Origin of the sequence: Bacillus cereus group sp. BfR-BA-01524, assembly GCF_022662595.1 — a bacterium.
GTDB lineage: Bacteria > Bacillota > Bacilli > Bacillales > Bacillaceae_G > Bacillus_A > Bacillus_A thuringiensis_S.
Map to the genome: position 1 here is coordinate 1 of NZ_JAKUDW010000007.1, position 103317 is coordinate 103317.

Below are 103317 nucleotides of genomic sequence, written 5' to 3' on the forward strand. Positions count from 1 at the left end.
CTGGGACTTGTTCTTCTCCCACGTTCGTTTTTTTCTTTCGTAAAAGACGATTTACAAGGAAGAAGACGATTATACAAAATAGTGCATATCCTACAATTGTAATTGAGGACATCTCATCTCCCCCTTACTTATGAATACGAACTGACACATTCATTCCAGGAACAATATTTACTGATTTACTATGATCTAAAGAAATTTTAACTGGTACAACTTGCTTTACTTTCGTATAGTTCGCTGTTGCATTACTTGATGGTAACATTGAGAATGTATTTGCTGTTGTTAATCCAACTTGTTCTACTTTCCCTGTTAACGTTGTATCTGGGTATGCATCTACATATACATCTACTGTTTGACCTTTTTGAACATCATCAATCACTGTTTCTTCAATGTTTGCTGTTACCCATAAATTGTTCATATCGAATGCGTAAGCAATCGGGCTACCAGCTCCAACGAAAGCATTTGTTGTTGCGTTTGATTGTACAACCGTTGCATTTTGTGGAATTGTTACATCTACTGTTTGTTCTCCATTAGCTGCCGCTACAGTAACAGCACCTAATTTATCGTTCTCATTATAATTTTTTCCTACTTCAGCTTTCCAGTCAGTTAGTTTACCTGCTACTGGCGAAGCAACCGGAATTACCTTTCCATCAATCTTTGCATTGTCTGTTTTTAAGTAATTTTCCGTTTGGTTGTAATAGTAATAACCGCCAATACCGCCGCCAACTAGTACAATTAATGTGATAATGTTGATAATTACCATTCTTCGAAACTGATTCATTGCATTCCTCTCCTTATATCGCATATAATTTTTTTCTAAACTATTTATGTCCTTATTGTTTAGATTGTTTAATTGTTAATTATATTAACCTTTTAACAAAAAAATCACACCATCTGCAGCGTAAATCGAAACTTATCTACCTGCGAGCGGTGCTGATTTCTGAAGGACTATCGTTTATAATTATAAATAATTATTTTGAATCTACAACCGACAATTTACGTATGAAATGTTGCTTAAACAACAATATAATACCAATATGTTGTTTAAGTATAGAAAATTAAACGAGGAGAAGTAAAATGTCTATTAAAAATACAAATGATCCACGTGTAAAGCGAACGAGACAACTCATTCAGGATGCTTTTGTCGCTTTAGTAGGCGAAAAAGGCTTTGAAAATGTAACTGTGCAACATATCGCAGAACGCGCTCCTGTAAATCGCGCTACATTTTATAGCCATTACCATGATAAATATGACCTATTAGACAAAAGTATTGAAGAAATGTTAGAGAAGCTAGCAGAAGTAATTAAACCGAAAAATAGAAATAAAGAAGATTTTCAACTTACATTCGATTCACCTCATCCTACATTTTTGGCTTTATTCGAACATATCGCAGAAAACGTGAACTTCTATAACGTTATGCTTGGGGATAAGGCTGCCGGAAACTATTCTTATAAAATGATGAAAACGATACAAGTGCATTTAACATTAAGCTTGTCTATTTCACAACCAGATGACGAAGATCTTATGGTTCCTCGTGATATTTTGATTAGTTATGTGACAGGGGCTCACATCGGAATGATTATGTCATGGTTAAAAAGAGGAATGATATATACCCCGCATTTTATGGCGATGCAATTAACTCGTTTAATTATTTTAGGCGCCCATACTGCAGCGGGATTAGAGCGACCTTTTTAAAACAAAAAAAGCGAAGGAAAATCTCCTTCGCTTTTTCTATTAATTAAATGTAATGTTATGTACAGCATCCTTATCAAGACGTTTAATAACTTCTACAATTAACTTTACTGCATTTTCATAATCATCACGGTGTAACATTGCTGCATGTGAATGGATATAGCGCGTTGCAATTGTAATTGCCATAGAAGGAATACCGTTTACAGCAATGTGAATCGCACCCGCATCAGTTCCCCCGCCGGCTACTGAATCATATTGATACGGGATTTGTAATTCATCAGCAACATCAACTACGAAATCACGTAAACCTGTATGTCCAATAACAGAAGCATCATATAAAATGATTTGTGGTCCATCGCCCATTTTACTTTGCGCTTCTTTTGACGTTACACCCGGTGTATCTCCAGCGATACCAACATCTACTGCGAACGCGATATCTGGTTTAATATAATTCGCAGATGTTTTTGCGCCACGAAGACCAACTTCTTCTTGTACAGTTCCAACGCCGTATACAACGTTTGGATGCTTTTCATCTTTTAATTGTTTTAATACGTCAATTGCAATTGCACAACCGATTCGGTTATCCCATGCTTTTGCGAGCAACATTTTTTCATTCTTCATCACTTGGAATTCAAAATAAGGTACAACTTGATCTCCTGGTCGTACGCCCCACTCCATCGCTTCTTCTTGGCTAGAAGCACCAATATCGATGAACATGTCTTTAATTTCAACTGGCTTTTTACGTGCTTCTGGAGGTAAAATGTGCGGTGGTTTTGAACCAATTACACCTGTTACATCTCCTTTACGCGTTACAATCGTCACGCGCTGTGCAAGCATAACTTGTGACCACCAGCCACCAACCGTTTGGAAACGAAGGAAACCTTTGTCATCAATTTGCGTAATCATAAAGCCAACTTCATCTAAATGACCTGCAACCATAATTTTTGGGCCGTTTTCTTCCCCTACTTTTTTCGCAACTAAGCTTCCTAAATTATCAGTAGAAAGTTCGTCCGCAAACGGCTCAATATATTTCTTCATTACTTCACGTGGCTCACGTTCATTACCAGCAATACCACGTGCATCCGTTAATTCTTTTAGCATTGTCAATGTCGCGTCTAATTTTGTCATTGCCAACACCCTCCTTTTTCTTCAGTCAATTCATTATACAATAATTAAATTGAAATATTCAAAAATTAAATTAGTATCCTTGTGTTTGACGCTGATGATTAACTTCATTTTTATCTAAATATGCTTTTTCAATCTCTTCTTGCTCAAATTCAAGTGCTTGTCCAAGTCGAAGATAGCTCGTAAATAATTCAATATAGTTTGTAATAGATGGTTGATCTGTAAAACGAATTACTTTCGCATATGTGTCTAAGAAAATTTCCACTTGTGTTTTATTCGTTTGTGCACATTTATAGAATAGGAAGTTTTTATCAATACCTAAATCAATTCCGATTGATAAAATAAAATGCAAACCATCTACGTATTCTTCTAATATTACTTCACGTTCCGAAGCTGGTTTGTTGCTCCAATATTTAAAACAACGTGTTTCATTTGCAAGTTCTCCAATTTCTACAAGAAGAGCTAACATTTTTTCTTTTAACAATTTTTTCGGTTGTAAGTCATGTTCTTTTGCAATACGGTCATCTAATTCTTTTTGTAATTTAAATAGTTGTAGTAAGTCCATTCTATTGTCCTCCTCCAACATCGCATGTTACGCAACAATGTTGTTTCATCTCAAAGTTCATTATTATGTTTCAGTTCTTATGAATAAGTCAGCTATCTACCTCTTTATAAAATAGCTTGTCCTTAATTTGCAAATACGTTTCAGTCATCACTCTTAAATTGTTCATCTGATGAAAGTTCCATATCATCTTTCCATTATAGCAGTGTCGTTTCGGCTAGGAAAGATACTCTTCTTTCCAAACGTGCATAATTAAAAAAAGCCAGGAGGATTCTCCTGACTTCATATATATATTCTTCTATATCACTATAGTTTTTATATTGATTTTGTCATATCGATAACAACACATCCGTTAGTCTTTAGAACTTCAAACTTCTCTCTGAATACAAACAAAAAACCTTAGAAGAAAATTCTTCTAAGGTTTCAACTAATTAATTAGTTAATGTTGTTTTTTGCAACTGTTGCTAATTCAGCGAAAGCTTTTTCGTCATGAACAGCTAAGTCAGCAAGCATCTTGCGGTTAACTTCGATGCCAGCATTTTTTAAACCGTGCATTAAGCGGCTGTAAGAAAGACCATTCATACGAGCTGCTGCGTTGATACGTGTGATCCATAATTTACGGAAGTCACGTTTCTTTTGACGACGGTCACGGAATGCATACATTAGAGATTTCATAACCTGTTGGTTAGCAACCTTGAATAATGTATTTTTTGAACCGTAGTAACCTTTTGCTAATTTTATAACTTTTTTACGACGTTGACGAGTAACTGTACCACCTTTTACTCTTGGCATAATATTACCTCCTAATTGTTCTATATATCAGCCGAACTTATTTTAAGTTGTCAAGCATTTGACGAATGCGTTTGAAGTCACCAGCGCTTACTACACCAGCTTTACGTAGTTTACGTTTAGCTTTTGTAGATTTGTTAGCGAATAAATGGCTTGTGTATGCGTGAGAACGTTTCAGTTTACCTGATCCAGTCTTTTTGAAACGCTTTGCAGCGCCGCGATGAGTTTTTTGTTTAGGCATAGGTATTTCCTCCTCTATCTATTACTTATCGTTTTTCGGTGCTAAAACTAAGAACATACTGCGTCCTTCCATTTTAGGCTTAGATTCAACTGTACTAACTTCAGCACAAGCTTCTGAGAAGCGATCTAAAACACGTTGACCGATTTCTTTATGAGTAATGGCACGTCCTTTAAAGCGAATTGACGCTTTAACCTTGTCGCCTTTCTCTAAAAACTTGATAGCATTACGAAGTTTTGTGTTAAAGTCGTGTTCATCAATTGTTGGACTTAAACGAACTTCTTTCATGCTAATTACTTTTTGATTTTTGCGCTGCTCTTTTTCTTTCTTCTGTTGCTCAAAGCGGAATTTACCGTAGTCCATAATGCGGCATACTGGCGGTTTCGCATTTGGAGCAACTAATACTAAATCAAGATTAAGATTTGCAGCTAAGTCTAAAGCGTCATTACGAGACTTGATTCCAAGTTGATCGCCATTTGCGCCAACTAAACGTACTTCACGTGCACGAATTTGCTCGTTAATCATCATATCCTTGCTAATAGTAAGCCACCTCCAAGGTTTTCTCAGAACATATTTTGTAGTCATAGAACCCGACAAAAAAAGTGCGGGCATACGACACCCACACTTGTAAAATCTTAAGTAAGAAATACATTTACCTGCTAACTGCGAATGCGTCCATCAGGTGAGAAGCGGGTGCTTCTACTTGTTCCACAAAACAATATTCTATTATCCTTGATGAGTTTATCATAGGACATGACGTCTGTCAAGAAGACGCGATGTATTTTACTAACAACAAGAAATATTGTAACAAACAACTAACATACTTGCAATACTTTTTTATGATAAGTGTTACATGGTTATTTTTTCTAATTCTCCTCAAGTATATTACATAAAAAAGCCGCGGTATACCGCGGCTTTTTCTTATCGTTTTCCTTCTACTTTAATCATGTCAACAAAAGCATCTAATGCGATTGTTTCTGATTTTTGTTCACCATATTTACGTACGTTTACGCCGTTTTCAGTGACTTCATTGTCACCTACTACAAGCATGTACGGAATTTTTTGCATTTGTGCTTCACGGATTTTGTAACCAATCTTCTCTTCACGAGTGTCTAATTCAACACGGATACCCGCACGACGCAATTCGTCTTGTACTTTCTTCGCATAGTCTAAATGTACTTGCGGAGAAACTGGAATTACTTGTACTTGAACTGGAGCTAACCAAGTTGGGAATGCACCTTTGTATTCTTCAATTAAGAAGGCTACGAAGCGTTCCATAGTTGATACAACACCACGGTGAATTACAACTGGACGATGTTGCTTACCGTCTTCGCCAACATAAGTTAATTCAAAGCGTTCTGGAAGTAAGAAGTCTAATTGTACAGTTGAAAGTGTTTCGTCTTTTCCAAGAGCAGTACGGACTTGAACATCAAGTTTTGGACCGTAGAATGCCGCTTCACCTTCAGCTTCATAGTAATCAAGACCCATTTCATCCATAGCTTCTTTTAACATACCTTGTGCTTTTTCCCACATCTCATCATCCGCATAATACTTTTTAGTATCTGCTGGGTCGCGATAAGATAGACGGAATGAGTAGTTCTCTAAGCCGAAATCTTTGTACACTTCTAGCGTTAAGTTTACAACACGTTTTAACTCTTCTTTAATTTGATCTGGACGAACGAAAATGTGCGCATCGTTTAAAGTCATTCCGCGTACACGTTGTAATCCAGATAACGCACCTGACATTTCATAACGGTGCATTGTTCCAAGTTCCGCAATACGGATTGGTAATTCACGGTAGCTGTGAATATCATTTTTATAAACCATCATATGGTGAGGACAGTTCATTGGACGAAGAACTAATTCTTCATTATCCATTTCCATTGATGGGAACATGCCATCACGGTAGTGATTCCAGTGACCAGAAGTTTCATATAACTCTCTACTTCCTAATACTGGAGTGTATACGTGATCATAGCCTAAGCTTGCTTCTTTATCAACGATGTAACGCTCGATAATACGACGAATTGTTGCACCCTTTGGTAACCAAAGTGGTAAACCTTGTCCTACTTTTTGGCTATTAGTAAATAGTTTTAATTCTTTACCTAATTTACGGTGATCGCGCTCTTTCGCTTCTTCAAGCATACGTAAGTGCTCATCTAATTCTGCTTTCTTAACGAATGCAGTACCGTAAATACGTTGTAACATTTTATTATTGCTATCGCCGCGCCAGTAAGCACCTGCAACGCTTAATAATTTAAACACTTTAATTTTCCCTGTAGATGGAAGGTGAACACCACGGCAAAGGTCGAAGAATTCGCCTTGCTCATAGATTGAAATAACTGCATCCTCTGGAAGATCGTTAATTAAATCTAATTTTAACTCATCACCAATTTCTTCAAAGCGACGAAGTGCTTCTGCACGTGGTACTTCGTGACGAACGATTTCTAAGTTCTCGTTCACGATTTTTTGCATTTCTTTTTCGATTTTCTTGAAGTCTTCAACTGTAATTGCTTCTTCCATATCAATATCGTAGTAGAAGCCATTTTCGATTACTGGACCAATACCAAGTTCAAGCTTAACATCTTTATATAAACGTTTTAACGCTTGTGCTAATAGGTGGGCTGTTGAATGGCGTAAAATGTATAAGCCATCTTCAGAATCTAATGTAATAATAGAAACTGCTCCATCTTCTTCGATTGGTGTAACAAGATCAATCATCTCATCGTTTAATTTTCCAGCCACAGCTTTTTTCTTTAAGCCTGGGCTAATAGAAGCTGCGATTTCTTCAGTTGTTACGCCTTTTGGAAACTCCTTCACAGCTCCATCAGGGAAAGTAATTTTAACTACATCTGCCATCACTGGTCACTCCTCTTTTTCTCAAAATAAAAAACACTCATCCCGTAAAAAGGGACGAGTGTTGAATTCGTGGTTCCACCCTTGTTCCAATTAACATAATCGTTAATTGCTCAAGTTCAACATAACGGTGTTGTCCGTTAGCAATTACTAAAAGAATCGTTCACTGCTAAAGTTTAGAGGTGGTAAGTAATAATCCCGTAATAGGAAGCTCACACCCTAAGGCTTCCCTCTCTGAAAATCGTAGAAAACTACTCATGTCCTCATCATGACATTTCGATATATTTCATTTATGTAGGTAATTATATGCTCAAAAACTTAGAAAATCAAGGGCGTTACCTTTATTTTTTAAATTTTTCACATTGCGCTCAAAATCGTGTAATCCATGTAATTGGACCCGTTCTTGAAACACATTTCGCAAAGTAATAATCATATTATGGTCTTGTTCTTTCGTATATAAATAAATCTTTTTGGGCGAAATAGAAAGAAGCGGCGCAATTACTTTCGTATCAATATATACATCATTTTGTTTTAATAATTCCTCATCTATATATTGGACCAACTTCTCCTGTTTTAAACGTCTACCTTTATCATCATAAAAGATAAAGCTTTCATCAAAAATAAGATGCACACAGGACAAGCGTGATTTACGGCTACTTACTTGTTGCCGAAGCGTCTCAATGAACATTTGGTATTCTTGCTCCATCTTATATTCATCAATTGCCACTTCCGCAAGTTTAGCCACCATTTCCCTATATGTACGAAGACGAAAACGGATATATGATGAAAACGAGAATGAGAGCGGATCACAAAGCCAATTATTTAAAGAAGACTTAATATATGACTCAAATGCGTTACGCGTTAAATCCTGAGCTACCCCTTTTCTTCTTCCCTTTAAAATCTCATGTGCCATGTGCAATATTTGATGACACTCTTCTTGTTCTTCATAAAAAAACTTTTCTTTTAAGATCGTATAAATCCACTCATTTTGTTTCACATTCACAATAAAATACACCATTACCGGCAATAAGATCTTTTCAATATAATTCGATTCACGTACTGGTATGTGAATCACCACTTTTTGTTCCTGTAAATACACACTCGTTTCCTTATATAATACTTCCGCTCTTTTCAGCAATTGTCTATATACGTGCATAGCATCATTTTTTTCTTCGAAGCAAATTTCAATCACTTTTGTCCCCCCTTTTATCCCTGCTCTAAAGGACTGTATCTATACGTTACAAATCCTATAAGAGTCCTTTCCGCGTGAAGTTCACTCTTAGTAGAATTACATTTCCTATCGTTAGAAAATCCACTCAATATGGCTTGCTAATTTTATATATATTAAGGGAGGGAGAAAAAAATGATACAAGCTACTATGAATTTTTTTATTGTATACTTTACTTATTACTAAAGGGAGGTATCTGAATGTTTGAATATAAATTCGTAAAAGTCGAATTTCATTGGGGGCTCACTCGCTCAAAACTAGCTGAAGACTACCAAGAAATTATTCAAGAACATGCTAGAGATGACTGGAGGTTCGTACAGATTGTTGCCCCTACGATTGGCAGTTCTGGACAACCTGAATATTTCGATCTCATATTTGAAAAGAAAATATCACTATAATACAAAAGAGCAAGCTTCTCAGCTTGCTCTTTTACTTATGACGACGGTTTTTCCCACCAATTGGAATTGGTTTCGCTAAATATTTAATTCGTTCCATAATACGTGCTGCCTTCATTTCTTCAGCCTCACCACGTTGTGTATACGTTAAATGATGTTCCAATTGTTTAAAATCAAAATTAGACGTAAAGAACGTCGGTAAGTTTTCTAACATACGGAATTGCAAGATTGCACCAAGCACATCGTCACGCACAAAGCTCGACATCGCTTCTGCCCCGATATCATCTAACATTAAAACTTGTACGCGTTTAACCGCATCAATCTTTTCGCCAATCGAATTATCTTGAATCGAACTTTTAATTTCACGTAAAAATTCCGGGAAGTATACGAGCATCGAACTTATTTTCTTTCGAGCAAGCTCGTTCGCAATTGCTCCTAAAAGGTACGTTTTCCCTACACCAAATTTACCGTACAAATATAAACCTTGTGCTTTTTTTCCTGGTTCATATGTACTTAAAAATTCATTCGCTGCACCAATCGCATCGATACGTGCATTTAAATCAGAAGGGTCTAAGTTTTCCATAGTTGCCTGTAAAATATCCGTTGGCATATATACACTTTGAACGAGTTTTTCATATTTCTTTCTCTCGTCATATGCTACTTTTCTAACGCAGCGATCGTATTGAATATCAATCATTTTCCCTTGAATAACAAGCTTTGGCTCATACCCTTGCAGCATATTTTTACATGCACCCAAATCCGGACAATCTACGCAACCTACACTTTGTCCAATATATTCATATAACTTCACAAGACTGCGCTCAATCATAGAAGTCGTTACTTCACCTTTATGTTCGTCTATAAATTCTTTCACACGCGGATGCGCCATTACTTCTGCCTTTAATACTTCATATCTATTTTTAAAGTTTTCATTTTCCATTAATTTTGTAAATGAATTTTGAATATGCTCCATTTTCTCACCTCAAAGAGCGTTCATTCTCTTCTATTAATCACGCTTATATTTTTTTAACACTTCTTCTAATCGTTTTCGTTCATCTTCTAGCGTACTTGCATCTTTTTCTACACTTACATCTTTCTTCGCTGTTTCTTTCTCTTGTTCTTTCGGCTCTTCTTCCTTAAGCCAATCTGGGACCATTTCTTTTCGTACCGTTTTCTTCGCCGTACGGCCTTTTTTCTTCGTCTCAGCCCACTCTTGATATTGACGATTCTCTTCTTTCGCTAACGCCATCGCGTCCGCTACTGTGCCGACCTTTTTACGTGCCCAATGCCCAGCAATCTTCTCGACATACGTTTTCGCAAGTTTCATATCTGAGCGTAGCATAACGTAATAAATAAGTACATTCACAACTCCTGGTGTCAATTTTTGATTAATCATGACATCTTCAACGATTTGCAAGTCCGCTTTCGTTGCCTCTGCACCACCAGAAATCTCTTTCAATAGTTGTTTTGGCGAGATTTCCTCTAGCTGTTTTATTAGCATCTCCTCTTGTGATGAAGGCTCTTTCTCTTTCATCGTACGTGCAGCATGAGGCTGTACTCTTTCACTTAGTACCGGTAATGCTTGACCATTTTCAAATTGATACCAATCGCGCGCTCCTTTTCTAAGCCTTTCCATATCAATGGTTTGCATCTCTGTCACCGCACCAAGAACGATATTTTGCATCGATAACACATCTACACCATACACGTAAGCAAGTGTTATAACGCAGTCTCTTACTTGATCTGTAATCGCCTTTTTAGGAACAAGAGCGGACAATCCATCTACAAATAAAGAGAAATCAAAGAAATCATTCCAAACTTTCGGAGCGTCTCCCTTCTCGTTACTTGGCATAGTTGTCGTTTTTGGAATACGAAGGTCTTCTTGCGCATGCTCAAGCTGTCCTGGATTAAACGAACCAAACACATCATTGAAAGAGCGCGTAACATTTTCATAAGAAGCAAAATCAAATTCTTCTTCTAAGAAATATTGCTTTACTTGATTATATTTTGTCCGACTCAATCGATTGTATAAAAAGATACTTAAAACAATATCATCAAAAAATTGCTTCGGAGATAAAGGTGGTTGCAATTCATATATGAACATTCGAATATCTTTTTCTTTCTTAATATATACCTTCAAAAGCCCCATTGCCTCTAACTTTACTCGTTCCTCATATATTTCAGGAAGTTGCATTTGCATAGTCACCATAAGGGAATGATGTGTATTCTCTTTTCCAAATACACGATCTTGCTCTAGCTCCCCCCATAGTGTCATGTATAAGCTAAAAGCTCTACTACCTATTAACGGCTGATACAACATCGTTAATACTTTTCGGTCGTAATTATGCAGTAGCCCTTTCGCACTTACTTTATAACGATCAATCGGCAATAGCTCCATCCATGATTGTTTTTCCATTCTTGCTTTTCCTTTCTCTCATCCAATCTATCCTCTACTTCATTCGCTCTATCTTCATTATATAAATTCTTAGTGAAAAAGAGCTATTAGCTTACGCTTCTAGCTCTTTTATCCTATTACTTACGGTATGTAAAGAGAATAAAATACAACTTCTACTCTCTTTCTTTTTGCAGTATATCTTTTAATTCTTCAATAAATACATTTAAATCTTTAAATTGACGATATACAGAAGCAAAGCGTACGTAAGCAACATCATCAATATCGCGAAGTTCTTCCATAACAATTTCACCAATCATATCACTTTTCACTTCTGATATACCTAAATTACGCAGTTCACGTTCCACGCTTTGTGTTACTTCTTCTAATTGTCTTAAAGATACTGGTCTTTTTTCACACGCTTTAATTAAACCGCGTAAAATCTTTTCTTTATTAAACTCTTCTCTTGTGCCTTCTTTTTTAACAACGATAAGAGGTGACTCTTCTACCCTTTCAAAGGTCGTAAAGCGACTTAAACAACTTTCACACTCTCTTCTTCTTCGAATAGAGCGCCCCTCGTCTACCGGACGCGAATCTAACACTCTTGTACCATTATGAGAACAGGATGGACAACGCAATTCATTCACTCCTTTACACTATACTCTTTATTTTTCTCTACTCAATTCACCTAAAATATATATACAATATTATATAACTCATTCTAACTCTCTTACCACTTTAAGTTTCAGCGCATCACTTTATCATCTCATACTTAAAAATAAGATGGTATATAGGGCACTACCTCATTTGCAAGAGTCCAATTTATTCAACTAACAAGTACGTTATATTTTCCCTTTTTTATAAACTAAAAAAGAGGTGCATTATACACCTCTTTACATTTTAAATCAATTATGTTCTTTTTTAAAGAGCTTTTGTTTCTCTCTGCTTAATTTCGAAGCTACCAGTGCCTCGAGGAAGCTCGATGCTCTCACGCGTTTTCGCGTTTAAACCTTCTGCAATATATTCTGCAGCAACATTTGGATCAATACGATCCCCACAAGTATAAACATCAATACTTGCGTAACCGTGCTCCGGAAAGCTATGAATTGTTAAATGTGATTCTGAGATAATTACTACTCCACTTACACCTTGTGGTGCAAATTTATGGAAAGCAACCTCACGCACTTCAGCACCAGCTCTTAGTGCTGCATCCACAAATAATTGTTCAATATACGGCATGTCATTAAGCTTGTCGAAATCGCAATCCCAAAGTTCAGCGATCACGTGACGACCCATCGTATCCATAGTATCCATTCTACAGTTCCCCCTTGTAAATTTATTCTAACTGTTCGAATTGAAAACTAATTTGCAATTTGGCTTGCTCCACTACCACGGGGGAAAGTTAGTCCAGAGAGGTCCTAACCCTTTAAGTAGTGACTACGTACCTCAGCTCTTAAGTTTACGAGTGTTAGTATACTTTGTTTATTTTCATTTTGCAACAACAGTTTTTTCGATTTTCTGTCATATTTTCCTCTTTACTTTTCCCTAAAAAAAATAAACGATTCACAAATGCAGTAATCACAACGTTTCGTGGTATGTCCACTTTTTAAAATATACTTATATAATTTTTTTCCTTTTCAGAAAAAAATAAAAAAAGAGGGCAAATATTGCCTTGCCCTCTCCCTCATTCACTTAAATGTGTTGCACATTTTCTTGTTTCGCTAACTCTTCAACAACTAACGTTACAAGATCTACAACACGACGAGAGTAGCCCCACTCGTTATCATACCAAGCAAGTACTTTCACTTTACGATCACCCATTACCATTGTAGATAAACCATCAATAATAGCTGAGTGTGTATTTGTATTAAAGTCGATAGATACTAAAGGCTCTTCGCTGAATTCTACAATACCTTTTAACGCACCGTTTGCAACAGTTTTGAATGCATCGTTAATAGCTTCAACTGTTACATCACGTTTTACGTCTACTACTAAGTCAACAAGAGACACGTTTGGCGTTGGTACACGAAGTGCCATACCATGAAGTTTTCCGTTTAAATGCGGAAGAACTTTTGCTAGCGCTTTCGCAGCACCTGTCGTTGTCGGAATAATTGATTGTCCGCAAGCACGTGCTCTTCTTAAATCTTTATGTGGGTTATCAATATTTTTTTGGTCATTTGTATAAGCGTGAACTGTCGTCATTAAACCGTTTTCAATTCCGAACTGCTCATCTAACACCTTAACAACAGGCGCTAAACAGTTTGTTGTACAAGATGCATTTGAAATAACAGTATGTTTTGTAATATCTAATTGGTCTTCGTTCACACCAACTACAATTGTTACATCTTCATTTTTACCAGGCGCTGTTAAAATAACTTTTTTCGCTCCAGCTTCAACGTGAAGAATTGCTTTTTCTTTCGAATTAAATTTACCAGTTGCTTCAATTACAACTTCAACACCTAAATCTGTCCAAGGCAATTCCTTTGGATCGCGGTTGTTTAAAAGGCGAATCATTTTTCCATCAACTAATAAGTGATCTTCAAATGCTTCTACTGTTCCGTCAAACTTGCCATGAACTGTATCATATTTAATTAAGTGTGCTAACGTTTCAGATGGATAGCTTGCATTGATTGCTACAATTTCGAATGCGCTTTCTTTTATTGCTTGACGAAATACCATTCTCCCAATACGTCCAAATCCATTAATTGCCACACGAGTCATAATATGTTATCCCCCTTGAATGCGTTATACTATTTATCTCCAATCCCAATAATAGTATAACACAAAAAGGGGATATGTCACTAAGCATTTTCATTAATTTCACATTTTTTTAGTCAATAATGTTCCACTTCTTTAAAATTACCTGCAATTGTGTTTTCGTTCCCATAATTGTGCCATCATTATTTATCACTTCATCTGCATTTTTCACTTTTTCTGCTAACGGCATTTGAGATTGAATACGAGCTGTCGCTTCTTCTTCCGAAAAACCATTTCGTTTCATCAAACGTTCTAATTGCGTATCAGGCGTAACTGCTACAACTAAAATGCGGTCAACGAGACTTGTTAATTTGCTTTCAAATAAGAGAGGAATATCTAACACAATCGCTTGCATACCTTCTTTTATGTACATTCCCTTTTGTCTATTCATTTCCTCACGCACTGCAGGATGCACAATTTTATTTAACTGCAATCGTTTTTCTTCATTATAGAAAACGATGCTTCCCAATTTTGGACGATCCAGTTCCCCATCTTGTTGTAACACTTCCGCTCCAAACACTTCTACTATTTTGTTATATGCTGGTTTTCCTCGCTCTACAACTTCTCTTGCAATAATATCTGCATCAATAACTGGTATGCTCAGTTCACGAAACATTTCTGATACCGTACTTTTTCCGCTTGCAATGCCTCCCGTTAATCCAATTACTACTGTCATAATAATCCTCCTCATAATAAAAGGCGCGAAACTAATGTTCCACGCCCATACTTACATTTTCCAAATTCCAATAATGATGAGTAATACTCCAGGCAGGAATGTAAATTTTTGTAACCACTTCATATTTGATAAAACCGTTCCAAGTTTCATTCCAATAAATAAAAACAAAGAACTCATAACTGCAACTAATATCGCCATCATAGCGGGTGCATACCCCAATAAAGATGCACCAATTCCGGCACCAAATGAATCTATAGAAAGAGCTATACCAAGAAGTAATGCTTCTCCTGCAGAAATGGTGCCTGATTTATCAAAATCTGCAACAGTCGGTTTCCGTAAAATTTGAATCACTAGCCCTAGCGAGGCAATCTCTAATTTCCAGACCTTCTCCTCTTGCTTTGGTTCTTCTTTTTTCTCACTTCGAAAAAATTGATATAATACCCAAATCCCTATTCCAATAAGAACAAGCCCACCGATACGCGTTGCGATAACAGGTGAAAATACTTTCGCGATCATATGTCCAATTCCCATTGAAACAAGCATAACAGCCGCTGAACACATTCCGATAATTATAATTGATCTTAGTGGAATTCTTACGCTTCTTAAACCATATGTTAGCCCTACACTACAGCTATCTAAGCTTAATGTAAAAGCTAATAAAATAAGAGATAAATAAAGGTACATCGGTAAGCTCCTCCCTTATACATAGCTCTGCTGTATGTATATGACAAATGCCTATCCGATGTTATCTCTTTTCTATATTCTTGGCTGACAAATTGGGCAGTAATGCGTTCCTCTTCCGCCAACAACTGTTTTTTCTAATATCGTACCGCAAGTTACACACGGTTCTCCTTTTTTTCCGTATACATTTAGGAGTTCTTGGAACGAACCAATTTGCCCTTGTGAGTTGATATACGTCCGAATTGTACTTCCGCCACGTTTTACTGCTTCGCCTAGCGTTGTAACGGTAGCCTCATAAATCCGCTCAATTTCTTCTACTGTTAAAGACGAAGCTTCTCGTTCCGGATGAATTCGAGAACGGAATAAGACTTCATCAACATATATATTTCCAAGCCCTACTAAAAGACGCTGGTCCAATAGCACAACTTTTATTTTACGATTTGTCTTTTTCAATCTTTCTTGTAAATACTGCGGTGTCAATTCAGCATCAAACGGCTCCGGACCTAAGTCAGCAAGAGGCATTTGGTTCATCTCTTCACCTTTCTTAAAGAGATGCATCGTACCAAACTTTCTTACATCTTTATAATGTAATTCAGTTCCATCTGTAAATAAGAAACGGACGTGCGTATGTTTATCAATCGGCTCATCCTCTTGATGTAGTAAAAACTTACCTTCCATACGCAAATGTGAAACAATAACATAATTTGTTACATATAGAAGCAAAAACTTTCCTCTTCGCTTTATATTTTCAATCTTCTCGCCTTTTAGCATTTCTTTAAAGATTTCTGCATCATCTGGTCGTTTCACTATTTTTGGATAAGTAACAATGACATCTTCAATCGTTTTTCCTGTTACAAGATTTTCAAGTGTCCGTCTGACGTTTTCAACCTCTGGTAATTCAGGCATTTCATCACTTCCTTATTTTGCGTCGTACCAAGTTGGACCGTAAGAATAATCAACTTTCAGCGGAACTGCGAGTTCAATTGCATGCTCCATTACTTCAGGTACAAGCTTCTCTAATTTTTCAATTTCTTCTTTTGGTGCTTCAAATATTAATTCATCGTGTACTTGCAGAAGAAGACGCGCTTGTAATCCTTCTTCTTCTAAACGATCTGCCATAATAATCATCGCTTTTTTAATAATATCTGCTGCAGTACCTTGAATTGGTGTATTCATCGCTGTACGCTCAGCGAAGCTACGTAAATTGAAATTACGACTCGTAATTTCTGGAATATAACGACGACGATTTAATAATGTAGCCACATATCCTTTTTGTTTCGCATCTTTTACGATGTCCTCCATGTATTCTTGTACACCAGGGAAACTTTCTAAATACTTTTCAATAAATTCCGCTGCTGCTTTTCTTGTAATCCCTAAGTTTTGTGAAAGACCATAATCACTAATACCATACACAATTCCGAAGTTAACAGCTTTCGCTTGTCGCCTCATATTTGAAGTTACTTCATCTTTTTCAACTCCAAATACATCCATAGCTGTTTTCGTATGAATATCCATGTCATGCTGGAATGCTTCAACTAACCCTTTATCATTTGCAATATGAGCTAATACACGCAGTTCGATTTGTGAATAGTCAGCCGCATACATAATCCAACCTTCTTCTGATGGAACAAATGCCTGACGAATCTTTCTTCCTTCTTCTAATCGAATCGGGATATTTTGCAAGTTCGGATCCGTTGAACTTAATCGACCTGTTTGCGTTAATACTTGATTAAAGCGAGTATGAATTTTAGATGAATCTTCATGTACAACTTTCAGTAAACCTTCAATATAAGTTGAATTTAGTTTCCCTAATTGACGATAATGTAAAATGTTTGGAATAATCTCATGGCGATCCATAAGCTTTTCTAATACATCGGCTGACGTAGAATAACCTGTTTTCGTCTTTTTAATAACCGGTAAGTTTAAGTTCTCAAACAGAATTACACCAAGCTGCTTCGGTGAATTAATATTAAATTCTGTTCCCGCAAGCTTATAAATTTCCTGTTCCATTTCCTTTAATCTACCTGCAAGTTCTTCTCCCATATTACGAAGACGCTCCGTATCAACTTTTACACCTTTTACTTCCATATCAGCTAATACACGCGCAAGTGGCAATTCTAACTCTGTAAACAGTTCATATTGCTCATTCTTCTCTAACTCTTCAACGAATGTTTGCTTTACATCATATAATACATGCACTTTACGAGCTACATGCTCCGCTACTACATCTAACTCTGGAACAGCTCGTTTTGCACCTTTTCCGTAAACTTCTTCATCAGATTTCACAGCATGTGTTTCTTTCATTTTCGCTACAGTACGGAAATCTTTATCCGTATCGGCTGGATCAAGTAAATAAGCAGCGATTAATAAATCAAAATCAATCCCTTGAATATCTATCCCATTCCATTTAAGTGCAACGATCGCTCGCTTCGCATCAAATGTATGCTTTCTCATTTCTCCATTTGCAAGCCATGCTTTAAAAGCATCCGATGCAAGAGCAATATCCTTCTGAATAAAGTAGCAACCATTTTCATTTTGAATACCAAATCCTTGAATGTCCGCCTTATGATAATTATCTTCTTGCACTTCAACAATAAGTGCACTATCTTGCTGAAGCATTTCTTCTGTAACTTCTTCCACAATATCAAATGTAATATCATCTAATTCAGCTGGAGCTGTTTCTTCTGGCGTAACGCCTAATTTATTTAAAAGAGATGTAAATCCTAAACTCTCGAACATTGGAATCACATCACTTGCTTCATATCCTTTATACGCCATATCATCCACATGAACTGTAATCGGTGCATCTGTAATAATAGTCGCAAGATCTTTACTCATAAGAGCTTGTTCTTTATTTTCTTCCAGTTTTTCTTTTAATTTCTTCCCGCTTACTTGATCTAGATTTTCATACACTTCTTCAACCGTTCCAAACTGTGTTAACAATTTAATCGCCGTTTTTTCACCAACTCCTGGTACACCCGGAATATTATCTGATTGGTCTCCCATTAAACCTTTCATATCGATAATTTGCTTTGGTGATAAGCTATATTTTTCAAATAAAGCTTCTTTCGTATATTCATCTACTTCCGTAATCCCTTTTCGCGGAATACATACAAGCGTGTTATCAGAAACAAGTTGAAGTAAATCTTTATCTCCTGAAATAACTTTTACACTTGCTCCTTGTTCACTCGCTTCTTTTGCTAGCGTTCCCATAATATCATCCGCTTCATAATTTTCTAATTCATAACGCGGTACGTTGAATGCATCCAGCATCTCACGAATAAACGGGAACTGCTCTGATAATTCAGGTGGAGTCTTTTGACGTCCTCCTTTATACTCACTATACGTTTTATGACGGAATGTCGTTTTACCCGCATCAAATGCTACTAACATATGCGTCGGTTTTTCTTCCTCTAATATTCTCATTAACATCATTGTAAAACCGTAAATTGCGTTCGTATGTATACCTTTGTCGTTATTTAAAAGCGGTAGTGCAAAGAAAGCACGATACGCGATATTATTACCATCTACTAATACGACCTTTTTTTCCAAATCAGAAACCTCCCCATACAAATTTGAAATGATTTTTCTCATAGAAAAAAACCGTTCCTTTCCTCTCTCTATATTAACATGACTAATAGAGAGAAGAAAAATAACGGTTATTTTCTTTCATATATAAAACAGACTTATATTGGCATAAAGGGAAGTGACGAGAACAGCTTAACTATTCTCGTCCAAAATTACTCCTTGGATGAAGGGGTTTTCATGTATTATATTAACAGAGCTTTATTAATATTTAATTAAGCCATTGTTAATATATTGTAAACATCCTTCATCCTATTTTTCAGTAGCTGATTTTGGTAAAACAACTGTAAATGTTGTCCCTTCCCCAACTTCACTATCCACTGTAATTGTACCGTGATGCGCCTCTACTAAATGCTTTACAATTGATAATCCAAGGCCTGTACCACCAGTATTTCTACTTCTCGCTTTATCCACTCGGTAAAAGCGTTCAAAAATACGCGGAATTTCCTCTTTACTAATACCAATTCCAGTATCCGATACTTTTATATAAGCATTATATTTATCTTCCGCTAACTCTACTGAAACAACGCCTCCAGCCGGTGTATATACAATCGCATTATTAATTAAATTAATAAAGATTTGTTTCAAACGACTTGGATCTCCAATAACAGAGGCACGTTTTAATACATTCACTTGTAAAGAGATTTCTTTTTCTCCTGCCTTATTATCAAGCACCATATGAATATCTTCAAGTAGCCCCTTCATGTCAACGGTTCCCATATTTAATTTAAATCCTTGTTGTTCGATCTTCGACAAATCTAATAAATCTTCAATTAACCCTTGCATACGCTCACTTTCTTTTAAAATAATGTGCAAGAAATGTTCGCAGAATTTTTTATTATCCATCGCTCCGTCTAAGAGTGTTTCTGAAAAACCTTTAATAGAAGTAATCGGTGTCTTTAATTCATGAGAAACATTCGCTAAAAAGTCTTTTCTCATTTGTTCTAATTTCTTTAACTCTGTTATGTCATGGAATACGAGAACAATCCCTTTCCATTCATGGTTTGTCCCTATAATCGGCGCTCCATATACTTCGAAATGCTTCCGCTCAATTCCAAGTGGCAATAACATTTGTTTACGCACTTTCACTTCTGTCATAAAGATTTCTTCTACAAGCTCAATAATTTCTGTATGATGAAACGATTCATAATATAAGCGATCTAAATATTCTTCATCTGTTACGTGGAAAGTTTCCTTATAAGAGCGGTTTACAAGGTTTATATATCCGCGGCTATCAATTAAAATCATTCCGCTTCCCATATTTTCAATTAACGTATGCAGACGATCTTGCTGCATTTCTTGTTCAAGTGTCATCTCTTGTAAGTTACGAGCTAAAATATTAATCGCTTTACTCAGCATTCCTGTTTCATCCGAATGACTTTCGTATGCACGTGCTTTATAATTCCCCTTTGCCAATTCAATTGCAACTTTCGTAACCGATTCAATTGGCCTAATATATTGCCCTGTAATTTTCATACCTAAAAATACAACTACAAGACAAGCAATGACAAATCCGATAATTAATAATCCCCACGTTTTTTGATGTACGTCTTTTAAAGGATCGATTGTACTTTTCACCAAAACGTATCCTTGTTTTCCTTCTACATCTTGAACGAACACCGCATGATAAAATTCATTCTTTCGATCTGTCTCTTTCGTAATCACTTTACTTCGTTGTTTTGCCAATTCCGAAGTAAGTTCTTTAATCGTCTCTGGACTAAATGCCAATTCTTGTCCTTTTCTATATTGAACTTTCTTTTTTTCATCCACAAATACGATAGAAGCTGGTATTTTTTCTTCTAACTTTTCAAATACGTATGGATTTTTTAAGACATTATCAAAACCTTGCTCTTCTGCTAACGCCGCAACATACTCCGTCTCTTTTACCATTCTCTCTTTAGCATGATCTATATAGTAGTTTTCAAACACAGTTTCTAGCAATAAACCTAGTCCAACTAAAATAAATACAATAAGAGAAACAAATGTAAAAAGAAGCCTGGAACGAAATTTATTCATTCCCTTTTGGCTCCTCTAATTTATATCCTAAACCACGTATCGTTTTAATGTACGTCGGTTTTTTCGTATTTTGTTCAATTTTATCGCGCAAATGGCTAATATGAACATCAACAATTCGCGTATCACCAGCAAAATCATAATTCCATACAGCACTTAATAATTGATCACGCGTCAACACGCGACTTTTATTTTTCGCAAGATACACAAGTAGTTCAAATTCTTTTGGTGTTAATTCAAGCTTTCTTCCTTGGAAATAAGCCTCATAAAACTCCGGTAAAATTTTAAGTTCTGCAATTGTGATGCTATCTTCATCTGGCGCTTCTGCAACTTGTTCTTCTTGTTGTAATTTCGTGCGGCGCAAAATCGCCTTCACACGAGCAACAACTTCCCTTGGACTAAATGGCTTCGTCATATAATCATCTGCCCCAAGTTCAAGGCCTAGCACCTTATCAAACTCATCATCTTTTGCCGTTAACATTAAAATCGGCGTCATAACGCGCTGCAATCGTAATTCTTTACACACTTCCATACCATCCATTTTCGGAAGCATTAAATCTAATATAATTAAATCTGGGCGTTCTGTTGTCGCTTTTTGAAGCGCCATTTCTCCATCCATCGCTGTTATAACTTCAAACCCAGCTTGTTGTAAATTAAATTCGATTAAAGTTAAGATAAATTCCTCATCATCAACTACTAAAATACGATTGTTCATTCTTTTCCTCCAAGTTATAGACTTGAAACCTTCTTCATCCTAGTATTTTCCCCGTTATTCTCATCATACTAGAAAACAGGGTCCCTCTCAATATAATTGTCTATTCATGGAGATCGTTTGTTTAGAATTGAGAAAATAGACGTAATTACACTTTACCTGCAACTACACAGGATTTTGCCAAACTTTATAGATTACTCTCTCTTCTTTAAAGCTCACTTCCGTATGAACTATAAAATCTTGATTTTGCGCTAGGAAAAACGAAAGCGCATACGCTATTTTATAATCTGGTGTTTCATATCCATCAAATACTCTTCCATACATTTCATTTGCAACGCCGTCTGCTCACACTTCAGCTTCTCGTATCGTTTCAAAGATAACTTCTTCTTTTTTCCACCTCATCTTAAAGAATCATTCCTTCCATTGACTTAAATTATTAAATTATAATATAGTAAATATTGTTAATTTGATAATCCGAATATAAAAAAAGGAGGTTCTATTATGCGACTATTACTACCTATTTTAACTTTAGTAGTAACATGTTTCCTTACTTTTAACGTACCGAGCTGGGATACGATTAAAACGGGGTGCTCAGAATTTGCTGAAGGGTTCAAAGAAGGATTCTTCAACTAAAAATAGCGCTAGCATCCTTATTCACGGTATGCTAGCGCTATTCATATTTTCATCTTTTAAAAATTATCTAATGCTTTTTCCATAATGGAAACAGATTTATAAGGTGGCGTTACTGTTAATGAACCCTTTACAACAGTTTCTCCTTTTTCATCATGAGCAGATACAAGCATATCAATTGTATGTTCCTCCTCAGAAACAGCCACAACTTCAAAGTGGATTTGTAACGTTTCATAATGGTGAACATGCTTCACGAACGTAAGGTCCTTCCTAGTAATATGACTTCCTGGACCCGGTAAATATTTCGTAACTGCCGTTGTAATCATTCCCGTTAGCATAATGCTTGGTACAATCGGCTTTTCATACGGAGTTTGGGATGCGTAATCATGCTGAATATATAATGGATTGGCATCATTCGTTAACCCTAAGTACAATAACAAATCTTTATCCTCAATTTTTTCAGTGATAGATAATTTCTCTCCTACTGTAATCTCATCCATTTTACGACCAATTTGAACTTTTTTCTTTAACATGTTACAACCCCCTCCGATTTTTTCACCTTATTATCCTACTAAAAGCGATACCTTATCCGAAATTTACTATGATGAGGGCAATGTATAGTATAAATCTATAGTTTCATTATAGGATACTACAAATGATAGCGTTTTCATATTATTTCAAAAAAACAATTCGGTAAATAGTAGAAAAAGATTCGGAATCCCGAATCTTTTTCACTACTATTCAATTATTAAACAAGAACTTTCATTACGTTACGTACAGATTCTACAGAGCGATCTAACGCTTCTTTTTCATCTGCAAGAAGTTCTAATTCAATAATTTTTTCAATTCCGTTACCACCTAGAATTACCGGTACCCCTAAGTAAAGGTCACTATAACCATACTCACCTTCAAGGTACGCAATAGCTGGTAATACACGGCGTTGATCTTTTAAGATTGCTTCTGTCATTTCAACTAAAGAAGCTGCTGGTGCGTAATATGCACTACCGTTTCCTAATAAGCCTACAATCTCACCGCCACCTTTACGTGTACGTTCTACGATTGCTTCTAAACGCTCTTTCGGAATTAACGTTTCTAACGGAATACCGCCTGCATAAGAATAACGCACAAGAGGTACCATGTCGTCACCGTGTCCACCAAGAACAAATCCTGTAATGTCTTTCACAGAAAGATTTAATTCTTGTGCGATGAATGTACGGAAACGAGCTGTATCTAATACGCCCGATTGGCCGATAACACGCTCTTTCGGGAATCCTGCTTCTTTAAATACAGAATATGTCATTGCATCAACTGGATTTGTTAATACAACAATAATCGCATTTGGTGAATGTTTTGCAATGTCGCGCGTAATACTTTTCATAATTTTAGAGTTCGTTGCTACTAAGTCATCACGGCTCATACCAGGCTTACGTGCAATACCTGCTGTAATAACGACAACGTCAGAATCAGCAGTATCTGCGTAATCAGATGTTCCAATAATGTTAGCATCAAAACCTTGTACTGGGCTCGCTTCTAACATATCTAACGCTTTCCCTTTTGTTGGATTTTCCAGTTGTGGAATGTCCACTAATACAACATCTGCAAGTTCTTTTTGTGCTAATAAGAATGCCGTTGTTGCTCCTGTAAATCCTGCACCGATGACTGAAACCTTCTTGCGTTTGATTGTCATAATTTACCCCCCGCTTTAATTATGCGTTTTTGATTATCGCTACATCCATGTTTTTAATAAGCTCATTAGCAAACTCAGAACATTTCACTTCTGTTGCGCCTTCCATTAGGCGAGCAAAGTCATATGTTACTACTTTTGATGCAATTGTTTTCTCAACTGAATCTGTTACTAATTTCGCCGCTTCATTCCATCCTAAATGTTCTAGTAATAATACACCTGAAAGAAGAACAGAAGATGGGTTTACTTTATCTAAACCTGCATATTTTGGAGCTGTACCATGTGTAGCTTCAAAGATAGCATGTCCAGTCACATAGTTAATGTTTGCACCAGGTGCAATACCAATTCCACCTACTTGTGCAGCAAGTGCATCAGAGATATAGTCACCATTTAAGTTCATTGTTGCAACAACATCGAACTCACGTGGACGAGTTAAAATTTGCTGTAAGAAGATGTCTGCAATAGAATCTTTTACGATGATTTTTCCAGCCACTTCAGCGTCTGCCATCGCTTTATTTGCTGCATCTTTACCATCTTTTTCAACGATGCGATCATATTCAGCCCAAGTAAATACTTTGTCGCCGAATTCTTGTTCCGCTACTTCGTAACCCCAGTTTTTGAAAGCACCTTCTGTAAATTTCATAATGTTTCCTTTATGAACTAATGTAACAGAAGAGCGTTTTTCGTTAATTGCATATTGAATTGCAGCACGAACAAGACGCTTTGTCCCTTCTTCTGAGATTGGTTTAATACCAATACCAGATGTTTCTGGGAAGCGGATTTTATTAACACCCATTGCTTCTTTTAAGAAAGCAAGAACTTTTTCTGCTTCTGGAGATCCTTGTGCATATTCAATTCCAGCATAAATGTCTTCTGTATTTTCACGGAAAATAACCATATCAGTATCTTCCGGACGTTTTACAGGTGAAGGAACACCTTCAAAATAACGAACTGGACGTAGACATACATATAGATCTAATTCTTGACGAAGTGCTACGTTTAGAGAACGAATACCACCGCCAACTGGAGTTGTAAGTGGACCTTTAATTGCGATTAAATATTCGCGAATTAAATTTAAAGTTTCTTCTGGTAACCACTCGCCTGTTTGGTTGAATGCTTTTTCCCCTGCAAGCACTTCTTTCCAAACGATTTTCTTCTCACCATCATAAGCTTTTTCAACTGCTGCTTCTATTACGCGAGATGCAGCTGCCCAAATATCAGGACCAATTCCATCTCCTTCAATAAATGGAATAATCGGATTGTTTGGTACATTCATAACACCATTAGTTACAGTAATTTTTTCACCTGTCGTCAATGTGATAACCCCCATGTTTGAAATTTCATATGTATGAAACTGAGGGAATAACCCCTCAGTTCAAACCGTTAGTCAAATTAAAATATTCTAATCATTACATCTTTCCGAAAAAATCAGACTTTTGAAAGCGTATTTTCACTATCGAAATAGTGTTTTTTGCTTATCTTTGTGCGATTGGAACATACACTTGATGCGTTGGTCCATTATAATCAGCACGCGGACGGATTAAACGGTTATTTTCATATTGTTCTAGAATATGAGCTAACCAGCCTGACATACGGCTAATTGCAAAAATAGGTGTAAATAAGTCATGGTCAATTCCTAAACAATGGTATACAGAAGCTGAATAGAAATCAACATTTGGTGGAAGACCTTTTTCTTTTGTTACAATGTCTTCAATTTTGATAGACATATTATACCATTTGTCTTCTCCTAAAAGCACGCATAATCTCTTAGACATTTCACGTAAGTGTTTTGCACGCGGATCACCTTGCTCATACACACGGTGACCAAAGCCCATGATTTTCACTTTATTTTGAAGAGCATTATGAATATATGATTCTACATTTTCTTCTTCGCCAATTTCAGTTAACATCTTCATTACATTTTCATTCGCCCCACCGTGAAGAGGACCTTTCAATGCACCGATTGCTGCTGTAATACCAGAATATACATCTGAAAGTGTAGCTACGCAAACACGTGCAGTAAATGTAGAAGCGTTTAACTCATGATCCGCATGAAGTACAAGCGCCTTATCAAAAGCTTCAATTTCAACTTCATTTGGCTCGCGATCATTTAACATGTACAAGAAGTTTGCAGCTAATGATAAATCTTTTCTTGGCTCAACAATATCTAAACCTTTACGGATTCTCGCGTAAGCAGCAACTAAAGTTCCCACTTGAGCCTGTAATTTAACCGCTTTCAAATAATTAGACTTTTCATCCATAATTTCAGCGCTCTCATCGTATAATGATAGCATGGAAATTGCAGTTCGTAAAACAGACATCGGATGTGCAATTTTTAAATCTACTTGTTTCAAATATGTTAAAATCTCACCTGGAACTTTATAGTATTCAGATACAATTTCATTAAATTCCGCTAGTTCTTTTTCATTAGGAAGCTTGCGGTGCCATAATAAGTACACTACTTCTTCAAACGTAGCATTCTCAGCTAAATCATCAATATTATACCCAACATAAGTTAATGTATCATCAATAATAGAGCTCACAGATGATGTTGTTGCTACTACCCCTTCTAAACCTCGAATAACAGTCATGACATTCTCTCCTTTTCCTGAAAATTCTCCCAACCTTGCTCCTTATATCTATTTGCTCCCCTTATGAATTATGAACGCCCGTTCACTCTTTAGGCAAGCAAAATGCACGATCATGCAAATTTGTTGCGATGTTCCCCTCTTATTGTCCATTGTTTACATGGAAAGCATGAGCGTGAATGTCTCCCCGAATCCTCACGCTCAAAACAACAAGTTAGTGAGGAAAATAAATTCCGAAGAGTTTTATGATAAAAACAACATAAAACAATATCATTATAAAATTGTTTTATGTTGTTTTTATTTTATCTGGTGTAAAGTCTCTGCTGTTATGTAACTTTTCAAAGTTTCTAATCCTATTATAAACAATTATCTGACTTTTGTGAACAGAAAGAATTCAAAAATTTTATATTACTATAAAATTTCTCATTTAAACATCTGTATAATACTCATAACCGCATAGGCAATTCCAGCCCCAATTAAAGGCCCTACAGCAACCCCATTAAATAACGCGACCGCTATAATTGTCCCAAAAACAAGCGCAGTTGTAATATGAGGATCCGTCGTCAATAATTGTACGCCGCCTTTTGCTAACAAAGCGACTGCTACACCTGAAGCTAAAGCAATCCACGCATAATACGATTTCGCTGCTTCTCCAAGTTGTTTAAAACCTATTTCCCCCGTCGCAATCGGTACTAGCACCGCTATTGTAATGACCGTTACACCTAGGTTAATTCCTTTCGTTTGTAAATAAGGAAAGACCTTATCTCCTAAAAACGTAAACTTCAATAAAAATAACACACCAATAGCTACAGTAAGCGATTGGTTTTTAGCAATAAGTCCTATAATAAGTAGTATGAATAAAAATAAAGTTGACTGACTAATCATGTTTGCACTTCCTTTCTGAAAATAATGAACTCATTTCCAAACAAAAATACCTTTAAACCTATCGTTATACATGCTATACAGATGCCTATTTATCGATAACACCTTCAATTTTTTATGCATTTTACAATTAAAAAAAGAGACTTTCTCCAAAAAAATTTAAGCATGTATACATTTTTGAAAACAGTCGTCTCTTCTTTCTTTTCTAATAAGAAACAGGTAAAATAAAAAGAAGAGAAAATGAAGTTTTTACCATATAGTAGTAGCATCACCAACAGGCTTTCACAGCCATTCATATACCGAAAAAAGCAGGCTAAATCCATCATTCCACTATAACATAAAGTAAAACTTTAATCAGTTGGGCATCTTCCGCTGATTATTGACCTTCACCAATTGGGCTTTGGCGGGAGATTTACTGCCGATAAAGTGAGACTTTAATCAGCAGAGCACGCTAGTTATAAGTTGAACGAATTAGGATAATCCAAATCGGAATGGGAGGTATACATCTTTGAACCGAAACTTACTATATATGATATTGCGACTCATATTTGTCATTGTAGCAACGGTAGCTGGGTTTTATGTCTTACTATACATGTCAGGGCTTATCTATCCTTTTATTATCGCTTTTGCATTTGCTTATTTGATTAATCCTGTCGTCAATTTCCTTAATCAAAAACTACAATTTCCTCGTGCACTAGCAGTACTCGTTAGCTTAATTCTCGTATTTGGAGCTATCGTTGGACTTGTTACATATCTTGTAACTGAAGCAATATCTGCCACAACATACTTACTACAACTTGTTACAGTAAAGTTTCCAGATATCGTTACATTCGCTCAGCAATTTGCACTTAATCATATTATGCCTCTCTACGATGATTTAATCTCTAAATTTAATCATCTTGGAGAACCCCAGCGCTATACAATTACACAAAACATTCAAAACTTAGGAACAGAAGCAACGACACAAATGAAAGAACTTTTAACCGCCATTATAAGCGGGTTAACGAATTTCATTAGTGCACTGCCGACAACTTTAACTGTCCTTGTATTCATTTTATTAGCCACTTTCTTCATTAGTTACGATTGGCACCGTCTTGCTCAGAAAGCAAGAAAGTTACTACCAAATCGTGTACATGGATACGGAAAAACTATTTTTGTCGACTTAAAAAAAGCTTTGTTTGGTTTTGTGAAAGCACAACTTACACTCGTATCTATGACAACCGTCATTGTACTGATCGGACTTTTAATATTACGCGTACCATACGCCATTACTATTGCGATTATTACAGGAGTTGTAGATTTACTACCCTATTTAGGCACAGGCGCAGTCTTCGTTCCATGGGTTATATACGTATTTTTCACTGGCGATACCGCATTCGCCATTGGTCTTCTCATTTTATACATCGTCGTGATTGTCCAAAGACAAATTATGGAGCCGAAAGTACTTTCATCTAACATCGGTCTCGATCCATTAGCAACACTCGTCGCTCTATTTGTCGGCTTTAAGCTTTTTGGCTTTTTAGGATTAATCATCGGTCCAGTCACCTTAGTACTACTTAATACATTACACAAAGCTAATGTCTTCCATGACTTGTGGAAATATATTAAAGGTTCACCTTCAAAATAACAGTTTCTAATCCATACAAAAAACCAAGCTATAATCAGTGGGAATTTCCCACTGATTATTCCTTTCACTTATTTTTCACACTACTCACACGCAACAAGAGCATTACCCAGAAAAAGGATAATTCTCTTGTTTTTTTGCATAAAAAAACACATTCCCTAACTGAAAATACATTTTTATTCTATTTCATCTATAATTATTACTTACATTTATTGCTTTTTATGTAAATGAATAAATATACAAAACTGCATAAAATAAGACTCCAACTAACAATTCCCACCTTTTATATGAATTCTTTACACCAATCGCTCCTTTATATACGAAAGCAAAACTTTAATTTAGCTGCATTTCGCACCATCTTATTCATCCAAATTAACGGCATTAAAAAATCACATGTTTAATCGAAGCACAACAAGAGTTCAAACGAAAATTATATAGCAAATATAATAAGCGGACGTTTTGTTCACCCCCCACATCAAACACTTACGAGCATCCCAGCTTTGAGATAGAAATCCCCCCCACAAATAACGCGGTAAAGCAAAGCGTTCCTCTCCTCTTACAAGACAAAAAAATAGCACTTAGATTATTATAATCTAAGCGCTACTTCTGAATGATAATAGTAGAGTTCTTTCTAAACTTCCATTCCATCCACTTCATAACAAGCGGCTTCAATAAAGCTCTCGTAAAAGGGATCACGCAGATAAACCCTAGCACATCCGTCACATAACCAGGAAGCACTAAGAGAATACCTCCTACAAATACAAAAATGCCATCTAGTACTGCCTCACCTGGCATTTCCCCTCTATTCAACTTAGATTGAATCTCTCCAAGCACTTTAAATCCCTGTCTTTTCGCCAAATACACACCTACAACACCTGTAAATATAATCATAGCGAACGTAGACCATAAACCTATTACATGACTTGATCCGATTAAGACCGTAATCTCAATCGCCGGTATTAAAATAAACAAGAATAGTAACCACTTCATAGTTCTACACCTCTCTCACAACTCACTTTTAACGCCCTCACAACGCCTATATACATCATATGAAATATAATACCCTTTCATATTAAAACCCATAACAAACAGCTTTTAAAAGCAATTCTAGGCGTTTTAAGCTAATTCTATCTCGTTTTTGTGTAAAAAAAAGAGAAGGACTCCGATCCTTCTCTCCGTATTACTTATAGCACTTCCGCATGTCCATTATAAACAATTCCGCGTGCTGCATCAACTGTTACTTCTTGGCCATTTTTTAAAGTTGCTGTTACGCCGTTTACACCAACGATAACAGGAATACCGATTGATACGCCTACAACAGCAGCATGGCTTGTTAAGCCACCTTCTTCTACAACTAAAGCAGCAGCTTTTTCGATTGCAGGAATCATATCTTTATCAGTGCTTGTTGTAACAAGGATATCACCTTCGTTTACGTTCGCTACAGCTTCAGCAGCTGTTTTTGCTACAACTACTTTACCTTTTGCAGCTTTACGACCGATTCCTTGTCCTTTAGCAACTTCTTCACCAACAACGTGGATTTTCATTAAGTTTGTTGTACCAGTTTCAGCAACTGGAACACCAGCAGTAATTACTACAGTATCTCCAAGGCCGATTAGACCTGCATCCATACCTGTTTGAATTGCTGTATCTAACATTTCGTCAGTTGAAGCTGCGCGCTTCTCAGCCATAAATGCTTGTACACCCCAAACAAGTGCAAGACGACGCCCTACTTGCTCGTCAGATGTTACAGCTACGATTGGAGATTTTGGACGGTATTTAGAGATCATTTTCGCAGTATGTCCACTTTCTGTTGGAGCTACGATTGCAGCTACATCAAGAGCAAGTGCTGTATGCGCAACAGATTGGCTAATTGCATCTGTAATTGTTGGAGTGAACTCTTTAATACGTTTTTTGAACATATCTTCGTATTGTAATGATTTTTCAACACGTACTGCAATGTTAGCCATCATTGTTACTGCTTCTACTGGGTATTGACCAGCAGCTGTTTCACCTGAAAGCATGATTGCATCTGTACCATCGAAGATTGCGTTAGCTACGTCACTTGCTTCCGCACGAGTTGGACGTGGGTTACGTTGCATAGAATCTAACATTTGTGTCGCAGTAATAACTGGTTTACCTAACACGTTACATTTTTTGATTAGACGTTTTTGTACTAATGGTACTTCTTCTGGTGGAATTTCTACACCCATATCACCACGAGCTACCATTAAACCGTCAGAAACTTCTAAGATTGAATCGATATTGTCGATACCTTCTTGGTTTTCGATTTTCGGTACGATTTGGATGTATTGAGCGCCATGCTCTTCTAATAATTCACGGATTTCTAATACGTCAGACGCTTTACGTACGAATGAAGCTGCGATGAAATCAACTTTTTGCTCGATACCGAAGATGATATCTTTTACGTCTTTTTCAGTGATACCAGGAAGCTTAATGCTTACGTTTGGTACGTTAACACCTTTTTTATTTTTTACAGTTCCACTGTTAAGAACTTTTGTACGGATATTTCCGTCAGCTTTTTCGATTACTTCTAGTTCGATAAGACCGTCATCGATTAGAATGCGAGAACCTGGGTCTACATCATCATAAAGACCAGCATAAGATACAGAGAACTTCTCTGCAGTACCTAATACTTGCTCAGTAGAAAGAACTACTTCTGCACCTGTTACAAGCTCAGCTTGTCCGTCTACGAAGTCGTGAGTACGGATTTCTGGACCTTTTGTATCAAGTAAGATACCAACTGTTTTACCAGTTTTCTTTGAAGCTTCACGAATGTTTTTAATACGAGCGCCGTGCTCTTCATGGCTACCATGAGAGAAGTTTAAACGAGCAACGTTCATACCCGCTTCCATTAATTGTTCTAATTTCTCAATACTTTCACTAGCAGGACCTATAGTACATACAATTTTAGTTTTACGCATATTGCACCTCCGAAAATTATGAAACCGTTCCCAAATATCCGACATTACGCCGATTAGATGGATAATTCTTTAGATAATTGATACATATCTTTATCGATTGTATGCTTTTGAGCTAACGCCTCGATAATGTCATGATCAACAAGTTTATTATCTTGAATACCTACACAACGTCCACCTTTACCAGCAATTAACAACTCAACTGCTCTTGCACCCAGACGACTTGCTAATACACGGTCTTGTGCACTTGGTGATCCACCACGTTGTACGTGACCTAATACAGTTACACGAGTATCAAAGTTTGTTGCTTCTTCAATGTGCTTACCGATGTCAATTGCACTTCCAACACCTTCAGCTACAATGATAATACTGTGTTTTTTACCACGTTCGCTACCACGTTTTAGACGAGCGATTACATCATCCATATCATACTCTTCTTCTGGAATTAAAATCGTTTCTGCACCATCAGCTAAACCAGCCCATAATGCGATATCTCCAGCATGACGTCCCATTACTTCAATAACATATGTACGTTCATGAGATGTAGCTGTGTCACGGATTTTATCAATTGCATCAATAACAGTATTTAGAGCTGTATCGAAACCAATTGTGAAGTCTGTTCCAGGAATATCATTGTCGATTGTACCTGGTACACCAACACATGGGAATCCTTGTTCAGTTAATTTTTTAGCACCTTGGTAAGAGCCATCTCCACCAATAACAACAAGTCCTTCGATACCATGTTTCTTTAATTGCTCGATACCTTTTAGTCGTACTTCTGGGTCTTTAAACTCAGGACATCTTGCTGTATATAATTTCGTACCACCGCGGTGGATAATATCGCCAACAGAACCAAGTTCTAATTTTTCAATGTGACCAGAAATTAATCCAGCGTATCCATGGTAAATACCATATACTTCAATATCATGGAAAATCGCTTTACGAACAACTGCACGAATGGCAGCATTCATACCAGGTGAATCTCCACCACTTGTTAATACACCAATACGTTTCATTTGTACTCACCTCATAAAGATTATTTGCCTTATAATAAAATAACACGAAAAAATATAAAAACACAATGGAGAAGATGTGTCTTTTCATAATAAAAACGTGCATTCGCGAAGAGGAACGCACGCTTTTCTTATTTTATCCCAATGGAAGCGTTTGAAAACGAAACTTGCCCAATTTTCATATATTTTTCATAACGTTTTTCGATTAATTCATCTTTCGAAATTCCGTTTAATTGTTCAAAAGTTTTTCTAATCATTAAGTCTATATTTTCTGACTGTTTCAAAAGATTACGGTGAGCTCCACCTTTTGCCTCTGGAATAATTTCATCAATTACACCTAATTCTTTCAAATCTGCTGCTGTAATTTTCATTGCTTCTGCAGCTTCCTTCGCTTTTCCTGCATCTTTCCAAAGAATTGCCGCTGCACCCTCTGGTGTAATAACAGAATAAGTGGAATTTTCTAGCATATGAATGTAATCTCCTACTCCAAGACCTAGCGCACCACCACTACCGCCTTCACCGATAACGATACAAATAACTGGTACCGTTAAACCTGCCATCTCAAATAGGTTGCGGGCAATAGCTTCACTTTGTCCACGTTCTTCAGCTGCTTTACCAGGATAAGCTCCCTTCGTATCGATGAAACAAATAATAGGACGATTAAACTTTTCCGCTTGTTTCATGAGACGCAGTGCTTTTCGATATCCTTCTGGATGAGGCATTCCAAAGTTACGGCGAATATTTTCTTTCGTATCTTTTCCGCGCTGATGCCCGATTACAGTTACAGGCATCCCTTTATATTTCGCAATGCCGCCGACAATCGCTGCATCATCGCCAAATAGACGATCTCCATGACATTCGAAAAAATCAGTAAATAAGTGCTCAATATAATCGAGCGTTGTCGGTCGTTCTGCATGACGAGCAATTTGAACACGGTCCCATACTTTTAGATTGCCGTATATATCTTCCTCTAAATTTTCTAGCTTTTCTTCCAAAATACGAATCTCCTCACTGAAGTCCATCTGGCTGTTTTTCGTATAGTCTTTCAGTTCACGAATCTTATTTCTTAGCTCAACAACTGGTTTTTCAAATTCTAGCTCTGCCATACAGCCATTTCCCCTCCTTGATGAACTTCTAAAATCTTGCGAAGCGATTCTCTCATATCATCACGATGCACCACCGCATCTAATTGACCATGATCTAGTAAGAATTCTGCCGTTTGGAAATCTTCTGGTAGTTTCTCACGCACCGTTTGTTCAATTACACGTCTACCAGCAAATCCGATAAGTGCACCTGGTTCTGCAAGATTATAATCACCAAGTGAAGCGAAACTCGCTGAAACCCCGCCCGTCGTTGGGTGAGTCATAACAGAAATAAATAATCCTCCTGCATTACTATGCTTTTTCAAAGCTACGCTTGTTTTTGCCATTTGCATTAAACTTAATATACCTTCTTGCATACGGGCACCACCCGAAGCAGTAAAGATAATAAATGGAACTTGTAAGTCGTACGCCTTTTCAACCGCACGGGCGATTTTTTCTCCTACTACAGAGCCCATGCTCCCCATTCGAAAACGAGAATCCATTACTGCAACAACAACAAGCATGTCATCAATTGTTCCTTCACCAGTTACAACCGCTTCGTTCAATTCAGTCTTCTTACGATCGCTCTCTAGTTTCTCTTCATAACCTGGAAACTCGAGTGGATTTAATGAAACCATTTCTTTGTCATACTCACGGAATGACCCTTCGTCCAATATACTATCAAGACGTTCCCATGCATTCATAGGATGATGATATCCACAATTCACACATACTTTTAAATTTTTTAGAAGTTCTTTCGTATACATGATTTTTTTACATTCCGGACATTTTGTCATAACGCCATCTGGCACATCTTTTCGTACTTGTTCTGAAGGTATTGCAGCGTACTTTTTCTTTTTCACGAATAAATCTCTTAGCACAATTTGACCCCCTTCGTTGAGAGCTAAGGTTAGCGTAAGAAGAAAATGGGGCTAACACCAAAGTTTGATGTTAGCCTTATCTTCTCAATCTGTCTAATAACCTCACTCTTTACGTTTAACTTTAACCGCTACGCGGTAGAATGTTTGTCATAACGTGTCATGGTCATTTCGACAAATTTTATACATTACGAGTGAAACTGTATATTCTCTACTAATTCATCGTAAATTTTTAGTGCATCATTTTCTTGTTTTTCTTCCAAAGTAGCATAAAGCTTTCTATACATATCGATAGAATCTCTTGAAACTTTACAAGAAAGAGTTGCTACGTAATCATTTACGATCATCCAAATGCGATATAGTAAATAATTATCGACTTGTTCAATAAGTGTTTTAAAGAACGTTTGATGAAGCGTTGGGATTGAGCTTTCATTTTCTTCAAGTACTTGGTGTAATCTACTTAGTACTTTAGAAAACGTTTCTTTCGGTAAATTACATACAATTCGAATCATATCTTTCTCAAGTAATCGTTTTGTTTGTAATAAATCACGAATTGTTTTCTCATCTTGCAGTAAGAACGGAGCAATTAATTGTACAAGACCGTTATCATAAAAGTTTCGAATAAACGTCCCTTCACCACGTCTTGTTTCAATCAATCCTACCAGTTCTAAAGCACGCAATGCTTCTCTTACAGAGGAACGTCCTACGTTTAAGCGTGAACTTAACTCACGCTCAGACGGTAAACGATCCCCCGCTACCAATCCATCCTCTTCCATAATGGAACGGATTTTTTTTACAATTTCGAGATATACTTTTGTATTTGATGATGTCAATGGAAATTCCTCGCTTATTCTTTACCAATCAGCGCTAATTGTTTTGTTTTTTCAGCGATCTCATTTGGATCTACTTGACGGCGAGCTACTCCTGTCTCCATTGCTGCTTTTGCAACGTAAGACGCTACTTGAGGCGCTACACGCGCGTCAAACGGTGCCGGAATGATATAGTCTGCATTTAACTCATCTTCTGCTACAAGCTCAGCAATAGCCTGTACAGCTGCCATCTTCATTTCTTCGTTAATTTGTGTCGCATGTACGTCAAGTGCACCACGGAAAATACCAGGGAACGCCAGTACATTATTTACTTGATTCGGGAAGTCAGAACGACCTGTTCCAACAACAGCTGCGCCCGCTGCTTTTGCCAATTCTGGCATAATTTCTGGAACTGGATTCGCCATTGCAAAAATAATCGCATCGTCATTCATTGTACGAACCATCTCTTCTGTTAATGCACCTTCTGCAGATACACCAATGAATACGTCCGCACCTTGTACAACATCAGCTAAAGAACCTTCTATACGATTCTTATTTGTATATTTTGCAACTTCATCCTTCACCGGATTCATACCTGTAGGACGACCATCATAGATTGCCCCTTTACGGTCACACATAATAATGTCGCGTACACCATAGCGATATAAAAGTTTAATAATTGCAATACCTGCTGCACCTGCGCCATTTGCGACAACTTTAATGTCAGACATTTTCTTTCCAACTAATTTCAGTGCATTTACAAGACCTGCTACTGTTACGATAGCTGTTCCGTGTTGATCATCATGGAAGATAGGAATATTTGTTTCTTTTTTCAAACGCTCTTCAATAATGAAGCAGTTTGGTGCTGCGATATCTTCTAAGTTAACGCCGCCAAAAGTTGGCTCCATTAATTTTACAGTTTCAACAATTTTATCTACATCGTTTGTATTTAAGGCAATTGGGAATGCATCTACACCAGCAAAGCTCTTGAATAATACAGCTTTACCTTCCATTACTGGAAGAGATGCTTCAGGTCCAATGTTACCAAGACCAAGTACAGCTGTTCCATCTGTCACAACTGCTACCATATTTCCCTTCATCGTATATTCATATACCTTACTTTTATCGTCATAAATTTCTTTACAAGGTTCTGCAACCCCTGGAGAATATGCAAGACTTAAATCTTTTGCATTTTCTACTTTTACTTTTGATACAGTTTCTAATTTTCCTTGATGCACTTTATGCATGTGAAGTGCTTCTTCACGAAGTGTTGACAAACTATCCACTCTCCTCAAATTATTCTTGCTGATATCAATTTCTCCAAGTGGTCTGACCACGAACACTACTACTATAATAATCGAAGTGTAGGGAAATTGTCCATTATATTTTCACAACTACATTTTCTTCCCCGACAATTTCACGAAGTGCTCCTAAACATTCTTCACTTGGATGAATCGATAAACTTCGAGATAATTGTACCATTTTATGTTCCTTTTCATAATAAATTAGTACTTTCGCAAAACCTGAATAGTCGAACAATATTTTCGTAACCTGATTTAAAAGCTTTTTCTCATACTGAGACGGCAATTTCACGTAAACAGATGCATCTTTCTTTTCTTCATACACATCCCTTTCCTCTAGCGGATATAGTCCATTTACAATCCACTGCAGCTTATGATTTCTTAGCTCAATCGTACCGTCAACTAAAACAATTGCTCCTTCTTGTAACTTATCCGAGAAATGTATATACGTTTCCGGGAAGAGGACCGCTTCCATTTCATCATTTTGATCACAGAATGTAATAAATGCCATCTTTTGAAACTTTTTCGTACGAATCACTCTCACACTTGTTATATACACAATGGCTCTTTGTACTTTTTTCTTATGTCGCATCGCCTGAGCGAGAGATGGAATTTCTAATTCTTTTGCTAACTTTACATACTGCGCAGTCGGATAACTTGATAAATAAAAGCCAAGTGCTTCTTTCTCTTTATTTAGTTGTTCAATAAAAGATAGCTCTTCTCCTTGTACGTATTTTGATTTTGGAACAGCATCTCCTAAATCACGCGCGAGATTTGCGTACTCCAACGCCCCTTTAAGACTTTTCCATAAATTTGTTCTCGAAACACCAAAATCATCAAAACATCCCGACCAGACGAAAGCTTCTAAATTGCGCTCTGTTACAAACTTTGATGGCATACGGAGACAAAATTCAAATAAATCTTCGAACATTCTTTTCTCTCGTTCTTCTAATAATGCCGTCACTGTAGCCATTCCAATATTTCGAATCGAAAGTAAACTGTAACGTATCGCATTCCCCTCTATTTGGAAGTTGTAACCACTTTTTTGAAGAGACGGCGGCAAAACATGAAAACCTTTCCGCTTCGTTTCTCGTATATACTGTACAATTTTATCTTCATTTCCAATTGCACTTGATAATAGTGCCGTCATAAATTCCAGCGTATAGTTCGCTTTTAAGTAGGCAAGCTGATATCCGATCATACTGTAAGCTACAGCGTGACTTCGGTTAAAACCGTAATTCGCAAATCTTACAATTAAATCGTAAATTTTCTCAGCAGATGTCTCATCGTAACCATTTTGCAAACAACCTTGGACAAAATGCTTACGTTCCTGATCTAAAATATCACGATTTTTTTTACTCACTGCACGGCGCAGTAAATCTGCTTCACCGAGCGAAAACCCTGCTAACTTCGATGCAATTTGCATAATTTGTTCTTGGTATACAATGACGCCGTATGTTCTTTCTAAAATTGGCTTTAAATCCGGATGTAAATATTCAATTTTTCTTTTTCCATGTTTCGATTCAATAAAGGTCGGTATCTGTTCCATCGGTCCCGGTCTGTATAATGAGTTAACAGCTACGATATCTTCAAACTCATTCGGTTTTAACCCGCGAAGTACATTTCGCATACCACCTGATTCAAGCTGGAATACACCTGTTGTATCCCCTCTCCCTAATAATTGGAACGTCTTTTCATCTTGAAGAGGTAAGTTTCTTATATCAATTTCTTTCCCTGTTTTATTCGCGATAAATTTTATAATATTTTCAAGTAACGTTAAATTACGCAGTCCTAAAAAGTCCATCTTAAGCAACCCAAGTTCTTCTAGTGCATCGGCTGGATATTGCGTAACATAAACATCGTTATGTCCTTCTTGAATTGCTACACTGCCTGTTAGCGGTTCTTGACTCATAATAACGCCAGCCGCATGAATAGACGTATGACGTGGTAAACCTTCTACACGTTTTGCGATTTCAAACACACGCTCATGCAGAAGATTCCCTTGTATAAACTCACGAAGTGATTGTGATTCTTCATATGCATCTTTTAACGTTATACCAAGCTTTGATGGGATAAGTTTTGAAAATATATCAATATCTCGCGGCGGAAGCCCCATTACGCGGGCAATGTCTCTTATTGCCGCTTTTGCTGCAAGCGTACCAAACGTTACAATTTGCGCAACACGGAGCTGACCGTATTTATCTTTCACATAGCGAATCATCTCATCACGTCTTACGTCTGGAAAATCAATATCAATATCGGGAAGCGTCACACGTTCAGGATTTAAAAACCTTTCAAATAATAGATCGTATTCAATCGGATCAATATCTGTAATTTCTAATACGTATGAGACGAGTGAACCAGCTGCCGATCCACGACCTGGTCCTGTTAAAATATGATTTTCATGTGCATACTTCATAAAATCCCATACGATGAGGAAATAATCACTAAATCCCATACGAGAAATAACATTTAATTCATGATTTAAACGCTTTATATGCACTTCTTTCGGCGCACCATATCGTTTCCGCAAACCTTCTTCACAAACACGACGCAAGTATATATCACTCGTTTCATTAGACGAAACAGGAAACTTCGGAAGTTGATTTACATGGAACGGTATTTCTACTTGGCAACGCTCTGCAATTTTCATTGTATTTTGGATTGCTTCCGGCGCATGGGAAAATAGTGCTTCCATTTCATCCGATGACTTTAAATAATATTGATCTGTTTTCAGCCTCGGCCTATCTGGATCAGTCATTTTCGTTCCACTTTCAACAGATAGTAAACATTCGTGAACAAGTGCGTCACTTTGATTGATATAGCGCACATCGTTTGTTGCAACGACTGGAATATTAACCCTACTAATAAATTCAGGTAGTTTCTCTTGTAAAAGCAACTCATCTTGAATCGCATGATACTGCAAACTCATATAAAAATGGCCGAACATATTTTGATATGTGCGAGCTACTTCTTCAGCCTGACTCTCATTGTCTTCTAGTAATAATTGCTCAATTTCGCCATCTTTACCTGGTGAAATAGCAATTAATCCTTTCGCATAATGCGCAAGCCACTTCTTAGGAATACCTTCTTTGGACTTTGTCATAATACTGCTAGAAATCTTTAATAAATTTTGGTAGCCTATTTCATTCTCAGCAAGTAATACAAGCGGATAAGACCTTTCTTCTTCTTCACTAAAAATAGAAGCGGTTAATCCAATAACAGGCTGTATACCATGTTTCTTACATGCTTTATAAAACGGAATAACGCCATACATAACATTTTCATCCGTAATAGCCAGCGATGAAAAACCAAGTTCTTTCGCCCTGACTACAAGCTCATCAATTTTACAAGCACTTTTTAATAAACTAAAAACGGTTTGACATTGTAAATGCACAAACTTCACTGTTGTACCCTCTCTTTACCTATTTGACTACTTTTATTATAGGTGATGAGGAAAGCGGAAATCAAAACATACTTCTTATACTTTGTCCATATATATGAAGAAGAAAGGGGAATGACGATGGATGTAAGAGAACATACTTTTTTCTCTCTGCTTATTATTAGTTATTTTATTGCCTTTGGGGTTATACTTGGCGGTTCATTAATTGGTGGATTTGGTGCGTTTCTTATCGGAAAACCGGCTCTAACTTACATTAATCAATTCGCCCAAAATTTAAGAATTTGGGCACTCGTTGCAGCAATCGGCGGAACATTCGATACCTTTTATAGCTTTGAAAGAAGTTTCTTTGGCGGAGATATGAAAGATATCGTAAAACAAATTCTCCTTATTTTTTTCGCAACTGGTGGTATGCAAACAGGTCTCATTATTATTAAATGGCTAACGCAGGAACATGTATGAGAGTACCAAGTGCCAATACAGCAAAAAGATGGTACTTAGTATTAGCTGGTGCTGCTGTTGGAGGCGTGTTGAGCTGGTTTATTTTTTTGTACATATACGGTGTTTTTCAAGAAGAACAAGCTAGTAAAATAGCAGAACAAAGAGAAATTATAGAAAAACAAGAAGCAAAGCTCCACGTCCTTCTCGAAGATCAAGAAAAATTGAACACTGAAAATAAACGGCTCTTAACCATTCAAGAAATTAAAATAAAACTTATCAATCGAGAAAAATACGATTTAGACAATCTTACACTCGAAAATATGACTACATCTATCCATAATGACCTCCAGCATCTTTTAACGAAAAACATTCAAAGTATCGCAAAAAATAAAGACCTACTCAAAAAGGTAATCGAAAACAAAACGTACAAACATTACGATCGACTATACCGTTTTAAAGTCGATACAATATCTTTTGATACAGTGCTTGAAATTAGCATTACTATAGAGAAAGAAAAATAAAGAAGGAGGGCTTTAGCGCCGCTCCTTCTTTTCGTTCTAACATATAATCTCTTATTTACAAATCTCACGTAAATCAGCAAAAAGACGATCCGCTTCTTCCCAAGAAGATGCCTTGGCACCAGAAGCCATCGGATGTCCTCCGCCGTTATATTGTATTGCCAATTTGTTTATAACTGGTCCTTTTGAACGAAGACGAACACGAATTACGTCGTCTTCCTCTAAAAATAGAACCCACGCCTTTAATCCGTCAATATTGCCAAGCGCTCCAACAACACCAGATGCTTCAGAAGGAAGTACATCAAATTCTTCTAATACTTCTTTCGTTAATTTAATGTACGCTGCTCCTTCTTCTACCATCGTAAAGTTCTGTAAAATATAACCGTTTAAACGAGCAATTTTTTCTTTTGTCTTATACATTTCATTGTATAAATCTGTGAATTTCACATCCATGTCAACAAGCTCACTTACGTAACGAAGTGTTTTTGCTGTCGTATTTGGGAATAAGAAACGACCTGTATCTCCAACAATTCCCGCTAAAATAAGGCGAGCTGCTTCTTTTGTTATTTTTAATCCTTTATCTTTTCCATACGTGTAAAACTCGTAAATCATTTCACTTGTAGAACTCGCTGTCGTATCTACCCATGTAATATCTCCATATGGATCTTCATTTGGATGATGATCAATTTTAATTAACATCTTCCCTTTTGTATAGCGTTGATCGTCAACACGTTCTTGATTCGCAGTATCACAAACAATAACAAGCGCATTTTCGTATACACTATCTTCAATATCATCCATTACTCGTAAGTATGCTAGTGACGGTTCATTGTACCCAACCGTATAAATATTTTTCTCTGGAAACGATTCTTGTAGAATTGTACCAAGACCACCCTGTGAACCTAATGCATCTGGATCCGGACGCACGTGGCGATGAATAATAATTGTATCAAACTCTTTAATTGCTCCTAAAATTTGCTCATGCATATGTATAATCTCCTTTTTAATCAACTTCTTCACTTTATCCTCCATTATAACGGAAAGTATTTCATACATGCGAACAATTGCTTTATAATAAAAGTTAGAAAGTTTAGATATTTCTTTTTTCTTTTCTATTATTTTTCACAAAGCGATGGGAGTGTTCATTATGCCAGTATTAGTCTTCTGTATTATCGTCTCATTTATGTTGTACCTCTTTTACAAAACAAAATACTTTCGTACAAACCGCCCAATGGAAAAAGGTTGGCTCTCAGGAAAATCCGCAATGGCACTCGGTTCATTCGTTTTATTTTTCGGGGTAAACCAATTCTTTTTAGAACTTTCAACCGCCCGTATTATTGTTGGTGTTTTATTCGTTCTATTTGGTAGTGCAAGTGTATTTAATGGGTTTCGCCAATACAAACACTTCTTACCATTAGCAGTTAAAGAAGCCGAAGTCTATGAAGCAACATAAAAAAAGCATCAATATTGTGATGCTTTTTTACGTCCCTTAACTTTCAAAATCATATATGCAACAAACGCAGATGGTATATTAAATGGGTTACCTTGTACGTGAAAATGTAATTGTTCTTCTCCAAAAGACATTTTTTCATATAGCTCTCGCTGAGATAATCCTGTCTTTTCCTTTTTTTCACGTAAACCTTGTAAATATAAATATTGGATCGGTATCATTACAAGGAAGTAAAATAGTGCGATACTACCAAAAAAGAGTACTGTTGATGACATAATGTATACCACCTTCCAGAAATCTATTTTATTACAATATAATCATAACACAATACACAACCGAATTAAATTACTATTCTGTCTTTTGTCACATTACTTTCCCACTAGCTTTTCCACTCCATCTAAAATCATGCCTTTCAAATTTAAAACAACAAAAAAGATGGAACAAATCAAAACGATTTGTTCCATCTTTTTATTTATCGATTAACTGCACCATAAGTAATGCTTTTCCAACGACATTACCATCATGATGCACCTCTACATCGACCTTACCAAATTTACGTCCAATTTCTAATACTTTCGGATGAACGGATACAACATTATCAATTTGAACTGGTTTTACGAAATAAATCGTTAAGTTTTCAACAATTAAATCGCTTTTCTTTTGCGCACGAATGACGCGATTTGTCGCTTCTGTCACAATTGTTGCAAATACACCGTACGATAACGTTCCGATTGAGTTCGTCATTTGCGGCGTCACTGAAAATTGATATAGATGCTCATTTTTCGCTTCTTTTGGCGTCATAAATTGATTCGTTACAATATCATCAATTGTTTCTCCAACTTGTGGCTGACGTTGAATCATTTGCAGTGCCTGAAGTACATCTTGACGGCTAATAATACCTTGCAGTTTATTTCCTTCCTCAACGACAGGAAGTAATTCAATTCCTTCCCACACCATCATACGTGCCGCAGCTGCGACAGACATTTTACCATTCACTGTAATTGGGTGTTTTGTCATTACTTTATCAATTGGTGTTTCTTTCGCTACACCGATCATGTCTTTTGAAGTTACGATTCCTAGCACTTTTTTATTTTCATCGACAATTGGATATCTTCCGTGCATTGTCTCTTCATTATATGCATGCCATTGCTGTACTGTATCATGCGGCTTTAAATATAACGTTTCTTCAATTGGTGTTAAAATATCCTCAACAAGTACAATTTCTTTCTTAATCAGTTGATCATAAATTGCACGGTTAATTAACGTTGCGACCGTAAATGTATCGTAGCTACTTGAAATAATCGGCAGCTTTAATTCATCTGCTAATTTCTTCACATGATCTTCCGTATCAAATCCGCCCGTAATTAATACAGCGGCTCCAGTTTCTAGCGCTAATTGATGTGCATTCGTACGGTTACCAATAATGAGTAAATTCCCAGCTTCTGTATAGCGCATCATCGCTTCTAATTTCATAGCTCCGATTACGAATTTATTTAATGTTTTATGTAGTCCTTCTCTGCCCCCAAGTACTTGACCGTCGACAATGTTAACGACTTCTGCATATGTCAGTTTTTCGATATTCTCTTTCTTCTTTTGTTCAATTCGAATTGTTCCGACACGTTCAATTGTACTAACATATCCTTTATTTTCTGCATCTTTAATTGCACGGTAAGCTGTCCCTTCACTTACACTCAAATCTTTCGCAATTTGTCTTACAGAAATTTTATGGCCTACTGGCAGGCTATTAATATGTTCTAAAATTTGGTTATGCTTGGTAGCCAAATGGTTTCACCATACTTTCTTTTCCCTAAATTCTTCATGTGTTGTACTTTCAGTATACTATATTTTCAAAACTGTTACACTCTCTCTTTGCATACCTGTACTATTTTTTTTATAACAAAATGACTCTTACATTCCACCAGTCATTCTATGACAACAATGTAATGCTTTTGTCATCTCATTCGATAGTTCGCCCACTTGATTCCCTATACAATGAAGACAAGAAATAAAACAAAGGAGCGAACACATGATGAAAAAACTTTTAGAGGTTGTAGGTGCTGTATTTTTAGCTTTCGTAGATGGGAAAAAAGTTGCAATGGAATTGAATGAAACACCTGAACAACCACGTACCAAAAGAAAAGAATCACCAAAACAAATACAAGCATTAAAAGCTGTCCTACACACGTAAAAAACCCTTCACTTTTCTTTTCAAATGAAGGGTTTCTTTTCTATAGTGTAATACTTTCTCCAGCTTCTAATACTTTCCCTGTACAATTTTGTAGCTTTTCTACAAATTGATATGGATCTTGTTCAATAACTGGGAACGTATTGTAATGCATCGGTACAACAGTTTTCGCATTAATCCATTTTGCTGCTAATACAGCATCTTCTGGTCCCATTGTGAAATTATCACCAATTGGTAAAAATGCTAGATCAACTTTATTCAATTCCCCAATTAACTTCATATCAGAGAATAGTGCAGTATCTCCTGCATGGTACACTGTTTTCTCTTCTGCTGTAAATAAAATACCTGCTGGCATACCTGTATATGTAATCGTCTTATTTGCTTCATCAATATAACTAGAGCCGTGGAATGCTTGTGTAAACTTCACTTTTCCGAAGTCAAATTCATGTGAACCACCAATATGCATCGGATTTGTATTTACACCTTGCCAACTTAAAAATGTTGCTAGTTCAAATGGCGCTACAACAACTGCATTATTTTTCTTCGCAAGTTCTACTGTATCTCCAACATGATCACCGTGTCCATGCGATAAAAGGATTGCATCCACTTTTACATCTTCAGCTTTTAAATCTGTTTTCGGATTACCTGTTAAAAACGGGTCAATTAAAATAACTTTTCCATTCGCCTCAATTTTCACGACTGAATGTCCATGATAAGATACTTTCATTATTACATTCCTCCCCTATTCACATTCTCACTTTTTATTCTACATGATTTTTCAATTCCCTGTCTTTTCTAACATCTATTTACTTGTCATAACGCTTTCTTCCGAGTTAAAGTTATATTTGTAATTAAATATCTCGGGGGTGCCAATCGATGAATGCTAGATTAGAAAATTTAATGCAATGGCTAAAAGAAAAAAACGTAGAAGCTGCGTTCTTAACTTCTACACCGAACGTCTTCTACATGACGAACTTCCACTGTGAACCGCATGAAAGATTACTTGGTATGTTTGTATTCCAAGAAAAAGAACCTATTTTAATTTGTCCTAAAATGGAAGAAGGTCAAGCACGTAACGCTGGCTGGGCACATGAAATTATCGGATTTACTGATACTGACAGACCATGGGATATGATTGCAAAAGCAATTAAAGACCGCGGCATCAATGCAAATGCAGTTGCAATTGAAAAAGAACATTTAAACGTAGAGCGCTACGAAGAATTAACGAAATTATTCCCAAATGCAGCTTTCAAATCAGCTGAGGAGAAAGTTCGCGAACTTCGTTTAATTAAAGATGAAAAAGAACTTTCTATTTTACGCGAAGCAGCTAAAATGGCGGACTACGCTGTTGAAGTTGGTGTAAATGCAATTAAAGAAAACCGCAGCGAGCTAGAAGTATTAGCAATTATTGAACACGAATTAAAAACAAAAGGCATACATAAAATGTCATTTGATACGATGGTATTAGCGGGTGCAAACTCTGCTCTTCCACACGGTATTCCTGGCGCAAACAAAATGAAGCGCGGTGATTTCGTACTATTTGATTTAGGTGTAATCATTGAAGGTTATTGCTCTGATATTACACGTACAGTAGCATTCGGTGAGATTTCTGAAGAGCAAACTCGCATTTACAACACTGTACTTGCTGGACAACTACAAGCAGTTGAAGCATGTAAACCAGGTGTTACACTTGGCGCAATCGACAACGCTGCTCGTTCTGTTATCGCAGATGCAGGTTACGGAGACTTCTTCCCGCACCGACTTGGTCATGGACTTGGAATTAGCGTACACGAATATCCAGATGTAAAAGCTGGTAACGAGTCTCCATTAAAAGAAGGTATGGTCTTCACAATCGAACCTGGTATTTACGTACCAAACGTAGGTGGCGTTCGTATTGAAGATGATATTTACATCACAAAAGACGGATCAGAAATTTTAACGAAATTCCCGAAAGAATTACAATTTGTGAAATAATAAAGTGAAACTTTAATCAGTGGGGATTTTGTTCATCCCCCACTGATTATTAGTTGAACCAATCGGACTTTTACGGACAGTTGATCCCCCACCTAACTTCTTTGCTTCCGCTGAATTTTGAGGTGGGGGTCTTACTGCCCGTTAAAGCGGGATAAAAAGGCAGCGTGAATGCTGCCTTTTTTTATTTCTCTACTATTTCAAATTTCTCTACAATCATTCTTGCTGGATAACTTTCAAGTATTTGAGAAAACCATACTTTTATTTTATCCCCTGTTTTTAACTGTTTACATGCGCCTTTGTCCTTAAAGCTCAAGACAATATGTGATGGATGCTCTTTATTCATTTGTTGTTCTATATAATTTTGTAACTCTACTTTTGTTTCAAATGTTTTATCATCGGCAAAAAACACCGTGTCATTTCTTAATATGATATACCCTTCTTTAGGCACTTCTTTTACAGTTACTTGCTCTACTTGTTTTGTAGTACACGCTGATAATATGACTAGAAATACACTTAAAAACATAACAATTTTCATATGTCTATTCATTTTTAACTCCTTACTCTAGGCTATTTCAAATTTAGCACCATCTTCTCCTCATACTTATCATCCCATTTAATTACAACTTCTATCGGTTCATCTTTAGATAGAGGTGCACAACTTACACAAGAAGATTTCATTTCAACCCTTGCTCCTTTATGAACTTCTGACTTTTGTGTCATTGTACTAAAGGCTCCATTAATAGCAATCTCTAAGTTTTTAAATTCTGTATTCCCATCTCCGCCCTTGTACTGAAACGTAAACATTCCATCTTCACTGTCATCCTTAATATGCCCTTTATATTGTCCAGTCCAACTTTTGCTCTCGCTAGAAAAATTAACATACGAAATGGAACAGCTTCCTAAAAAGAAAATACTAATGAAAAAGAATAATGCTCTCTTCATAATGCCCCCTCCATTCAAATGCACTTATTTATTGTCTATTTCTTCCTCTTATTATATTATAAAAATACAGAATTTTCTAAAATATGGGGTTTATATGTTACAACAACAGTTAGAAAAAATTCGTAATAATAATTACATCATAGATAACACACTTCATATTGATTCTTTAAGTTCCAGTATACTTGAACATATCGGTGTTACTGATAGCTATTTAAGGGACAAACTTATTTACTCTACTTTTTATCATCTCATCAAAAATCGCTACCTTTCACACACACAATTACAGAAACTATTATTAGAAAGCATCAGTGAAAAATATTTATTGTATAAAATTCATTCAGGTGACGAAGATGCTGTATTTACTCGCGCATTTACGACCTTATTAATTGCGCTCATTATAGATGCAGATACAACTCATAATTTCTTATCACAGAATGATATTTTAACTGTAAAAGATCAATTAATTCTATATATGAACAATGAACATGATTTCCGCGGATATGTTACAGACCACGGCTGGGCACATAGTATCGCTCATGCTTCCGATACATTTAAGGCGCTTGTTCATAATCCTAAACTAGAAACTTTACATTACGAAGAGATATTAAAAACTTTGTTAAACAAAGTTTTTGTCCATTCTATTTACTACAAATATGAAGAAGACGAGCGTCTCGTTTATCCGATTGTCGCAATGCTGCAAAATGGCCTAAAAGAAGAAATACTCATATTAGCCCTTCGTGACTTAGTAGCTCAATTACTGTTCCAAAAACAAGCACTACCTATTGAATCGTACGAGTTTTTATATGGAAATACAAAATCTTTCTTACGTAGCTTATTTTTCAGACTACGCACACTTTCTATATGTGAAGAAACCGAATTCGAAATTGAAAAATTGCTACAAGAGCTTCCAAAATATTATTAAAAAAGAAGGCCACTCAAAAAGTGCCTTCTTCTATTTCACTAATATTTAATTGAAATTTCACGATCCAAACTGAGAAAAGGTGGACAAGAAGCGCAAACGCCATACATGCTCCACTTAAAAAAGTTAGTATAGGATGCGAATACACGTGCCCCAACCCATAGGATATCGCCACGAAAAACATTGTTATGTAAATATAAATTGCTCCATGTATTTGCCTCATATAAACCTCCTTTTCCCATATTATAACATAAATTTTCTGATTATTCACATTAATTACTTGTAATCAATATTTCTCAACTGTTACACCTCTTACAGCAGCCTTAATATACGGTGACCCTTGTAAACTTTGTAAATCCTCTGTTTTTCCTGTTACGACTATACCGTATATTGGTAGGTCTTTTGGTTTGGTGTTTTTTATTTCTTTATCCCGCATTAACGGGCAGTAAGACCTCACATCAAAATTCAGCGGAAGCAAGAAGTTAGATGGGGGATGAACCCCACACTGATTAAAGTTTCACTTTATAGTTTATCCTAAAATATTCTCAGTATCCCTCTTTATTTTCACTTAAAGACATCCAAATGCAGCTTTTATAAATTGTTTCATAATAAAAAGCACATCCATTTTGATGCGCTCTTCACATATATTTTAGTAACATATGAATCATTTTTTTGAAATAAAAACTCCCACTCATCTCTCCCCATACTATCGTTATGACTTAGTTGCCATAATAATTGAACGAGGATAAAACCCCAGCTTTTCATAAAACGATACTGCTTCATTTCCATATACTACTGTTAATTCAATTTCATCTATCTTCTTCGCTTTAAACCATTCCACTGCACTATTCATTAATTTCAAGCCAAATCCATTTCTTCGGTATTTTTCATCAACAAATAAAACTTCAATCTTTCCGCTTACACTTTTACTATACGCTATACAAAATCCTAATACATCATCTGTTTCCGCCTCAACTAATAATTCAATTCTATATTCCCCGTAATTTGAATTCTGTTTATAATTTTCAATACGTTCCTCAAATGTCATTCTTGGATAATCACCAGAAAAATGTTTTGATTTATTATTATGATATTCATGCAATTTATTTAAAGGTTCTCTTATTATTTCTATTTCACCGAGAGTGATATATTTATTACTAATTTTCATCCTACAGCATCTCCAATAATATATATTCCAACAAAAAAGAAGATCATTTTACGGTTATAAAATAACAATCTATTATTTCATCGCTTCCTTCACAACATCTTGAATCATAACAACTTCTGTTTTCATATCAATAGACGGTGCTTCTTCATCGATACATTCATACCAAAACGCTAAGTGCTTTTTATCAATTTCATGATGCGAATTTTCGACAAAAATACCACCTTCTCCTTGCACAGAATACCAATATAAGTACTCTTCTCCATCTCTTATTTCCCGGAAAATTGTCTCAACGTACATCTTTTCGTCGTTTAATGTCAAAAGCACTTCTTTCAAATTGTCATTAAGAAGCTGCATCCATTCATCTACTCGATGACTCTTACCAGGCTTAACTTTAAATCTTGTTAATTCTACATTCATTTTTATTCCCCCGTTTTCTTACGTACAAACAAACTATATTCTATTGGATGATAAAAACTTAATTTACTAGCTAATTTTCGCGAAGGAATATTGTCTACATAACAATCCCAGCTCGGTATAATGTCATTTTGCATGCAATGTTCAATGAACCTTGTTGCAACAGCTTGAGCTAATCCTTTCCCTTGATGCGCTTCATGTGTTGCAATATCTATTTCAGCAAAACCATTCCCGCTAAATATTGAGACGCATTCAGCTACAATTATTCCATCTTTTTCTATACAAAATCCAAAACCACTGTTCAAAAAAGTTTCTTTTGATCCCCAATATTCTTTGTAGTACTCCTTTTTAAATTCACTGCTGCGCTCTATATCTCTTCTATCAATACGCTTCACTTCATATGTATTTTTGTTAAAATCTCGTTGGCTCTCTTCAAAGGTTACGCTTTGAAATTTCATTCGCGGGATGTTCCGAAGTACATTACTAAAACGCTCTTCTATCATCATTTCCCACTCTTCACTCGAAGTGAAGAGTGTAAATCTCTTCTTTGTTTTTTCAATAGCCATTTTTAAATATGAAAATAACTCTTCGTTATAATTTTGATCATCCGTATCACCAAATAAATAATAGATACCGTTAGCTGTAATAATTAATCCTGCTGTTAATTGCCCGTTTATAAAAACCTCACCATCTATCATTTGATCACATACCGCATAAGCAAACGTCGTCGTTCTTGTATTACCTTCTAAAACCGGAAGAACTTTTCTATAATCGGCTACAGATAATTTTTTCATAATTGCTCCACTTTAATCGTATCAGCCTCTATATGTTCAAAACAAAGATTTACCGTTCTCTTTAATGCTCTCGTTCTATGAATCGTACATGCTGGAATTAAAATAGAATCATTTGGCTTTAAAACCGCTGTTTCTCCATCTTCAAAATCAATAAGTAATTCTCCCTCTAGCACAATAAATAATTCATCCGAATTAGAATGATAGTGCCAATCATATTCACCAGTAAATACAGCGATTCGTAAACAATGACTGTTTATATTTGAAACGACGAAGTTTTTATGTTGATCTTGAATGTCTTTTGTTAATTCTATTAAGTTCACAGTTTCCATATTTCGTCCCATCCTTTCATTAGTCGTTCTTCTGAAAAATTAACTTAATCTCCACCACCTCCGCAATCTCCTCCACCATCACTTGAGCTACTACAATCACTGCTACTGTAGTCACCGAATCCACTTGATGAGCTTGAAGCGTATGAAGATTTTTTGCTTCTTTTTCTATCTTTTTTACTTTCATGACTAGGCCATACTGTAGCAAAGAGTATAACGAATAAGGCTAATTCTATTACAACAAGTATAAATTCTAGAATGCTCTCAATAATATTGGGAGTTATCCCAAAACTGTAAAACACTCCAAATGAATACATACACAAAATTACATACAGAGCCATACAAATATACCGGAATGTTTTTTCTATCATAATGACTACTTTTTGTGAAAAAGGTATGTTCTGTTCCTGTTTTTTCTTTATGTACTTTTGTCTTTTAGCTTGCTTTTGCTTCCTCTTTTTACTCCCCATCCAATCCCCTCTTTTTATTATATAATTCTAAATTATCACAATAAAAATCGATTTACACCAATAAAGTGAAACTTTGATCAGTGGGGGGTTTATTCATCCCCCCACTGATTATTAGTTGAACCAATCGGGCTTTTACGGGCAGTTGATCCCCCCACCTAACTTCTTTGCTTCCGCTGAATTTTTGGGTGGGGGTCTTACTGCCCGTTAATGCGGGATAAATAACAATTATTCACATGTTATTTCCCCATATAAAAAAGACCCTCCTTATGAAAAGGAAGGTCTCAAATGTATTTCTATTATGATAAAGCAGGAGCTTTTTCAAGTAGCTCTTTCGCATCAGCGTATTGTAAGCCGTGAGCTTCTGCAACTGCTTCGAATGTTACATAACCATCTAATGTGTTAATACCTTTTAGTAATGCAGTGTTGCCTAAACAAGCATCTTTATAGCCTTTGTTAGCAATTTGCACTGCATATGGTACTGTTACGTTTGTTAATGCAAGAGTTGACGTACGTGGAACCGCACCTGGCATATTAGCAACTGCATAATGAACAACGCCATGTTTTTCGTAAGTTGGGTTGTCATGAGTTGTAATACGATCAGTTGTTTCGAAAATACCACCTTGGTCAATCGCAATATCTACAACGACAGAACCTGGTTCCATTGATTGAATCATTTCTTCAGTTACAAGTTTTGGCGCTTTTGCACCTGGAATTAATACTGCTCCAATAACAAGGTCAGATTCTTTAACAGCTTCTGCAATGTTGTATGGATTAGACATTAATGTTTTTACTTGGTTACCGAAAATATCATCTAATTGACGAAGACGTTCTGCACTTAAGTCAATGATTGTTACATCTGCACCTAAACCTACTGCAATCTTAGCTGCATTTGTACCAGCTTGACCACCGCCGATGATTGTTACTTTGCCGCGTTTTACCCCTGGAACGCCTGCAAGTAAAATACCTTTACCGCCTTTGTTTTTCTCAAGGAATTGTGCACCGATTTGTGCAGACATACGACCAGCTACTTCACTCATAGGTGCAAGTAATGGTAAAGAACGATTGTCTAATTGTACTGTTTCGTATGCGATTGATGCAACTTTGTTATCGATTAATGCTTTCGTTAATTCTGGTTCTGGAGCTAAGTGTAAGTATGTGAATAAAATTAAACCTTCACGGAAATAGCCGTATTCACTTGCTACTGGCTCTTTTACCTTCATAACCATATCTTGATTCCATGCTTCTTCAGCAGTTTCTACAAGTTTCGCACCAGCTTGTACGTATTCTTCATCCGTAAAGCCAGATCCTAAACCTGCTCCTTTTTGAACAAAAACTTCATGACCATTTTGTACTAAATGTACTGCTCCCGCTGGCGTCATTGCCACACGGTTTTCATTGTTTTTAATTTCTGTTGGAATACCGATACGCATGATTAGTTCCCCCTTGAGTTATGAAATGACCCCTGAATCATTTTTTAAAGCGCTTTCTACGCTCTTATATTTTAACATAATATCTCAATATTTGACAAAAAATAATACAAGTTTTCCGATAGATTTAATTTTATATTAAAGGACAGTATTATCCGCACCTATCAGCACAATGGATAAACTGTCCAATTATTCGAAACTTCATCATATTTTATTCTATCGATGTCTATGAATAACATCCACTGCACCAGTCACTTCGATAATTGTACCGGTAATCATATCGGAATCGTCCTCACATAAAAACGAAATGGTTCTTGCAATATCTTCACCTGTTCCAGATCTACCAATCGGTGTGTTATGCTCTTTCAGCTGACGTGCTTCTTGAATAGTAGCCTCTTTCATATCGCCAATAATATCACCAGGACATACCATGTTCGCAGTAATACCAAACTCCGCTTCTTCATAAGCAACTGTTTTCGTTAATGAAACAAGTCCTACTTTCGCTGCCGCAAAAGCTGAGCGATAAATCCATCCCGGTGCACTATCCGCCCCTTGAAATCCGTAATTAATAATACGGCCAAAGTTCTGTTTTCTCATGACCGGAACGACAAGTTTTAATAAATGAAATACCGCTGTTAAATTTCCCTGAATCATTTCATTCCATTCATCTTCTTCATAATCAACTAACTTTTTTCGTTCAAATACATATGGACCAGCATTATTAATTAAAAAGTCAATTTTGCCAAAACGGCTCATCGCTTCTTCTACTATTTTATGTAAATCTTCCTTTTTAGTGACATCCGCTTGCACGAATTGTAGACGCTTTTCCACATCTTTATATGTTTCTTTCATCGTTTCCATAGCCGCTATATCGCTATGATACGTTACTGTTACTGAATATCCTTTAGCCAATAATTTTTCTGTTACTTGCTTTCCTAAACCTTTCGTACCGGCTGTAATGAGCGCGTGTCTCACAAAACTGCCTCCTTTTAAATTGCTATACTTCATATGTAACAAGTTCTCGCTCCAATTACAACTAAAATGAATTGAAACAGAGTTTTCAAAATTCTGTAACGTTTCTGGCAAGCACGTTACCAAAATTTGTTTTATAATTAAGTTGTAAACAGTTATAAAACAGATTGGGAGGAATTTACTATGAATAATACATATACAAATATTTTAATCGCGGTGGATGGTTCTAAAGAAGCAGAAAAAGCTTTTAAAAAAGCAATTCAAGTCGCAAAGCGCAACAATGCAACATTAACAATTGCTCATATCGTTGATGTAAAAGCATACTCAGCAGTAGAGGCTTATAGCCGTGCAATTGCTGAACGTGCAAATCTATTTGCAGAAGACTTATTAGAAGACTACAAAAAAACTGCGCTTGAAGCTGGTCTTGAAAAAATTGAAACTGTATTAGAATTTGGTAACCCTAAATCTAAAATTTCAAAAGAAATCGCTCCAAACCATAAAGTAGATTTAATTATGTGTGGTGCGACTGGTTTAAATGCTGTTGAACGCTTCCTAATCGGTAGCGTCTCTGAACATATTATTCGCTATGCGAAATGCGATGTCCTTGTTGTTCGTGGTGATGAGGAGCAAGGTGATCTTTAATTTATAGATAAAACACCAAGTCCACATAGGCTTGGTGTTTTTCATTTTATCAACTTCACTATAAACACAAGACATGCTACGACAACAACGGTAATTGCCAATACATAAGGCGGCAGAAACTTCAAAGACCATAATGCCATCATGATTGTCGCAACTGTTAAATACGTTTGCTTTGCGTCTTCTGTCATTTTTTCACGAAGTAAGAAGACGTACAAATAGCCAATTGGCGGCGTAATGAAGCAAAGAACATATATGATTTTTGATTTTAAATACCATTTTTGTTCTCCAAGTTTCTTTATATCCCCTTCTATTCTCTTATGCTCTTGTTCTCTCGCTTCTTCTAAAAGTGGATTTTCCTCTTCTCCTCGCTTTTCTTTCATATAAGGAAGAAAGTGCATAAAAAAATAGTATGCGAATACGAACGCTCCAAATCCAATATTTAATCTTTCTAATGGAATATGATCACTAAAAAAAGCAGCAGTAAGCACTAAAGACAAACAGTACGTCATCATCCAAAATGAACGTTTTCTCTTTTTCCGTTCCATTTCTTTTTTACCTTGTATATCTTTTCTTTTCGAAAGCCATATAGAAATAAAGCAATCTACTACAAATAGAATAAAGATAAATATCCCAACGTCTACTGTTTCTACATCCTTAAATGAAAAGACATTCGGGAATGCAGCGTGTAATACGATTAGCGTGTACAAAATTACCCCTATAAAATAAAGTGAAACTTTAATCAGTGGGGTTTTGTTCCTCCCCCACTGATTATTAGTTGAACCAATCGGGCTTTTACGGGCAGCTGATCCCCACCTAACTTCTTTCCTTTCGCTGAATTTTGAGGTCGGGGTCTTACTGCCCGTTAATGCGGGATAAATACGTCTCATTTTTCATCCCTTTCTTATTTCCTAACATTAGGTTAACATACATTTTTTAGAAATAGACGGACAAAATATATATGTGTAAAAAAGGAGGATGCTATATGGATGATTCTGAACGCATTATTTTAGACGTGAACGGAAAAGAAATTGAAATGCTAGATACAATCCGCACTCATTTTAAAGAGAAACATGGCGTTGAACTAAGTAATGGTGCATTGCTTCGTGATTTGATGGATATTGAGTATATTCGAATTACAGAAGATCGACATAAGTATGATTAAAAGAAAAACGACTGCAGGCGAATGCCATCAGTCGTTTTCTTTCTTTATTTAAGCTCTTGATGTTTCCCGCCCATACCACCAGGCTCATTGCTATCTTGGTGTACAGTTAGTTTATTTGTTTTCGTATCTTTTAAAACTCTATATGTATATGATTCATTTGGTTCATCTTTAAACTGTACATTCATACCATATGAATCCATTTTGCTATAAAAGGCCGGTTTTATATATAAAATATCACTTTCTTTATATCCTTTATCTTGCAAATGCCACATCGTTGCGATAATCGCTTCTTCTCGCTTTTCTTTTTCACCAACATACATATATTTGTCCAAAAGAAACACTTTAGCATTTGCAATTAAGCTAATTAACAGTACAATGATAAACACTATTTTTTTCATAGACTTCCCCTAAATTGTTATTTTTTACTATATTGTAACTTAAATGCTAGTAAAAAATAAAGTACGCCAGACTTTACTAGACTGGCGTACTTCCCAACTCAATTCTTAATAACTTCTTTCGTTAACCCCTTCGCCTTCTCCAAAGCGTTTTTGATTTGTTCAAACCCTGTCCCACCAGCACTATTACGACGCTTTACAGCCGCATATGGTGAAAGAACTTCATACAAATCTTCTTCAAATAAAGAGCTCATTTCTTGATATGTTTCAAGCGGGACATCTAATAAATAAATTCCTTTTTGTGTGCAATGTAGCACTAACTTCCCAACAATTTCATGAGCTTGACGGAATGGTAGTCCTTTGTTTGCTAAGTAGTCGGCAATTTCTGTTGCGTTGGAGAAATCTTGCGTCACAGCTTGCCCCATTTTTTCTTTGTTTACAGTCATCGTTTCAAGCATGCCCGCCATAATATGAAGGCATCCTTCTACTGTTTTCACTGTATCAAACATTCCTTCTTTATCTTCTTGTAAGTCTTTATTGTAAGCGAGTGGTAATCCTTTCATTACTGTAAGTAAACTGAATAAATTACCGTATACTCTGCCAGTTTTCCCACGGATTAGTTCCGCCATATCCGGATTTTTCTTTTGCGGCATAATGCTGCTTCCTGTCGCGTATTGATCGCTAATTTCAATAAATTGAAACTCTTGGCTACTCCATAAAATAAGTTCTTCACAAAAGCGTGATAAGTGCATCATAAGCATAGATGAGTTACTTAAAAACTCCAGTATGAAATCACGATCACTGACTGCATCTAAACTATTTTCATAGATTCCATTAAATCCAAGAAGTTCCGCACTATATTCTCGGTCGATCGGGAATGTCGTCCCAGCTAGCGCTCCTGCTCCTAATGGGGAGATATTAATACGCTTTAATGAATCTTCATAACGATTCACATCACGCTCTAACATCCAAAAGTAAGCAAGAATATGATGAGCAAATGAAATCGGCTGAGCACGTTGCAAATGCGTATAGCCAGGCATAATTGTCTCAATGTTATTTTCTGCTTGATGAACAAGAACAGTTTGCAATTGTTTTGTAGCTTTTATAATATGTTCTACCTTTTCTTTTAAATACAAATGCATATCTGTCGCCACTTGATCGTTACGACTTCGGCCTGTATGAAGTTTCCCTCCTACTTCACCGATTTTTTCAATTAACATCTTTTCAATATTTAAATGAATATCTTCAGCTTCAACCGAAAAATGCAATTTATTTTGTTTCGCTTCTTCTAATAAATATTGAAGACCTATCTTTATTTTCTCTGCCTCTTCTTTCGTAACGATGCCTTGCTTTGCTAGCATCGTTACGTGTGCAATACTCCCGTTTATATCTTGATTTACTAATTGTTGATCGAAGGAGATGGATGCTCCAAACTCTTCAACCCATGCTTCCGCTTCTTCTGTAAAACGTCCGCCCCAAAGTTTGCTCACGCTTCCACCTTCTTTTGATTCACTTGGCTGTATACTTTCGTCGGTAAACCGAATAATGAAATGAATCCAACTGCTGCATCATGATTAAATTCATCTTGAGCAGTATATGTTGCTAATTTTTCATCGTATAAAGAGTATTCAGATTTACGTCCTTCTACAATCGCATGACCTTTAAATAATTTCACACGCACTGTACCTGTTACATTCTTTTGCGTTTCTTGTAAAAATGCATGAAGCGCTTGTTTTAAAGGCGAGAACCATAAACCGTTATAAATAAGTTCTGTTATTTTCTGTTCAATCACTGGTTTAAAATGCGCTACTTCTTTTACGTGTGTTAAATCTTCCAACTCTTTATGCGCAGTGATTAACGTCATTGCTGCTGGACATTCGTATACTTCACGAGATTTAATACCGACAAGACGATTTTCTACGTGATCAATACGTCCAACGCCGTGTTTTCCAGCAAGCGCATTTAACGTTTTAATTAATTCTGAAAGTGAATATGCAGTGCCATTTAAAGTCGTCGGTACGCCTGCTTCAAATCCGATTTCTACAAACTCTGGTTTATTCGGTGTATCTTCTAACGCTAATGTCATCTCATATGCATCTTCTGGTGGCGCTGCCCATGGATCTTCTAAAATTCCACATTCGTTGCTGCGTCCCCATAAGTTTTGATCAATTGAAAATGGGCTATCTAAATGAATCGGAATCGGCACATCATTTTCTTTTGCATATGCAATTTCTTCTTCACGTGACCACTTCCATTCACGTACAGGCGCAATCACTTCTAAGTAAGGATTTAATGCTTGAATAGAAACTTCAAAACGAACTTGATCATTCCCCTTTCCTGTACATCCGTGTGCAACTGCAGTTGCGCCTTCTTGTTCTGCGATTTCTACTAATTTCTTCGCAATAAGCGGACGAGATAATGCAGAGACAAGAGGGTATTTCCCTTCGTATAATGTGTGTGCTTGCATCGCCATCAATGCATATTCATTCGCAAATTCTTCTTGGACATCCACCATATATGATTTAATTGCACCTACTGAAAGTGCCTTTTCTTTCACAAACCCTAAGTCTTTCCCTTCCCCTAAATCTAAACAAAGTGCGATAATATCATAATTCTTCTCTTGTAACCATTTAATTGCAACGGAAGTATCAAGACCTCCGGAATATGCTAATACAACTTTTTTCTTCTCCATTTTGCATCCCCCCAAAGAATAAATATTCATTTTCTTTTATAATAATTCACACTTTACCACCTTTCACAAAATGTATCAAGAGTCATTTTCAAATTTTTTCAAACAATTTCGTCGAACTTCTTTCTGTTTTTCTGTACAATATAAGCAGGACAACGGGGGTGAACTTATGGAAAATTATTTCTTATACGATGAACATCTAGGAATTGAAATTCCGCATTTACAAGAAGACTGGGAAGAAATCCCCGAAAAAATGCAACATGCTATTTTACTAAAATGGGAACAAGTTCGCGGGAAAATTCCTGATCGTATAAAAGAACTTGAGCACTATATTAATACAAAACAACATTATTTAAATAATGAAGAAGACTTCGAAGTTTCTTGTAAACTAAATTCAGAAATTGCCGATCTTGCTTCTATCATTAATGACCTTTGGCTTTGGTATCGACTCACTCAAAATGTATCTGAGGGGAAAGCACACCAATGAAAAAAGCATGCCCCTCAATTACTTTGGGTCATGCTTTTTTGTCGTAACAAGATTTACAATATATCTCTTGTGCTGTTTTCGCCAAACATACATCAAATGGACCAACTAATATACTTCTTTCTTTCGGCAACTTTACAAAAGCAACAAGCTCTTCTTCATATTGAATTTTTTTCTGACATGAAATGCATATTAATTCTTTTCTTTTGAACATGTCTTTTAGCATCTCTTCACTCTCCCCTTCATCTATCTATATTAATATACTCTCATAATAGTTAAGGATTGTAAAAAAATGACACATTCCGAATCGAATGCTTCATATACTATGTACAAAAGGAGGTCTCAAACCTATGCGCGCTTTCGTTATTATCGCTTTAACTTTTTTAAGTGTGATTAGTTGGGATGCGTTTTTTAAAGATAAAAATGATGAAAAGAATACAACTGAATAAAACCCTTTTTTTCTTACTTATTGGACAAACCTTTACAAACTGTCCAATCCTCCAAAATAACTTAGGCTTTTCTACAAAAATATTTAAACATAACATTTTTTGTAGATTCCCTCCGTTTATTGTCGGTTTCCATCCGCATACATTTTTTAAAAGTATGATATAATAGTATAAATCTTGAAGGAAGGGATTTTGATATCATGATCGCTCGAAGGAGCATGTGGCATCGTATTGACGAATCATACACATAGCGTATTTTTCAGCTCAGATACTTTAGTCTAGCGAAAAAAATACGAGAGTGGGGAAATTATGATTGCCCGAAGGATAATTTGGCAAAAAAAAGACTCTTCTTACACATAGCGTTTTGTTTAGGACTTAATTGTTACTAACTAAACAAAACAAAGAAGAGCAGGATTGCTAAATGACGAATCCTACTCCACGTTTTGTTTAGTCGTTTTAAGACTTAAACTAAAACGAAGGTAGGGAGAATTGATGGACGAGAGGATTATTCGTTATTTCTTCAGCGACATATAGCGTAGTTAGTTTTTTCGTAAACTAACTGAAAGCTACATGTGAGCTCGTAGTTAGTTTACAACACAAAAAGGACTACTAACTACGGAAAGAAGGAATAACGATGAGGAACATCCAAAGTCGGCAAATTATTAAAGAAATTTTTATGGTTTTAATCGGTTCATTTATTTTAGCAGCAGCGCTATATCATATTCACTTTCAAAACCACTTAACAGAAGGTGGATTTGTAGGAATTGCACTATTCATTCAAAACTTTTATGATATTTCACCATCTATTTCAACTGTATTAATGGATATCCCAATTATTTTACTGTGTGCTTCATTTTTAGGTAAAAAAATGGTTGGCTATTCATTCTTAGGTTCAATTTCATTCGGAGTATTTTATTCCTTTATGGAAAATTATTCTCCATTTACGGTAGATTTATCAAATAACTTATTTATAGCTGCAGTAGTTGGCGGTGCGTTAGCTGGTATTGGACTCGGTTTTATATTGCGATTTGGCGGTGCAACCGGTGGAGACGATATTTTAACAATTGTATTAAGTAAACGAACTCGTTTTACAATTGGGCAAATTTTCTTCGTCTTTGACGCGATTGTTCTTGCGCTTTCATTATATTATTTAAATTGGACTGAAATTGCTTTTACTATTCTTTCGATTGCCGTACAGGCCAAAACATTAGATTTAATTTATTATCCAAAAACAGAAAAAACAGCAGAAAAGCAGCCAGTATCTGTTCCAATGTCAAAAAAACATGCAACAAATTAAAAAAGCGAAAGGCTTCGGCCTCTCGCTTTTTTTACGCTCTTTTTTCTTTCTCGACTATATGGCGCACTTGATAAAATCTATTTGCAAATTCAGTAACATTTCTTGTTAAACGATAATTCACTGTAGATCCAATTGCCATTCCAATTACCGGAATACCTTGGAATAATTTACGACGAAGAGCATAAATCGAAAATGTCTTCAAAATTTGTTTTAACACAACTTCAGTAGAAGCTGTTTGTAACACCGCTTCGTCTCCTTCATAAAAGAACGAATCTTCTTGTTCCAGCTCTTGCAATAAATTGTACCATGCGTATTGCTGAAGTCTTCCTGGTAGTAATGACGCGTGAAACACCTTTAACGCAAGCATCATTTCATATGGCTTGTTCACATCATGCCCAAATGATGTTGCAATAAGTTGGACCGCCTTCACATTTAACGCGATCATAACCGGAAAATCCGCCGTTAATAATAATAAACCTCCAGCACCTGTCGCCCCGCCTTGCACAAATGAATATAGACGATGACGTGCTGTTTGCTGCTCTGCTATGTATGTTAACTGATCAATAGACAATGCTTTCAAATCTTCAAGCTGTTCAATCGATTCATCAAATAATCTCGATGTTCCTAAAATCCGATTACGTGCATCTAACTGTGCTTGTGAACTTTGAATAAATGCATGCAAATGAAAGAGCCATCCATCTGCTTTCGTGAAGAATTCTTTTCGCTTTTTCTCAGGTAATTTCGCAACTGTAGTATGTAACCATTTATCAAACACTTTTTGAAAATCGGTCGCTTCTTGCTCAACTAATTGCGCTTCCCATTCTTTTATATTGTCTAAAATGGCTTGTTCTCGCTTCGATCGCATCGTAACAACCACCTCGTTCGATTTTTTTCTATTGTAACATATTTCTGCTTATTCTTTACAAATATGCTTGTATATCTCTTTTCACATACCCTTTATGAGTGACATAAAATAATAGCAAAAAGGATGAGATGCTTCACATGAATCTATCCAATCTAAAACAAAAGTATAATGCAGTATTCAGCTTAGGACAAAACTGTTGGCCTGCTTGGGCATTATATCAATTAGAATTATCACCATTTTTTGGCGTTATTGATTTTATGCTAAGTCCTTCATTAACGAAAGTAAATTTATTATTACAAAATCGATTTGACCGTTTTTTAAATTTCGAAAATCTATCCTTCATCTCATTTTGGGATGATGATGCCAAATTAAGATTAAGGGACAACCTTTATGAAATTGACTCCTGTCATGACTTTAAAACAGATGTAAACACACCAACTTCTTGGCCTTCTTATACAGAAATTAAGTTAAACTATGAACATCGAATTAATCGTTTTCTAACTACAATTGAAACGGCAGAATCCATATTGTTTATTCGAACTGGAGGAACATATGAAGAAGCATGTTCCCTAGAACAAATTTTATCTCAAATCGTTACACATACATTCTCTGTCCTATTACTAATTCCTGCCGATATACCAACTATCACCCAAGAAGATTGGGGATTACAACATACTTGCGTTATGAAATGTCCTATTATGGATGTATACCAATACAATGAAGCATTTTGGAAAGAGTTATTTGATGGAATTACAGTTAGACCGCACACTTAAATACACGATACTTTTATCACACCATACATTATAATCGTCCTTATACGAAACAAATAAGGAGTGATTCTATATGTATCCACGTGCAAAGGCTTTCGGTCTTGCTGTACATCAGGATCGCCTTCTCGTACAAGAATATCATACAGAAGGCGAAACATATTATCGTCCTCTTGGCGGTTCCATTGAATTTGGTGAAAAATCAGCACATACTGTTATTCGGGAGTTTAAAGAAAAGCTTCATACGGAGATAGAAATCATCAATTATTTAGGTTGTTTAGAAAATGTCTTTCATCTAGATGGGGCATTGGTCATGAAATCATTCAACTATATTCTTTGCGTTTATTAGACACATCACTATATGAAATGAAAATATTAAATATACAAGATGAGCAAACAGTAGCGTATGCGAAATGGATTCCTATTACGGCATTCATTCAGAAAGAAAAAATATTATATCCGGATGGAGTTTTAAAATATATCCAAAAGAAAAAAGACGAAATCCTATAGGATCTCGTCTTTCTTTTCATATATTAACCAATATCTCCAAGACGTAGTACGTCACGAGCAATCATAACTTCTTCGTCAGTTGGAATTACGATAATTTTTACTGGAGAGTGTGGGAAGCTGATGAATGCTTCTTCACCGAATACGTTATTACGTTTTACATCGAAGTATACGCCCATGTACTCAAGGCCTTCTAATACGCGCTCACGAATAATCGCACTGTTCTCACCTACACCAGCTGTAAAGATGATTGCGTCTACACCTTTCATACGAGCTGTGTAAGAACCGATGTATTTGTGGATACGGCTTACGAATACATCAAGTGCTACTTTCGCACGGTGGTCGCCTTCTTCTTCTTTCGCAATGATGTCACGTAGGTCACTAGAGTAACCAGTAAGACCTAACATACCACTCTTCTTGTTTAATACGTTAACTACTTCTTCTACTGTTTGGCCTGTTTTTTCCATGATGTATGGAATTAACGCAGGGTCAAGGTTACCAGAACGTGTACCCATTGTTACACCAGCAAGTGGAGTGAAGCCCATAGAAGTATCGATAGATTTACCGCCTTCTACTGCTGCGATACTTGCACCGTTACCTAAGTGACAAGAAAGTAAGCTTAAGCTTTCAATTGGACGACCTAATAATTCAGCCGCACGCTCAGTTACATATTTATGAGAAGTTCCGTGGAAACCGTATTTACGGATGCCGAATTTTTCATAGTACTCATATGGTAAGCTGTATAGGAATGCAGATTCCGGCATTGTTTGGTGGAATGCTGTATCGAATACTGCTACTGCTGGTACGTTTGGTAATACTTCTTTGAATGCTTTAATACCAACAACGTTTGCTGGGTTATGAAGTGGTGCTAAATCGCTTAATTCTTCGATATCAGCTAATACTTCATCAGTAATTAAAACAGAGTCAGCAAATTTTTCGCCGCCGTGAACAACACGGTGACCGATACCGCCAATCTCATCTAAAGATTTAACGATTCCGTTTTCAGTTAATTTTTTAAGAAGCATATTAACTGCTACTGCGTGATCTGGAATGTTTGTAATTTCTTTTTGTTTTTCGCCATCTACAGTAATAGTGAAGATACTATCTTCTAAACCGATACGTTCTACTAAACCTTTTGTTAATACTGTTTCACTTGGCATTTCAAATAATTGGAATTTTAAGGAAGAGCTTCCTGCGTTAATCGCGATGATTTTTGACATCTAGTCTTTCGCCCCTTTTTCTCTTGGTAGTTGTGTGGATGTTTCCACAAACCGCTCGATTTTATCTAATCAAATTTACTAAATATGAAAACGTTTCATCATTAGCAAATTTTATACTCACGATTTTAATTTAAACATCGTCCGACATATATTTCAAGTGAAAAAATTGTAACACCAAGAAAAAATATATATTACAGATTTCAAAAAAATTCAGTTAAATCTAGTATATATTTAAAAATATGACATATTATATAAAACTGTACTACATAAATCACTAACTCTGTTACATATACCCAACTTTATTTATGTGTTGCAAACCAAGTATTTAATTGATCCATAATATTCTCCATCGCCTTCATGTTAGAGAATTTAGGCAACTCCACTAATAACGCCTGTTTTGGCATTGTTACATTAGAGCCTTTCTTTTGGAGAACAAATATACTTTTTGCATTTTTCTCGTTTTTAAACATGGAAACAGGAAGCTGTAATAACCCTTGAATAAAGCATGTTTCTTTAATAAATGCATGTAATTTTGGTGCCTGGTCACTTTCAAAAATAAAGTTTGGTACTAAGAAGAATAAGTACCCGCCCTCTTTCGTATGTTTCACACTTTGTTCAATAAATAAGTGATGGGCATACGACATTCCTTCATCTGCTTTTAATTTATATTCACTTGCACCGATTTCGTTTGGATAGTAACCAATCGGTAAGTCTGAAACGACTGCATCAACTGGATCGATATAAAGTGGTGCTAGTCCATCTTGATGGAAGAATTCGATTGCATGCTTTTGTAAATTTGCATTTACTAAAGCAAGTTTAATTAGCACTTCATCCACTTCTACACCAAATCCACTCATTGTTAGTCCTTCTTTGGCGCTATTAAACACTGTAGTCATTAAATTTCCTGTTCCAATTGCAGGATCTAAAACTGTAATTTCGTTTTGACCTTGCATAAATTTATGGAATAAGTAACTCATGAACATTCCAACTGCATCAGGCGTCATTTCATGATTCGCTTGTACGCCTTCTTTCATTCCTTTTAAGATGGCTAACTGAAATGCTTTACGAATTTCTTCACCTTTATATGTTTCTTCATTAAACGTACTATATTCACGATTCAGCCTTTCAATTGCTGATTCGGATAATTCCTCTTGTAAAATCGCTCCCTCAAACAAGTTATCACCTGTTTCTACAAGCGCCTCTAAATATGTCACATCTAATTCTTTACGTAAAACTACCGCAGAAGAATCAAAAATAGAAAATAATGTTTCCACTGTCTGACTCACGTACATTCCTCCTTCTCTCTTTTACACATAACTTATATCATACCACAAAGTGATTTTTTCCAAAAAGAAAAAGCGACCTCCTGTAAAGAGCTCCCTCTCAAGTTATATATGATATAACGTTTTTTCTCATATATCGGCACCGTTACGCAGCGATATATGAGAAAAAACGACCTCTTTATAAGAGGTCATTTCCTTCACATTACTTTGCAGATTTAGCTGCTTCTAATGCTGCTTCATAGTTTGGATGGCTTGTACCTTCGCCTACGTATTCTACGTAAACTACTTTGTCATTGCTATCTACTACGAATACTGCACGAGCAAGTAAACGAAGTTCTTTCATTACTAAGCCGTAAGCTTCACCGAATGAAAGGTCACGGTGGTCAGAAAGTGTTACAACATTTTCTAAACCGTTTGCTGCACACCAGCGTTTTTGAGCGAATGGTAAATCAGCGCTAATTGTTAATACTTTCGCGTTTTCAATACCTGCTGCATCTTGGTTAAAACGACGTGTTTGTGCATCACACACACCTGTGTCGATTGAAGGTACAACACTAATTAATTTTACTTCGCCTTTGTATGTTTCTAAACTTACTGGAGATAAGTCGTTTGCTAATACTTGGAAGTTTGGCGCTTGATCGCCAACTTTAACTTCTGTTCCAACTAAAGTCATTGGATTACCTTTAAAAGTTACGTTTGCCACTTGAAAATCCTCCCTTATTTAAACAAAATATGTACAATGTAAATGATAGTTTGTCCCTATCGATAATGCAAATAAAATCGCTTTATTTACAAAAAAATAAAAGAAGCTAACCTATTGATTAGCTTCTTTATTCGTTAAATTTGAAATTCAGGATCATCTTCTTTTCGTTTATCCATCATTTCTTTCACTTTATCAACAGCTTGTGGCGCTAATTCAATTATTTTATCGATGACGTGTGTTTGTTTATCTAAGTGCAATACTTTCACACCATCTCCATTTATAACAAGAAAGGCAACAGGATTAATAGAAACTCCTCCTCCACTTCCTCCGCCAAATGGATGACGGCCTGAATGTTCTACTCTACCAAATTCACTTCCACCAGCAGCAAATCCGAAACTTACTTTCGAAACTGTAAGAATTACACTTCCATCTGCCGCTTTAATTGGGTCACCAACAATTGTATTTACATCAGTCATTTGTTTTAAATGCTGCATTGCGGTTGTCATTAAACCTTGAATTGGATGGTCCATTCTATATCCCCCCTATGCTTGAACAGAGTTTTTTTCCATGCCAGATCTTTGCTGCCTCATAAATATGAGTAATTTCACCGCTGTTTTTACAGTACGGAATATACGAAAAGATGCTGTTAACTCACATCTCGATGCAAATCCCTTCCCTTGAAAAACAGGTGTAATTTCAAATTCTGGTACGTCAACAATATGCATATATTGTCCGACAACTCCAGCAGCCATTCCTTTTGTCCCCCATGCATATCCAGTGACAATTCCAGTACTAGCTGCGTCGCCTGCTCCAATTTGTGTATGCCATCTCCAACCATTGATTTTCACTCGTTTGAGAAAATCTTTAACGATAGTATGAACGTCTTGCAGCTTTTTTATCAGTTCACCTATGCTGTCAAGTTGCGCCATAATTTTATTATCTAGTCCGCCGTCCTTTTCAGCTTTTTCGATTTTTTGTCCTGTCTTTTTCTGCTGTTTTTCAATTCTTTCCAACACGTCAAATGTATATCGAATCATCCATATTTTCACTTGAAATAAACATTGCTTTTCCATTTCTGAATATAAAAATGTCACCTTAAGCGATATTTTCGACAATAGTATAAGCAAAATAAAAAGGAGAAGAATTATTATTCCAATTATGAGCCACTTCATACGTATCATCCTTTCACTCCGTACCCATTATCGACAAGTTTATTCATCATTAAACAGAGTTTCATAAGATTGAATATAAAAATTTTTCTAAAAATAAAAAGGTATTTTGACAATTTGTATCGAAATATATTATTTGAACATATCATCAGAGAACGGACTCTAATGATATGTAGCACGAAAAACAGAAAATTTAACTGCAGTGGAGGGATACATAATGGCAGATCGTCGCAATTTATTTTTCTTTTATGGTGATGACAAAGCAACGCTCGTTGAAAAAATGAAACCAATCTATCGTATTTTAGAAGAGAATGGATTTACCATATTAGATCATCCAAAAAATGCAAACGCTATCGTCAGTGTTGGAGATGATGCAACCTTCTTACAAGCCGTTCGTAAAACTGATTTTAGAGAAGATTGCTTATACGCAGGGATTTCTACGAAAGATGAAATTTCGTTCTACTGCGATTTCCACATTGATCACATCGATACAGCCCTTCAAGAAATTACAAAAAATGAAATTGAAGTGCGCAAATATCCAACAATTCAGGTAGATGTAGATCATGGTACATCTTTCTATTGTTTAAATGAGTTCTCATTACGTTCTAGCATTATTAAAACATTCGTTGTAGATGTTCACGTTGATGATTTATACTTCGAAACATTTAGAGGGGACGGTTTAGTTGTTTCTACCCCAACAGGAAGTACAGCTTACAATAAATCATTGCATGGTGCAGTTGTTGACCCACTTATTCCATGTTTCCAAGTAAGCGAACTAGCATCTTTAAACAACAACACTTACCGTACGCTCGGTTCACCGTTCATTTTAAATCATAAGCGTACATTAACTTTAAAACTAAGACCAGACGGTAACGATTATCCTGTTATCGGCATGGATAACGAAGCGCTTAGCATTAAACAAGTTGAAAAAGCTGTTGTACGCTTAAGCGATAAACAAATTAAAACAGTTAAATTAAAAAACAATTCTTTCTGGGAAAAAGTACAGAGAACGTTTTTATAGGATTAAAATAACCGCAGAATTATGGGATCCCATAATTCTGCGGTTATTTATCTCTCTAACTATTAGTTGCTATTTTTGTCAGTAAGTCGATATATTTCAATAATTGCTCATATATTTTCACATACCTTTTCTATAGACAACCTGCCCATCTATTACGGTCATTTCTGCTTGTACTTCTTTTATTTCTTCTGCCTCAATTTCAAAAATATTGCGGTCTAATATTGTAAAGTCTGCTTCATATCCTTTTGTAATTTGCCCTCGCTTCTCTTCTTTTCCGATTGCATAGGCACTTCCTGTTGTAAATAGAGAAACAGCCTCATATACCGTTAATCTTTCCTCAGGCATATAGCATACACCGTCAATAAAACTTCTACGTGTAACAGCGCTATATATGCCTAAAAATGGATTTACTTGTTCAATAGGAGCATCTGAGCCACCATTACAATGTAGTCCTGCTTCCAGCAATGTCTTCCAAGCATACGCATAACGAAGACGGTGTTCTCCCAGTTTTTCAATGACTGACGGAAAATCTGATGAAAGAAAGACTGGCTGTATATCAATAATGGCTTGCAAGTTTTTCATTCTTTCAATCAACTCTTCACGAGCAAGCTGACAATGAATAATGCGGTCACGTAACCCTTCTGCTGGTGGATATAATTCGAGTGCATCAATGACATATTCAAGCGATAAGTCACCGATAGTATGAATCGCAACTGGCATATGTAAGTCTCGTGCTTTCTTCACTAATTCTGCAAGTTCTTCACGTGAGAAAATTGCAACCCCATTCGTTTCCTTCGCATCTTCATACGGTTCACTTAATAATGCTGTTCTTCCGCCAAAAGAGCCGTCAGAAAAGATTTTCATTGCCCCAAATTCAATATAATGTTCATTTTCATATTCTTTTCGTTCATGTGCTACTTCATGATGAACGAGCAAATGGGCTTTAAATGGCATTTCTTTTATAACATGAGAAAACGCATTATGCGTTTTTCTAAAACCACCATAGTAATTTAAATCTTCCGTATGCCCGCCAATGAGGCCGTATTGCCAACAATCTTTAATCGCTGTTTGCAAAGCTCTTTGTAAATACGCTTCATCAATTTCAGGCTGAACATGTTTAATTAATTCTTGTCCTTGTTCATATAAAAGTCCTGTTAACTTATTTGATGAATCCCTGCCGATTTTCCCGCCTTTTGGATTTTGCATCGCTTCTGTTATGTTCGCTTCTTGCAGTATGTATGAATTCACCCATGTAACGTGACGACAAACTCGCTTTAATAAAATGGGATGTTCCTTCGAAATTTCATCTAAATCACGCGCATGAACATTTTTCGTATCTGTAAAGTTATTTTCATTCCATCCTTCTCCAATAATCCAAGATCCCTTTGGAGCTTCTTCCACTCGCTTCTGGACAAGAGTAAGCACTTCTTTGTAAGATGTAAAATTTGATAAATCTAGACGGAGTAACCTCTCTCCATGACCAATAAGATGCATATGACTATCAACGAGACCTGGGATCATTGTTTTGCCTTCTAAATCATACAATTTCCCCACCGAATATTGGGCTTCTAGCTCTTCTTTACTCCCAATATCAACGATTATGCCGTTTTCAACGTAAATCGCATCCGCTGTTTCAGTTTCTTCCTTCATCGTGTAAATAGTGCCGCCGTACCAAATTTCTCCCATATATTTCATCTCCTCTACTTTATTGTATAGAAAAAAGCACCATTTCAAAACATGGTGCTTTTCCAAAAATTAATTTTGTTCAGTAGGGTTCGTTGTAATTTGCCATTCAATATTAAATTTATCTTTTACTTGTCCGTATGCTGGGCTCCAGAATGTCTCTTGAAGTGGCATGATAACCTCTCCACCTTCTTGTAACTTATCGAATACTTCTTTTGCTTTTTCTGCATTACTAATTTGAATTGCGATTGTTACTTGAGATCCGATTGCATGCCCTTGACCTGGGAATGTATCAGAAATCATAAGTTCCGTATTACCAACTTTTAAAGTAGCATGTAAAACGCGCTCTTTCGCTTCAACTGGAATCGGGTATTCTGGATTTTCAGGCATGTCACCAAAAGTTTGCATGACTTCTACTTTTGCATCTAAAGCCTCTGTATAAAACTGTACAGCTTCTTGCCCACTACCATCTAAAACTAAGTACGGATTAATACCTAAAATCATACGGACACCTCTTTTTTAAGTTTATAAAATCGAACTTGTGTTCGTTTTTATATTATCATTGTTTTGCATTTCATTCAACTATTTACTTCACTGTTTTCAAAATTATTTTGACGGAATCTCCATCTCTTGTTTTCTAAGTTCAATACGGCGAATTTTTCCAGAAATCGTTTTTGGTAGTTCATCTACAAATTCAATTTTGCGAGGGTATTTATATGGTGCAGTGAGTTCTTTGACGTGTTGTTGGAGTGTTGGAATTAAAGTTTCTTCGTTCTTTTCTATATTCTCTCTTAATACGATAAATGCCTTCACGACACTTCCGCGAATTTCATCAGGACTTGCGACAACCGCACATTCTCTTACATAAGGATGTTTTACAAGCGCATCCTCTACTTCAAACGGCCCGATTGTATAACCAGAGCTAATAATGATATCATCACCACGTCCTTCAAACCAGAAGTAGCCGTCTTCATCTTTCTTCGCTTTATCACCTGTAATGTAATAATCACCGCGGAATTGCATCGCTGTACGCTCATCGTCTTTATAATATTGTTTAAAGAGGGCCGGCGTTTCAATGTGAACTGCAATATCACCAACTTCACCTACTTTAACTGGAATACCTTCCTCATTTACGATATCGACATGGTTACCTGGCGTTGGTTTCCCCATTGATCCTGGTCTAATATCCATCCCTTTCATTACACCAACAAGTAGTGTATTTTCCGTTTGCCCATAGCCGTCTCTTACTGTAATATCAAAGTGCTTTTGGAATGTTCCAATGACTTCTCTATTTAACGGCTCACCTGCGGATACAGCGCTATGTAACGCCTCTAAATTGTACTCGCTTAAATCTTCTACCTTTGCCATTAATCTATACTCAGTCGGTGTACAACAAAGCACATTCACCTTATTATCGCCTAATAAATTTAAATACGTTTTCGGTTCAAACTTACCGTTGTATACAAATCCTGTTGCCCCTGAACCGAGAGTTGCTAAAAACGGGCTCCAAATCCACTTTTGCCACCCTGGACTAGCCGTTGCCCATACAACATCATTCTCTTCAATTCCGAGCCAATTTGGGGCGCTTGTACGTAAATGAGCGTATGCCCACGCGTGCGTATGAACGACACCTTTCGGGTTTCCTGTCGTCCCTGACGTGTAAGATAAAAAGACCATATCTTCTTTATCTGTTTTCGCCATTTCTAACATGTCACTTTCTGTTTCTAATGCTGTCTTTAAATTGATCCATCCGTCTACTGACTGCTCGCTCAGGACGAATTTTTGAAGAGATTCCATTGCTTCTATATCATCAAACTGTCCAATGTACGGCTCATAGCTTACTATCGCTTTTACTTCTCCATGTCCAATTCGATATTCGATATCTTTTTTACGCAACATTTCCGAACTTGGAATTACGACAAATCCTGCTTTAATCGCAGCGATATACGTCATGTAAGCTTCAATTAAACGTGGCATCATAATAAGGAGCTTGTCCCCTTTTTGTAAGCCACTTTTTATAAAAGCGTTTCCAATTTTATTTGCACCTTGCATTAATTCAAAATATGTAACTTCTCGTCTATTCCCTTTATCATCTTGCCAAATTAAAGCAAGCTTCTCTTTATCGTCTGTATATTTCTCTATTTCTGAAACTAAATTATAAGATGGTGGTGCCAACAATTCCTCTCTCTTCATAAACATCCTCCTTTTTCTTTATGCCTCCCTTATATAATAAAGAATTTTCAGTAAATTTTGAACCCTCTTCTTTTGACAATTTTTTTATGCTTTTGTCGAAATGAATTTATACTAATATGAACAACAAAAAGAAAGAGCGGGAAAACCCGCTCTTTCTAAGCCATCGTATATGGGATTATTTTTGGAAACCGCCTAATTGTTGCTCAGCTAGTGAAACTAGACGTTTTGTAATTTCGCCACCAACAGAACCGTTAGCGCGAGATGTTGCATCAGCTCCAAGTTGAACACCAAACTCTTGAGCGATTTCGTACTTCATTTGATCTAATGCTGCTTGAGCACCAGACACTGCTAATTTATTTGTGCTTGCCATGTTGTATCACCTCCTTGTGAGTATAGAGTGTGATAAACAACATGACTTCATACATGTTTTAGATATGGTAATTTATGGTTTTAGAAAAGTTCTTCGAATTTTTCTTCTTCCGCCACTACTTCAACCGTTTGTAATACCATTGTTTCTTTGTTCGCTACAGCTTCTTCGATTAATGGTGTGAAATCGTATTTCGCTTCAAATCGATTTGCTTTTTCACGCTTCGGCTTCGTCGCTGGACTAGCTGGTGTGAATACTGTACAGCAATCTTCGTATGGACGAATTGAAATATCATACGTGCCGATTTCTTCAGCAATTTTAATAATTTCTAATTTATCCATCGTAATAAGCGGACGAATAACTGGGTAGTTTGTTACTTCGTTAATCGTATGCATGCTATCTAATGTTTGGCTTGCTACTTGTCCAAGACTTTCACCAGTTGTGATTGCAAGTGCGTTACGCTCCTCAGCAATCTGCTCTGTAATACGCATCATCATACGGCGCATAACCGTCATTGAATAGCTAGATGGGATTTCTTTATTAATCGTTTTTTGCACTTCTGTAAACGGAACAAGGTGAAGCGTTACACGTTTACAGTATTTCGTTAACTCTTGTGCTAAATCGATTACTTTTTGTTTTGCACGCTCACTTGTGAAAGGTGGGCTATGGAAGTGAACTGCTTCCACAGATACGCCGCGTTTCATCGTTAAGTACGCTGCTACTGGGCTATCTATACCACCAGAAAGAAGTACCATTACTTTTCCGCCAACACCAACTGGTAAACCGCCAGCTCCCATATGCTCACCACACATAATATAGCTGTAACCACTGCGAATTTCTACACGTACATTCACATCTGGATTATGGACGTCTACTGTGATATCCTCTGTATTTTCTAAAATGTGCCCACCGATTTCTGGAAGTAACTCCATCGTCTTCATTGGGAATCGCTTATCAGAACGGTGCACTGTAATTTTAAATGTTTTCACATCATCTTTTACTTGTAAGAAAGCTGCTAATGCACCTTTTTTAATATCTTCTAATTCTGATGGTACTTTCATCGCTAAGTTAAACTTATGAATACCAAATACGCCTTTCAATCTTTCAGAGATTGCTTCATGATCTTCACCATTTAACTGGATGTACATACGGTCATGCGTTGCATCAATTTTAATATTTGGAAACTTTTTCAGTTTGAACTTCACGTTATCTTTTAATGTGCTTACAAATTTAGAACGGTTTTTACCTTTTGTCGTCATTTCTCCGTAACGCACTAAAATATATTCATATGTCATCATATTTCTTTACCTCATCACTTCATATAATTTTGGCATCGTCTCTTTTACAATACCTTCAAATTGTTTTACTTCTTCCATCGTGTTGTCTGGTGCCAAACTAATACGAATAGCGCTTGCAGCTGCTGCATGCGGCACTCCCATTGACACTAACACTCTGCTCACTTCATTTGCTTTTGAAGAACAGGCAGACTTCGTCGATACATATACACCGTGCTCTTCTAAAGCATGAACGACTACTTCTGGTTTTAAACCAACAAATGATACATTTAAAATGTGCGGTGCTGCATATGCAAGCGATGTATTAATCGTCACATCTTCCATCTCTTTAAAGAAGCTGACAAGCTCTGCTTGTAAACTTTGCAAATGAGCTACCTTTTCTTTCACTTGTTCCATTGTCATGCGAAGTGCTTTCACCATTGCTACAATGCCAGGTAAATTCTCTGTACCAGAGCGATACTTAAACTCTTGTTGACCACCTGATAAAATCGGATCTAATCTTACGCCATCACGTATATAAAGAAGACCCGTTCCTTTTACACTGTGGAATTTATGTCCAGATATTGAGCAAAGATCAATATGAGAAGCATATAAATCAAGCGGTACTTTTCCTATCCCTTGTACATGATCTACATGGAATCTTATTTTCGGATGATTCGATAATAACGTTCCAATTTCAGCAACGGGCTGAATTGCTCCAGTTTCGTTGTTCACATGAATAATTGATACAAGAATCGTATCTTCACGAAGTGCTCGTTTTACATCCTCTACCGATACAACACCATGCTCGTTAACCGGTAAATATGTTACATCAAATCCGAGTTCTTCTAATTGCTTATATGCCTCAAACACAGACGCGTGTTCAATATTTGTTGTAATGATATGTTTGCCGCGCGAACGATTCCTCATTGCTATCCCTTTAATCGCAAGGTTGTTCCCTTCCGTTCCACCTGATGTGAAAATAATTTCAGAAGGTTTAACGTGAAGAAGCTGCGCTGCAATCGTTCTTGATTGTGTTAATAGACGCTCTGCCTCTCCTCCAAGCGAATGAATAGAAGAAGGATTACCAAAATATTTCCCAGCAACCGTCACGTACGATTGAAGAGCTTCTGGATATGGCTTCGTCGTCGCACTATTATCAAAATAGATCATCGTTCTTCCCCTTTCAGCGCTATCACATCATATAATCATATCATAAATACGTGTCATTACGCTAAGACTACGCAAAGGTTCCGTTTTATCCCGATTAGTGAAGAATAATAATTAGTGAGATCCCCACACTGATTACAGTTTCACTTTATTTTGAAACGAATAACCTTACTGTATTCCGCTATTCATTATAGCAACATCGCCTGCAAAATTACACAAAAAAACAAACCCTTTTATGAAAGGGTTTGTTCATTGTCTACATATTCAGCTATTTTTTGAACAACACCAGGTTCAAGTTGCTCTAGTACAGAAGCGGCTTGTTCTAAAGCTGCATCGTATTGATATTCACGGAATAATTTCTCCGCATAATTTAAGCTTTCTGCAAGGCTTTCATCATGACTGCGGTAACGGTTACCGTATTGAATTAATTTTTCAACTAAATACGCTTGTCCAATTAACTCTTCTGTCATTTCAGCTACACCGTTCACAGTTGTGTATGCTTCTTCTAAACTGCTATTTACAGCGTTCATATTTAACGGCTTCACTTCTAATTGTTCATATACAGCTTGCATTGCCATTTGCCCTCTTTTTAAATCTTCCATAATACTCTCTGGAAGACCTGGCAAATTCGACTTTTGCATAAAGCGTTTCGTTTCGAAAATAGTATTTCGCATTTCTTGTAACTTCTCACGCGCTTCAAATTCTTCTTTACGCATCGTTTGCAGCATTTCTTTATATTCTGCATGAAGTACTTTTAACGTTTCACATTGCTCATAAACCTCTTCTAGTTCCTCACGAATAATAGAGAAGGCAATATCTTGTTCAGCAACGCGTAATTGTAGCATTTCAAAACGTTTCGTTAAAATGTGCATTTGCTTTTCAATTACTTTTTGAGATTCAATATCCTTATCTTGCAATTGATAGCTTTGTTTCACAAGTTGTGTTTCTGTTTTCGTTTCAATCGTTTCGATACGTATTTCTTCTAAGTCTTCATAAACAGAAAGTGTTTTTTGCTCCACATAATGTCTCGCATGCACCTCTTGCTCAAGTTGATCATAGAAACCATCTAAACGAGTTTTTAAGTCTTCCACTTTTTCAGCCGCTTCTGTTATATGAAGCTCCTGTATATCCATTAAACATGTGTTTAGTTGTGTCGTCATATCGCGAACTTCTTTAGGGATTTCCAAATACTCTAATACATAACCTTGTCTTACCATATCATTATGTCCGTGTAATAAATCTTCCAGTTGAACTGGTAGCGTCGCTTGACACTCTACTAATAAATCTGGAATTTGGTGAATAATGATTTCTAAACTTGCTAAACCTTCTTCTAAACTAATAACAATTTCTCTCGCTTTTAAGTAGTCACCATTATCTGTTGCTTCTTCAAAGCTTTTAAATTTATTAGATTCAGCATCTAGCATCTCTTCGATTTTCTGCTCTGCTGCTCCATACATATGTCTATGAGCAAGAACACTCTTTTTCATACTACGATATGTATCACGTAACCCTTCAATTTCCGAGCTATTTTTCTCATGGCTTTCTAACAATTGCTGTAATTCATTTAAAACACCTGTAATACGATTATCAGCGTCATCTAAACCACTTATGGATTCGTTCATCGCATGCTTTGCTTTTCGGAAGGAGAATTGCGAGGCGAATTTTCGCGCTTGCGCTAAATCTTTGTCAGCTTTCGGAAGGGTTGTTGATACAATTTCATCCCATTCTTCACGCCATTTACCAAACAGTTCTTCTGTTTGACCCGTCATGTTTAAATCTTTTACCCGTTTTAGTTCATCTGCCACAGGTTTATCTTTTATCTCTTGTTTCCACTGCTCTAGTGCTTCAATATCTTTATATGAACGATTTCTTATCACAAGCTCTATCATGAGCAGCACTAGAATAGAGCTTACTACAATGATAACGATCGTCAGGATAGAATCCATGCAAAAAAGCCTCCTAGTTATATCTCTTTTTTTGTCCGTTCCGTTTATGAAATGGAAGGCATTATGTATAAAAAGGGAATTCCCCTATATTTAACAACTAACAATGTACTAATCATACCATGTAATGGCTTGTTTTTGACCTAGTTTTTTTTAAAATTTCATGTTTCTTTCAATGCGATTGTAATCTTTCTCAATATTCCGCCTACCTCACTACCTATCCTCAAATGATTGTAATAACAAACAATCTTTCGTATGAGATACGAAATAAATTTTCCGCATGAGTGGTGGTTCAACAGAAATTCCATGTACATTTCCCTGCCTTACAGACTGCTCTACTGCCCTTTCTGGAAGTAAAGTGATGCCAAGGCCAGCTTTTACCATTGCAAGCATCGGTTCTGCGTAAGATGTTTCCACAGCTATAGTTGGTTTTACACCTATCTCATGAAACATGTTCATAATCATTTTCCTTACATCGCATATTTCTGGATATACAATTAATTTTTCATTTTGCAGCTCTTCTATTTGAATGACTTTCTTCTCTTTATACGGATGATTATTTGAAATGACACAAACAATTTTCTCTTGTTGCACTTCTTTTATATACGTAGCACCTTCTACTACTGAATCGATGAACATCGCTTCAATCTCCCGCGCTTTAAATAAATCTCTTAATACTTCCGTATGTCCGATTTGCCACTCTACTTCGAACTCATCACCTAACACATCTTTACATTCTAATATGTAATGCTCCGCTAAACTCGGTAGTATACCAATTGAAAACTTTCGGTTCTCTTGATACCCCCTCATTTCTGTTTTTGCTTCATTTATTTGTTCCAAAATCGGTACCATTCTTTTTATAAATAACTCTCCTGCCTCCGTTAACTCCACTCCTTGCGCAGAACGCTTAAGTAAAGTAACCTCTAAATCCGCTTCTAACTTTTGAATTTGTTTACTAAGCGCTGGTTGAGATATATGTAAAATCTTACTTGCCTTTGATAAACTTCGCGTATGCTTCACTTCGATAAACGATCGTACTGCCTCCAAATCCATCGTACACACCTCTAACAAAAAGTTATAACCGTTATAAGAAATCGATATTTCCTCCTATAAACAATTACTCTTTATACTTATTTCATCAACTTACTATAACGAAATGTAAAGGGGAAAGATACTCTTGAACAAAAAACAAATGCTAATCGGATCCTTTCTATGCTTACTCGCCGTCACTGCCTGGGGATTTATGTTTCCTGTAATGGCAAATGCCCTGCAATTTATCGATCCGTTCTTCTTCACAACGATTCGCTATGGATCAGCAGCTATTATTTTTCTTATTTTGCTATTAATTACTGAAGGGAAGACTTCACTCCGCTTAGAAAAAAGAACACTTTCTCTGTTCTTTTACGGGACAGTCGGTTTCGCAGGATATGGTTTTCTCGTTTTCTACGGACAACAGCTTGCTGGACCTTCCGGAGCAATTCATGCAGCTATGATTCAATCCCTTATGCCACTGATTGCCTTATCACTGCAATGGATAACGAAAAATCGTCGCCCTCAAAACTACACATTTCTTTGTATGTTCGTTGCATTACTCGGTGTTATGCTTGTCATTTCAAAAGGAAATATTCACTTATTATTTGGAGCTGCAAGCCACTTATCGACAAACATATTGATGCTATGCGGCGTTACTTGCTGGGTCATTTATACAAACGGGGGTGCTCGTTTTCAATCTTGGTCACCACTTCGATATACGACATTAACTTGTTTATTTGGCTCAATTTCACTCATCGTTATTGTTACTTTCTTAACGTACACAAATATAGTTACTATGCCGTCACTGCGTACAGTTGTGAGCGTTCGTTTTGAGCTCCTTTATATGTCGATTATCGCAGGAGTTATCGCTGTATTTTGCTGGAATATGGGAAATCGCTATATTTCATCTATTAACGGCATATTATTTATGAATTTAGTCCCTATCCTTGCACTGATCGGTTCTATCTTTCGAGGTTATACAGTCGATAAAATCGAAATCGCTGGAGCTGCATTAACAATTATCGCGCTATTATGTAACAATTTATGGCAAAGAAAAGTAAACATAAAAATCCCCACCTCAGTTCGTTAGGTGGGGATTCTTCACATATGAACAGCTCTTGGCCATTCATGGTACATATTTGCTTTACATAATGCTTGTTCCATCCATTGCTCAATCTCTTTCGTGTATATTTCTATAAAAAATGTCTCAGACGGGAAAGAATGCAGTACTTCTGATATATATTGTGGATATAAAAACGGCATATTTATCATGCCTTTTAATTGCGTCATAAACATTGTAAATGATACTTTCTGAAATTCTTGTTTCATTTGTCCTTGTCTAATAATTTGCTCTATATAATATCTTTCTTTAGAAAAATAAACGGTCATCACTTCACGAATTAATGTCGTATCAAGCGAAAGCTCTCGGTAGAAGAAACGTGTTAGTTCTCTATTTTCAAATTGATATCGTAACATCCCACGCACCATTTGCACCATCACATCTTTAGCCGACAAATACTCTCTCTGTTCAAACGAAATTTCAATCACATGAATATACCCTTCTAAAAAATCAGTAATAAGCTGTTCTAATAAACCTTGCTTCCCAGCAAAATAATATGAAATATTCGCTACATTCACATCCGCTCGCTTTGCAATGTCTCGCACCGACGTTCCATCATAACCTTTCGTATTAAACAACGATATTGCCGCATCAATTACTTTTTGTTTCGTCTGCTTCATGCGCTCACTTCCTCTCAATGAACAGCTATAGTTTAAATTTCTTGACTTTTAAGACAAATTCCTTTAATTTTCTATCGACAAAGTCATGTGAAATACATCGTATTTTGCTAATATTTTACACATCTCGATAAAAAAGGAGCTGTTTCCATGTTTACTAAAGAAAGTTATGCAGGATCTCGCGTGCAGCAATATGAGACAGTAATTAAACAACTGGATGCGTTATTAACTGGCGAATCAAACGTAGTCGCAAACTTATCAAATGCGTCCGCATTATTAAACCAATTTTTAGATCGCGTTAATTGGGTTGGCTTTTACGTAACAGAAGGAAATCAGCTTGTCCTTGGACCGTTCCAAGGAATGCCTGCTTGCGTACGCATTCCATTTGGACGAGGCGTTTGCGGCGTAGCAGCTGAAACGAAAACAACGCAGCTTGTAGCGGACGTTCACCAATTCCCAGGTCACATCGCTTGCGATAGTGCTTCTAATTCAGAAATCGTTGTACCGATTGTGAAAGAAGGAGCTGTCATTGGTGTACTTGACATTGATAGTCCTGAAAAGAATCGTTTTGATGAAGTAGATCAGCGCTATTTAGAAAAGTTTGTGGAAACACTCCTAAAACATATGTAAAAAGAAAAGAGTGAGTTATCGATTTAGTACGTCCTGTACAAAACCGATAGCTCACTCTTTTTTTATTGATTAACAGTAGATATTTTCTTTAATGCCTGCTCTAAATCAGAAACGATATCCTCCCACGATTCTAAACCAACTGATAAGCGTATTAAATTATCGAAAATGCCCATTTCTTTTCTTAGTTCAGCCGGAATCGCAGCGTGCGTCATCGTTGCTGGATGCTGAATTAACGTTTCTGTATCTCCTAAACTCACCGCAATTGTAATAAAGTGGAGGTCATTAATAAATGCTTGCGTCTCTTCTTTTCCGCCTTTTACTGAAAAAGAAATAACACCGCCCCCGCGCTTCATTTGACGAGATGCTAACTCCCCTTCTGGATACCAAACACTTTCTACCGCATCATGTTTTCTTAAGAACGATACAATTTTTTCTGCATTATCACAATGACGATCCATTCTTACCGCTAACGTCTTTAACCCGCGTAATAATAACCACGCATCAAACGGCGCCATAATGCCGCCGATATCTTTTCGCATCGGACGAATTTTTTCAGCTAACGCTTTCGTTTTACAAATCGTTACACCCGCCACAACGTCGCCATGACCACCAATATATTTTGTCGCACTATGCACAACAGCGTCACAGCCAAGCTCAAGCGGTCTTTGTAAATAAGGTGAACAAAACGTATTATCAACAATGACAAGTAAATCATTTTGCTTCGCAACCTGAATAACTTGTTTTAAATCGATTAATTTCATTGTTGGATTAATCGGTGTTTCAACGAAAATAAGCTTTGTATTTGGACGAATTTTATTTTCAATATCAACCTCTGTCTCCATCTCACAAAACGAATGCGTAATCATAAATTTTTCTTCTAACACTTCTAAAAAACCGTACGTACACCCATATAATCCATTTGAACAAATAATATGATCTCCAGCCTTTAAAAAACCGATTAAAGTTGCTGAAATAGCTGCCATACCAGATCCGAAGGCAAGTGCTTCTTCTCCTCCTTCTAACACCGCCATACGTTCTTCAAATAATTTCACAGTCGGATTTCCAAGCCTTGAGTAAATATAAGATGGATCCACTCCCGCAAAACTCGCCTCTCCTTGCTGCGCAGTCTCAAATGTAAACGTAGAGGTTTGAAATAAAGGTGGTGTTAAACTTCCTTTATGTTCCTCAGGTGTATAACCGTGATGAATTAACGCTGTCTCCATATGCTTCTTTTTCATAAAAACATCCCCTTTATGTTTTTATTACTGCATATTCACCAGTAAAAAACTGATGAACGTTCTTACCACATTTTATGTAAGCGTTTTATTTGTGTTTCTATCTCTTCTTTTATATTGTTTTAAATTCCTTCTTATATTAATTCCCAAAATTTATATGCATAAAACAAAAACGTACTCGCTTGACGAAACTCTGGGTAAAAGATATAATAGCGTTTGTGTAAAATAAAAAGGCAGCCTTGTAATGTGAGTTTATCGTTTGTATTTTGTTCCTCTACGGAGGTGTATCTCGTAACTCCCTGCTGCTGGAGCGAAGGTACATGAAAACAAAATGCCCGTAAATATCGATTACGTCTGTTTTTATTTTACGTAAATAAAAACATTTTTAAAGGAGGAGTCAACTATGGCTCGTTATACAGGTCCAGCTTGGAAACTGTCTCGTCGTCTTGGAATCTCTCTAAGCGGCACAGGAAAAGAATTAGAAAAACGCCCTTACGCACCAGGTCCTCACGGTCCTAACCAACGTAAGAAACTTTCAGAATACGGTTTACAATTACAAGAGAAACAAAAACTTCGTCACATGTACGGCATGACTGAGCGTCAATTCCGTCGCACATTTGACCAAGCAGGTAAAATGCCTGGTAAGCACGGCGAAAACTTCATGATCCTTCTTGAAGCTCGTCTTGACAACTTAGTTTACCGTATGGGCTTAGCTCGCACTCGTCGTGCAGCTCGCCAATTAGTAAACCACGGTCACATCATGGTTGATGGCGCTCGCGTAGATATCCCATCTTACCGTGTAAAACCTAACCAAACTATCAGCGTTCGCGAAAAATCTAACAGCCTTGTTGTTGTTAAAGAAGCGATCGAAGTTAACAACTTCGTACCAGAATACTTAACTTTCGATGCTGACAAATTAGAAGCTACTTACACTCGTCACGCTGAGCGTGCTGAGTTACCAGCTGAAATCAACGAAGCATTAATCGTAGAGTTCTACTCTCGTTAATGACAAAAGGCCAATCCTGTGGATTGGCTTTTTTCAATTCCCCCATTATTTTTTATATCCTACATAACATAAAAATCCCAATACCCTATACTCCCATCTAAAACAAAAAGAATAACCTCCCTGTTTCCATAAAGAACTCTGTTATATTATGAATTTTCACGGAATAACAATAATATTAAAGATTTTTAAACTTTATAACGAGGAGACATTGATATGGAATTCAGAAATGACATAAACAAAATAGCTAACCAAATTTTAGAACGAACAGAGTACATAACTAATGAAGAAATGACCAAGCAATCATTAATTATTCCTTTTCTTCAAAAACTAGGTTATGACGTTTTTAATCCTTTAGAAGTTAGACCTGAGTATGTTGCAGACTTCGGAACTAAGAAGGGAGAAAAAGTCGATTATGCGGTTTTTAAAAATGGAGTTCCAATTATTTTAATCGAGGCAAAATCTGTAACAGAAAATCTCCTTAAACACGATGCGCAACTATCTAGATATTTCAATGCCTTACCTGATGTCAAAGTAGGGGTACTAACTAATGGTATAGAATACAAGTTTTATACTGATTTAACAAATGACAATGTGATGGATGAAAAACCTTTCTTCACATTCAGTATGGATAATTTAACTAATTTAGATATTGAAACGATTGAAACTTTTACAAAAGAGAATTTTGAAGCTGAAGAAATCGTAAAATATGCTGAAGAGCTTATTTATATGACCAATTTAAACTCTACAATTAAAGAACTATTTAAAAATCCTTCAGATGACTTCCTTCGTTTTCTAATTAGAGACTTTAGCTCAACTAGAATTACAAATAACGTTTTAGAGCGATTCCGACCAATCGTTAAAAAAGCAATTAATCGAACACTATTAGAAATAATCAGTGATGGTTTAACACCAAAAGAAACAAAAACATCGGAGAAAATAGAAACAAGCCTAGTTGCAGCTGCTTCTATCGAAATAATTGAAGACATTAATAAAGACGACAAAGCAGATAGAGTTTTCACTACAGAAAATGAACTAACCGCATTTAACATTGTTAAAGAGATTTTAACTGAGAATCAAAGAGATATCAGTAACCTCAAATATAAAGATACTATTAGTTATTTTTGTATCATGAATCGTGTAATTACAAAATGGTTTATACGTCTCTTCCTTGATGGCGATGCAAAATCCTTAGTTGTAAGACTCGATTTAGAAGCTACTAAACAGCTATGCCCTAATTTTGTGGTTGAACAAGCCCCAAAATCACAGGGAGTGAGTAGAATTTTTATTGATAACGTTAATGACTTAAAAGATCTGGAAGCACTTATTACTTCGTGCTATGATCAAATTTTAGCTAATGTTTAAAAGAGAAAAATGTACGCTCTTTTTCCAACAACCTGACAAAAAGCCAATCCAATGGATTGGCTTTTGAAGTTTATATATAAAATAAAGTTATTTATTTTCCTCTTTTTGAACATATACATAAGCATCTTTCTGCTCTTTATGTATATCAACCTTCGAATTCTCTGCAAGTTGACCCGCATTTAGCAAAGAAAAAATAATCAACGCTTCTAGTGACATTTCGTTTTACCACTCCTTTCTAATTGTTATACGTTTATCATACCGCTTACATGTGATTTCCGTATGAACTCGAAAAGGAGATTAAAACAAAAAAGCTTTGAGGAATTTCCTCAAAGCTTTTTATTTATTAGTAACGAATTAAGAAATATTTCTTCTTACCGCGGCGAATGATTGTGAATTTACCTTCGATGCGGTCGTTTTCTGTTACAACGTAGTCTAATGCTTGTGTACGCTCACCGTTTACGTAGATTGCGCCGTTCGTTACATCTTCACGTGCTTGACGTTTTGATGGAGAGATTTTGCTTTCTACAAGTAAGTCGATTAATACTGTATCTTCTGCAGTACGTTCTACAGATGGTACGTCTTTGAATCCTTGCTCGATTTCGTTTGCAGTTAGTTCTGCTACAGAACCGCTGAATAGTGCAGCTGAAATTTTAATCGCTTGCTCTAATGCTTCTTCGCCGTGAACAAGTTTTGTCATTTCAGAACCTAATGCTTTTTGTGCTGCACGTTTTTCTGGTGCTTCAGCTACTTGCTTTTCAAGCTCAAGAATTTCTTCATGAGATAAGAATGTGAAGTATTTTAAGTATTTAACAACGTCGCGGTCATCTGTGTTAATCCAGAATTGGTAGAACTCGTAAGGAGTTGTTTTCTCTGGGTCTAACCAAATTGCGCCGCCTTCTGTTTTACCAAACTTCGTACCGTCAGATTTCGTAACTAGTGGAATTGTTAAACCGAATGCTTTCGCATCTTCTTCTGATTTACGGATTAATTCCAGACCAGCTGTAATGTTACCCCATTGGTCACTACCACCGATTTGCAAGCGGCAATTATGGTTTTGGTATAAGTTTAAGAAGTCGTATGATTGTAAAATCATGTAACTAAACTCAGTGAATGAAATACCAGTATCTAAACGAGAGGCTACTGTATCTTTTGCTAACATATAGTTTAAACCGAAGTTTTTACCGATATCACGTAAGAATGAAATAACATCTAAGTTACCAAGCCAATCATAGTTATTAGCCATCGTTGCTGGGTTGTCCACGTTTTCGAACTCTAAGAAGTTTGAAAGTTGGTTTTTAATGCTTTCTGTGTAGTAAGCAACTGTATCTTTCGTGTTTAATGTACGCTCTGCTTTTTTACCACTTGGGTCACCGATCATACCAGTACCACCGCCAACAAGTGCGATTGGTTGGTGACCAGCTAATTGGAAACGACGTAACATTAATACTGGTAACATATGACCGATGTGTAAGCTATCCGCTGTCGGGTCGAAACCACAGTATAATTTAACGCTTTCTTTTTCTAATAATTGCTCAAGGCCCTCAGCATCTGTTTGCTGATTAATTAGACCGCGAAATTCAAGATCTTGTAAAATACCCATATCCTACATACTCTCCTTTAAGTTCATTACTGGCGTGAAGGTTGAAAACATAAAAAAATCGCCCCTTCAAATAAGGGACGATTTTGATTATCGCGTTACCACCCTAGTTGCAGGCAAAAAAAGCCTACCACCTTATTTACATAACGGCTTAGCACCGTCTTTTCCCTTTTGAATACAATTCAATCGAAAAAAGATGCTCTAGGGGCGTAATTCGCGATCATCTATGTGCTGATTTCCACCGACCATCAGCTCTCTAAAACAGGGAAATGATCACTACTTCTCCCTTTCCACGCTCAATTATTCATATACTTTTCTTTATACCATCATTTATATAGGCGTGTCAAATAGAGGTCGGGTTTCTCCCCTTGCCAATTCTTTATAACGTCGCAAAGAATATCGTAATGAGAGAAAGAATTGGAACACCGACTAATAGTGAGGTATGAAAAACAATGGATAAATCATTCCCAATCGTCGCCTCCACAGGATCTTTCGCCGGGGAACCAAGAAACCCGATTAATCGATCGAATCGACTTACCGTTTTTGGAAAGTCTGGTATTTCTACATGATCACTATCTAAATGTTGCTTTAACTTATATTCACTCTTAAAGGGATTTTCGCTCAATTTCGTCCACCTCCAGCAATTGTTTCAATTTCTTTATTCCATTATGAAGTCTCGATTTCACTGTTCCAATCGGAATGTTTAATATTTCTGCAATTTCTTTTTGCTGCATATCATGATAATAAGAAAGGATTAGGACCGCTCTTTGCTCTTCTGGAACTTTCAAAATTGCTTCTCTTACTGTGAGCCGATCTTCGTGAGAAAATTCTTTTTCCGGAATCGGCACTAAAAATGGCAAAAGCGTACGCCACTTTTTTCTCCTATTTAATTTATTAATCATAAGGCGATAACCAATTTGAAATAAATACGTTTTTATTTTGCCCTTTTCAGGTTCATACATATGTTTCTTACGCTCTAGCGTCAAAAACGTATCTTGCACGAGGTCGATACTCAATTGTTCATCTCGGTTAAATCGATATAAAAATGTGTATAGCGCTGGTTTGATTAAAATATATAGTCTTTCTCCCGCTTGTTTATCTCCACTTTGATACGCAAGCATGAGCTCCTCCTCAATCCCAATCTGCGCCATGATTTTTGATCTCCTTTATTCCTTTTAACGTTAATGAAATACGGGAAATTAAATAGCAACTAGCAACAATAATCCATACTTGCGATTGATTCGTAAAAAATTGAACATACGGGTTTTGAATTGTCTGTCCGGTTGAAACTAAAATATTTAATACTTGCACACATATACATGCATACACTGCCAGACAAGCTGAAATCGTATCAAATACATTCCAGCGAAAGTACACTTTTGTTTTTGTAAAATCAATTTTATATCCTTTTTTCCGTACTATATGTTTTCTATCAAACGGAATAATGATTGAAAACATAACAATCATCATAACGCCAGCTGTAATCATTGAAACTTTAAATCCGATTGGCATCGGTAATAGCAAACCACAAGAAAATACGACTATAATTCCAAGTAAAGCAAAAACAAGAAGTAATTTATTAGACATAAAAAAGCCTCCCTTATCTATTGTTTCATAAATGTATACAGACGAGGAAGGCACTTCGTTCACATATTATTTTATTTTTTAATAATCTTTGCAGGATTCCCACCAACTACTACATTATCCGGTACATCTTTTGTTACGACGGCGCCAGATGCGATAACAGCATTGTCTCCAATTGTGACACCTGGATTAATAATCGCTCTCCCGCCAATCCATACGTTATCGCCAATTGTAACTGGTTTTCCGTATTCTGATCCGCTTATACGCTCAATTGGATTGAGTGGGTGCGTTGCTGTATAAATGTGAACACCTGGAGCTAACATACAATTCACTCCGATTGTCACCGGGCATACGTCTAAAATGGTACAGTCAAAGTTCGCGTAAAAATTTTCGCCAACGTGAATGTTATAACCGTAATCACATCTAAAAGAAGATTCAAGATGAATGTTATCTCCAGTCGTTCCAAATAATTCTTTTACGATTTCGCTACGCTCTTTTAATTGCTCTTCTGGCGTATCATTTAATTTTCTCGTTAATATACGTGCTTGCTCTCTTTCTTGTACTAAAACTGGATCAGCCGGTATGTACATTTCTCCTAGTATCATCTTTTCTTTTTCTGTTTTCATCATACTACCCCCATTAACTTATATATATAAGTTAATGATAACATAAAAAAGGCCTGAACATTTTTCGTTCAGACCTTCCTCTCTTAATCTTCCATCGTTGATAAGTCACCTGTTGGTAAATTCAGCTCCCACGCTTTTAATACGCGGCGCATAATTTTACCACTTCTCGTTTTCGGTAATTTATCTCTAAATTCAATTTGTCGTGGCGCTGCATGAGCTGCTAGGCCTTTCTTTACAAATTGACGAATTTCTTCTTTTAATTCATCAGATGGTTCGTATCCTGCTCGAAGTGCGATAAATGCTTTAATAATTTCGCCACGCACTGGATCAGGAATACCAATTACACCTGCTTCTGCAACAGCAGCATGCTCGATTAATTTACTTTCTACTTCAAACGGACCAACACGCTCACCTGACGTCATAATTACATCGTCAATACGTCCTTGGAACCAGAAGTATCCATCTTCATCCATATAGGCAGAGTCACCTGATACGTACCAATCTCCCGGCATGAAATAAGATTCATACTTTTGCTGGTTATTCCAGATTGCACGCATCATAGATGGCCAACCTTTCGCAATTGCTAAGTTACCCATTGTGTATGGAGGCACTTCATTTCCTTCATTATCAACAATCGCTGCTTTTACACCTGGAATTGGTTTACCCATTGAACCTGGACGGATTTCCATACAAGGGTAGTTACAAATAACTTGTCCACCTGTTTCTGTCATCCACCACGTATCATGAATACGAAGTCCAAATGCATTCATACCCCAGCGAATTACTTCTGGATTTAACGGCTCACCAACGCTTAATACGTGACGAACTTGTGATAAGTCATATTTTTTAATTGCGTCTTGTCCAGCTCCCATTAACATACGGAACGCTGTCGGTGCACTATACCAAACTGTTACACCGTAATCTTGCAGTGCTTCATACCAAGCTTCCGGACTAAATCGCCCACCTAAAATAACATTTGACGCTCCAACTAACCACGGTGCGAAAATACCGTAAGCAGTTCCAGTTACCCAGCCCGGGTCAGCTGTGCACCAATATACGTCATCTTCTTTTAAATCTAATACCCATTTCGCCGTTTGATAGTGCTGAACCATTGCATTTTGCGCATGAAGCACACCTTTTGGCTTACCAGTAGAACCAGACGTATAGTGAAGAATTAAACCATCTTCACGGCCTAACCATTCAATATGTAATTCTTTTGAAGCTTGTTCAAATAAAGGATTGAACGCTACCGTTTTACCGCCTTCTTCTACATTATCTCCAACAAGAAAAACTGTTTTTAAAGCAGGTAAATCATTTAATGGTACACGCTCTAATAACTCAGGCGTTGTAATTAACACCTTCGCTTCACTATCTTCTAAACGATCGCGAACCGCACCTTCCATAAATGCTTCAAATAACGGTCCAACAATTGCTCCTAATTTCACTGCACCTAAAAGTGCGAAATATAATTCTGGAGAACGTGGCATAAAAATAAAAACGCGATCGCCTTTTTCTACATCGCCATAATTTTTCAGGACATTTCCTGCTTTATTAGAAAAATCCTTCATTTCCTTAAATGTATATTTCTCTTTTCGCGATCCATCTTGATAATAAAGAGCTACTTTATTCTTTCGATCGGATTTCGCATGCTTATCAATTGCCTCATACGCCATATTTACTCGGCCTGTTTCATTCCAAGTAAAGTTTTTATTAACCTCTTCCCAGTTAAAATTCGCGTATGCCTCATCATAATTCGGCAAATTATTTTCTCCTTTAATGACAGGAAGCGTTTCTACTTTCATACTTTACATCCCCCTCCTATGTATTCTATTATCTATTATAATGATATTATTTAAAATTTTCAGTATATTTGTTGATTTTTAGACAAATTTTTAATGACAAAATTCGATTCACATCGCATATATTATAAAGTACGATATTAATAGATTCACAAACCCTCAAGGTGGTGAGCAATACATTGATTCATAAAAAAATATACAATGCTAGAAACTTAAAAACAGCGAAAGGCACTTTAATTATTGAAGGTCCTGTCTCTACACATAATCTTGAAATGTATGAATTCCATCCAGACTTAATTGCGTTTCGTCCTGCCGAGCAACAATATAAAGCAATTGTCGAAATTTCTAAATTACCAGAAGCTCGTCTCATTATTGCTAGACATGACCAAACAATTGTTGGATATGTTACATACTTGTATCCTGATCCACTTGAACGATGGTCAGAAGGAAAAATGGAAAACTTAATTGAGCTTGGGGCAATTGAAGTAGTCCCAGCCTTCCGCGGGAGTTCTGTCGGAAAGAACTTACTAGAGGTTTCTATGATGGACGATTATATGGAAGATTACATTATATTGACGACTGAATATTATTGGCACTGGGATTTGAAACAAACAGGATTGAATGTGTGGGAATACCGAAAAGTAATGGAAAAGATGATGAATGCCGGCGGGTTACAATGGATGGCTACAGACGATCCTGAAATTTGTTCACATCCCGCCAACTGTTTAATGGTCCGCATCGGTAAACGCGTTGATACGGATTCTATTCAAGCTTTTGATCGTCTACGTTTTCACAATCGTTTTATGTATTAATAAAGGGGGCAACTGGAATGATTGTAGAAGAAATTATGAATCAAAATGTAGTTACACTACATCCAAACGATACAATCGAAACAGCAATCCGAACGATTCGCACGAAAGGCATTCGGCACATTCCAATTGTCGATCAAAATAATCACGTCGTAGGCATTATTTCTGATCGGGATGTAAGAGATGCAAGTCCGTCTATTCTAGATGAACAAGTTTCACTCGATATGCTACAGCAACCGCTTGAACTTATTATGAAACATCCTGTTATGACTTGCCATCCTCTCGATTTCGTTGAGGAAATTGCTACTTTATTTTTTGAAAATAAAATTGGCTGTCTTCCTGTTACAAAGGCTGGAAAGTTAGTTGGAATCATTTCTGAATCTACAGTACTGCACACGTTAGTGAAATTAACAGGGGCACATCAACCAAGTTCACAAATTGAAATTCAAGTAAAAAACGAACCTGGTATTCTTGGAAAAGTCGTTGCTATTTTTAGTGACTTACAAATAAATATCGTGAGCGTTCTCGTCTACCCAGCAAAAGATGAGAATGATAAAGTACTCGTTTTCCGCATTCAAACGATGAATCCTCTAAAAGTGATTGATGCACTTGAAGCAGAAGGCTACCGCGTATTATGGCCGAACATCATGGGGATGCAATCATGAGTAGCGCGTTTATTTATTCGGATGACTTTCGGGGCTATTCATTTAGCCCTGATCATCCTTTTAACCAACTGCGCGTCACACTTACGTATGATTTATTACAAAAGGGCGGTTTCATCTCTCCTTCCCAAATCATCTCACCACGGATGGCTACAGATGAAGAAATTGCCTACGTTCATACAGAGGAGTACATAAATGCGGTAAAACGTGCTGGAGAAGGAAAGTTAGAAAAATCAATTGCGATGACATATGGACTTGGAACAGAAGATACACCGATGTTCCCAAATATGCACGAAGCAAGCGCATTGCTCGTTGGTGGTACATTAACAGCTGTCGATGCTGTTCTTTCCGGAAAAGTAAAACACGCGCTTAACTTAGGAGGCGGCTTACATCATGGCTTCCGTGGTAAAGCATCTGGCTTTTGTATTTATAACGACAGTTCTATCGCAATGAAATATATTCAAAAGAAATACGGTTTACGCGTCTTATATATTGATACAGACGCTCATCACGGTGATGGTGTTCAGTGGTCTTTTTACGACGATCCTAACGTATGCACTATTTCATTACATGAAACTGGGCGTTATTTATTCCCTGGAACTGGCGCTGTAAATGAACGCGGACAAGGCAATGGCTATAGTTATTCTTTCAACGTTCCACTCGATGCTTTTACAGAAGATGAATCGTTCTTAGAGTCATATCGAACTGTTGTAAAAGAAGTTGCAGCATACTTTAAACCGGATATTATTTTAACGCAAAATGGTGCTGACGCACATTACTACGACCCACTTACACACCTTTGTGCGACCATGAATATTTACCGCGAAATACCGAAGCTCGCTCGTGAAATTGCTAATGAATATTGCGACGGTCGCTGGATCGCTGTCGGCGGTGGCGGCTATGACCATTGGCGTGTCGTACCAAGAGCTTGGGCGCTCATTTGGCTCGAAATGAACAACATCCAAAACATCTCAGGTTATCTCCCTCCAGAATGGATTGAAGCTTGGAAAGGACAAGCAGAAACAGAACTTCCCCTCACATGGGAAGATCCAGACAACATGTATAAACCTATCCCCCGTAAACCAGAAATTGAAGAAAAAAATGCATTAACTGTAGCGAAATCCCTTGAAATCATTCGGAATAATATGACAAAATCTTTGTACTAAACGAAAAGGAGGCTCGTTTTTGAATAGCCTCCTTTTATTTATTGTCGGTTTCTGTCGGTAAGTCGATATATTTTAATAATCGCTGATATATTTTTAACTGTATACTTCATTCCTGCGAATGAGAAAATGATCAAAAAAACCTACCAATAACTCGGCAGGTTTCCTACACATTAAAACGATAACCAGCTCCCCACACGGTTTCAATATATTGCGGGTGGGCAGGATCTCTTTCAATTTTTTCACGTAGCTTTCTAATGTGGACGACAACAGTGGCTAAATCACCAGCGGAATCTAATCCCCAAATGCGTTCAAATAACTGTTCTTTATTTAATACTTGGTTTGGATGTGTGACAAAGAATGTTAATAAATCAAATTCCTTCGTTGTAAATGCCACTTCTTCATTGTTTATAAAAACTTTCCTCGCTCGTTGATCGATAGAAATTCCGTGAATATATAACGTATCACGTTGCTTACTTACATTTCCTGATAATCTTTCATAACGGGCAATATGTGCTTTTACTCTTGCAACTAATTCGCTTGGACTAAACGGTTTCGTTATATAATCATCCGCTCCTAATCCGAGTCCGCGAATTTTATCTATATCTTCTTTTTTTGCTGAAACAAGTAAAATCGGAATATCTTTTACAGCACGTATTTGTTTACAAATTTCGAATCCGTTCATTTTCGGGAGCATAATATCTAAAATAATTAAATCATAGTCTTCTTGCAGGGCTATTTGTAAACCTGTTTCTCCTGAATGCTCTACATCAACTTGGAAATCATTAATTTCTAAATAATCTCGCTGTAATTCTGCAATACTTACTTCATCTTCTATTAGTAAAATTCTTTTCAATTTACTCACCACATTCCTCTACTTTTTCCAATGAGAAGAAAATGCTTGTGCCTTTACCAAGCTCGCTTTCCGCCCAAATTCCCCCGCCATGTTCTTCAACAATTTGCTTCGCTATTGCTAAACCAAGTCCACTTCCACCTGTGCTAGAATTCCGCGATTGTTCTGCACGATAAAAACGTTCAAAGATATACGGTAGCGTATTAGATTCTATACCTGATCCATTGTCCATCACTTTCACAATAACTTTATTGTTATCACTCGATACTGTTACAGTAATTTTCTTCTCTTCTTTATCCATGTACTTCACACTATTATGAATTAAATTTGATATAACTCTATTTATCTTTTCGCAATCGGCCGTTACATATAATAGCGATGAATGTAATTGTAAGTTAACTTCTATACCTTCTTCACTTAAATCCATCTGCATCTCTTCTATTAATTCTTGCATAAACGTATTTAATTCAACTGTCTCAAATTGGAATGGAACTCGATTCAAATCGAGCTTCGAAAACAAAAAGAGCTCATCAATGAGTGTGTCCATATGTTTTGCCTTCGTATGAATTGTCGTTAAATACTTATCCATTTTTTCTGGCGTATTTGCTACCCCATCCTTTATTCCCTCTACATATCCGATAATAGATGTAATCGGTGTTTTTAAATCATGCGATATGTTTGAAATAAGTTCTTTTCGATTTTCTTCATACTGCGTTTGTACTTCAATCGATTCTTTTAACTTCTTCCTCATTTCCTCAAACCCTTGATTTAATTGACCTATTTCATCGTGCGATGTAACTGGCATTTGAAAATCTAAATTTCCTTCTTTAATTTTCTCTGTTGCGCCTTTCAATACAAAAATTGGTTTTATTACACTTCTTGAAACGAGATAACTTAATAACCCAATGAGTAAAATGGCTAGTAGTAAAAGCGATACGAATAAGATTGGAAATAATTTTTGTGTAAGATCTACAAATGAACTTTGCTTTTTTAGTACAAATATACTCCCTTCTTCTTTCTCTGGAAAATAAAAATCAAATTTTACATATCGATAAAATGTATCGCCTAGTTCCGTTGTACCACGACTATTAATATTTGCCGCTTCAAATTTCGGAAGGGCTTCTGTTAAAGTCGAACTTTCAAAACCCTTTGTAGCATAAGAAATGTTTTCTCCCTTTCTTACAATTATTTTCACGCCTTCTTTTTCAATCGATGAAACGAACGATTCATCTAATAATTGAGATTGATGTTGCTTTGCCGCTAATTTTAATTCAAGATAGGCATTCTCTTCTTCTGGTGTAAGCGGCTTTTGAATGTAAGAACTTTTATAGAAATTTTTCACTGCTTCCAAGTCACCTGTTATCGAAAAAACAATTAAAAATCCCGCGACTAATATGAGCGTAATAGAAACGAGAATTACAGCAATATAAGAAAATAAAAACCTTGTTTTAATAGACATATCTTAAATCCTCACTTTATCAAACCTTATTATTTATAAGCATAAAAATATATGTTCAATTACTCAAGCGATTTTATAGTAATTTTAGCGTCAGTTTATAAAAATTTAATGTTCCTATTTTACAGTTGAAATTAGGAGGTTGAAATTCCATGTTCAAAAAAACATTCAGTATGATATGTTGCGTAATTTTTTTACAAGGATGCTCGCAAGAACAAGAAGTAAAAAAGGAGATGATAAACATGGAGACTGCACTACTAGCAGCTACTGAAAAAAATGAAACGAATACTATTATATCTTTACTAAAACAAGGCGCAAATATAAATGCGACGGATAATCAAGGACGCACTCCGCTTATGATTGCAACATACAAAAATGATGTAAAAACCGCAAAAACGCTTATCGAAGCTGGTGCTGAGGTAAACATCCAAGATGACATGAAAAACAATCCCTTTCTATACGCCGGCGCGGAAGGTTACTTAGACATTTTAAAGCTAATAATTGATGCTGGTGCAGATCCTACGATTACAAATCGTTACGGTGGAACAGCTCTTATCCCAGCCTCAGAACATGGCTATATTGACGTTATAAAAGAACTCCTCACTCGAACAAATATTGATGTAAATCATGTAAATAACCTCGGATGGACAGCTTTAATGGAAGCCATCGTACTAAGTAACGGAAACGAAACACAGCAACAAGTCATTCGCCTTCTTATTGAGCACGGTGCAGATGTAAATATTACAGACAATGATGGTGTTACCCCGTTAGAGCATGCTCGCGCTCATCACTTTGAAGAGATAGAGAAGATTTTGTTAGAAGGACGTAAGTAAAAAGTTATTTTTTGCCTTCCTCCCCCACCCTATGCTACATTTAAGCCGTTACATTAATATTAATAGGGTGGGAATAAAAATGAACAAACCTAAAATTGGGATGATTGGACTTGGAAGTATTGCGCAAAAGGCCTATCTTCCAACACTTACAAAAGAAACAGATTGGAATTTTGTAGGGGCGTTTACACCTAACGCGGAGAAAAGAAAACAAGTTTGCCAGCAATACCGGATTCAAGACTTTCATTCTATTGAAATGTTAGCTTCAGAATGCGATGCAATCTTCGTTCATAGTTCAACTGCATCGCATTATGAAATCGTTTCTGAACTTCTGAAAAAAGGAATCGACGTTTATGTTGATAAACCGCTAGCAGCTGCAGTGGAACAAGCTGAGCAACTAGTCGAGTTGAGCGAGAAGTATAACCGAAAATTAATGGTCGGATTTAATCGCAGATTCGTTCCTATGTATGTCGCTGCCAAAGAACAGGCTAATGATATTTCATGGATTCGAATTGAAAAGCATCGTACAAATAAAGTCGGGCCATATACGTACGACTTCACTATGTTAGATGATTATTTACACATTGTAGATACTGCTCGCTGGTTAGCTAATGATGACCTTAACGTCGTCCACAATATGATGCAAATCAATGAAAAGAATGAACTTCTTTACGGACATCATACATATACAACTCCAAGTGGACTGTTACTTTCTACTGCAATGCATCGCCATGCCGGTACAAATTTAGAACAAATTGAACTTGTAACGCCAGGGAAAATCATTCGCGTAAAAAATATGAATACATTTGAAATTGAACAGGAAAACTCAGTTTCACAAAGTGGTTCCCCATCATGGGATACAACGTTAAAACAACGTGGTTTTGAAGATGCTGTTCATCATTTTATTGAGTGTGTACACGGAGATACAAAGCCTGTTGTAGATGGATTAGAAGGATTAAAAACGCAGCAAATGCTACAATCTTTACTAGATGATGTAAACAAAAATTAAAACGGATACATTTTTCAGAATTTACTTTCATTCCCATTTCCTCTTTATTTCTCTCGTAAATTTCTATAGAATATGTTGATAGGAATTATAAATTTCATAATGAATCGTGGAAAGGATGGGATTAACACATGTGGAACGAGTTTAAAAAGTTTGCTTTCAAAGGGAATGTAATCGATTTAGCTGTCGGGGTTGTAATCGGTGCTGCATTCGGTAAAATCGTTAGTTCTTTAGTAAAAGATATCATCACACCATTACTTGGTATGGTATTAGGTGGCGTTGACTTTACAGATTTAAAAATTACATTCGGTAAATCATCTATTATGTATGGTAACTTCATCCAAACTATTTTTGATTTCTTAATTATTGCAGCTGCTATCTTTATGTTTGTTAAAGTTTTCAACAAACTAACATCTAAAAGAGAAGAAGAAAAAGAGGAAGAACTTCCAGAACCAACAAAAGAAGAAGAACTTCTTGGCGAAATTCGCGACTTATTAAAGCAACAAAATTCTTCTAAAGATAGAGCATAATTGAACGGATAAAAAGGCATGTCCCAAGGGGCATGCCTTTTCTATATGCTATAACGTTTCCGAATTCATATGAATAAATAAAATAATACCAGCAACCATAAGTACCATAATGCTACCTGCAAATAGTGTAATACCAATAAACATTAAACTCGTGCTCATATCTACTGATACACTTTCAATAAAAATAGAAATTACATACGTGATAAGGGCAATTCCTGCAAGAATACTTCCTGGAACAAATCGCTTTAAGCCATTTTGTTTTAACGTCATATATGCAAAAATAGCAGTCATACAAAGCGTAATTATCCAAAGAACGATCATCTCTTCTCCCCCCTCACAAGCCTTTTCTTCTATTATACATGACATTGCCCTATAATAGTTAAATTTGCACTTATGTGACATATAACAAGGAATCATACAATCTATAGAGAAATATTCCAAATAAGCGATATACTAGGGAGGATTTCAATTGGAAGATAATATTGTAGGATACTTTAAACAAGTAGAGCGATATGATTATATTACAATTGACTTAGACAAAAAGTTTTTTTACATGGAAGTTGTACAAATAGAAACAAATTTAACTTTGCTAAAAGTATCACTTAACTTAGACAAAGATGAAACTATTATTACTGGCAATGTGAAACAATATGATCCTTCTAGGTTAGAACAATTAATACAAAGCTTTAAACGCACTGCCCAAACATGCCTTGAACATAATTTACGAAGTCCTGAAGAACTTTTTGCATTTTGGAAAGGAAATTGACCACTAGGAAAATATGGATATTTTTCATATAAATTGATATAATTACCATATACAAATATTCTTTGTAAGGGAGTGTTCATAATGATTTGGATTTCACTAATCGTATTAGCTTATTTCATCATTCTCGTCCCAATACAGTACAACTACATTAAAATGCTCAAAGAAAAACAGAAAAAAATGAGTGTCTCACAAAACGAACTATATGACAACATGTCTTATGAAGAATCCCAAGTACATTACCATTATCAAAGTAACGTATTTACAATACCTGCTTCGCTTGTCGCAAGTATGATTTATAAAGTGAAACATGCAGCATAATATGTACGCTGTAAAATTATTGTTTGAGTCTGTTCATTCTGGTCAACCTGATCCTACGAAAATTGATGAGCATTATGAAGAGAATCACGATACACTTTTTGAAGAAAGTATTATTCTTGTTAAAGCAAACAGTTTAGAAGAAGCTCATGAACTAGGTGAAAAGATAGCTATACAATCGGAGCACACATACGATAATATGTATGATGAGCAAATCACATGGACGTTCCGAAAAGTGTTACATGTGTTTGAATTAGACGATACGCCATTTGAAACTGGAAAAGAATTGTACGCAAGATTTTTACACGTTAAGAAAAATGAAACTGTAGATACAGTAATTGAAAAATATTATCCTGAATATGAATAAAAGCTCACAGCAATCGCTGTGAGCTTTTTTATACTTACTTCGTTGAATCTCTAAATTGGATACGGTGAGGTAAGATGACAGTGTGATCTTCCACTTTTTCTTTGTTCATATACTTTGTTAATAGACGCATTGCTACTGCACCGATATCATACATCGGTTGTACAACTGTTGAAAGTTGCGGACGAACCATTAATGCAAGGCGTGTATTATCGAAACCAAGTACTTCTACATCAGTTGGTACGTTTAATCCAGCGTCTTGTGCTGCATGGATTACACCTAGTGCCATTTCATCAGAAGATACGAAGATTGCTGTTGGCTTTTCATCATTGCTCCAAAGCTTTTCGAATGCTTCGATACCTGAGTCATATGTGTAATCTCCATCGATTACAAGATTTTCATCATATGAAATACCTTCTTCTTCTAAAGCTTTTTTATAACCTTGTAACTTCTTCGCGCTTCCCGCTTTATCAATGAATGGACCAGAGACGAAACCGATACGCTTATGTCCTTGCTCAATAAAGTGCTTCATTGCATCGTAAGCTGCTTGTGTATAATCAATATTTACTGATGGCGTTTCATTTTGCTCATCGAATGACGCTGCTAATACAATTGGTACTGGAGATTTTTTAAATTCTTCAATGTGAATGTCTGTAATATCTTCACCCATGAAAACAATTCCGTCCACTTGTTTTCCAAGCATCGTATTTAATAAATGGAACTCTTTCTCTTTGTTTTGGTCAGAGTTACTTAAAATGATGTTATATTTGTACATTGTTGCGATATCTTCAATTCCACGTGCAAGTTCTGCATAAAACGTATTTGAGATATCAGGAATAATAACACCTACTGTAGTTGTCTTCTTACTTGCTAGTCCACGTGCTACCGCATTTGGGCGGTATCCTAAACGATCAATTGCTTCTAATACTTTCTTTCTTGTTGTAGGCTTTACATTTGGGTTACCGTTCACAACGCGTGATACGGTAGCCATTGAAACGTTCGCTTCGCGCGCTACATCATAGATTGTTACGTTCATCTCATCGCACACTCCTTCTATTTTTGTTATCTATTTTTATGTATCGGTTACTTGAATGAAAAAAAGACATCAACTCTATTTGCAGATGCCACCAATCGTCCCGAGTTCTTCCTTTTACTAATGATACGATAAAAACGCAGGCTCATACAATATTTTCCCGCAAAAGTTTCGAAAAAATTCGCTTCTTTTCTCGTATTTTCGTATTTTTTATGAAAAAAGAGCATTTTTTGTAAAAAAATAGATGTTTCCTAAGTAGAAATCTTATTTTAAGCGGTACGATAGTAAATGAAATTTATATCGACGATTTTTCGAATATATGAACCGTAACTCGAAATATATCAGCGATTTTCCAAATATATCTACCACAACTCTAATTATATCAGCGCTTTTTTAAATATATCAACTTACCAACAAAAATCGACAATGACAGTCTCTATACAGATGCCCCAAAACGCCTTATTGGAACAGCTCATTAAAAGTTTTTATAATTTGCTTCCAAATAATTTTAATTCATTCATAAAATCATTGAACTGCGGAATATTCATTTGCTGCGCCGCATCTGATAAAGCTACAGCGGGATTTGGATGTACTTCAGCCATAATTGCGTCTGCACCAATTGCCATCGCTGCTTTTGCAGTTGATAAGAGAAGGTCACGTCGCCCTGTAGAATGCGTTACATCGACAACAACAGGTAAATGTGTTTCTTTCTTTAAAATCGGTACAGCGGAAATATCAAGCGTCTTACGCGTCACTCTTTCATACGTGCGAATACCTCGTTCACATAAAATAATGTTCCCATTTCCCTTTGCCATAATATATTCTGCCGCATTAATGAATTCTTCAATCGTTGCTGATAGACCACGTTTTAATAATACTGGTTTATTTACAGCACCGGCTGCCCTTAGCAAATCAAAGTTTTGCATATTGCGAGCTCCAATTTGAATAACATCAACGTAATCTAATGACATCTCAATATCATTTGGATTTAAAATTTCACTAATAACAGCCAAATCATATTCATCTGCTACTCGGCGTAAAATTTGTAATCCTGCTAATCCAAGACCTTGAAAATCATACGGTGAAGTATGTGGCTTGAACGCACCACCACGCATTAATTTCAACAATCGTATCTTCTATTTTTTTCTTACAAGACACAAGTAGTGCTTTACGATGATCTTCTTCTTGTAACTCTAAACCAGCTTGAAAAATTTGTTTGAAAATATGTTGTAAAGTCGAAGTTTCAAATGGACCATTATTATTCTCTACAATTAAATCCAGCATATTTCTTTCACGTACAGGATCAAAACGTTTCACACCTTATACTTCTTTTAAAGTACCAACTTCTTGTACGAGACGACCTCTTTCGTTTAGTAACTCTAATATTTGTAAATTAAGTTGATCAATTTCAGAACGTAAACGACCTAGTTGTTGTGATGTCATAAGAAAACCACCTCTTTCAAATTCCTATATATTATTTTTTTAAGATAACTTATCATAGCTGATACATATACGATTGTCACACGATATACAGCAATGAATTACCATCAAAAAACGTTGTATATTTTCATTTAAAATAAAAAAAAGACAGTTTACATACTGTCTTTTTTACAAGAAGGAAACAAACGGTTTATCACTGTTTTTCTCTTTTATAATAACGGCCTCAATTTTACTCTCGGACTTAATCTGTAATTGTACTTTCGCATCTTTAGGCAATTTGTCCAACATACCTTGAGCAGCCAATTGGGTAAGAGCCATTAATTCTGTTTTACCGTTATATTTAATAACAATATTCATATTTAATGTATCCATTTGATCTTTCTTATAAGAAACTTTTGCGTTGACTGGAATAAAATCTCCAGTAGAAAAACCTTTTATTTCCTTAGCAAAGTTAGTTATTTTTGTATTATCTTCTCCATGTGCTTGTGTAAATTCATCAGAAGGATATGAATACGACTTTTCATCAATTGTACTCCAATTTCCAAGGTTCGTATCATTCTTTTGAACAGTAGCACTAGCGATATACGTACCATTTTTTAAAGAACTAGTACTTTCTTGCTTAAAGATAGCAAACGTAATTGGAGATTTGTTATATTTATCATTTTTGTTAATAGCTTCAATAAGTTGTTTAGCAACTTCAGATCCTTTAGACATAGCTTCTTCATTAGATACACTTGAAGACATAGCTAGGCCAATCATAACACCAGATAAACTTAATTCATTTGAATTCTGTTTTCCGAAATAGTCTTGTTCTATAATATTCGTCAAAACTGGCGCTTCTACTTTCGCAACTAGTTCATCAATTAGTTTCTCTGGAATATACTGATTTAATTGCAGTACGTGACTCTCTGTATCAAATTGCTGCGTTGCAATATTTATTAAACCATTTTCATACTCTGCTAAATCTAATTTAGAATTTGTTTTTATATTAGCTGTATTTATAACCTTTTGTTCTTTTAAAGGAATAACAGTTCTATAATAATCTTTAGAAACAGCAGTTCTCGGAATCATACTTTTTTCTTTTGTATCTTTTTGTATAACTTCATCCTTCTTACTAATCGTATTACTATTGTTACTACAAGCTCCCAGTAATAAACTTACGACTGCGAAGGATAATGCCATTTTCTTCATTACTTAAAACCTACTTTCAACAATCTAGTTATTTAGTTTGAACTATTAATAGTGTACCACTAAATATATTTCAACAAAAACAAAAAAAAGAAGCAAGCACCTTTAGCTTGCTTCTTTTTACTTTATATTCTCTTCTAAAGCATCTTTTTTAATATTCCAATGAGACGTATTCCATACTACCATCCCATCTTTTATGTATAGCACTTGCGGTGATTCATGTCTAATACTGTATTGTTCTGCAACACGATTTGACACATCTCTCGCATCTTGTACGTATAAGTAATACGCTGGCACTTCTCTTTCTTCACTGCAATACGCTTGAAATTCTGTGTATGCACCGTGACTAATCGGGCATGTCGTACTATGTTTAAAAAGAACATACGGCTCATTCTTTTCTACTAAGACTTCAAGCTCTTCAATTGTTTCAAGCTTTGTCATATTCATCACGATTCACCTCTCATACGAAATCTAGAGCGCTTCTCT

At 36.3% G+C, this 103317-nt stretch carries 110 protein-coding genes, 3 pseudogenes and 3 other annotated features; of the genes and pseudogenes, 30 read left to right on the top strand and 83 right to left on the bottom strand.

Annotated elements, in window-relative coordinates; genetic code table 11:
* Nucleotides 1–124: 124 nt before the first annotated feature.
* A complete protein-coding gene (locus tag MR170_RS03545; RefSeq protein WP_016080108.1) occupies nt 125–778 on the bottom strand; it encodes an HlyD family secretion protein in 654 nt (217 codons plus the stop codon).
* A 296-nt stretch (nt 779–1074) separates the two neighbouring features.
* On the opposite strand from MR170_RS03545, the gene MR170_RS03550 reads away from it, so the two are divergent.
* Nucleotides 1075–1692: a TetR/AcrR family transcriptional regulator gene (locus MR170_RS03550; RefSeq protein ID WP_000023661.1), complete on the top strand. Its 618-nt coding sequence runs from the start codon at nt 1075–1077 to the stop codon at nt 1690–1692.
* A gap of 39 nt (nt 1693–1731) precedes the next feature.
* On the opposite strand, the gene MR170_RS03555 is transcribed toward MR170_RS03550, so the two are convergent.
* From MR170_RS03555 to ytxC, 7 genes are all read right to left on the bottom strand, one after another.
* Nucleotides 1732–2817 (bottom strand): M42 family metallopeptidase, encoded by a 1086-nt coding sequence (locus tag MR170_RS03555; protein WP_000163554.1) that lies wholly within the window; start codon nt 2815–2817, stop codon nt 1732–1734.
* 70 nt (nt 2818–2887) lie between these two features.
* A complete protein-coding gene (locus MR170_RS03560; RefSeq protein WP_000365050.1) occupies nt 2888–3379 on the bottom strand; it encodes a dUTP diphosphatase in 492 nt (163 codons plus the stop codon).
* Nucleotides 3380–3811: 432 nt separating this feature from the next.
* The gene (gene rplT, locus MR170_RS03565) at nt 3812–4168 is read right to left on the bottom strand and encodes a 50S ribosomal protein L20 (RefSeq protein WP_001138362.1); all 357 of its coding nucleotides are present in this window, start codon (nt 4166–4168) and stop codon (nt 3812–3814) included.
* A 37-nt stretch (nt 4169–4205) separates the two neighbouring features.
* Nucleotides 4206–4406 carry a 50S ribosomal protein L35 gene (rpmI, locus tag MR170_RS03570; protein WP_001125945.1) on the bottom strand — a complete coding sequence of 67 codons (201 nt, stop codon included), beginning with the start codon at nt 4404–4406 and terminating at the stop codon, nt 4206–4208.
* Nucleotides 4407–4427: 21 nt separating this feature from the next.
* Nucleotides 4428–4931 (bottom strand): translation initiation factor IF-3, encoded by a 504-nt coding sequence (gene infC, locus MR170_RS03575; RefSeq protein ID WP_000973215.1) that lies wholly within the window; start codon nt 4929–4931, stop codon nt 4428–4430.
* A gap of 62 nt (nt 4932–4993) precedes the next feature.
* Nucleotides 4994–5114 (bottom strand) — a sequence feature (ribosomal protein L20 leader region).
* Nucleotides 5115–5324: 210 nt separating this feature from the next.
* Complete coding sequence (gene thrS, locus MR170_RS03580) at nt 5325–7262, bottom strand: threonine--tRNA ligase (protein ID WP_000786077.1); 1938 nt, start codon at nt 7260–7262, stop codon at nt 5325–5327.
* A 47-nt stretch (nt 7263–7309) separates the two neighbouring features.
* Nucleotides 7310–7538, bottom strand: a binding site (T-box leader).
* Nucleotides 7539–7569: 31 nt separating this feature from the next.
* On the bottom strand, nt 7570–8451 hold the full coding sequence (gene ytxC, locus MR170_RS03585; protein WP_000569629.1) for a putative sporulation protein YtxC: 882 nt from the start codon (nt 8449–8451) through the stop codon (nt 7570–7572).
* Nucleotides 8452–8687: 236 nt separating this feature from the next.
* Here ytxC and MR170_RS03590 point away from each other — a divergent pair, with 236 nt between their 5' ends.
* A complete protein-coding gene (locus tag MR170_RS03590; RefSeq protein ID WP_000464454.1) occupies nt 8688–8885 on the top strand; it encodes a DUF4177 domain-containing protein in 198 nt (65 codons plus the stop codon).
* Between the two features lie 31 nt (nt 8886–8916).
* On the opposite strand, the gene dnaI is transcribed toward MR170_RS03590, so the two are convergent.
* From dnaI to MR170_RS03650, 12 genes are all read right to left on the bottom strand, one after another.
* Complete coding sequence (dnaI, locus tag MR170_RS03595; RefSeq protein ID WP_000400120.1) at nt 8917–9855, bottom strand: primosomal protein DnaI; 939 nt, start codon at nt 9853–9855, stop codon at nt 8917–8919.
* Between the two features lie 33 nt (nt 9856–9888).
* On the bottom strand, nt 9889–11298 hold the full coding sequence (locus MR170_RS03600; protein WP_242307245.1) for a replication initiation and membrane attachment family protein: 1410 nt from the start codon (nt 11296–11298) through the stop codon (nt 9889–9891).
* 152 nt (nt 11299–11450) lie between these two features.
* Entirely contained in the window at nt 11451–11912 is a 462-nt protein-coding gene (gene nrdR / locus MR170_RS03605; protein ID WP_001203687.1) for a transcriptional regulator NrdR, read from the bottom strand.
* A 283-nt stretch (nt 11913–12195) separates the two neighbouring features.
* Nucleotides 12196–12579: an adenosylmethionine decarboxylase gene (speD, locus tag MR170_RS03610; protein ID WP_002003660.1), complete on the bottom strand. Its 384-nt coding sequence runs from the start codon at nt 12577–12579 to the stop codon at nt 12196–12198.
* A 387-nt stretch (nt 12580–12966) separates the two neighbouring features.
* Nucleotides 12967–13995: a glyceraldehyde-3-phosphate dehydrogenase gene (locus tag MR170_RS03615; protein WP_000198974.1), complete on the bottom strand. Its 1029-nt coding sequence runs from the start codon at nt 13993–13995 to the stop codon at nt 12967–12969.
* Nucleotides 13996–14104: 109 nt separating this feature from the next.
* Nucleotides 14105–14707 carry a dephospho-CoA kinase gene (gene coaE / locus MR170_RS03620; RefSeq protein WP_242307247.1) on the bottom strand — a complete coding sequence of 201 codons (603 nt, stop codon included), beginning with the start codon at nt 14705–14707 and terminating at the stop codon, nt 14105–14107.
* 51 nt (nt 14708–14758) lie between these two features.
* On the bottom strand, nt 14759–15391 hold the full coding sequence (gene ytaF / locus MR170_RS03625) for a sporulation membrane protein YtaF (RefSeq protein WP_000281742.1): 633 nt from the start codon (nt 15389–15391) through the stop codon (nt 14759–14761).
* A gap of 72 nt (nt 15392–15463) precedes the next feature.
* On the bottom strand, nt 15464–16294 hold the full coding sequence (gene mutM / locus MR170_RS03630) for a DNA-formamidopyrimidine glycosylase (protein WP_016080104.1): 831 nt from the start codon (nt 16292–16294) through the stop codon (nt 15464–15466).
* Nucleotides 16295–16306: 12 nt separating this feature from the next.
* The gene (gene polA, locus MR170_RS03635) at nt 16307–18940 is read right to left on the bottom strand and encodes a DNA polymerase I (RefSeq protein ID WP_242307251.1); all 2634 of its coding nucleotides are present in this window, start codon (nt 18938–18940) and stop codon (nt 16307–16309) included.
* Between the two features lie 285 nt (nt 18941–19225).
* A complete protein-coding gene (gene phoR, locus MR170_RS03640; protein WP_001032099.1) occupies nt 19226–20989 on the bottom strand; it encodes a sensory box histidine kinase PhoR in 1764 nt (587 codons plus the stop codon).
* Nucleotides 20982–21701, bottom strand: a complete 720-nt coding sequence (gene phoP / locus MR170_RS03645; RefSeq protein WP_001065220.1) for a two-component system response regulator PhoP — start codon at nt 21699–21701, stop codon at nt 20982–20984. Before phoP ends, phoR begins: the two co-directional genes overlap by 8 nt.
* 162 nt (nt 21702–21863) lie before the next feature.
* Nucleotides 21864–22022 carry a hypothetical protein gene (locus MR170_RS03650; RefSeq protein ID WP_088024456.1) on the bottom strand — a complete coding sequence of 53 codons (159 nt, stop codon included), beginning with the start codon at nt 22020–22022 and terminating at the stop codon, nt 21864–21866.
* Nucleotides 22023–22199: 177 nt separating this feature from the next.
* Here MR170_RS03650 and MR170_RS32220 point away from each other — a divergent pair, with 177 nt between their 5' ends.
* Nucleotides 22200–22331 carry a hypothetical protein gene (locus MR170_RS32220; RefSeq protein ID WP_001238014.1) on the top strand — a complete coding sequence of 44 codons (132 nt, stop codon included), beginning with the start codon at nt 22200–22202 and terminating at the stop codon, nt 22329–22331.
* A gap of 56 nt (nt 22332–22387) precedes the next feature.
* Here the strand turns inward: MR170_RS32220 and MR170_RS03655 are convergent, their stop codons facing one another.
* The 5 genes from MR170_RS03655 to MR170_RS03675 all read right to left on the bottom strand — a co-directional run bounded on the left by MR170_RS03655 (nt 22388) and on the right by MR170_RS03675 (nt 27485).
* Nucleotides 22388–22861, bottom strand: a complete 474-nt coding sequence (locus MR170_RS03655; RefSeq protein WP_000914181.1) for a MaoC family dehydratase — start codon at nt 22859–22861, stop codon at nt 22388–22390.
* 215 nt (nt 22862–23076) lie between these two features.
* Nucleotides 23077–24015 carry a malate dehydrogenase gene (gene mdh / locus MR170_RS03660; protein WP_000153232.1) on the bottom strand — a complete coding sequence of 313 codons (939 nt, stop codon included), beginning with the start codon at nt 24013–24015 and terminating at the stop codon, nt 23077–23079.
* A 19-nt stretch (nt 24016–24034) separates the two neighbouring features.
* Complete coding sequence (icd, locus tag MR170_RS03665) at nt 24035–25327, bottom strand: NADP-dependent isocitrate dehydrogenase (protein ID WP_000206893.1); 1293 nt, start codon at nt 25325–25327, stop codon at nt 24035–24037.
* 160 nt (nt 25328–25487) lie between these two features.
* Nucleotides 25488–26636, bottom strand: coding sequence for a citrate synthase (gene citZ / locus MR170_RS03670; protein ID WP_000503651.1), 1149 nt, complete (start codon nt 26634–26636; stop codon nt 25488–25490).
* A gap of 387 nt (nt 26637–27023) precedes the next feature.
* On the bottom strand, nt 27024–27485 hold the full coding sequence (locus MR170_RS03675; RefSeq protein ID WP_000625507.1) for a DUF441 domain-containing protein: 462 nt from the start codon (nt 27483–27485) through the stop codon (nt 27024–27026).
* Between the two features lie 505 nt (nt 27486–27990).
* Here MR170_RS03675 and ytvI point away from each other — a divergent pair.
* Nucleotides 27991–29109: a sporulation integral membrane protein YtvI gene (ytvI, locus tag MR170_RS03680; protein WP_006926492.1), complete on the top strand. Its 1119-nt coding sequence runs from the start codon at nt 27991–27993 to the stop codon at nt 29107–29109.
* A 597-nt stretch (nt 29110–29706) separates the two neighbouring features.
* On the opposite strand, the gene MR170_RS03685 is transcribed toward ytvI, so the two are convergent.
* From MR170_RS03685 to dnaE, 8 genes are all read right to left on the bottom strand, one after another.
* The gene (locus MR170_RS03685; RefSeq protein WP_242307252.1) at nt 29707–30096 is read right to left on the bottom strand and encodes an FxsA family protein; all 390 of its coding nucleotides are present in this window, start codon (nt 30094–30096) and stop codon (nt 29707–29709) included.
* Nucleotides 30097–30290: 194 nt separating this feature from the next.
* Entirely contained in the window at nt 30291–32048 is a 1758-nt protein-coding gene (pyk, locus tag MR170_RS03690) for a pyruvate kinase (protein WP_029443394.1), read from the bottom strand.
* 53 nt (nt 32049–32101) lie between these two features.
* The gene (gene pfkA, locus MR170_RS03695) at nt 32102–33061 is read right to left on the bottom strand and encodes a 6-phosphofructokinase (protein WP_000821156.1); all 960 of its coding nucleotides are present in this window, start codon (nt 33059–33061) and stop codon (nt 32102–32104) included.
* Between the two features lie 128 nt (nt 33062–33189).
* Nucleotides 33190–34164, bottom strand: coding sequence for an acetyl-CoA carboxylase carboxyl transferase subunit alpha (gene accA / locus MR170_RS03700; protein ID WP_000818801.1), 975 nt, complete (start codon nt 34162–34164; stop codon nt 33190–33192).
* Nucleotides 34152–35021, bottom strand: coding sequence for an acetyl-CoA carboxylase, carboxyltransferase subunit beta (gene accD, locus MR170_RS03705; protein ID WP_000942856.1), 870 nt, complete (start codon nt 35019–35021; stop codon nt 34152–34154). Before accD ends, accA begins: the two co-directional genes overlap by 13 nt.
* A 185-nt stretch (nt 35022–35206) precedes the next feature.
* Nucleotides 35207–35851, bottom strand: coding sequence for a FadR/GntR family transcriptional regulator (locus MR170_RS03710; RefSeq protein WP_000204444.1), 645 nt, complete (start codon nt 35849–35851; stop codon nt 35207–35209).
* 14 nt (nt 35852–35865) lie between these two features.
* Nucleotides 35866–37074: an NADP-dependent malic enzyme gene (gene ystJ, locus MR170_RS03715; protein ID WP_162200710.1), complete on the bottom strand. Its 1209-nt coding sequence runs from the start codon at nt 37072–37074 to the stop codon at nt 35866–35868.
* Nucleotides 37075–37207: 133 nt separating this feature from the next.
* On the bottom strand, nt 37208–40534 hold the full coding sequence (dnaE, locus tag MR170_RS03720) for a DNA polymerase III subunit alpha (protein WP_242307253.1): 3327 nt from the start codon (nt 40532–40534) through the stop codon (nt 37208–37210).
* Nucleotides 40535–40576: 42 nt separating this feature from the next.
* Here dnaE and MR170_RS03725 point away from each other — a divergent pair, with 42 nt between their 5' ends.
* Nucleotides 40577–40990, top strand: coding sequence for a YtrH family sporulation protein (locus MR170_RS03725; protein ID WP_002005839.1), 414 nt, complete (start codon nt 40577–40579; stop codon nt 40988–40990).
* A complete protein-coding gene (ytrI, locus tag MR170_RS03730) occupies nt 40987–41490 on the top strand; it encodes a sporulation membrane protein YtrI (protein WP_001265736.1) in 504 nt (167 codons plus the stop codon). The genes MR170_RS03725 and ytrI overlap by 4 nt, the downstream gene beginning before the upstream one ends.
* 51 nt (nt 41491–41541) lie before the next feature.
* On the opposite strand, the gene MR170_RS03735 is transcribed toward ytrI, so the two are convergent.
* Nucleotides 41542–42474: a DHH family phosphoesterase gene (locus MR170_RS03735; protein ID WP_242307254.1), complete on the bottom strand. Its 933-nt coding sequence runs from the start codon at nt 42472–42474 to the stop codon at nt 41542–41544.
* Between the two features lie 160 nt (nt 42475–42634).
* Between MR170_RS03735 and MR170_RS03740 the strand changes: the two genes are divergently transcribed.
* Complete coding sequence (locus MR170_RS03740) at nt 42635–42940, top strand: YtpI family protein (protein ID WP_016080095.1); 306 nt, start codon at nt 42635–42637, stop codon at nt 42938–42940.
* 8 nt (nt 42941–42948) lie between these two features.
* Here MR170_RS03740 and MR170_RS03745 read toward each other — a convergent pair whose 3' ends face one another.
* Together MR170_RS03745 and MR170_RS03750 are read right to left on the bottom strand one after the other, a co-directional pair.
* Nucleotides 42949–43212 carry a DUF3949 domain-containing protein gene (locus tag MR170_RS03745; protein ID WP_016080094.1) on the bottom strand — a complete coding sequence of 88 codons (264 nt, stop codon included), beginning with the start codon at nt 43210–43212 and terminating at the stop codon, nt 42949–42951.
* Between the two features lie 193 nt (nt 43213–43405).
* Nucleotides 43406–44719 (bottom strand): CBS domain-containing protein, encoded by a 1314-nt coding sequence (locus MR170_RS03750; protein WP_016080093.1) that lies wholly within the window; start codon nt 44717–44719, stop codon nt 43406–43408.
* Between the two features lie 244 nt (nt 44720–44963).
* Between MR170_RS03750 and MR170_RS03755 the strand changes: the two genes are divergently transcribed.
* Nucleotides 44964–45125, top strand: a complete 162-nt coding sequence (locus MR170_RS03755; RefSeq protein WP_000976304.1) for a hypothetical protein — start codon at nt 44964–44966, stop codon at nt 45123–45125.
* A 40-nt stretch (nt 45126–45165) separates the two neighbouring features.
* On the opposite strand, the gene MR170_RS03760 is transcribed toward MR170_RS03755, so the two are convergent.
* Nucleotides 45166–45849, bottom strand: a complete 684-nt coding sequence (locus MR170_RS03760) for a metal-dependent hydrolase (protein WP_242307255.1) — start codon at nt 45847–45849, stop codon at nt 45166–45168.
* Nucleotides 45850–45998: 149 nt separating this feature from the next.
* Between MR170_RS03760 and pepQ the strand changes: the two genes are divergently transcribed.
* A complete protein-coding gene (gene pepQ, locus MR170_RS03765) occupies nt 45999–47096 on the top strand; it encodes a Xaa-Pro dipeptidase (RefSeq protein ID WP_000994037.1) in 1098 nt (365 codons plus the stop codon).
* Nucleotides 47097–47277: 181 nt separating this feature from the next.
* On the opposite strand, the gene MR170_RS03770 is transcribed toward pepQ, so the two are convergent.
* Both MR170_RS03770 and MR170_RS03775 read right to left on the bottom strand, forming a co-directional pair.
* Nucleotides 47278–47643, bottom strand: coding sequence for a DUF3221 domain-containing protein (locus MR170_RS03770; RefSeq protein WP_016080091.1), 366 nt, complete (start codon nt 47641–47643; stop codon nt 47278–47280).
* A 20-nt stretch (nt 47644–47663) separates the two neighbouring features.
* Nucleotides 47664–48038 (bottom strand): hypothetical protein, encoded by a 375-nt coding sequence (locus MR170_RS03775; protein ID WP_242307258.1) that lies wholly within the window; start codon nt 48036–48038, stop codon nt 47664–47666.
* 94 nt (nt 48039–48132) lie between these two features.
* On the opposite strand from MR170_RS03775, the gene MR170_RS03780 reads away from it, so the two are divergent.
* Nucleotides 48133–48960 carry a DUF2785 domain-containing protein gene (locus tag MR170_RS03780; protein ID WP_242307259.1) on the top strand — a complete coding sequence of 276 codons (828 nt, stop codon included), beginning with the start codon at nt 48133–48135 and terminating at the stop codon, nt 48958–48960.
* A 13-nt stretch (nt 48961–48973) separates the two neighbouring features.
* Here MR170_RS03780 and MR170_RS03785 read toward each other — a convergent pair whose 3' ends face one another.
* The 9 genes and pseudogenes from MR170_RS03785 to MR170_RS03825 form a co-directional block, all read right to left on the bottom strand.
* Nucleotides 48974–49180, bottom strand: coding sequence for a hypothetical protein (locus tag MR170_RS03785; protein WP_001248905.1), 207 nt, complete (start codon nt 49178–49180; stop codon nt 48974–48976).
* A gap of 63 nt (nt 49181–49243) precedes the next feature.
* Nucleotides 49244–49384, bottom strand: a pseudogene (locus tag MR170_RS03790) (anti sigma factor C-terminal domain-containing protein); the annotation flags it as partial.
* Nucleotides 49385–49669: 285 nt separating this feature from the next.
* Nucleotides 49670–50125 carry a GNAT family N-acetyltransferase gene (locus tag MR170_RS03795; RefSeq protein ID WP_086405840.1) on the bottom strand — a complete coding sequence of 152 codons (456 nt, stop codon included), beginning with the start codon at nt 50123–50125 and terminating at the stop codon, nt 49670–49672.
* Between the two features lie 72 nt (nt 50126–50197).
* Nucleotides 50198–50542 carry a DUF6176 family protein gene (locus tag MR170_RS03800; protein ID WP_001100204.1) on the bottom strand — a complete coding sequence of 115 codons (345 nt, stop codon included), beginning with the start codon at nt 50540–50542 and terminating at the stop codon, nt 50198–50200.
* Nucleotides 50543–50544: 2 nt separating this feature from the next.
* Entirely contained in the window at nt 50545–51333 is a 789-nt protein-coding gene (locus MR170_RS03805) for a GNAT family N-acetyltransferase (RefSeq protein ID WP_242307260.1), read from the bottom strand.
* Nucleotides 51330–51662: a cupin domain-containing protein gene (locus tag MR170_RS03810; RefSeq protein WP_000450933.1), complete on the bottom strand. Its 333-nt coding sequence runs from the start codon at nt 51660–51662 to the stop codon at nt 51330–51332. The genes MR170_RS03805 and MR170_RS03810 overlap by 4 nt, the downstream gene beginning before the upstream one ends.
* Before the next feature lie 44 nt (nt 51663–51706).
* The gene (locus MR170_RS03815; protein WP_242307272.1) at nt 51707–52129 is read right to left on the bottom strand and encodes a hypothetical protein; all 423 of its coding nucleotides are present in this window, start codon (nt 52127–52129) and stop codon (nt 51707–51709) included.
* A 296-nt stretch (nt 52130–52425) separates the two neighbouring features.
* Nucleotides 52426–53559, bottom strand: coding sequence for an alanine dehydrogenase (gene ald, locus MR170_RS03820; RefSeq protein ID WP_001219402.1), 1134 nt, complete (start codon nt 53557–53559; stop codon nt 52426–52428).
* Nucleotides 53560–53772: 213 nt separating this feature from the next.
* The gene (locus MR170_RS03825) at nt 53773–54564 is read right to left on the bottom strand and encodes an SDR family oxidoreductase (RefSeq protein ID WP_242307306.1); all 792 of its coding nucleotides are present in this window, start codon (nt 54562–54564) and stop codon (nt 53773–53775) included.
* 147 nt (nt 54565–54711) lie between these two features.
* Here MR170_RS03825 and MR170_RS03830 point away from each other — a divergent pair, with 147 nt between their 5' ends.
* Nucleotides 54712–55170, top strand: a complete 459-nt coding sequence (locus tag MR170_RS03830; protein ID WP_001066672.1) for a universal stress protein — start codon at nt 54712–54714, stop codon at nt 55168–55170.
* Between the two features lie 41 nt (nt 55171–55211).
* Here MR170_RS03830 and MR170_RS03835 read toward each other — a convergent pair whose 3' ends face one another.
* A complete protein-coding gene (locus tag MR170_RS03835) occupies nt 55212–55910 on the bottom strand; it encodes a hypothetical protein (protein WP_242307307.1) in 699 nt (232 codons plus the stop codon).
* A 242-nt stretch (nt 55911–56152) separates the two neighbouring features.
* Here MR170_RS03835 and MR170_RS03840 point away from each other — a divergent pair, with 242 nt between their 5' ends.
* On the top strand, nt 56153–56332 hold the full coding sequence (locus MR170_RS03840) for a hypothetical protein (RefSeq protein ID WP_000342760.1): 180 nt from the start codon (nt 56153–56155) through the stop codon (nt 56330–56332).
* A gap of 44 nt (nt 56333–56376) precedes the next feature.
* Here the strand turns inward: MR170_RS03840 and MR170_RS03845 are convergent, their stop codons facing one another.
* The 3 genes from MR170_RS03845 to MR170_RS03855 form a co-directional block, all read right to left on the bottom strand.
* Nucleotides 56377–56730 (bottom strand): DUF3139 domain-containing protein, encoded by a 354-nt coding sequence (locus tag MR170_RS03845; RefSeq protein ID WP_016080084.1) that lies wholly within the window; start codon nt 56728–56730, stop codon nt 56377–56379.
* Between the two features lie 98 nt (nt 56731–56828).
* Nucleotides 56829–58217, bottom strand: a complete 1389-nt coding sequence (argH, locus tag MR170_RS03850; RefSeq protein WP_242307274.1) for an argininosuccinate lyase — start codon at nt 58215–58217, stop codon at nt 56829–56831.
* Nucleotides 58214–59419, bottom strand: a complete 1206-nt coding sequence (locus MR170_RS03855; protein WP_242307276.1) for an argininosuccinate synthase — start codon at nt 59417–59419, stop codon at nt 58214–58216. The genes argH and MR170_RS03855 overlap by 4 nt, the downstream gene beginning before the upstream one ends.
* Before the next feature lie 166 nt (nt 59420–59585).
* On the opposite strand from MR170_RS03855, the gene MR170_RS03860 reads away from it, so the two are divergent.
* On the top strand, nt 59586–59903 hold the full coding sequence (locus tag MR170_RS03860) for a hypothetical protein (RefSeq protein WP_048563687.1): 318 nt from the start codon (nt 59586–59588) through the stop codon (nt 59901–59903).
* Nucleotides 59904–59931: 28 nt separating this feature from the next.
* On the opposite strand, the gene MR170_RS03865 is transcribed toward MR170_RS03860, so the two are convergent.
* Entirely contained in the window at nt 59932–60126 is a 195-nt protein-coding gene (locus MR170_RS03865; protein ID WP_000910273.1) for a hypothetical protein, read from the bottom strand.
* Between the two features lie 854 nt (nt 60127–60980).
* Between MR170_RS03865 and MR170_RS03870 the strand changes: the two genes are divergently transcribed.
* Entirely contained in the window at nt 60981–61643 is a 663-nt protein-coding gene (locus MR170_RS03870) for a YitT family protein (RefSeq protein WP_043935401.1), read from the top strand.
* Nucleotides 61644–61674: 31 nt separating this feature from the next.
* Here the strand turns inward: MR170_RS03870 and MR170_RS03875 are convergent, their stop codons facing one another.
* Nucleotides 61675–62508: an EcsC family protein gene (locus tag MR170_RS03875; protein ID WP_001256853.1), complete on the bottom strand. Its 834-nt coding sequence runs from the start codon at nt 62506–62508 to the stop codon at nt 61675–61677.
* A gap of 137 nt (nt 62509–62645) precedes the next feature.
* Between MR170_RS03875 and MR170_RS03880 the strand changes: the two genes are divergently transcribed.
* Both MR170_RS03880 and MR170_RS03885 read left to right on the top strand, forming a co-directional pair.
* A complete protein-coding gene (locus tag MR170_RS03880; protein WP_016080078.1) occupies nt 62646–63281 on the top strand; it encodes a DUF1796 family putative cysteine peptidase in 636 nt (211 codons plus the stop codon).
* Nucleotides 63282–63351: 70 nt separating this feature from the next.
* Nucleotides 63352–63785, top strand: a pseudogene (locus MR170_RS03885) (NUDIX hydrolase).
* A 23-nt stretch (nt 63786–63808) separates the two neighbouring features.
* Here the strand turns inward: MR170_RS03885 and ackA are convergent.
* From ackA to MR170_RS03910, 5 genes are all read right to left on the bottom strand, one after another.
* Nucleotides 63809–65002 carry an acetate kinase gene (gene ackA / locus MR170_RS03890; protein WP_016080076.1) on the bottom strand — a complete coding sequence of 398 codons (1194 nt, stop codon included), beginning with the start codon at nt 65000–65002 and terminating at the stop codon, nt 63809–63811.
* Nucleotides 65003–65301: 299 nt separating this feature from the next.
* A complete protein-coding gene (locus MR170_RS03895; protein ID WP_000084365.1) occupies nt 65302–66288 on the bottom strand; it encodes a class I SAM-dependent methyltransferase in 987 nt (328 codons plus the stop codon).
* Between the two features lie 199 nt (nt 66289–66487).
* Nucleotides 66488–66988 (bottom strand): thiol peroxidase, encoded by a 501-nt coding sequence (gene tpx, locus MR170_RS03900; RefSeq protein WP_000024527.1) that lies wholly within the window; start codon nt 66986–66988, stop codon nt 66488–66490.
* 134 nt (nt 66989–67122) lie between these two features.
* Nucleotides 67123–67518 (bottom strand): GerW family sporulation protein, encoded by a 396-nt coding sequence (ytfJ, locus tag MR170_RS03905; RefSeq protein WP_000350007.1) that lies wholly within the window; start codon nt 67516–67518, stop codon nt 67123–67125.
* A 12-nt stretch (nt 67519–67530) separates the two neighbouring features.
* Nucleotides 67531–68169: a DUF2953 domain-containing protein gene (locus tag MR170_RS03910; protein ID WP_016080073.1), complete on the bottom strand. Its 639-nt coding sequence runs from the start codon at nt 68167–68169 to the stop codon at nt 67531–67533.
* 205 nt (nt 68170–68374) lie between these two features.
* Between MR170_RS03910 and MR170_RS03915 the strand changes: the two genes are divergently transcribed.
* Nucleotides 68375–69178 carry an NAD kinase gene (locus MR170_RS03915; protein ID WP_242307278.1) on the top strand — a complete coding sequence of 268 codons (804 nt, stop codon included), beginning with the start codon at nt 68375–68377 and terminating at the stop codon, nt 69176–69178.
* A gap of 117 nt (nt 69179–69295) precedes the next feature.
* Here the strand turns inward: MR170_RS03915 and MR170_RS03920 are convergent, their stop codons facing one another.
* From MR170_RS03920 to MR170_RS03955, 8 genes are all read right to left on the bottom strand, one after another.
* Nucleotides 69296–70864 (bottom strand): amidohydrolase, encoded by a 1569-nt coding sequence (locus tag MR170_RS03920; protein WP_242307279.1) that lies wholly within the window; start codon nt 70862–70864, stop codon nt 69296–69298.
* Between the two features lie 69 nt (nt 70865–70933).
* Nucleotides 70934–71365 (bottom strand): VOC family protein, encoded by a 432-nt coding sequence (locus tag MR170_RS03925; protein ID WP_242307280.1) that lies wholly within the window; start codon nt 71363–71365, stop codon nt 70934–70936.
* Between the two features lie 102 nt (nt 71366–71467).
* On the bottom strand, nt 71468–73054 hold the full coding sequence (gene mbcS, locus MR170_RS03930; protein ID WP_098678530.1) for an acyl-CoA synthetase MbcS: 1587 nt from the start codon (nt 73052–73054) through the stop codon (nt 71468–71470).
* 175 nt (nt 73055–73229) lie between these two features.
* Nucleotides 73230–73424 carry an alpha/beta-type small acid-soluble spore protein gene (locus tag MR170_RS03935; RefSeq protein ID WP_000168890.1) on the bottom strand — a complete coding sequence of 65 codons (195 nt, stop codon included), beginning with the start codon at nt 73422–73424 and terminating at the stop codon, nt 73230–73232.
* A gap of 80 nt (nt 73425–73504) precedes the next feature.
* A complete protein-coding gene (thiI, locus tag MR170_RS03940) occupies nt 73505–74719 on the bottom strand; it encodes a tRNA uracil 4-sulfurtransferase ThiI (RefSeq protein ID WP_242307282.1) in 1215 nt (404 codons plus the stop codon).
* A 6-nt stretch (nt 74720–74725) separates the two neighbouring features.
* Nucleotides 74726–75868 carry a cysteine desulfurase family protein gene (locus tag MR170_RS03945; RefSeq protein ID WP_242307284.1) on the bottom strand — a complete coding sequence of 381 codons (1143 nt, stop codon included), beginning with the start codon at nt 75866–75868 and terminating at the stop codon, nt 74726–74728.
* Between the two features lie 230 nt (nt 75869–76098).
* Entirely contained in the window at nt 76099–77811 is a 1713-nt protein-coding gene (gene ezrA, locus MR170_RS03950; protein ID WP_016080067.1) for a septation ring formation regulator EzrA, read from the bottom strand.
* Nucleotides 77812–78021: 210 nt separating this feature from the next.
* Nucleotides 78022–78861: a LysR family transcriptional regulator gene (locus MR170_RS03955; protein ID WP_242307286.1), complete on the bottom strand. Its 840-nt coding sequence runs from the start codon at nt 78859–78861 to the stop codon at nt 78022–78024.
* Nucleotides 78862–78985: 124 nt separating this feature from the next.
* Between MR170_RS03955 and MR170_RS03960 the strand changes: the two genes are divergently transcribed.
* Nucleotides 78986–79930, top strand: a complete 945-nt coding sequence (locus MR170_RS03960; RefSeq protein ID WP_029443416.1) for a DMT family transporter — start codon at nt 78986–78988, stop codon at nt 79928–79930.
* An 11-nt stretch (nt 79931–79941) separates the two neighbouring features.
* On the opposite strand, the gene refZ is transcribed toward MR170_RS03960, so the two are convergent.
* The gene (refZ, locus tag MR170_RS03965; RefSeq protein ID WP_016080064.1) at nt 79942–80580 is read right to left on the bottom strand and encodes a forespore capture DNA-binding protein RefZ; all 639 of its coding nucleotides are present in this window, start codon (nt 80578–80580) and stop codon (nt 79942–79944) included.
* Nucleotides 80581–80727: 147 nt separating this feature from the next.
* On the opposite strand from refZ, the gene MR170_RS03970 reads away from it, so the two are divergent.
* Complete coding sequence (locus MR170_RS03970; protein WP_000494340.1) at nt 80728–81207, top strand: GAF domain-containing protein; 480 nt, start codon at nt 80728–80730, stop codon at nt 81205–81207.
* A gap of 62 nt (nt 81208–81269) precedes the next feature.
* Here MR170_RS03970 and megL read toward each other — a convergent pair whose 3' ends face one another.
* The gene (gene megL / locus MR170_RS03975; protein ID WP_242307289.1) at nt 81270–82445 is read right to left on the bottom strand and encodes a methionine gamma-lyase; all 1176 of its coding nucleotides are present in this window, start codon (nt 82443–82445) and stop codon (nt 81270–81272) included.
* Between the two features lie 400 nt (nt 82446–82845).
* Here megL and rpsD point away from each other — a divergent pair, with 400 nt between their 5' ends.
* Both rpsD and MR170_RS03985 read left to right on the top strand, forming a co-directional pair.
* Nucleotides 82846–83448, top strand: a complete 603-nt coding sequence (gene rpsD / locus MR170_RS03980) for a 30S ribosomal protein S4 (protein WP_000135320.1) — start codon at nt 82846–82848, stop codon at nt 83446–83448.
* 213 nt (nt 83449–83661) lie between these two features.
* On the top strand, nt 83662–84810 hold the full coding sequence (locus tag MR170_RS03985) for a type I restriction endonuclease (protein ID WP_242307291.1): 1149 nt from the start codon (nt 83662–83664) through the stop codon (nt 84808–84810).
* An 87-nt stretch (nt 84811–84897) separates the two neighbouring features.
* Here MR170_RS03985 and MR170_RS03990 read toward each other — a convergent pair whose 3' ends face one another.
* From MR170_RS03990 to acsA, 7 genes are all read right to left on the bottom strand, one after another.
* Nucleotides 84898–85026: a hypothetical protein gene (locus tag MR170_RS03990; protein WP_000050940.1), complete on the bottom strand. Its 129-nt coding sequence runs from the start codon at nt 85024–85026 to the stop codon at nt 84898–84900.
* Between the two features lie 127 nt (nt 85027–85153).
* Entirely contained in the window at nt 85154–86410 is a 1257-nt protein-coding gene (gene tyrS, locus MR170_RS03995) for a tyrosine--tRNA ligase (protein WP_000512074.1), read from the bottom strand.
* Between the two features lie 70 nt (nt 86411–86480).
* Nucleotides 86481–86709, bottom strand: a binding site (T-box leader).
* A 77-nt stretch (nt 86710–86786) separates the two neighbouring features.
* Nucleotides 86787–87032, bottom strand: a complete 246-nt coding sequence (locus MR170_RS04000; RefSeq protein WP_242307293.1) for a hypothetical protein — start codon at nt 87030–87032, stop codon at nt 86787–86789.
* Complete coding sequence (locus MR170_RS04005; RefSeq protein WP_043935393.1) at nt 87013–87558, bottom strand: RNA polymerase sigma factor; 546 nt, start codon at nt 87556–87558, stop codon at nt 87013–87015. Before MR170_RS04005 ends, MR170_RS04000 begins: the two co-directional genes overlap by 20 nt.
* A complete protein-coding gene (locus MR170_RS04010; protein ID WP_242307294.1) occupies nt 87539–87994 on the bottom strand; it encodes a hypothetical protein in 456 nt (151 codons plus the stop codon). Before MR170_RS04010 ends, MR170_RS04005 begins: the two co-directional genes overlap by 20 nt.
* A gap of 71 nt (nt 87995–88065) precedes the next feature.
* Nucleotides 88066–88620, bottom strand: coding sequence for a maltose acetyltransferase domain-containing protein (locus MR170_RS04015; RefSeq protein WP_276575547.1), 555 nt, complete (start codon nt 88618–88620; stop codon nt 88066–88068).
* An 80-nt stretch (nt 88621–88700) separates the two neighbouring features.
* Nucleotides 88701–90419: an acetate--CoA ligase gene (acsA, locus tag MR170_RS04020; RefSeq protein ID WP_000862047.1), complete on the bottom strand. Its 1719-nt coding sequence runs from the start codon at nt 90417–90419 to the stop codon at nt 88701–88703.
* Between the two features lie 176 nt (nt 90420–90595).
* Between acsA and acuA the strand changes: the two genes are divergently transcribed.
* The 3 genes from acuA to acuC are packed head-to-tail and all read left to right on the top strand — an operon-like array spanning nt 90596 to nt 93053.
* The gene (gene acuA / locus MR170_RS04025; RefSeq protein ID WP_000581388.1) at nt 90596–91228 is read left to right on the top strand and encodes an acetoin utilization protein acetyltransferase AcuA; all 633 of its coding nucleotides are present in this window, start codon (nt 90596–90598) and stop codon (nt 91226–91228) included.
* 17 nt (nt 91229–91245) lie between these two features.
* Entirely contained in the window at nt 91246–91890 is a 645-nt protein-coding gene (locus MR170_RS04030) for an acetoin utilization AcuB family protein (RefSeq protein WP_016080058.1), read from the top strand.
* Nucleotides 91887–93053 (top strand): acetoin utilization protein AcuC, encoded by a 1167-nt coding sequence (gene acuC / locus MR170_RS04035; RefSeq protein ID WP_000092823.1) that lies wholly within the window; start codon nt 91887–91889, stop codon nt 93051–93053. The genes MR170_RS04030 and acuC overlap by 4 nt, the downstream gene beginning before the upstream one ends.
* Before the next feature lie 163 nt (nt 93054–93216).
* Here the strand turns inward: acuC and MR170_RS04040 are convergent, their stop codons facing one another.
* The gene (locus MR170_RS04040; protein ID WP_003280338.1) at nt 93217–93906 is read right to left on the bottom strand and encodes a response regulator transcription factor; all 690 of its coding nucleotides are present in this window, start codon (nt 93904–93906) and stop codon (nt 93217–93219) included.
* Nucleotide 93907: 1 nt separating this feature from the next.
* Nucleotides 93908–95362, bottom strand: coding sequence for a HAMP domain-containing sensor histidine kinase (locus MR170_RS04045; protein ID WP_242307296.1), 1455 nt, complete (start codon nt 95360–95362; stop codon nt 93908–93910).
* A gap of 149 nt (nt 95363–95511) precedes the next feature.
* On the opposite strand from MR170_RS04045, the gene MR170_RS04050 reads away from it, so the two are divergent.
* From MR170_RS04050 to mscL, 3 genes are all read left to right on the top strand, one after another.
* Entirely contained in the window at nt 95512–96192 is a 681-nt protein-coding gene (locus MR170_RS04050) for an ankyrin repeat domain-containing protein (RefSeq protein WP_242307297.1), read from the top strand.
* A 79-nt stretch (nt 96193–96271) separates the two neighbouring features.
* Nucleotides 96272–97198, top strand: coding sequence for a Gfo/Idh/MocA family protein (locus MR170_RS04055; RefSeq protein ID WP_242307303.1), 927 nt, complete (start codon nt 96272–96274; stop codon nt 97196–97198).
* 128 nt (nt 97199–97326) lie between these two features.
* Nucleotides 97327–97725: a large-conductance mechanosensitive channel protein MscL gene (gene mscL / locus MR170_RS04060; RefSeq protein WP_000267003.1), complete on the top strand. Its 399-nt coding sequence runs from the start codon at nt 97327–97329 to the stop codon at nt 97723–97725.
* A gap of 48 nt (nt 97726–97773) precedes the next feature.
* On the opposite strand, the gene MR170_RS04065 is transcribed toward mscL, so the two are convergent.
* A complete protein-coding gene (locus MR170_RS04065) occupies nt 97774–98046 on the bottom strand; it encodes a DUF3917 domain-containing protein (RefSeq protein WP_000636589.1) in 273 nt (90 codons plus the stop codon).
* A gap of 148 nt (nt 98047–98194) precedes the next feature.
* Between MR170_RS04065 and dhp61 the strand changes: the two genes are divergently transcribed.
* The 3 genes from dhp61 to MR170_RS04080 all read left to right on the top strand — a co-directional run bounded on the left by dhp61 (nt 98195) and on the right by MR170_RS04080 (nt 99173).
* Entirely contained in the window at nt 98195–98491 is a 297-nt protein-coding gene (gene dhp61 / locus MR170_RS04070) for a protein Dhp61 (RefSeq protein ID WP_043935384.1), read from the top strand.
* A gap of 81 nt (nt 98492–98572) precedes the next feature.
* Nucleotides 98573–98809, top strand: a complete 237-nt coding sequence (locus tag MR170_RS04075) for a DUF3949 domain-containing protein (protein ID WP_043935383.1) — start codon at nt 98573–98575, stop codon at nt 98807–98809.
* A 1-nt stretch (nt 98810) separates the two neighbouring features.
* Nucleotides 98811–99173 (top strand): DUF4288 domain-containing protein, encoded by a 363-nt coding sequence (locus tag MR170_RS04080; protein ID WP_242307305.1) that lies wholly within the window; start codon nt 98811–98813, stop codon nt 99171–99173.
* Nucleotides 99174–99207: 34 nt separating this feature from the next.
* On the opposite strand, the gene ccpA is transcribed toward MR170_RS04080, so the two are convergent.
* The 4 genes and pseudogenes from ccpA to ytxJ all read right to left on the bottom strand — a co-directional run bounded on the left by ccpA (nt 99208) and on the right by ytxJ (nt 103278).
* On the bottom strand, nt 99208–100206 hold the full coding sequence (ccpA, locus tag MR170_RS04085; protein ID WP_001103303.1) for a catabolite control protein A: 999 nt from the start codon (nt 100204–100206) through the stop codon (nt 99208–99210).
* 482 nt (nt 100207–100688) lie between these two features.
* Nucleotides 100689–101646 (bottom strand): annotated as a pseudogene (locus MR170_RS04090) (bifunctional 3-deoxy-7-phosphoheptulonate synthase/chorismate mutase).
* A 165-nt stretch (nt 101647–101811) separates the two neighbouring features.
* Nucleotides 101812–102834 carry a CamS family sex pheromone protein gene (locus tag MR170_RS04095; protein ID WP_016080048.1) on the bottom strand — a complete coding sequence of 341 codons (1023 nt, stop codon included), beginning with the start codon at nt 102832–102834 and terminating at the stop codon, nt 101812–101814.
* A gap of 117 nt (nt 102835–102951) precedes the next feature.
* Complete coding sequence (gene ytxJ / locus MR170_RS04100) at nt 102952–103278, bottom strand: bacillithiol system redox-active protein YtxJ (RefSeq protein ID WP_001057469.1); 327 nt, start codon at nt 103276–103278, stop codon at nt 102952–102954.
* Nucleotides 103279–103317 lie beyond the last annotated feature (39 nt).

What these genes read in the sequence shown, in the direction of transcription:
- MR170_RS03545 (WP_016080108.1), bottom strand. Translation starts at nt 778, where the DNA reads ATGAATCAGTTTCGAAGAATGGTAATTATCAACATTATCACATTAATT.
- MR170_RS03550 (WP_000023661.1), top strand. Translation starts at nt 1,075, where the DNA reads ATGTCTATTAAAAATACAAATGATCCACGTGTAAAGCGAACGAGACAA.
- MR170_RS03555 (WP_000163554.1), bottom strand. Translation starts at nt 2,817, where the DNA reads ATGACAAAATTAGACGCGACATTGACAATGCTAAAAGAATTAACGGAT.
- MR170_RS03560 (WP_000365050.1), bottom strand. Translation starts at nt 3,379, where the DNA reads ATGGACTTACTACAACTATTTAAATTACAAAAAGAATTAGATGACCGT.
- rplT (WP_001138362.1), bottom strand. Translation starts at nt 4,168, where the DNA reads ATGCCAAGAGTAAAAGGTGGTACAGTTACTCGTCAACGTCGTAAAAAA.
- rpmI (WP_001125945.1), bottom strand. Translation starts at nt 4,406, where the DNA reads ATGCCTAAACAAAAAACTCATCGCGGCGCTGCAAAGCGTTTCAAAAAG.
- infC (WP_000973215.1), bottom strand. Translation starts at nt 4,931, where the DNA reads ATGATGATTAACGAGCAAATTCGTGCACGTGAAGTACGTTTAGTTGGC.
- thrS (WP_000786077.1), bottom strand. Translation starts at nt 7,262, where the DNA reads ATGGCAGATGTAGTTAAAATTACTTTCCCTGATGGAGCTGTGAAGGAG.
- MR170_RS03590 (WP_000464454.1), top strand. Translation starts at nt 8,688, where the DNA reads ATGTTTGAATATAAATTCGTAAAAGTCGAATTTCATTGGGGGCTCACT.
- dnaI (WP_000400120.1), bottom strand. Translation starts at nt 9,855, where the DNA reads ATGGAGCATATTCAAAATTCATTTACAAAATTAATGGAAAATGAAAAC.
- MR170_RS03600 (WP_242307245.1), bottom strand. Translation starts at nt 11,298, where the DNA reads ATGGAAAAACAATCATGGATGGAGCTATTGCCGATTGATCGTTATAAA.
- speD (WP_002003660.1), bottom strand. Translation starts at nt 12,579, where the DNA reads ATGGATACGATGGGTCGTCACGTGATCGCTGAACTTTGGGATTGCGAT.
- MR170_RS03615 (WP_000198974.1), bottom strand. Translation starts at nt 13,995, where the DNA reads ATGACTCGTGTGGCAATTAATGGATTTGGACGTATTGGGAGAATGGTA.
- coaE (WP_242307247.1), bottom strand. Translation starts at nt 14,707, where the DNA reads ATGACAGTAGTAATTGGATTAACGGGAGGCATTGCAAGCGGAAAAAGT.
- ytaF (WP_000281742.1), bottom strand. Translation starts at nt 15,391, where the DNA reads ATGTACCTTTATTTATCTCTTATTTTATTAGCTTTTACATTAAGCTTA.
- mutM (WP_016080104.1), bottom strand. Translation starts at nt 16,294, where the DNA reads ATGCCTGAATTACCAGAGGTTGAAAACGTCAGACGGACACTTGAAAAT.
- phoR (WP_001032099.1), bottom strand. Translation starts at nt 20,989, where the DNA reads ATGAATAAATTTCGTTCCAGGCTTCTTTTTACATTTGTTTCTCTTATT.
- phoP (WP_001065220.1), bottom strand. Translation starts at nt 21,701, where the DNA reads ATGAACAATCGTATTTTAGTAGTTGATGATGAGGAATTTATCTTAACT.
- MR170_RS03650 (WP_088024456.1), bottom strand. Translation starts at nt 22,022, where the DNA reads ATGTATGGAAGAGTATTTGATGGATATGAAACACCAGATTATAAAATA.
- MR170_RS32220 (WP_001238014.1), top strand. Translation starts at nt 22,200, where the DNA reads ATGCGACTATTACTACCTATTTTAACTTTAGTAGTAACATGTTTCCTT.
- MR170_RS03655 (WP_000914181.1), bottom strand. Translation starts at nt 22,861, where the DNA reads ATGTTAAAGAAAAAAGTTCAAATTGGTCGTAAAATGGATGAGATTACA.
- mdh (WP_000153232.1), bottom strand. Translation starts at nt 24,015, where the DNA reads ATGACAATCAAACGCAAGAAGGTTTCAGTCATCGGTGCAGGATTTACA.
- MR170_RS03675 (WP_000625507.1), bottom strand. Translation starts at nt 27,485, where the DNA reads ATGATTAGTCAGTCAACTTTATTTTTATTCATACTACTTATTATAGGA.
- MR170_RS03685 (WP_242307252.1), bottom strand. Translation starts at nt 30,096, where the DNA reads ATGAAGTGGTTACTATTCTTGTTTATTTTAATACCGGCGATTGAGATT.
- pyk (WP_029443394.1), bottom strand. Translation starts at nt 32,048, where the DNA reads ATGCGTAAAACTAAAATTGTATGTACTATAGGTCCTGCTAGTGAAAGT.
- pfkA (WP_000821156.1), bottom strand. Translation starts at nt 33,061, where the DNA reads ATGAAACGTATTGGTGTATTAACAAGTGGTGGAGATTCACCTGGTATG.
- accA (WP_000818801.1), bottom strand. Translation starts at nt 34,164, where the DNA reads ATGGCAGAGCTAGAATTTGAAAAACCAGTTGTTGAGCTAAGAAATAAG.
- ystJ (WP_162200710.1), bottom strand. Translation starts at nt 37,074, where the DNA reads ATGCATAAAGTGCATCAAGGAAAATTAGAAACTGTATCAAAAGTAAAA.
- ytrI (WP_001265736.1), top strand. Translation starts at nt 40,987, where the DNA reads ATGAGAGTACCAAGTGCCAATACAGCAAAAAGATGGTACTTAGTATTA.
- MR170_RS03735 (WP_242307254.1), bottom strand. Translation starts at nt 42,474, where the DNA reads ATGCATGAGCAAATTTTAGGAGCAATTAAAGAGTTTGATACAATTATT.
- MR170_RS03740 (WP_016080095.1), top strand. Translation starts at nt 42,635, where the DNA reads ATGCCAGTATTAGTCTTCTGTATTATCGTCTCATTTATGTTGTACCTC.
- MR170_RS03745 (WP_016080094.1), bottom strand. Translation starts at nt 43,212, where the DNA reads ATGTCATCAACAGTACTCTTTTTTGGTAGTATCGCACTATTTTACTTC.
- MR170_RS03755 (WP_000976304.1), top strand. Translation starts at nt 44,964, where the DNA reads ATGATGAAAAAACTTTTAGAGGTTGTAGGTGCTGTATTTTTAGCTTTC.
- MR170_RS03760 (WP_242307255.1), bottom strand. Translation starts at nt 45,849, where the DNA reads ATGAAAGTATCTTATCATGGACATTCAGTCGTGAAAATTGAGGCGAAT.
- pepQ (WP_000994037.1), top strand. Translation starts at nt 45,999, where the DNA reads ATGAATGCTAGATTAGAAAATTTAATGCAATGGCTAAAAGAAAAAAAC.
- MR170_RS03770 (WP_016080091.1), bottom strand. Translation starts at nt 47,643, where the DNA reads ATGAATAGACATATGAAAATTGTTATGTTTTTAAGTGTATTTCTAGTC.
- MR170_RS03775 (WP_242307258.1), bottom strand. Translation starts at nt 48,038, where the DNA reads ATGAAGAGAGCATTATTCTTTTTCATTAGTATTTTCTTTTTAGGAAGC.
- MR170_RS03780 (WP_242307259.1), top strand. Translation starts at nt 48,133, where the DNA reads ATGTTACAACAACAGTTAGAAAAAATTCGTAATAATAATTACATCATA.
- MR170_RS03785 (WP_001248905.1), bottom strand. Translation starts at nt 49,180, where the DNA reads ATGAGGCAAATACATGGAGCAATTTATATTTACATAACAATGTTTTTC.
- MR170_RS03795 (WP_086405840.1), bottom strand. Translation starts at nt 50,125, where the DNA reads ATGAAAATTAGTAATAAATATATCACTCTCGGTGAAATAGAAATAATA.
- MR170_RS03800 (WP_001100204.1), bottom strand. Translation starts at nt 50,542, where the DNA reads ATGAATGTAGAATTAACAAGATTTAAAGTTAAGCCTGGTAAGAGTCAT.
- MR170_RS03805 (WP_242307260.1), bottom strand. Translation starts at nt 51,333, where the DNA reads ATGAAAAAATTATCTGTAGCCGATTATAGAAAAGTTCTTCCGGTTTTA.
- MR170_RS03810 (WP_000450933.1), bottom strand. Translation starts at nt 51,662, where the DNA reads ATGGAAACTGTGAACTTAATAGAATTAACAAAAGACATTCAAGATCAA.
- MR170_RS03815 (WP_242307272.1), bottom strand. Translation starts at nt 52,129, where the DNA reads ATGGGGAGTAAAAAGAGGAAGCAAAAGCAAGCTAAAAGACAAAAGTAC.
- ald (WP_001219402.1), bottom strand. Translation starts at nt 53,559, where the DNA reads ATGCGTATCGGTATTCCAACAGAAATTAAAAACAATGAAAACCGTGTG.
- MR170_RS03825 (WP_242307306.1), bottom strand. Translation starts at nt 54,564, where the DNA reads ATGAAGTATAGCAATTTAAAAGGAGGCAGTTTTGTGAGACACGCGCTC.
- MR170_RS03830 (WP_001066672.1), top strand. Translation starts at nt 54,712, where the DNA reads ATGAATAATACATATACAAATATTTTAATCGCGGTGGATGGTTCTAAA.
- MR170_RS03840 (WP_000342760.1), top strand. Translation starts at nt 56,153, where the DNA reads ATGGATGATTCTGAACGCATTATTTTAGACGTGAACGGAAAAGAAATT.
- MR170_RS03845 (WP_016080084.1), bottom strand. Translation starts at nt 56,730, where the DNA reads ATGAAAAAAATAGTGTTTATCATTGTACTGTTAATTAGCTTAATTGCA.
- MR170_RS03855 (WP_242307276.1), bottom strand. Translation starts at nt 59,419, where the DNA reads ATGGAGAAGAAAAAAGTTGTATTAGCATATTCCGGAGGTCTTGATACT.
- MR170_RS03860 (WP_048563687.1), top strand. Translation starts at nt 59,586, where the DNA reads ATGGAAAATTATTTCTTATACGATGAACATCTAGGAATTGAAATTCCG.
- MR170_RS03865 (WP_000910273.1), bottom strand. Translation starts at nt 60,126, where the DNA reads ATGCTAAAAGACATGTTCAAAAGAAAAGAATTAATATGCATTTCATGT.
- MR170_RS03870 (WP_043935401.1), top strand. Translation starts at nt 60,981, where the DNA reads ATGAGGAACATCCAAAGTCGGCAAATTATTAAAGAAATTTTTATGGTT.
- MR170_RS03875 (WP_001256853.1), bottom strand. Translation starts at nt 62,508, where the DNA reads ATGCGATCGAAGCGAGAACAAGCCATTTTAGACAATATAAAAGAATGG.
- MR170_RS03880 (WP_016080078.1), top strand. Translation starts at nt 62,646, where the DNA reads ATGAATCTATCCAATCTAAAACAAAAGTATAATGCAGTATTCAGCTTA.
- ackA (WP_016080076.1), bottom strand. Translation starts at nt 65,002, where the DNA reads ATGTCAAAAATCATCGCGATTAACGCAGGAAGCTCTTCCTTAAAATTC.
- ytfJ (WP_000350007.1), bottom strand. Translation starts at nt 67,518, where the DNA reads ATGGACCATCCAATTCAAGGTTTAATGACAACCGCAATGCAGCATTTA.
- MR170_RS03910 (WP_016080073.1), bottom strand. Translation starts at nt 68,169, where the DNA reads ATGATACGTATGAAGTGGCTCATAATTGGAATAATAATTCTTCTCCTT.
- MR170_RS03915 (WP_242307278.1), top strand. Translation starts at nt 68,375, where the DNA reads ATGGCAGATCGTCGCAATTTATTTTTCTTTTATGGTGATGACAAAGCA.
- MR170_RS03920 (WP_242307279.1), bottom strand. Translation starts at nt 70,864, where the DNA reads ATGGGAGAAATTTGGTACGGCGGCACTATTTACACGATGAAGGAAGAA.
- MR170_RS03925 (WP_242307280.1), bottom strand. Translation starts at nt 71,365, where the DNA reads ATGATTTTAGGTATTAATCCGTACTTAGTTTTAGATGGTAGTGGGCAA.
- mbcS (WP_098678530.1), bottom strand. Translation starts at nt 73,054, where the DNA reads ATGAAGAGAGAGGAATTGTTGGCACCACCATCTTATAATTTAGTTTCA.
- MR170_RS03935 (WP_000168890.1), bottom strand. Translation starts at nt 73,424, where the DNA reads ATGGCAAGCACAAATAAATTAGCAGTGTCTGGTGCTCAAGCAGCATTA.
- thiI (WP_242307282.1), bottom strand. Translation starts at nt 74,719, where the DNA reads ATGATGACATATGAATATATTTTAGTGCGTTACGGAGAAATGACGACA.
- MR170_RS03945 (WP_242307284.1), bottom strand. Translation starts at nt 75,868, where the DNA reads ATGATCTATTTTGATAATAGTGCGACGACGAAGCCATATCCAGAAGCT.
- ezrA (WP_016080067.1), bottom strand. Translation starts at nt 77,811, where the DNA reads ATGGATTCTATCCTGACGATCGTTATCATTGTAGTAAGCTCTATTCTA.
- MR170_RS03955 (WP_242307286.1), bottom strand. Translation starts at nt 78,861, where the DNA reads ATGGATTTGGAGGCAGTACGATCGTTTATCGAAGTGAAGCATACGCGA.
- refZ (WP_016080064.1), bottom strand. Translation starts at nt 80,580, where the DNA reads ATGAAGCAGACGAAACAAAAAGTAATTGATGCGGCAATATCGTTGTTT.
- MR170_RS03970 (WP_000494340.1), top strand. Translation starts at nt 80,728, where the DNA reads ATGTTTACTAAAGAAAGTTATGCAGGATCTCGCGTGCAGCAATATGAG.
- megL (WP_242307289.1), bottom strand. Translation starts at nt 82,445, where the DNA reads ATGAAAAAGAAGCATATGGAGACAGCGTTAATTCATCACGGTTATACA.
- rpsD (WP_000135320.1), top strand. Translation starts at nt 82,846, where the DNA reads ATGGCTCGTTATACAGGTCCAGCTTGGAAACTGTCTCGTCGTCTTGGA.
- MR170_RS03985 (WP_242307291.1), top strand. Translation starts at nt 83,662, where the DNA reads ATGGAATTCAGAAATGACATAAACAAAATAGCTAACCAAATTTTAGAA.
- MR170_RS03990 (WP_000050940.1), bottom strand. Translation starts at nt 85,026, where the DNA reads ATGTCACTAGAAGCGTTGATTATTTTTTCTTTGCTAAATGCGGGTCAA.
- tyrS (WP_000512074.1), bottom strand. Translation starts at nt 86,410, where the DNA reads ATGGGTATTTTACAAGATCTTGAATTTCGCGGTCTAATTAATCAGCAA.
- MR170_RS04005 (WP_043935393.1), bottom strand. Translation starts at nt 87,558, where the DNA reads ATGGCGCAGATTGGGATTGAGGAGGAGCTCATGCTTGCGTATCAAAGT.
- MR170_RS04010 (WP_242307294.1), bottom strand. Translation starts at nt 87,994, where the DNA reads ATGTCTAATAAATTACTTCTTGTTTTTGCTTTACTTGGAATTATAGTC.
- MR170_RS04015 (WP_276575547.1), bottom strand. Translation starts at nt 88,620, where the DNA reads ATGATGAAAACAGAAAAAGAAAAGATGATACTAGGAGAAATGTACATA.
- acsA (WP_000862047.1), bottom strand. Translation starts at nt 90,419, where the DNA reads ATGAAAGTAGAAACGCTTCCTGTCATTAAAGGAGAAAATAATTTGCCG.
- MR170_RS04030 (WP_016080058.1), top strand. Translation starts at nt 91,246, where the DNA reads ATGATTGTAGAAGAAATTATGAATCAAAATGTAGTTACACTACATCCA.
- acuC (WP_000092823.1), top strand. Translation starts at nt 91,887, where the DNA reads ATGAGTAGCGCGTTTATTTATTCGGATGACTTTCGGGGCTATTCATTT.
- MR170_RS04045 (WP_242307296.1), bottom strand. Translation starts at nt 95,362, where the DNA reads ATGTCTATTAAAACAAGGTTTTTATTTTCTTATATTGCTGTAATTCTC.
- MR170_RS04050 (WP_242307297.1), top strand. Translation starts at nt 95,512, where the DNA reads ATGTTCAAAAAAACATTCAGTATGATATGTTGCGTAATTTTTTTACAA.
- MR170_RS04055 (WP_242307303.1), top strand. Translation starts at nt 96,272, where the DNA reads ATGAACAAACCTAAAATTGGGATGATTGGACTTGGAAGTATTGCGCAA.
- mscL (WP_000267003.1), top strand. Translation starts at nt 97,327, where the DNA reads ATGTGGAACGAGTTTAAAAAGTTTGCTTTCAAAGGGAATGTAATCGAT.
- MR170_RS04065 (WP_000636589.1), bottom strand. Translation starts at nt 98,046, where the DNA reads ATGATCGTTCTTTGGATAATTACGCTTTGTATGACTGCTATTTTTGCA.
- MR170_RS04075 (WP_043935383.1), top strand. Translation starts at nt 98,573, where the DNA reads ATGATTTGGATTTCACTAATCGTATTAGCTTATTTCATCATTCTCGTC.
- MR170_RS04080 (WP_242307305.1), top strand. Translation starts at nt 98,811, where the DNA reads ATGTACGCTGTAAAATTATTGTTTGAGTCTGTTCATTCTGGTCAACCT.
- ccpA (WP_001103303.1), bottom strand. Translation starts at nt 100,206, where the DNA reads ATGAACGTAACAATCTATGATGTAGCGCGCGAAGCGAACGTTTCAATG.
- MR170_RS04095 (WP_016080048.1), bottom strand. Translation starts at nt 102,834, where the DNA reads ATGAAGAAAATGGCATTATCCTTCGCAGTCGTAAGTTTATTACTGGGA.
- ytxJ (WP_001057469.1), bottom strand. Translation starts at nt 103,278, where the DNA reads ATGAATATGACAAAGCTTGAAACAATTGAAGAGCTTGAAGTCTTAGTA.